Genomic DNA, 112685 nt, shown 5'->3' with positions numbered 1-112685 from the left:
AGGCCGCCTCCACCGTGCTGGAGGCCGCCCGCGAGGGCGGACTGCTCCTCGGCAAGGGCGGCGGCCACAACAGCAGCGTGCTGCGCGTCGCCCCGCCGCTCAGCCTCACCGTCGCCGAGGCGGAGGAGGGCGCGGAGATCCTCGAGGCCGCCCTCAAGGCCACCCAGTCCGGAAGGAGCGGGAACTGATGCCTCGTACCGTGATCCGTGGCGGGCTCGTCATCACCGCCGCCGAGGAGACCCACGCCGACGTCCTGATCGAGGACGAGAAGATCGTGGCCCTGGCCGCCTCCGACAGCGAGTGCGCCCGCGGCTGGAGCGCCGACCGCACCATCGACGCCACCGGGACGTACGTCATCCCGGGCGGGGTCGATCCGCACACCCATATGGAGATGCCGTTCGGCGGCACCTTCGCCGCCGACACCTTCGAGACCGGCACCCGGGCCGCGGCCTGGGGCGGCACCACCACCATCGTCGACTTCGCCATCCAGGCCAAGGGCCACGCGCTGCGCGAGGGCCTGGACGCCTGGCACCTCAAGGCGGGTGGCAACTGCGCCATCGACTACGGCTTCCACATGATCCTCTCCGATGTCGACCAGGGGTCGCTGAAGGAGATGGATCTGCTGGTGGAGGAGGGCGTGAGCAGCTTCAAGCTGTTCATGGCCTATCCGGGCGTCTTCTACAGCGACGACGGCCAGATCCTGCGCGCCATGCAGCGCGGCGCCGCCAACGGCGGCCTGATCATGATGCACGCCGAGAACGGCATCGCCATCGACGTCCTGGTCGAACAGGCCCTCGCCGAGGGCAGGACCGACCCCCGCTACCACGGCGAGGTCCGCAAGGCGCTGCTGGAGTCCGAGGCCACCCACCGCGCCATCCAGCTCGCCCGGGTCGCCGGGGCCCCGCTGTACGTGGTGCACGTCTCCGCCGAGGAGGCCGTGGCCGAGCTGACCCGGGCCCGGGACATGGGGCTGCCGGTGTTCGGCGAGACCTGTCCGCAGTACCTCTTCCTGTCCACCGACAACCTCGCCGAACCGGACTTCGAGGGCGCCAAGTACGTGTGCTCCACCCCGCTGCGGCCGCGGGAGCACCAGGCCGCGCTGTGGCGGGGCCTGCGCACCAACGACCTCCAGGTCGTCTCCACCGACCACTGCCCGTTCTGCTTCAGCGGTCAGAAGGAGCTGGGCCGCGGGGACTTCTCGAAGATCCCCAACGGAATGCCGGGTGTGGAGCACCGGATGGACCTGCTCCACCAGGCCGTGGTGGACGGCCACATCTCCCGCCGCCGCTGGATCGAGATCGCCTGCGCCACCCCGGCCCGGATGTTCGGCCTCTACCCCAAGAAGGGCACCATCGCCCCCGGCGCCGACGCCGACGTGGTCATCTACGATCCGCGCGCCGAACAGACCCTCTCCGTCGAGACCCACCACATGAACGTCGACTACTCGGCGTACGAGGGCAAGCAGATCACCGGGCAGGTGCGGACCGTGCTGTCGCGCGGTACCACCGTCATCGACCAGCGGGAGTACACCGGCCGCGCCGGGCACGGCCAGTACCTGCCGCGCGCCACCTGCCAGTACCTCTCCTGACCCCTGAACCTGGGAGCGAGCATGGACTTCGGACTCGTCCTTCAGACGGATCCGCCCGCGTCAGGGGTGGTCGACCTGATGCGCCGCGCCGAGAACAACGGCTTCCGCTACGGCTGGACCTTCGACTCCGCCGTGCTGTGGCAGGAGCCCTTCGTCATCTACAGCCGCATCCTGGAACACACCGAGCGGCTGATCGTCGGACCGATGGTCACCAACCCCGGCACCCGCACCTGGGAGGTGACCGCCTCCACCTTCGCCACCCTCAACGACATGTACGGCAACCGCACGGTCTGCGGAATCGGCCGCGGCGACTCCGCGATGCGGGTGGCGGGCCGCAGACCCAACACCCTCGCCCGGCTGGGCGAGGCCATCGAGACCATCCGCGATCTGGCCGAGGGCCGCGAGGCGACCGTGGACGGCAGCCCGGTCCGCATCCCCTGGGTCAAGGACGGCCGGCTGCCGGTGTGGATGGCCGCCTACGGCCCCAAGGCACTGGCGCTGACCGGACAGAAGGCCGACGGCTTCATCCTCCAGCTGGCCGACCCGTTCCTGACGGAGTGGATGGTCAAGGCGGTGCGGGACGCCGCCGCCGAAGCCGGGCGCGACCCGGACGCGGTCACCACCTGCGTCGCCGCGCCCGCGTACGTCGGCGACGACCTCGACCACGCGCGTGAGCAGTGCCGCTGGTTCGGCGGGATGGTCGGCAACCACGTCGCCGATCTGGTCTCCCGCTACGGCGACCACTCCGGTGCCGTCCCCGAGTCCCTCACCGCGTACATCAAGGAGCGGCAGGGCTACGACTACAGCCACCACGGCCGCGCCGGAAACCCCGACACCGCCTTCGTCCCCGACGAGATCGTCGACCGCTTCTGTCTGCTGGGCCCGGCGGAGGCACATATCGAGAAGCTGGAGCGGCTGCGGTCGCTGGGCGTCGACCAGTTCGCCGTTTACGCGATGCACGACGCCAAGGAGCCGACCATCGACGCCTACGGCGAGCGGATCATCCCCGCCCTCGCCGGATAGCTCCGCCGCGGGCCGGTCCACCCGGACCGGCCCGCGGTTCTCTCCCACCCTTCTCCGGCCGACCGGCCTCCGGGCCCCGCACGGCCCTCGGGCCCCGCACGGACTCGTTCGATCCCCCACGTCCCCTTCCCGCTCCCGCTGTTTCGAACGAAGAGGGTCGCCATGACCGCTACCGCACCTCCCCCCGCCGAGCCCGCCCGGATCACCCACCCCGACGGCCGTGTCGAACTGCCACCCGGCACCGCCCTGGCCGACAGCCGCTTCAGCAACGAGGACCTGCGGCCGGTGCCGGTGGCCGAGCGCCGCTGGACCACCTACAACTTCACCGCCCTGTGGGTCGGCATGGCCCACAACATCCCCTCCTGGACCCTCGCCTCCGGTCTGGTCGCCCTCGGCATGGACTGGAAGCAGGCCGTCTTCACCATCGCCCTGGCCAATGTGATCGTGCTGCTGCCGATGCTGCTCACCGGCCATGCCGGACCCAAGTACGGCATCCCCTTCCCGGTGCTGGCGCGCGCCTCGTTCGGGCTGCGCGGCGCCAACCTCCCCGCGCTGATCCGGGCGGCCGTCGCGTGCGCCTGGTTCGGCATCCAGACCTGGATCGGCGGACAGGGCATCTACGTCCTGCTGGGCAAGGTCTTCGGCGGCGGCTGGGCCAAGGCCGGTGAGGTCGGGGGCTATCCCTGGACCCTGTGGCTGTGCTTCATCATCTTCTGGGCCCTGGAGCTGGCCATCATCTACCGGGGTATGGAGACCCTGAGACGGTTCGAGAACTGGGCCGCGCCCTTCGTCATCGTCGGGGCCGTGGTGCTGCTGGTCTGGATAGCCGTCAAGGCGGGCGGCTTCGGCTCGCTGCTCGACCAGCCCTCCAAGCTGGGCTGGGGCAGCGACTTCTGGCCCGTCTTCTTCCCCGCCCTCATGGGCATGATCGGTTTCTGGGCCACCCTCTCCCTCAACATCCCCGACTTCACCCGCTTCGGCGCGGGCCAGCGCGCCCAGGTGTGGGGCCAGTCGCTGGGTCTGCCCACCACCATGACGGCCTTCGCCCTGCTGTCGGTCTTCGTCACCTCCGGCTCGGAGGCCGTCTACGGCGAGGCCATCTGGGATCCGGTGGCGCTCGCGGGCAAGGCGGACCATGTCTTCGGTCTGCTCTTCGCGCTGGTGACGGTGCTGATCGCCACCATCTCGGTGAACATCGCGGCCAATGTCGTCTCACCCGCCTACGACCTGGCCAATCTGGCGCCGAGGTTCATCACCTTCCGCACCGGGGCGCTGATCACCGGCATCGTCGGTGTGGTGATCTTCCCGTGGAAGCTCACCTCCACCCCCGAGCTGTACATCTTCACCTGGCTCGGGGTGGTCGGCGGACTGCTCGGCACGGTCGCCGGGGTGCTGATCGCCGACTACTGGATCATCCGCCGTACGGTGCTGGACCTCGCCGATCTCTACCGGCCCGGCGGCCGCTACTGGTACGCGTCCGGCTGGAACTGGCGGGCCGTGGTCGCCTTCGCGGCCGGCGGGCTGCTCGCGGTGGGCGGCTCGTACTCCCAGCCCGGGAAGGGCCCGTTCCCGAAGGACGGACTGATCCCGTTCCTCCAGCCGCTGGCCGACTACGGCTGGGCGGTCGGGCTCGGAGCGTCCCTGGTGCTCTACACCGCGCTGATGCTGCGCGGAGCCGCCGGGCACCGCACCGGCTGACGCGGCGCGGTCCCTGGTATGCGCTGCGCGGGCCGGGACGGTCGGCGCGGTTCGTCCCGACCGGCCGCCGGGTGCCCACCGCGCTCGGGGCCGCCGTGGTCGGCTCGGTCCCCACCGCCGGGATCGGCGGCCCACGCCGAGGGTCCCCGAGGCCGGTGGGCTCGACCGGGCGGCAACGGCCCGCCGCGGGCCGACCCGGGGCGGCGAGGGGGTTCACCTCGGCGACACCGTCCCGCCGCCACCGCGTCACCGGCTGTCGGAGCGGCATGGTTCGATGAACGCATGATCGATCAATTTCTCTCCGGTGATCTCTCCGACGTCGAGGAGGCGGTCCGCAAGGCGGCCGCCGCCGAGATCATGCCGCGCTTCCGGCAGCTCGCCGAGCACGAGATCATCGAGAAGAACGGCCCGCACGACCTCGTCACCACCGCGGACCGGCTGGCCGAGCAGCATCTGGCCGGTTCGCTGACCGCCCTGCTGCCCGGCTCGGCCGTCGTGGGTGAGGAGGGGGTGCACGCCGACCCCTCGGTCCTCGGCGCGCTCGGCGGAGACGCCCCGGTGTGGATCGTCGACCCGGTCGACGGCACCCGGCAGTTCGTCCACGGCGACCCGGGCTTCTCGACCCTCGTCGCCCTGGCCCACCACGGCGAACTGCTCGCCTCCTGGACCTTCGCCCCGGCGCTGGACGAGATGGCCGTGGCCCGGCGCGGCCAGGGCGCCCGGCTCAACGGCGAGCCGATCCGCTCCGGCTCCCCGGAGCCCGGCAAGGTCCTCGAAGTGGCCATCTCCCACTTCGACTTCACCACGGACGCGGAGAAGCGCGCCCTGGCCGGTCTGGCCACCCCGGGCATCGAGCCGCGCCCGTGCGGTTCGGCCGGTCTGGAGTATCTGAAGGTGGCCCGCGGTCTGCTCGACGCCCTCGCCTTCACCTGGGAGAACGCCTGGGACCACGCCGCGGGGCTGCTGCTGGTCGCCGAGGCGGGCGGCACCAGCGCCACGCTCACCGGCGAGCCCTTCCGGATCGCCGGTGGAAACGCGCTTCCTTTCACAGCGGCCCGGGACGAGGCGACCGTACGGCATATCCTGAGTCTGCTGGCCGCCGCCGGCTGATCGTTCCACTGACCCTCACAGGCGAGGAGGAGGCCGACGTGCCGTCGATGCTCGACGCGGTTGTGGTGGGTGCCGGACCGAACGGGCTGACCGCGGCCGTCGAACTCGCCCGCCGCGGCTGTGCGGTGGAGGTCTTCGAGGCGGCCGGCGCGATCGGCGGCGGCTCCCGCACCGAGGAGCTCACCCTCCCCGGCTTCCGGCACGACCCCTGCTCCGCCGTGCACCCCCTCGGGGTCGGCTCCCCGGCCTTCAACCGGATGCCGCTCGCCCGGCACGGCCTGGAGTGGCTGCACCCCGAGCTGCCGCTCGCCCACCCCTTCCCGGACGGCTCAGCGGCGGTGCTGGCCCGCTCGGTCGGTGAGACGGCCATGTCGCTCGGGCCGCGCGACGCCGGGACCTACCGGCGGCTGGTCGCACCGTACCTCGGCAAATGGCACACCTTCGCCCCCGACGTGCTGCGCACCCAGTGGGACGGGGTGCCGCGCGACCCGGCCACCTGGGTCCGCTTCGGGCTGCACGCCCTCCAGCCCGCCACCCTCCTCGCCCGCCGCTTCCGCGACGCGAAGGCGAAGGCCCTGCTCAGCGGGCTCGCCGGACATGCCATCGCGCCGACCGGCGCGCCGGCCACCGCGGGCGCCGCCCTCACCTTCGCGGTCGCCGCCCACGAGGTCGGCTGGCCGGTGCCGCGCGGCGGCTCCCAGTCCATCGCGGACGCGCTCGGCTCGTACCTGCGGGAGCAGGGCGGCGCGATCCACGTCGACACCCCGGTCAAGCGGCTCGACGAACTGCCGCCCGCCCGCGCGTATGTCTTCGACACCTCACCGACCGCGCTGGCCCGGATCGCCGGACTCGGCAACGCCTTCGGCCGCTACCGCTACGGGGCCGCCGTCTTCAAGATCGACTACGCGCTGGACGGCCCGATGCCGTGGACCGCGCCCGCCGCCCGCCGCGCCGGGACCGTCCACATCGGCCCCACCGCGGGCGAGATCGGCGCGGCGCTGCGGGCCGCCACCGAGGGCCGCGAGCCGACCGTACCGTTCCTGATCGGCGCCCAGCCCTCCCTGCTCGACCCCTCCCGCGCCCCCGAGGGCAAGCACACCTTCTGGGTCTACGGCCATGTGCCCAGCGGCTGGAAGGGCGATGCCACGGACGTCATCGAGCGGCAGATCGAGCGCTTCGCACCCGGCTTCCGCGATCTTGTGCTGGCCCGTGCGGTGGCCGGACCGCCCGAGCTGGCCGCGCGCAACGCCAACTATGTGGACGGCGACATCGCCTGCGGTGCCTTCGAGGGCGTACAGGCGGTGATCCGGCCCCGGCTGGCCCGTGTCCCGTACGCCACCCCGCATCCCGCCGTCTTCCTGTGCTCCTCGGCCACCCCGCCCGGGCCCGGCGTCCACGGGATGTCCGGGCACCATGCGGCGCGTGCGGTGTGGCGGAGGCTGCGACAGCGGCGGTGATGCCCGGTCCCTCCGGTCCTGCAGCAGATTCTTGCGAGGGACCCCCGGGCTCAGCCCTGGGAGGAATCGCATCCTCGTGGTCGCGGTGCGGAGCGCTGCGGTATCGCTTGTCTGTACTTGGCCGCGAAGCGGCCGAGTGTCGCGTCCGGTGGAGCCGGTGCCGTGTTCACGTGGTGGCGGGCTCACTCGGTCGAGTGATGTGTGGGGAACATGCGGTGGACAGTCGTATGCCTGCGTAGATTTGCTGATCGTGAAGCTGGTGGTGCAGGTTAAGCTGTTGCCGACGCCCGTGCAGGCGGCGGCGCTGGAGGCGACCCTGCGCGCCTGCAACGAAGCGGCGACCTGGGTCAGCGGCGTGGCGTTCAAGAAGAATGTGAAGAGCAACTTCGCGCTGCGCGAGCACACCTACCGTCAGATCAAGGCCCGCTGGGGGCTGGGGGCGCAGGCCGCCCAGCACGTCATCAAGAAGACCTGCGACGCGTACGCCACGCTGAAGTCCGCCCTGAAGGCCGGGAACCTGGGCAGGCCGGGTTCGAAGCGGTACCGCAGGGCGGCGCAGAAGCCGGTCGTCTTCCGCCCGCAGGGCGCACAGCCTTACGACGACAGGATGTTGTCCTGGCAGATCGACCAGCGACGCATCTCGATCTGGACCACTGCCGGGCGGATGAAGGACGTGGCGATCACCGCCGCGCCGGAGCAACTGGCCACCCTGGCGCTCCACCGGAAGGGCGAGTCTGATCTCGTCTACCGGGACGGCATATGGTTCCTCAACGCCACCTGCGACGTGCCCGAAGCCGCGCCGAACACGGACCCGGTGGACTTCCTCGGCGTCGACCTGGGCATCGTCAACATCGCCACCACCTCCGACGGCGAGATCATGGCCGGGCGTGAACTGACCCGCATCCGCGCCCGGGAACGCACGCTGCGCACCAAGCTGCGGAAGAAGAACACCCCCTCCGCCAAACGCCGCATGAAGAAGCGGCGCCGCAAGGAGGCCCGGCGGGCCAAGGACATCAACCACAAGATCGCGAAACACTTGGTGGCCGAGGCAGAACGCACCGGTCGCGGGATCGCCCTGGAAGATTTGACGGGCATCCGCGAGCGGGTACGGCTTCGCAAGCCCCAACGGGCCACCCACTCCAGCTGGTCCTTCGCCCAGCTGGGGCAGTTCATCGCCTACAAGGCCCGCAGGGCAGGGGTGCCGGTGGTGCACGTCGATCCGGCGTACACCTCCCGCACCTGCGCCGAGTGTGGGCACATCGACAGAGCGAACCGGGTCTCCCAAGCCTGGTTCGCGTGCCGGAACTGCGGATTCGTTGGTCACGCAGACCGGAACAGCTCCCGCAACATCCGCGCGAGAGCGTGGGAGTTGTGGCGACGCGGGGCGCAGTCAACCGCCCCAGCCCCACGTCCCGAACCGGAGTGTGGGACAGGACGCAAACGCAGCACCACAGCCAGTGGCGCCCGTAGTGCAAGCCCGGGACTTTAGTCCCAGGTCGTTGACTGCGGAATGGTGTCGATGACCTCGCGGGCGCCCTGCCGCAGCAGCGCCACCGCCACCGAGGTGCCCAGGGTGGCCGGGTCGAGCGGGCCCGCCCATTCGTGGGCGTCCAGTACCGTCTTGCCGTCCGGGCTGAACACCCGGGCGCGCAGCGAGAGCCGCCCGTCGCGTTCGGCCTTGGCGAAGCCCGCGATGGGGGAGTTGCAGTGCCCCTGGAGGACGTGGAGCAGCATCCGCTCCGCGGTGACCTCCTTCCACGCGTCGGTGTCACCGAGCCCGGCGACGGCCTCGATCGTGGCGGTGTCGTCCTCGCGGCACTGGAGCCCGAGCACTCCGGCGCCGATCGGCGGGCACATGGTGTCGACGGGAAGGATCTCGCTGACCCGGTCCATCCGGCCGATGCGCTCGAGTCCGGAGACGGCCAGCAGCAGCGCGTCCGCGTCGCCCGCGGCCAGCTTCTCCAGCCGGCGGTTGGCGTTGCCGCGCATCGGCACGCACTGGACATGCGGGTGGGTGACGGCGAGTTGGGCGACCCGCCGCACCGAGGAGGTGCCGATCCGGGTGCCCTCGGGCATCTGGTCGAGGGTCAGCCCCTCGGGGTGGATCACGGCGTCACGGATGTCGTCCCGCTTGAGGTAGGCGGCGAAGACGGTGCCCGCGGGCAGCGGCCGGTCGGCAGGCACGTCCTTGATGCAGTGCACGGCCAGATCGGCCTCGCCCGCCAGCAGCGCCGCGTCGACCTCCTTGGTGAACGCGCCCTTCCCGCCCAGCTTCGACAGATCGCCCATCCACCGGTCCCCGGAGGTGGTGACCGGCACGACCTCGGTACGGGTGCCGGGGTGGAGGGCCGAGAGCTCGGCGCGGACCCGCTCGACCTGGGCCAGGGCCATGGGGGAGGAACGGGAGACGATACGGATGAGGTCGGTGGACGACATGGCGTACACGATAGGGCGTCCGGGACGGGTACCCGACCATGATGCGGACGGGGTGACGAGCCGCACGTCCGTTGAACGGAGAGCCCTATGCCGGACGCCGTCTGCCGCACCCTCGTGCAGACCGTGCTGGGCCTCGCCGCCCTCGAACGCGGGCACGGTGGCCCCCTGCCCAGCCTCGCCGTCATCATCGGCGGCGTCGGCTGCGCCCTATCCGCCTGGCAACTCATCCGCTCCACAATGCCGCCTGTACGGCCCGTGCACGGGCCGTACAGGGGGCGCATTCTGCGTACTCCGATGAGTCAGACAGCGCCGAACTCTCCGACCTTGACGCCCGCCACGAAGGACGCGAACGCATCGGCGGTGAAGTCCAGTATCGGACCGCTCGGGTTCTTGGAGTCACGGACGGGGATCATGCCGCGCGAGGCGACGAGGTTTACGGCGACCTCGACGCAATCGCCGCCGTTGCTGCTGTAGGAGGACTTAAACCAGCGGGGGGATTCGGTCGTCACGGGATGCCCTTTCGCAACTGCTCGATCATGGCCACCGACGTCGCCTGCGACAACGCTTCGGCCTGCCACTGATGGTATGACGTCAGCATGGGCAGCACGGCGCTGCCTTCACGCTCCAAATGCCCGCGTGCCTGTGACTCGGTATACGCGACGACGGATCGGTCAGCCAGAGTGAGGAGGTTGACCGGCAGGTTGAACGGCCTTCTTGCTCCTATGTCGAAGGGTGCCACTTGCAGTACCCAGTTGGGGAGGGAAGCGACTTCGACCAGTCGCCGGAGCTGCCCTGCCATGACCTCGTCACCGCCGATCTCATGACGAAGACAGCTCTCATCCATCACCACAAGCACCATAGGAGGCCGGTGACGCACCAGCGCGGCTTGCCTCTCCGCGAGGAAGGAGACGCGTTCCTCAGCTTGTTCGGGCGTGATGGCCCCGCGCTGCACGTCACCATCCGCCACCGTCCTCGCGTACTCCGGTGTCTGTAATAAGCCGGGGATCAGCCCGATCTGGAACAGCCGGATCTCTACCGCCCGGCCCTCGTACCCGACGTACTCCGGGAAGCCTTCCAACAGGCTGCCGTGTTTGATCTCGCGGTACTCACGCTCGAACGCGTCTGCTGTGCCCTCGATACCGAGTGCCCTGTCTGCACTACGCGAGAAGCGGAGAGTTGGAGATTTCCGACCAGTTTCAACCGCCGAAATATGCACACTGGAATATTCCATGCGCTCGGCGAGATCATCTTGAGTCCAGCCGCGCGCTTCCCGCAGGCTGCGCAGACGCGCCCCGTAGGCCGCCTGCGGTGAGCTATCCGGGTTCAACTCCTTGCGATTCAAAGGGCTTCACAACCTTTCGTCCCCTCCTGAAACGTTGAAGACAGCCCGACTCTAGGCCACGCTGAGTCGCCCCCGGTAGTGGAAGCGCTACGGAGAGGAGCAGACCTTGCGCCGTAAGCGCACTCCCCCCAAGACCCCCAACCCCCCATCCCGTAGCGACGTGAGCACCCCGGAGATCGTGATCCCGCCGCGGGAGACGTGGCCCGTCCCCGTGATCACCGGGCATGCCTGCCCCGTCTGCCACCACGGTTACACCCTGGCCCGTCCCGCGATCCCGGTACCCGGCCTCGCCGACATCACCGTCTGTTCCGTGTGCGCCCTCAGTGCCGACCACCCACCGACCTCGGAGGGCACGCGATGACCACCTCGCTGGGGCTCTGTCACCAATCCCATCCGTTGCTCGGTCACCTGGTCGTCGACCACGCGCACGATGGCCGTGTGGGCGTCCTGCGCGCCATCGCACCGGACTTGACAGACAACCGCTACCGCCTCGTGGTCATGAACCCGGACGCGCCGCCGGTGGCGTGGCTGGCACCCGAGGGCGGCGGCCTTGAATGGACGACTTCGCCGGATGCGATCGAGGCGGCGCGATGAGCGGCGCTCACGCCCGACCGGGACCGGAAGTCATCCGCGACTCCTTATGGTGCCCCTTATCGGTCCTCGCCCTCGTTGGCCTCACCCCGCCCGCCGTGATCCTCGCGGGCCGCGCAGACGCCCACCGCGCGCCCGCACCGCCCGGGATCGAGCAGCCCGACGCACCGAATGAACAAGCCGCGGCCGACACCGTCGGCCGCGCACCCAGCCAACTGGTCAAGGCGGGGCGGTGCACCACAGCACCACCCAACCTCATTCCACGGCAGGGAAGGAATCAGCTGTGACCACCATCGCGCACCCGCGGGAAGCATTCCCGCTCGCACCCGAGGGCGGACGTATTCCGCACAGCAGCGAGGCCGCCACCGGACCGAGTACCCGCCCGTGGGTTCTCCGGTTCGCCCGCATCCCCAACGCCGCTCAGGCGACCGTGATGCCGCCCGCCGTCTATGACAACGAATTACAGATGTCCCGCGGCCTGTACGACGGCCCGCTCCCCTATATGCAGACCCACAACCCCACCGTCCCCGACGGCAATGTGAACAACCCCCCGCCGCTCGATGAGGGCGCAAAGGACTGATGCCCTCATGCCCACCGTTCTTGTCATCGCAGCACGCGACGACTGGCCGACCGACCGCGTGGTGAAGGCCCTCACGGACGGTGGAGCGGAGGTGTTCCGCATGGACACCGCCGAGTTCCCGCAGGAGCTCACCCTTGCCGGGCGCATCGACGCCCGGCAAGGGTGGTTCGGCGGGCTCACCACCGCTCACCGCGCCGTCGACGTCGCCGACGTATCAGCCGTCTACTACCGCGCCCCGAACCCGTTCAGCCTTCCGGCGACCATGTCGGAACCCGAGCGCAGGTTCGCCGCCGCTCAGGCCCGCACCGGCCTCGGCGGCGTCATCACCGCCCTGAACTGCCGATGGGTCAATCACCCCGCCGCCATGTCCCGTGCCGAGTACAAGCCGCTCCAACTCGCCACCGCGCGGGACTGCGGCATGACGGTGCCACCCACGCTCATCACCAACGCCCCGGACACCGTCCGCGCGTTCGTCGGCGACATCGCAGGCCCAGTCGTCTGTAAGCCGGTAGCTACCCCCGTGTTCATCGAGGGCGACCAGCTCAAGACCGTCTGCACGCACCGCCTCACGGAGGACGACCTCGGCGACCTGCGCGGTATCGAGACCACCGCGCACCTGTTCCAAGCGTGGGTCGACAAGGCGTACGAGGTGCGGCTTACCGTCGTAGGCGACCGGCTGTTCGCCGCAGAGATCCACGCCGAGAGCGACGCAGCACACGAGGACTGGCGAAGCGACTACGCCGCGCACACGTACCGAACGTGCACGCCCCCGGACAACGTCGCCGAAGGGGTGCGACGCTATATGGACCGCCTCGGCCTGCGGTTCGCGGCCCTCGACTTCATCGTCAGCCCCGCCGGCGAGTGGACGTTCTTGGAAGCGAATCCCTGCGGGCAATGGGACTGGATCGAGCACGCAACGGGCCTGCGCATCTCTCAGGCCATCGCCGACGAACTGCAAGGAGTCCCCGCATGAGCGCCCTCGCCCTCGACCAGGCGCGCCCTTATATGACCGCCCTCGCCGACGAACTCATCAAGGCCGGCGCCATCCGCACCCGCCCGTGGGCCGAGGCGTTCGCCAACACCCCGCGGCATGCGTTCGTCCCGCGCTGGTTCCAGCAGGAGACCAACGACAAAGGCATCGCCGTATGGCGGGAACACCAGGGAACCGCAAGCGCCGACGACCTCGCCGCCGTCTACCGTGACCAGACCCTCGTCATCGCACTCGACCCGGCCACCGCCGAGCGGGTCGACGAGACGGCTTGGACGGGCGTGGCGACCTCATCCAGCACGCTGCCAAGCCTCATGGCCGGAATGCTCGAAGACCTCGGCGTCGAGGACGGACATAAGGTTCTCGAAATCGGCACCGGCACCGGCTACAACTCCGCCCTACTCTGTGCCCGCCTCGGCGAACGCCTCGTTCACTCCGTCGACGTCGACCCCGCGCTCGTCCAGGAAGCACAGCATCACCTCGCCGACGCCGGATACACGCCCCAACTCGCCTCCGGCGACGGTACGCAGGGCTACCCCACCGGCGACACCTTCGACCGGATCATCGGCACCTGCTCCGTACCCGCCATCCCCCGCGCGTGGATCGAGCAGAGCACACCCGGAACCATCCTGGTCGCCGATGTTGCCCTCGGCATCGAGGGCGGACTCGTCCGCCTCGCCGTCGACGAGCAGCAGCGCGCCCACGGCCACTTCACCAGCACCGCCGGCCGCTTCATGGCAGCCCGCTCGCAGGCACGCACCTACACAGCACCACAGCGACCCGGGCGAGCACCCGAGGCGGAAACCCGACCGACGACGGTCACCGCCAACGACATCCGCGGCAACTACCCCTTCCGCCTGCTGCTCGCCCTGCACCTTCCAGGGGCGGAACTCGTCTACCACGTCGACGACTTCGCAGGGATGGCGATCCAGATCCAGCGCGCCGACGGCTCATGGGCCCGCACGCCACTCGCCGGCGAAAACACCGGCACTGTCACCTACGGTGGCGACGCCGAACTCTGGAAGCAAGCCGAGGCCGCATGGCGCTGGTGGAACGACATGGGCCGCCCGTCACAGGACCGTTTCGGGTACGCCCGTGAAGCGGACGGAAGCGCGCATGTCCGGCACATCCCCGACGGAACCCGTTGGGACCTCCCCACAGGCGTGTAAGCCTCCATCCGCACCCTCCCCGCCCGCCGTTGCGCGGCGGGCGGGGCACTCCGGTACGCGCACTCGCGTTCCCTCGGCGAAGAGGACCCCGAGACCACCCTGGCGGGACGGAATCACTCCATCGGTCAGGCCGTACGGGGACCCGAGAGCTGCCAGGTGGCCGAAACCGTCAGGCTGGCCTGGCCGTTGGCGCCGACGATGCCCAGCTTGAGGTCCTGTCCGACCTGCACCCCGAACTGCACCTGGATCTCATCGGGCGGGTTCGCCGCGGCCGACACCGCGTCATGCACCTCCTGCAACAGCGGCCCCAGCGGCCGCAGTACGGCCCGCAGCCCCTCCGCGGCCAGCACCGTAGCCGCCCGCGGAGGCCGGGACACCGGTGTCACCCCACCGATCCCGCCGGGCAGCCGCTCCGCCGGGCCGCCCTCGGGGCCGCCGTTGGCGCTGGGGGGAGCGGCGGTGGCCACGGGGGCCAGTTCGAGACGTACGGGGGTGCCATCGGGAAGCGGGATCTCGGCGTAGTCCGTCACATGGCCATGATGCCGATCCGTACGGTCCTGGTCTGCCCGTTTGACACAACATCCTCGTGGGACGAAGGCGGGCCCGGACCGGCCGCGCCACCCCTTCCCCCGCCACGACGTCGATGTCGGATTTCCGCGAGCACCGCCCCATCCGCCGACGGATGCTGGAGACATGCACACCGACACCGACAGGTGCCTGCGCGCGGCGCAGGCCAAGGACGCCCGCTTCGACGGATGGTTCTTCATCGCCGTTGTCACCACCGGTATCTACTGCCGCCCGAGCTGCCCGGTCGTCGGTCCGAAGCCCGAGAACATGCGGTTCTACCCCAGCGCCGCGGCCGCCCAGCAGGCCGGTTTCCGGGCCTGCAAACGGTGCCGTCCCGACGCCAGCCCCGGCTCCCCGCAGTGGAACGAGCGCGCGGACCTGGTGGCGCGCGCCATGCGGCTGATCGCGGACGGCGTGGTGGACCGGGACGGGGTGCCGGGGCTCGCCTCGCGGCTCGGCTACAGCACCCGCCAGATCGAGCGGCAGCTTCTCGCCGAGCTGGGCGCGGGGCCCCTCGCGCTGGCCCGCGCCCAGCGGGCGCAGACCGCGCGGCTGCTCATCGAGACCAGCCCGCTGCCGATGGCGGACATCGCCTTCGCCGCCGGGTTCGCCAGCATCCGCTCCTTCAACGAGACCGTGCGCGAGGTCTTCGCGCTCACCCCGAGCGAGCTGCGGCAGCGGGCCAGAAGCGGTCCGCAGCCCGCCGTCCCCGGCGCGCTGACCCTGCGGCTGCCCTTCCGGGCGCCGCTGTGCCCGGACAACCTCTTCGGGCATCTGGCCGCCACCGCCGTTCCCGGCGTCGAGGAGTGGCGCGACGGCGCCTACCGGCGGACGCTGCGGCTGCCGTACGGGCCCGGGGTCGTCGCCCTGAGCCCGCGCCCGGACCACATCGCCTGTCAGCTCTCGCTCGCCGACCTGCGGGACCTGGCCGGTGCGATCAGCCGCTGCCGCCGCCTGCTGGACCTCGACGCCGACCCGGCCGCCGTGGACGACCTGCTGCGCTCCGACGAGCAGCTCGCCCCGCTGGTCGACAAGGCCCCCGGACGGCGGGTGCCGCGTACGGTCGACGCCGAGGAGTTCGCGGTGCGCGCCGTACTCGGGCAGCAGGTGTCCACGGCGGCGGCCCGTACCCACGCGGGCCGCCTGGTGACCGCCCACGGCGAGCCCGTGGAGGACCCGGCGGGCGGGCTGACCCACCTCTTCCCGACCGCCCGGGCCCTCGCCGGTCTCGACCCGGAGGCGCTGGCCATGCCGCGCACCCGCCGGGCCACGCTCACCGGTCTGGTCGACGCCCTCGCCGGGGGCCGGGTCGCCCTCGGCGTCGGCACCGACTGGGACGAGGCCCGCGCCGGTCTGGCCGCGCTGCCCGGTCTCGGCCCGTGGACCGTCGAGGTCATCGCGATGCGCGCGCTCGGCGACCCGGACGCGTTCGTCCCGACCGACCTGGGGGTGCGGCGGGCGGCCGCGGGGCTGGGTCTGCCCGCCACTCCGGGCGCCCTCACCCGCTGGTCCACGCGGTGGCGGCCGTGGCGGGCGTACGCCGTCCAGTACCTGTGGGCGACGGACGAGACGCATGCGATCAACCGGCTGCCCGCGCCCTGACGCCAGGACCCGGACGGCCCCCAGGCAAGCGCCCCAGGAAAACGCTCCCGCACGCCCCGGGAAGGACACCCGACATGACCACCCGCACCCACACCGTCATCGACAGCCCCGTCGGCCCGCTCACCCTGGTCGCCACCGACGGTGCGCTCAGCGGCCTCTACATGACCGGGCAGCGGCACCGCCCGCCCGAGGAGAGCTTCGGCGCGCCCGCGGCCCCCGGCGACACGCCGTTCGCCGAGACCGCCCGCCAGCTCACCGCCTACTTCGCGGGCGAGCTGACCGACTTCGACCTGCCCCTGAAGCTGACCGGTACGCCGTTCCAGCGGCGCGTCTGGGAGGAGCTGTGCCGTATCCCGTACGGCGAGACACGCTCCTACGGACAGCTCGCCGACCGCATCGGGCAGCCCACCGCGTCCCGCGCCGTCGGCCTGGCCAACGGCAAGAACCCGGTGGGCATCATCGTTCCCTGCCACCGTGTCGTCGGCGCCGGCGGCAGCCTCACCGGGTACGGCGGCGGGCTCGCCCGCAAGCGCCAACTCCTGGACTTCGAGAGCGGATCCGGGCTCGTCGGGGTCTGGGACCTCGTGGGCTGACCCGGCTCAGGCGCCCGTCGCGATCCGGTCCAGCAGGGCCGGGAGCGCCTCACCGATGGGATCGCGGACGACCTCGTCGGCGATCTCGTCGTACGGGGTCGGCTCGGCGTTGACGATGATCAGCCGGGCGCCGTTCTCCGCCGCCATCCCGGCGAGGGAGGCCGCGGGCTGCACCTGGAGGCTGGTGCCGACCGCGATGAAGATCTCGCAGGCCCGTGCCACCGCGACCGCCTGGGTCAGTACCTCGGGGTCCAGGCTCTGCCCGAACATCACCGTCGCCGACTTCAGGATCCCGCCGCACTCCTCGCAGGCCGGGTCCGGATCGCCGGACTCCACCCGTTCCAGCGCGTCCGTCATCGCCGACCGCGCGTCGCAGACGGTGCACTGGACGACCCGTGCGGTGCCGTGCAGTTCGAGCACCTTGCGCGCGGGCAGCCCGGCGAGCTGGTGCAGCCCGTCCACGTTCTGGGTGATCACCCGCACCGGCACCCCGGACCGCTCCAGCCGCACCACGGCCTCGTGCGCCCCGTTGGGCCGGGCCTGCAGCGCCTTGCTGCCGCGCCGCATCTGCCAGGAGCGGCGCCGGATCTCCGGGTCGGTCATGTAGGAGTCGTACGTCACGAGCTTCTCGGCCTCCGGATCCCGCCGCCACAGCCCCTGCGGGCCGCGGTAGTCGGGGATCCCGGAGTCCGTGGAGATGCCCGCCCCGCTCAGGATCGCCACCAGGGGCCGGTGCTGTGTCTCGCTGCTCATGCCGCCGAGCCTACGCAGGGAGCGCGACCAGCGGCGACCGCGTTTCGCCGGGCATCCGGAGCCGGAAACCGGCCGCCAAGGGCGGCCCCGCCACGTACGAGGTGCTGGGCGCCGCCGGTGAGCCGCTGGCCCTCGTCACCCGCGAACCGGCCGTGTCCGCACCTGCTGGACCGTCCAGCAGGCAGGCCGTCAGCCCGCCGTCGGCCGCAAGGGCCGCCCTTTCTGGTGGGCCGTCTGGTGGCTGATCTCGCCGTGGTCACGTCGCAACGAGCTGAGCGCCCGCCACCGCCAGCCGGTGGGTACGCGCCGCCAGGTCGCTGATGCGGGCGCCGTCGAAGCCGAAGACCGCGCTGCGCAGGCGGTCTTCGAGGGGGACAGTCCACTGCGGGGGGATCGCCTCCGCCCCGCAGAGCACACCCGCGACCGAGCCCGCCGTCGCGCCGTTGGAGTCGGTGTCCAGGCCCCCGCGGACGGTCAGGGTGATGGTGGAGGTGAAGTCCCCGGCGCCGTAGAGCAGTCCGGCGGTGATGACGGCGGCGTTGGGGACGACGTGGATCCAGGGCAGCCCGACGGTCTCCCGTGCCAGCTGGTCCAGGGCGTCGGCCCAGGCCACGCCCGCGTCGTGGAGGGACGTGGCGCGGCGGACGACGCGGGCCAGGCGGCAGCGCGGGGGGATGGGGGCCAGGGCGTCCTCGACGGCGGCGCGGGGGCCGTCGGCGGTGAAGGCGGCGGCGATCAGGGCGGCCGCCCACATCGCGCCGTAGACCCCGTTGCCGGTGTGGGACAGCACGGCGTCGCGCCGGGCCATCCCCGCGGCGCGGCGCGGGTCGCCGGGGTTGACCCAGCCGTGGATGTCGGCGCGGATCAGGGCGCCGATCCACTCCTGGTACGGGTTGTCGAGGGTGGCGCTGAGCGGCGGCTTCACCCCGGCCGCGAGATTGCGGTACGTGGCGCGCTCGGCGGTGAACGTCTGGAGGTACGGCAGCCGCAGCAGCCACAGCTCGCCGACCTGCTCGGTGGTGAAGCCGAAGCCGTGGGTCTCCAGCAGATGCAGCCCCAGGACGGAGTAGTCCACGTCGTCGTCGCGGCAGCTCCCGTGGATCCGGCCACGGGTGCACTCCTGCCACTCGGGGCGCAGCTCGAACTCCACCGGGTCCGGTGGCGGCTCCAGCGCGGGCAGGTAGTCGGTCAGCGGCAGGGCGCCGGCGCGGCGCAGATAGCGGTCGATGCGGTCACGCGTCCAGTGATCACCGCGCTCGACGGGTTTGCCGAGCATGTTCCCGGCGATACGGCCGAGCCAGCCGCCGTGGATCCGGTCCGCGAGTGCGCTGCCGCTGAGGCCCATGTGTCAGGTGTACCGGAGTCCGGGCCGGAGCGCGCGGGAAAGCGGTGGTGGGCAAGGGGCTTGGCGGCGGATAGGGTCGCAGCGGTGCGACTGCCTGTTCGGAAGCAAGGGGTTACCAAGGTGACGGACGAGGAAAAGGCAGAGCCGACGAACACGAAGACGAAGACGTGGGCCGAGGGACAGGCGACCCGGCCGACCCGTGTGCTCATCGCCGCGGACAAGTTCAAGGGCTCGCTCACCGCCGTGCAGGTCGCCGAGCGTGTGACGGCCGGGCTGCGCCGGGGCACGGCGGACGGCGCCGAGCCGGAGATCGTGGCGCTGCCGGTCGCCGACGGCGGTGACGGCACGGTGGACGCGGCGGTCGCGGCCGGATTCGAACGGCGCGAGGTGGTGGTCACCGGGCCGCTGGGCGCCCCGGTGACGGCGGCGTACGCACTGCGCGGGGCCACGGCCGTGGTGGAGATGGCCGAGGCCTCCGGGCTGCGGCACCTCCCGGCCGGGAAGTTCGCACCGCTGACCGCGACCACCTACGGCAGCGGTGAGCTGCTGCGCGCGGCCCTGGATGCGGGGGCGCACCGAATCGTCTTCGGCGTCGGCGGCAGCGCCACCACCGACGGCGGCGCGGGCATGCTCAGCGCGCTGGGTGCGCGGCTGCTGGACGCCGACGGCACGCCCGTCGCCCCGGGCGGCGGTCCGCTGCGCGAGCTGGCCACGGCGGACCTCACGGGCCTCGACCCCCGGCTGGCGGACACCGCGATCGTGTTGGCCGGCGACGTCGACAATCCGCTGACCGGGCCGAAGGGCGCGGCGGCGGTCTACGGTCCGCAGAAGGGCGCGGGCGCGGAGGATGTCGAGGCGCTGGACGCGGCGCTGGCGCACTACGTACGGGTGCTGGAGCGCGCGGTCGGCTCCCGGGCCGCCGACTGCGCCCAGGCGCCCGGCGCGGGCGCGGCGGGCGGTATCGGCTTCGGCGCCCTCCTGGGCCTGGGCGCCACCTTCCGCCCCGGTATCGACGTCATGCTGGACGTGCTCGGCTTCGCGGCGGCGCTGGAGGGCACCGACCTGGTGATCACGGGCGAGGGCTCGCTCGACGAGCAGACCCTGCACGGCAAGGCCCCGGCGGGCGTGGCCACGGCGGCCCGGGCGCGCGGCATCGAGGTCGTGGCCGTCTGCGGCCGCCTCGCCCTCCCCCCGTCGGCCCTGGGCAGCGCGGGCATCCGCCGCGCCTACCCCCTGACCGACCTGGAGCCCGACCCCGCCCGCTGCATCGCCCAGGCGGGCCCCCTCCTGGAACGGGCGGCGGCGCGCCTGGCGGCGGACTTCCTGGTCTGACGTCAGCGTTCCGGCGGAATGGGGTACGGGTACGGGGACGTACCCGTACCCTGGCGTCATGAGTGGAGGGAGCCTCACCATGTCCGACGCGAACATCCGTATCCCCGCCGAGGCGAGAGACCGGCTGGCCGAGATAGCGGCCGCGGAGGGGCTTTCGCTGCGGGCCTACCTCGCCCGCCTGGCCGAGACCGCGCTGACCCCCGCCGAGCGTGCCGAGCGTGCGGAGAAGGCTCGTTCCGTGTTGCGGGAGTGGAACGGGTACGACCCCACCGAGGCCGAGGTGGCCGACCTGGACGCCGAACTGGACCGGCGGCTGGCCGAGGCGGCCCCCCGGTGACCGATGCGATGCACATCGTGCTGGACGACACGGCCATGGTGGCCGCCGGACGCGGCAATATCCTGCTTTCCCGCCTGATCCACCGAGCGCACGCCGAAGCGGACTGGTTCCTTTACGCCCCGGCCTGTGCCCTCGTGGAGGCCGACCGCAGCCGCCCCGGGACGGCTGAGCACATCGCCGCCCTGCCCAGCCTGACGGTTCTCGACCTGGACCTGCCTGCCGCCCTTTCGGTGGCGCGCGACACTGCCGGATGGGCGATGGCCCACGCCGCCTACGTGGCCCAGCCGAACCCCGAGCGCCCGGATGGGGCGAGGGTCGCGACGGCTGCGGCGGACGAGTGGAAGGGACGGCCGGTGCGCATCCTCGACGTGGGGCCGTAGCGTGGGATGACCCAAACGCGGTGGGGCCCGAGCGGGAAGCTCGGGCCCCACGGCGTTCCGTCCAGGCATGGCGGGCGGCATGGCGGCCGCTACGGGGCCTCCGCCGCCCTGGCCTCGCGGCGGTTGTCGCGGAAGGCGTTGACCCGGCGGGCGGTGGCGAAGAGCGGGATCACCGCGCCCATGACCACCTGGAGGGCACAGGCCGACTGGAGCAGCAGCTCGCCGCCGGGGGCCTCGAAGGCCCAGGCCGCCAGGAGGGCCATGCTGGTGACGATCCAGCCGAGCATGGCCACCGCGAGGCGGCCGCGCGGCTTGGGGTACTCCACCCGGCTCACCATCAGCCAGGCGACGCCGATGATCGCCAGCAGGGTCGGGACGAAGGGCAGGCCCAGCAGGACCACCGAGACGACCGTCAGCGCGCCGAAGGGACTCGGCATGCCCTGGAAGACTCCGTCACGCAGCGTGACGCAGGAGAATCTGGCCAGCCGTAGCACCACCGCCAGCAGCACCACGATGGCGGCCACCGCCGACACCCGCTGATGCGCGCCGTCGGAGACCATGCCCCAGACCAGTACGAAGTACGCCGGGGCGAGACCGAAGCTGATCAGGTCCGAGAGGTTGTCCAGCTCCGCGCCCATCGCCGAGCTGCGCAGCTTGCGCGCGACGAGCCCGTCGAAGAGGTCGAAGACGGACGCCAGCAGCATCAGCATCACGGCCGAGGCGGCGCTGTGCCGCGTCATGCCGCCGTCCTCGCTGCCCGTGAGATGCGGGATGAGGACACCGGTGGTGGTGAAGTACACCGCCAGGAAGCCGCAGGTGGCGTTGCCGAGGGTGAGGGTGTCGGCTATCGACAGTCGCGTCGACAGCGGCATGTCGTCCGTCTCGTCGACATCGTCCACCTCGGCCTCCGGAACCCAGGAAGCCTGTGTATCGGGATCAATCACGGTCAAGGCGAGTCACCCCCGCGGTGGTGGCCTGGCCGACCTCGACCGCGACATCGACACCCTCGGGGAGGTAGATGTCCACGCGCGAGCCGAAGCGGATGAGACCGATCCGCTCACCCTGTTCGACCTTCGTGCCCTGGGGCACGTACGGGACGATACGCCGGGCGACCGCACCGGCGATCTGGACCATCTCGATGTCGCCGAGCTCGGTGTCGAAGTGCCACACCACCCGCTCGTTGTTCTCGCTCTCCTTGTTGAAGGCGGGAACGAAGCCACCGGGGATGTGCTCGACCGAGGTCACCGTGCCGGCGAGCGGGGCGCGGTTGACGTGGACATTGAGCGGACTCATGAAGATCGCGACGCGGGTGCGTCCGTCCTTCCAGGGCATGATGCTCTGCACCACACCGTCGGCGGGGGAGATCACCCGGCCCTGGGTGATCTCTCTCTCCGGGTCGCGGAAGAACCACAGCATGCCCGCCGCGAGCGCGGTGGCGGGCACGGCGGCCGCCGCCCAGCGACCGGAGCGGCGGGCGCGAGTGAGACTGACCGCCGCGGTGGCGACGGTCGGGAGGAGCCACGGCGACGCTCCGCGCGCGAGGCGGACGCGACCGCGTTGTGCAGAGGAATGGCTGTGGGGCATGGATGACCTTCGTAGCGGAGGATGCCGCGACGCAAGACTGGGGACGGCGGCTTTCCGGGGATGGTATCGGTTTCGAGCGGTAACTGGGCAAGCGCCGGGGCCTGTCGATGGCCGAAGACCCCTGGCGCGGTGTGACCTTCTTCTCTCGGATACCACCCCAAAAGGGACATTCAGCCTTGGGTACGGTATTCCTCCAGAAGTCGTCGTCCAATAATCATTTTCTGGATCTCAGCGGTGCCTTCGCCGATGAGAAGCATCGGTGCCTCACGGTACAGGCGCTCGATCTCGTATTCCTTGGAGAAGCCGTAGCCGCCATGGATGCGGAAGGCGTCCTCCACGACCTCTTTGCAGTACTCCGATGCCAGGTACTTCGCCATTCCTGCCTCGAGGTCGTTGCGTGCGCCCGCGTCCTTCTTGCGGGCCGCATTGACCATCATCGCATGGGCCGCCTCGACCTTTGTTCCCATTTCGGCCAGTTTGAACTGGATCGCCTGGTGCTGGGCGATCGCCTTGCCGAAGGTGTGCCGCTCCTGTGCGTATGCAACGCCCAGCTCGAATGCGCGCTGTGCGACGCCGCAGCCACGAGCGGCCACATTGACCCGGCCGACCTCGACTCCGTCCATCATTTGGTAAAAACCGCGGTTGGGGGAGCCGCCGAGGACCCGATCGGCCGGAATGCGCAGTCCGTCCATGATCAGCTCGGTGGTGTCGACGCCCTTGTAGCCCATCTTCTCGATCTTGCCGGGGATGGTCAGGCCCGGCCTGACCTCACCGAAGCCCGGCTCCTTCTCGACCAGGAAGGTGGTCATGGACTTGTGCGGGGCGGCGCCCTCCTCGGCCCCCTCGGGGGTCCGGCACAACACCGCCACCAGCGTGGAGCTGCCGCCGTTGGTCAGCCACATCTTCTGGCCGCCCAGGACGTAGTCGTCGCCGTCCCGCACCGCCTTGCTGGAGATCGCGGACACATCCGAGCCCAGCCCCGGTTCCGACATCGAGAAGGCGCCCCTGATCTCGCCCAGCGCCATCTTGGGCAGGAAGTAGTCCTTCTGCTCCTGGGTGCCGTGCTGCTTGAGCATGTACGCCACGATGAAGTGGGTGTTGATGATGCCGGACACACTCATCCAGCCGCGTGCGATCTCCTCCACGCACAGTGCGTAGGTGAGCAGTGACTCACCCAGACCGCCGTATTCCTCCGGGATCATCAGCCCGAAGATGCCGAGTTCCTTCAGGCCCTCGACGATCGCGGTCGGGTACTCGTCGCGGTGCTCCAGCTCGGTGGCGACCGGCAGGATCTCCTTGTCGACAAAATCCCTGACCGTGGAGAGGATCTCCCGCTGGATGTCGGTCAGGCCCTCGGTCTGCGCGAGTCGGCTCATGTCACTGCTCTCCCAGCTCCGGGCGGCCCGGCTGCTCGCCGCCGCGCTCCTTGATGTACGTGGCGGTCGGCACCATCACCTTGCGGCGGAAGACACAGACGAGGGTGCCGTCCTGCTTGTAGCCCTTGGTCTCCACGTGCACGATGCCCCGGTCGGTCTTGGACTTCGACGGGGTCTTGTCCAGGACCGCGGTCTCGCCGTAGATCGTGTCGCCGTGGAAGGTCGGCGCGACGTGCTTCAGCGACTCGATCTCCAGGTTGGCGATGGCCTTCCCGGAGACATCGGGCACCGACATGCCCAGCAGGAGCGAGTAGATGTAGTTCCCGACCACCACGTTCTTGCCGAAGTCCGTCGTCTTCTCGGCGTAGTTGCTGTCCATGTGCAGCGGGTGGTGGTTCATGGTGAGCAGACAGAAGAGGTGGTCGTCGTACTCGGTGACCGTCTTCCCGGGCCAGTGCTTGTAGACCGCCCCGACCTCGAACTCCTCGTAGGTGCGCCCGAACTGCATGCTCACGCCTCCGGGATCTCGAACGTGCTGGTGCGCTGCATACCGGCGGCGCGGCCCTTGCCGGAGATGACCAGGGCCATCTTGCGGCTGGCCTCGTCGATCATCTCGTCGCCGAGCATCGCCGAGCCCTTCTTGCCGCCCGCCTCGGACGTGTAGTAGTCGTACGCGTCCAGGATCAGCTCGGCGTGGTCGTAGTCCTCCTGGGAGGGCGAGAAGACCTCGTTGGCCGCCTCCACCTGACCCGGGTGGAGCACCCACTTGCCGTCGAAGCCCAGCGCCGCGGCGCGGCCGGCCACCTCGCGGTAGCCGTCCACGTTCTTGATCTGCAGATACGGGCCGTCGATCGCCTGGAGGTTGTTGGCGCGGGCGGCCATCAGGATCTTCATCAGGATGTAGTGGTACGCGTCCGCCGGGTAGCCGGGCGGCTGCTCGCCCACGACCAGCGACTTCATATTGATGGAGGCCATGAAGTCGGCCGGGCCGAAGATGATCGTCTCCACCCGCGGGGAGGCCTGCGCGATCTCGTTGACGTTGTTCAGGCCCTGCGCGTTCTCGATCTGCGCCTCGATGCCGATCCGGCCGAGCTCGAAGCCCATCGTCTTCTCGATCTGGGTCAGCAGCAGGTCCAGCGCCACCACCTGCTGGGCGTCCTGCACCTTCGGCAGCATGATGCAGTCGAGGTTCGGGCCCGCGCCCTCGACGACGGTGACGACGTCGCGGTACGTCCACTCGGTCGTCCAGTCGTTGACGCGCACGACCCGCGTCTTGCCGGTCCAGTCGCCCTCATTGAGGAACTTCACGATGGTGTGCCGCGCGTCGGGCTTGGCCAGCGGGGCGCAGGCGTCCTCCAGATCCAGGAAGACCTGGTCGGCCGGGAGCCCCTGCGCCTTCTCCAGGAAGCGCGGGTTGCTGCCCGGCACGGCCAGGCAGGAGCGGCGCGGACGCAGCCGGTTGGGCGCGGTGCCCTCGGGGGCGGTCATACGGGAACCTCCAGAGCGGGAAGTGTGTTCGCGGTACGGATCTCATCGACGATACGGCCGATGATCTCCGTGATACCGAAGTCCTTGGGGGTGAAAACGGCGGCGACACCCGCCGCGCGCAGTGCCGCGGCGTCCGCGGCCGGGATGATGCCTCCGACGATGACGGGAATGTCCTGGGCGCCCGCGCCGCGCAGCCGCTCCAGTACGTCCGGCACCAGCTCGGCGTGCGAGCCGGACAGGATCGAAAGACCCACGCAGTGCACGTCCTCGGCGACGGCCGCCGAGACGATCTGCTCAGGGGTCAGCCTGATCCCCTGGTAGACCACCTCGAACCCGGCGTCCCGGGCCCGTACCGCGATCTGCTCGGCGCCGTTGCTGTGGCCGTCCAGACCGGGCTTGCCGACCAGCAGCCGCAGCCGCCCGCCGCCCAGGTCGGCCGCGGTCTTGTCGACCTTCTCGCGGACGGAGGCGAGCAGGGAACCCGCCTCCGCCGCGACCGCGAGTGGCGCGCCTCCCACCCCCGTGGGGGCGCGGAACTCGCCGAAAACATCGCGCAGTGCCCAGGCCCATTCGCCCGTGGTGACGCCGGCACGGGCGCATTCGAGGGTGGCCGCCATCAGGTTCTCGGTGCCCGCGGCCGCCTTCCGCAGGGCCGAGAGCGCCTCTTCCGCCCGGGCGGTGTCGCGCTGCTCACGCCAGGTGTGCAGGGCCGAGACCACCCGTGCCTCGTTGGCCGGGTCCACCGTCATGATGGCGGTGTCCAGATCGGCGGTGAGCGGATTGGGCTCGGTGCCCTCGTAGCAGTTGACGCCGACGATCTTCTCTTCGCCGGCCTCGATCCGCGCCCGGCGCTCCGCGTGCGAGGCCACCAGCTGTGCCTTGAGATAGCCGGACTCCACGGCGGACATCGCCCCGCCCATCTCCTGGATCCGCTCGATCTCGGCCTCGGTCTCCTCGACCAGCGCGGCGACCTTGGCCTCGATCACATGGGAACCGGCGAAGATGTCGTCGTACTCCAGCAGATCGCTCTCATGGGCGAGCACCTGCTGGATGCGCAGCGACCACTGCTGGTCCCAGGGGCGGGGCAGTCCCAGTGCCTCGTTCCAGGCGGGGAGCTGGACCGCGCGGGCGCGGGCGTCCTTGGAGAGGGTCACGGCCAGCATCTCCAGCACGATGCGCTGGACGTTGTTCTCCGGCTGTGCCTCGGTCAGCCCGAGCGAGTTGACCTGGACGCCGTAGCGGAACCGGCGCTGCTTGGGATTCTCGATCCCGTACCGCTCACGGGTGATGCGGTCCCAGATGCGGCCGAAGGCGCGCATCTTGCACATCTCCTCGATGAACCGGACGCCCGCGTTCACGAAGAAGGAGATGCGGGCGACCACATCGCCCTTGCGGTCCTCGGGGACCTGTCCGGAGTCGAACACCGCGTCCAGCACCGCGATCGCCGTCGACATCGCGTACGCGATCTCCTGGACCGGGGTGGCCCCGGCCTCCTGGAGGTGGTAGCTGCAGATGTTGATCGGGTTCCACTTGGGGATGTGGTTGACCGTGTACGCGATCATGTCGGTGGTCAGCCGCAGGCTGGGCCCCGGCGGGAAGACATGCGTCCCGCGCGACAGGTACTCCTTGACGATGTCGTTCTGGGTCGTCCCCTGGAGCTTGGAGACGTCGGCGCCGTGCTCCTCGGCGACCACCTGGTACAGCGCCAGCAGCCACATCGCCGTCGCGTTGATGGTCATCGAGGTGTTCATCTGTTCCAGCGGGATGTCCTGGAACAGCCGCCGCATGTCCCCCAGATGGGAGACCGGGACCCCGACCCGGCCCACCTCGCCGCGGGCGAGGATGTGGTCGGGGTCGTAGCCGGTCTGGGTCGGCAGGTCGAAGGCGACCGAGAGACCGGTCTGGCCCTTGGCCAGATTGCGCCGGTACAGCTCATTGGACGCCTCGGCCGTGGAGTGACCGGCGTACGTCCGCATCAGCCACGGGCGGTCCCGTTCGCGAGGTGAGCCGCTCATCAGATGTTCCGGAAGCGGTTGATGGCGTCGATGTGCTGGGCCCGCATCTCCGGGTCGCGCACGCCCATGCCCTCCTCGGGCGCGAGGGCGAGCACGCCGACCTTGCCCTGGTGGAGGTTGCGGTGCACGTCGTACGCGGCCTGGCCGGTCTCGTCGAGCCGGTAGGTCTTGGAGAGGGTGGGGTGGATCTTGCCCTTGGCGATCAGGCGGTTGGCCTCCCACGCCTCGCGGTAGTTGGCGAAGTGCGAGCCGACGATGCGCTTCAGCGACATCCACAGATAGCGGTTGTCGTACTCGTGCATGTAGCCCGACGTGGAGGCGCAGGTGGTGATGGTGCCGCCCTTGCGGGTGACGTAGACGCTGGCGCCGAACGTCTCGCGGCCGGGGTGTTCGAAGACGATGTCGATGTCCTCGCCACCGGTGAATTCGCGGATCCGCTTGCCGAACCGCTTCCACTCGCGCGGGTCCTGGGTGCGCTCGTCCTTCCAGAACTTGTAGTCCTCGGCGTTGCGGTCGATGATCGCCTCGGCGCCCATCTTCCGGCAGATCTCCGCCTTCTGCGGCGAGGAGACGACACAGATCGGGTTGGCGCCACCGGCCAGCGCGAACTGCGTGGCGTAGGAGCCGAGTCCACCGCTGGCGCCCCAGATCAGGACGTTGTCGCCCTGCTTCATCCCGGCGCCGTTGCGGGAGACCAGCTGCCGGTAGGCGGTGGAGTTGACCAGGCCCGGCGCGGCCGCCTCCTCCCAGCTGAGGTGCCCGGGCTTGGGCATCAGCTGGTTCGACTTGACCAGGGCGATCTCGGCGAGGCCGCCGAAGTTGGTCTCGAAGCCCCAGATGCGCTGCTCGGGGTCGAGCATGGTGTCGCTGTGGCCGTCGGCGCTCTCCAGCTCCACCGACAGGCAGTGGGCCACGACCTCGTCGCCCGGCTTCCAGGCGTTGACCCCGGGGCCGGTGCGCAGCACGACGCCCGCGAGGTCGGAGCCGATCACGTGGTAGGGCAGGTCATGCCGCTTGGCGAGGGGGGAGAGCTTGCCGTACCGCTCCAGGAAGGCGAAGGTCGACAGCGGCTCGAAGATGGAGGTCCACACCGAGTTGTAGTTGACCGAACTGGCCATCACGGCGACGAGGGCCTCACCGGGGCCGAGTTCCGGCACCGGCACCTCGTCCACGTGCAGCGACTTGCGGGGGTCCTTCTCCTTGGTGGCGAGGCCGGCGAACATATCGGCCTCGTCCTTGCGCACGGTCACCGCGCGGTACGACTCGGGGATACGCAGTGCGGCGAAGTCCTCGGGTGCTGTGTCCGACGCCAGGATCGCGTCAAGTATCTCGTTCATCGGTGCCTCCGGCGAAGCGTCGCATGGGGACGCTTGAGGGAACGCTGGGCTCGTGACGGGTGATGCTGCTGCTGTGCCGTCGGTTCGGCGGAGGTGCTGCTCGATGGGGCGCGGGTAGCGCCGGGAACGCCTGGTGACGCAGGCGCTGTCCGGACGCGCAAAGCGTTTTGCGGGGACAGCCGACGCGCGAGGTGTGCAGCGCGCCGGCCGTCCGGACACCTTCACCGTATGGCACGCTGTGCCACCTCGCAAGACACTGCGTGCCAACAATTTCTCTCAGTTGTCATCCGCGGTGCACGCATGAGCAACAACGGCCGACCCGAGGGGCGGCCGTTGCTGGTGGTGTTCGGTTGTGTTCGTTCGGTGAGGGAACCGAGGTCGGCGCTCAGCGCTTCAGGGCTCGTTCGATGGTCCGCATGACCTCGTTCAGCGGTGCGTCGGTGCGCGCCACCATCACCACCACGTCTTCCTCCTCCTGCGCCGTCACGGCCGCCGGCTGGTGCCCCGGGGCGGGTCGTCCGGCGCCGATGCCGGAGCCGAAGGTCTCCCGGACGATCGCGAAGGCGTGGTCGAGCTGGGTCTCCACATCGCCCTCGCCGCCCGCCCGCAGCCAGCGCCGCAGGACGTGGTTGTGCGCCGTGACCACCGCCGAGGCGGCCACCTCGGCCAGCAGCGGGTCGTCGTTGCCGTCGTGGTGGGCACCCTCGTCGAAATGGCCCAGCAGATAGCGGGTGAACAGCCGCTCGTAGCGGGCCACCGAGGCGATCTCCCGCTCCCGCAGCGCCGGTACCTCACGGGTCAGCCGATAGCGCTCCACGGAGACCGCGGGGGAGGCCGCGTACATCCGCATGACCTCCTTGATCCCCCGGCACACCGTGTCCAGCGGGTGCTCGTGCGGCGGGGCGGCGTCCAGCACGGCCTCGGCGCGCACCAGCGTGTCGTCGTGGTCCGGGAAGATCGCCTCTTCCTTGGAGCGGAAGTGGCGGAAGAAGGTACGCCGGGCCACCCCCGCCCGGGCCGCGATCTCGTCGACCGTCGTCGCCTCGTACCCCTGCGTCGCGAACAACTCCATCGCCGCCGCGGCCAGTTTGCGGCGCATGGTCAGACGCTGGGCGGCCGCGCGGCGGCTTCCCGCGCTCTCACCGCCGTCGGAGGAGTGCGACGAGTTCACGCGCTTGCTACGAGCGGCCTTCACGGGCTGGGACATGTGGGGAACGTAACACGCTTGTGAGTGCCGGTGCGGGGGCGGACCGACAGAGGGCTCCAGCAGTCCGCCCCACCCCGGGTCGTACTCAGCGCCTCGCATACTCGCGGAAGCCGCGCCCGGTCTTGCGCCCCAGGCAGCCCGCCGCGACCAGATGCTCCAGCAGCGGCGCCGGGGCCAGGCCCGGGTCGCGGAACTCGCGGTGCAGCACCTTCTCGATCGCCAGCGAGACATCGAGGCCGACGACGTCGAGCAGCTCGAAGGGGCCCATCGGATAGCCGCCGCCCAGCTTCATCGCGGCGTCGATGTCATCGGGGGTGGCGTAGTGCTCCTGGACCATCTTCACGGCGTTGTTGAGGTACGGGAACAGCAGGGCGTTGACGATGAAACCGGCCCGGTCGCCGCAGTCCACCGGATGCTTGCGCACCGCCTTGCAGACCGCGTGCGCGGTCGCCCGGACATCGTCCGCCGTCAGGACCGTACGCACCACCTCGACCAGCTTCATCGCGGGCGCCGGGTTGAAGAAGTGCAGACCGATCACGTCCTGCGGACGCGAGGTGACCCGGGCGCAGGCGATCACCGGCAGCGAGGAGGTGGTCGTGGCCAGCACCGCGCCGGGCTTGCAGACCTTGTCCAGCACCCGGAACAGCTCCTGCTTGACGTCCAGGTCCTCGGCGACCGCCTCCACGGCCAGATCCACGTCGGCGAAGGCGTCGAGCGAGTCGGCCGGGGTGATCCTGGCCAGCGCGCCGTCCCGGGCCTCCTGGGTCATCCGCCCCTTGGTGACCGACCGGTCCAGGGACTTGGCGATACGGGCCTTCGCCGTGTCCGCCTTCGCCTGGGTACGGGCGGCCAGCACCACATCGAGCCCCGCCTTCGCGAAGACCTCGGCGATACCGCCGGCCATCGTGCCCGAGCCCGCGACGCCCACGGCACGCACCGGGCGCGCCCCGTCCGCGGCGTGCTCCTCGTTCGCCGTCGCCCCGTCCGGGACCACGGTGCCGCTGCCCGGCGCCTCGTAGGTGTAGAAGCCGCGGCCCGCCTTGCGGCCGGTCAGCCCGGCCTCGGAGAGCTGCCCCAGGATGGGCGCGGGCGCGTTCAGCCGGTCGCCGGAGGCCGCGTACATCGCCTCCAGGACGGTCCGGGCGGTGTCGATGCCGATCAGGTCCAGCAGCTCCAGCGGGCCCATCGGCAGCCCGCAGCCGAGCTTCATCGCCGCGTCGATGTCCTCCCGCGCCGCGTACTTGGCCTCGTACATCGCGGCGGCCTGGTTGAGATAGCCGAACAGCAGCCCGTCGGCGACGAAGCCGGGCCGGTCGCCGAGCGCCACCGGCTCCTTGCCCAGATCGCGGGCGAGTTCGGTGACCGCCGTGACGGCCGCGGGCGCGGTCAGCACGCTGGAGACGATCTCGACCAGCTTCATGGCGGGCGCCGGGTTGAAGAAGTGCAGGCCCAGGACCCGCTCCGGGCGGGCGGATTCGGCGGCCAGCCGGGTCACCGACAGCGCGTTGGTGCCGGTCGCCAGGATGGTGCTCGGGCTGACGACGGTGTCCAGCTCGGTGAAGACCTCGTGCTTGATGCCGTAGTCCTCGGGCACGACCTCGATCACCAGCTCCGCGTCGGCCGCGGTCCGCAGATCGGTGGAGACCCGGAACCGGGACAGGACGCCGGTCCGCTCCTCTTCGCTGATCCGGCCGCGCTCGACCGCGCGGGACGTGGCGACCTCCAGTGCGGTCACCGCCCGTTGGCAGGCGCGCTCGCTGATGTCGATGCCGATCACCTCGCGCCCCGCACGGGCCAGGATCTCGGCGATGCCGGTGCCCATCGTGCCGAGACCGACGACGGCGACAGTAGTGAGCGGGGCCGCGGAGGGGGAGAGATCAGAGGAGGGAGTAGAGCTGACGCCGGTGTGTGGGAGACGGTCCATCGCGGACTCCAGAGGGTGTTCCCCGTAAAAGGGGATGAAGTGACGACTGAGGGGAGCTGGTGGTCATGCCGCTGATGCGCTGGGGTCTGACGCGAATGACACACAACTCAGACGGAAGGGCTTGCACGCTCCCTGGCGGACAGCGCCGCACGGAGGAAACTGCCCGTGGGAGATACGCGGCGGGCCCTGTCCCGGGGCCATGCCGTACTGCGGGTACTGCCGAACCGACGTCACACACGGCGGCTGCGTCACCAGGCCGCCTGAGCAGGGGTGCTGCTCGTGTCGTCATAGTAACTCGCGGGTAACCAAGACGCCAGAGCACAGAGCGAGCCGTCGCGGTGGCGCGGCTCACCGGGGAGGGGAGACCTCGCATGGACGATGAATTCCGGACGCTGACCGAGCGGGTACGGGCCTCGCTCACCACACCGCAGGAGGCCGCGGCCCACGCCTCGCTGCTCTCGCTGGTACGCAAGGGCACCCCCACCGCCCGCGAACAGCTGGCCCGCATCCTGGTCGCGCCGGAGCAGCCGCTGTGGGCGCGGGAGACCGCGGCCTTCGTACTCGGCAGCGCGGGCGACCGCCGGGCCTTCGAAACCCTCGTCCTGCTGCTCAACTACCGCGAGCCCGCCCGCTGTGCGACGGCCGCCCGGGTACTGGCCCGCCTCGGCGATCCGCGCACCGCCCGCGCCGCCGCCGCGCTGGCCACCAACCCGCTGCGCACCGCCTACTCCCTGCACCCGATCCGGCTGCTGGTCGAGCTGCGCGCCCCCGAGTCCGTCCCCGCCCTGGTCGCCGCCCTGGAGCGGCAGTTGGCCGCCCGGGACCGGCACTGGCCGATCGCCCGGGCCTGTGTGGAGGGGCTGGGCGCGATCGGCGACGAGCGGGCCGTCCCGGCCCTGACCGCCGCGGGCAAGTACATACGGCTCAGCGCGGCGGCGGCCGCGGCGCTGGCCCGGATCAGCGGGGGCGGCGGCGGACCGTCCGGTGCGCCGGACAAGGCGCACGCGCGGTGACCGCGGGGCGCCGGCCGGGCCGTGCGCGCCGCCCGCGGTGCCCGGGGTGCTTGCGCCGCCCGCGGTGCCCGCGGTGCCTGACCCGAGACGCGCCGCTGCCGCGCGGGGTCCGGCGGCCCTCAGCCGGTCGCCGGGTCCAGCCGCCGCGTGTAGCGCACCTCGGGTACGGACACCCCGGCCACCTCGTACGCCTCCGCGCCGCCGTCCGGCGCGAACCCGGCCCGCTCGTAGAAGTGGCGGGCGCGCTCGTTGTCCCGCAGCACCCACAGCCGCAGCCGCGGAAAGCCCCGCTCGGTGACCCGCTCCAGGGACTCGTCGAGCAGGGCGCGGCCGATGCCCGTGCCCAGCAGCGCGGGGCGTACGTAGAGCGCGTACAACTCGGCGTCGCCGGTGGGCACATCGCGGTCCCGGTACGGGCCGAAGCAGGCCCAGCCCACCACTTCGCCGTCGTCCGCCTCCGCCACGAGGTTGACCACGTCGCCCACACCCCGTGAGAAGAACTCCCGCCGCCGCTCGGCGTCCGCCTCGACGCTCATGCCGTCCAGATACGACTGCGGCATCAGCCCCGCGTACGCCTCCTGCCACCCGCGCACCCGCACCGCCGCCACCGCGTCGATATCCGTTTCGGTCATCTCCCGTACCAGCACCCCGTCCATGCGTCCCACCGTAGGCGGCTTGACCTTGTCACTGGCGGCAGGGTCACAGGATCGACACCATGAACTCCGCACAGAGCACAGGGCGGCCGGACCGGGTCGCCGTGGTCACCGGGGCGGGCACCGGCATCGGCCGGGCCACCGCCCGCACCCTCGCCGTGGAGGGCACGGACGTCGTGGCCGTCGGACGGCGGCCCGAACCGCTCGCCCGCACCGCCGAGGGCCATCCGCGCGTCCACCCGCTGCCCGCCGACATCACCGCCGCCGGGTCCGCCGAGGACATCGTCCGGTACACCCTGGAGACCCACGGCCGGCTGGACGTCCTGGTCAACAACGCCGCCGTGGTCCGCAGCGCACCGCTCGGCGCCATCGTCCGTGAACCGGTCACCGCCCAGCTGGAGACCAACCTCGTCGCGCCCGTCCTGCTCACCCAGGCGGCCCTCGGCCCCCTGGAGGAGAGCGGCGGCGTGATCGTCAACATCAGCACCTCCATCGGCCAGCGCGGCTGGCCGGGCAGTTCGGTCTACGCGGCCACCAAGTCCGCGCTGGAGACGCTCACCCGCAGCTGGGCGGTGGAACTGGCGCCGCGCGGGGTGCGGGTGGTGTGTGTGGCGCCCGGGGCGATCGAGACCCCGATCGCGGAGCACTCGGGGCTCTCCCCCGAGCAGCGCGCCCGCAGCGGCTTGAGCGGTCACCCGTTCGAGTAGGTCTGCCGGTATACGGAGTGGAACACACACCATGACGCTACGTTGACGGCATGCCGACGCCAGGAGAAGCCGACGGGGCCGGGTACGTCCGGTACACGTACCGGCTTCGCGTGTCGTCGGCCTCTCGTACGGTGCTGCTGGCGGAGTGGGGTCGGTGCCGTTGGATCTGGAACGAATGTGTCGCCAAGTCCAAGGCCACTCACCTGCACAACAAGGCCACGGGTGAGAAGCGGACGTGTGGACCGGCGCAGCTGGACAAGATGCTGACCCGGGCGCGGGAGTGTACGCCGTGGCTGCGGGAGGGTTCCAGTGTTCCGCAGCAGCAGGTGATCCGGGATTTCGGCAGGTCCCGTGCCAAGGCGCACAAGGACATCCGGGAACGCTTGCCTGGGCGGCAGCGGGCCGGTATGCCGAAGTGGAAGAAGAAGCACGAGGCCTTGCCGACGCTGAACTACACCCGGCGCGGGTTCCGGCTGAGGGACGGCCGCCTGTACCTGGCGGGTGGGATCGTGCTGACGGTGGTGTGGTCGCGGGATCTGCCCGCCGAACCTTCTTCGGTGCGGGTGTACCAGGACAGTATCGGGCACTGGTATTGCTCGTTCGTGGTCCCCGCAAAGGTGCGGCCGCTGCCGGAAACCGGCCGGGTGCTCGGTGTGGACTGGGGCGTGAAGCAGACCGCGACCACCACCTCCAACGCCCACGACCTTCCGCACGCCCAGCACGGCCGCAGGGCCCAGGCCAAGCTGACCCGGTACGACCGGATGATGGCCCGCCGCAGACCGAAGAAGGGACAGGCCGCCTCGAAGGGCTACCGCGAGGCGAAGAAGTGGCGGGCGAAGACCTACGCGAAGATCGCCCGGCAGCGGCAGGACACCGGGCGCAAGTGGGCGAAGAAGGTCGTGACCGACTACGACGTCATCGCCGTCGAGGACTTCCAGCCGAAGTTCCTCGCCAAGTCCTCCATGGCGCGCAAGGCGGCGGACGCCGCGATCGGCGCCACGAAGAAGGCCCTGGTCGAGATGGGCCGCAAACACCGGCGGGACATCCGTTTCGTGCACCCCGCGCACACCACCATGGACTGCGCATCGTGCGGAGCGAGAACCAAGCACGCACTGCCGCTGTCCGAGCGCATCTACACCTGCACCGCGTGCGGAGCCGTCTCCCCCAGAGACGAGAACTCCGCCCGTGTGATGCTCCACCGGGCAGGTCTGAACCCGGCTGGTGCCGAGGGCGTAAGACCTCCGGGAGCGCTGCTCCCGGAGGCAGCCTGAGCCAGGAATCCCCTTCCGTCAGGGAAGGGAGCAGTCAAAGCAGGGACAGCTGGGCCGGTTCCGGGGGAGCGGGGTGGTCGGGCTCGGGCGCGCGGAGATTGCGGTGCGCGCCCGGTTCCCAGGGGCCGATGCCGTACTCGGCGGCCAGGTCGTGGACCATCCCGGTGATCCGCCGCTGATACCACTTCGGGGCGTAGGCGCCGCCCTCGTACAGCGCGTCGTACCGGCGCAGCAGCCGCGGGTGGTGCTCGGTGAGCCAGGCGGTGAACCACTCGCGGGCGCCCGGCCGCAGATGCAGCACCAGCGGGGTCACCGAGGTCGCCCCGGCCTCCGCGATGGCCCGTACGGTGGCGCGCAACTGCTCGGGGGAATCGCCGAGGAACGGGATCACCGGCGCCATCAGCACGCCGCACGGGATGCCGTGGGAGGACAGGGTGCGCACCACGTCCAGCCGCCGCTCGGGGGAGGGGGTGCCGGGCTCGACGGTGCGCCACAGCTCGCGGTCGGTGAAGCCCACCGAGACCGAGACCCCGATGTCGGTGACCCGCGAGGCCCGGCGCAGCAGCTCCAGATCGCGCAGGATCAGTGTGCCCTTGGTGAGGATCGAGAACGGGTTGGCGCGCTCGGCCAGGGCCGAGAGGATGCCGGGCATCAGCTGATAGCGGCCCTCGGCGCGCTGGTAGCAGTCCACGTTCGTGCCCATGGCGATGTGCTGGCCGTGCCACCGGGGGGAGGCCAGCTCCCGGCGGAGCAGCTCCGGGGCGTTGACCTTCACCACGATCTGGGAGTCGAAGCCCAGCCCGGTGTCCAGGTCGAGGTAGCTGTGGGTCTTGCGCGCGAAGCAGTAGACGCAGGCGTGGGTGCAGCCGCGGTACGGGTTCACCGTCCACTCGAAGGGCATCCGGGAGGCGCCCGGCACCCGGTTGACGATCGAGCGGGCGCGGATCTCGTGGAAGGTGATTCCTCGGAACTCAGGGGTGTCGACCGTGCGAGTGGTCACCGCCTCCGCCGCGAACAGGGCCGGAGCGGCTGCTTCCGTGTCCTTGGTCAGGTTGTCCCAGCGCATGGCACGCACCTCCGGGTCTCGCTCGTACCACAATAGAACACATGTTTCATTCAGTTCCGTCAACCCTGGATTTGGGTGGCCGCCGCGGAGGTGGTTGGCTTGCCGCTGCCAGGGGCGCCGCGGTCAGCCGGGCGCCGCACCGGTTCACGGTCGAACACGGAGGAAGAGCAATGGGGCAGGTCGAGGCCACCACGGAGCGGATCGTCGCGGGCAAGCCCGAGGATGTGTTCGACGCACTCGCCGACTACCGCGAGACCCGCCCCCGGCTGCTTCCGCACCACTTCAGCGAGTACGAGGTGCGTGAGGGCGGCGACGGGGAGGGCACCGTCGTCCACTGGAAGCTCCAGGCCACCAGCAAGCGGGTGCGCGACTGTCTGCTGGAGGTCTCCGAGCCCACCGACGGGCAGCTGGTGGAGAAGGACCGCAACTCCTCGATGGTGACCACCTGGACGGTGACCCCGGCGGGCGAGGGGCGTTCCCGGGTCGTGGTCACCTCGGTCTGGAACGGGGCGGGCGGTATCGGCGGCTTCTTCGAGCGGACCTTCGCCCCCAAGGGCCTCGGCCGCATCTATGACGAGCTGCTGGAGAAGCTGGCGGCGGAGGTCGCCGCGCAGGGCTCCGAGTAACACCCCCTTTCCGGCCGGACCGCGGCCGGTCCGTCCCGTCAGGGGGGCGGCTGCCGCGGTCACCGGTTCGGGTGGTTTCCCCTTTGGTGCGGCATAACCTCCGCACGCACTCTCACCGGGGAGAACATCCCCGTATCCCCTTCGTCGGCGATTCGTCGTGGTTTGCCGGTAGTGACGCGTAATGCGAGAAATGGGCGGCGGCGCAGGCGTGACGAGGGGAGCAGGACGTGGGCCAGACCACCGCGACCACCTTGGCGAAAGGGGCGGACGGGGCCGGGGAGGCCGAGGGGCACGGGCTCGCGGGCCCTCCCGATTCCGTCTCCGTCACCGTCTCCGTGCCCGCCCCGGTCCCCGAGGCGGACGGCCCGCCGCACCCCGTGGCCGAGGGCGCCGCGGTGGTCCCACTCAGCCCGGCCCGGATCCGGACGGTCTTCTTCGGGCTGATGCTGGCGCTGCTGCTCGCGGCGCTCGACCAGACCATCGTGGCCACCGCCCTCCCCGAGGTGGTCGGTGAACTGCACGGCCTGGACAAGATGTCCTGGACCGTCACCTCCTACCTCCTCGCCGTCACCGTCGTGCTGCCGCTCTACGGCAAACTGGGCGATCTCATCGGGCGCAAGAGCGTCTTCATCTTCGCGATCGTCGTCTTCATCGCCGGGTCCGCGCTGGCGGGCTGGTCGCGCACGATGGAGGAACTGATCCTCTTCCGCGCGGTCCAGGGCGTGGGCGCGGGCGGACTGATGATCGGCGTGCAGGCGATCATGGCCGATATCGTGCCGCCGCGGGAACGCGGGCGCTACATGGGGCTCATCGGCGCCGCGTTCGGCCTCGCCTCGGTGGCCGGACCGCTGCTCGGCGGCTTCTTCACCGACCATGCCTCCTGGCGCTGGTGCTTCTACGTCAACGTCCCCTTCGGCCTGGTCACGCTCGGCGTCGTGGCCATGGTCCTCCGGGTGCCCGAAGCCCCCCGCCGGGCCCGCTTCGACTTCTTCGGCGCGCTGTTCCTGTCGGTGTTCTCCACCTGCGCGGTGCTGCTGACGAGTTGGGGCGGTACGGAGTACGCCTGGGGCGACCGCGTCATCATCGGGCTCGCGCTCGGCGCGCTCGGCTCGGTGGTCCTCTTCGTCGTCGTGGAGTGCATCGCCCCCGAACCGATCATCCCCATGCGGCTGTTCCGCGATTCGGTCTTCTGCGTCAGCGGGCTGATCGGCGCGGTCATCGGGGTGGCCCTGTTCGGCGCCGCCAGCTATCTGCCCACCTTCCTCCAGATGGTCGACGGGGTCTCGGCCACCGAGTCCGGTCTGCTGATGGTGCCCATGATGGGCGGCATGGTGCTGGCCTCGATCCTCTCCGGCCAGCTCATCAGCGCCACCGGGCGCTACAAGGTCTTCCCCGTCCTCGGGGGTCTGGTCTCGGTGGGCGGCATGTGGCTGCTCTCCCGGCTGGACGAGGACACCTCCCGGCAGGACTACAGCCTGTGGATGGCCGTCCTCGGACTCGGCATCGGGCTGGTGCTGCCGGTACTGGTGCTCGCCGTCCAGAACTCCGTACCCGCCGCCGACCTCGGCTCCGCCACCAGCGCCAACAACTACTTCCGGCAGATCGGCGGCAGTGTCGGCGCGGCCGTCTTCGGCACGCTCTTCGCCAACCGCCTCGCCGACCGGCTCGCGGTCGAACTGCCCCCCGGGGCGGCGTCCGGCCGGGGCGGGGACGGCGCCGGTCTGCCCGACGCCGACTCGGTCACCCCGCAGATGGTGCACGCCCTGCCGGGTCCCCTCCGCGACGGGTACATCGCGGCCTACGCCCACGCCATGCCGCGGATCTTCCTCTATCTCGTGCCGGTGCTCGTCCTGGGCTTCCTGCTCGCCTTCCTGCTGAAGGAGAAACCTCTGGTGTCCCACACCGACTTTGCCGTCCAGCCAGACCCCGTCGTACCGGCGGCGCGCACCGGCACGGCGCCGCGGCACGCCGCCGCCTCCGGGCCGCCGCCGACCGCGGGCGTCCCGGTCTGCGGCACCGTCCAGCACCACGACGGCACGACGGTTCCGCGGGCGGCGCTCACCCTCATCGACGTGGGGGGCCGTCAGATCGGGCGCGGTGCGAGCGGCGAGGACGGCCGGTACGCGCTGAGCACACCGGGCAGCGGTTCGTACGTCCTGATCGCGGCGGCCGGAGGGCACCAGCCCCGGGCGGTCAGCGTCACCGTCGGCGAGCGCCCCGTCGAGCTGGACGTGGTCCTCGGCGGCGCGGGGCGGCTCGCCGGGGCCGTGCTCACCGCGGACGGCACCCCGGTGCGGGAGGCTACGGTGACGCTGACCGACGTCCGCGGCGAGGTGGTCGCCTCCACCCGCAGCGGACGCGAAGGCGGCTATGTGATGGCCGAGTTGGTGGCGGGGGAGTACACCCTCGCCGCGAGCGCCCCCGCGTTCCGCCCCGCGGCCCTGCCGGTCACGCTGCAGGCCGCGCGGGAGACCCGGCAGGACATCGAGCTGGCGGGCGGCGCGGTGCTGCGCGGTGTGGTCCGCGCGGGCGGCGACCGCCCCGTGGAGGACGCGCGGGTCACGCTGCTGGACGCGGCGGGCAATGTCGTCGACACGGCCACGACCGGCACCGACGGCGCCTTCCGCTTCATCGACCTGTCGGCGGGTGAGTACACGGTGATCGCCGCGGGCTATCCGCCGGTGGCGACCGTGCTCCAGGTGGCGGGCGGTGGCCGGACCGAACGCGATCTCCAGCTGGGCCACGAGGACTGACGGCCCTTCACCGCCGCCGGGAGGCGCCCCGAACGGATCGCCTCCCGGCGGCGTCCGCGTTCCCGGGCGGCTCCGGCTTCCTCGTTCCGGGGCGCGGCACCGGGCGGTTGGTGGCGGTTCCGAGCACATGACACCTATTCGGGTATTGCCCCACCCGGGCGCCCATGGCGGTCGTACCGTGGGTAGCGGTGTCGGAGATCTTGCGTGCGAAGGAGCTTGCGCCGATGGAGCATGGCACGTCGCACGGCGACGACGGACCGGCCGGCGCGCCCGCGGCGCCGGAGGGGCGTGGCGCCGGGCCGGGGCGGATCCCGCTCGCGGTGGTCGTGGTGGACGCCGAGGGGCTGGTCACCCACTGGAGTTCGGGGGCGCGCAGGCTCTTCGGGCGCACCCGTGACGAGGCCGTCGGCCGCCCCGCCGGGGACCTGATGCCGGTCTCGGGCGCGCTGCGCGCCGCGGACCTCCCCGGTGACCGCCACGGTCTCGAGGATTCGCTGTACGGGCCGGTCCGCTATCCGACCGCGGGCCGCGCCCGGGTGGCGGATCCGGTGCGGCACCGGGCCGATGTGCTGTGGTGGGCGTATCCACTGGCGGGGGCGGGACCGGAGCGGCTGCTGGTGCTGGCAGCGGACGCCGCCGCGCTCGGCGGGGAGGCGGCCGGTTCCGGCGGCGAGGCGGCGGGTTCCGGTGGGGACGCGGCCGGTTCCGGCGGGGACGCGGCGGGGGAGCGGGAGCGGTTCACCCCCGGCTTCGCGCTGCACACCGAGTTCCCGGGCGCCGAGCGGCTGGCGGGGCGGCTGCCGGACATCCTGCCCAATATGGGCCCGGCCGCCGTCGGCCGGATCGTCTCCCAGGTCCTCGAACTCGGCTATCCCGTACTGGAGATCAGCCACCACGAGCGGGTCCCGGTCACCCCGGACTGGGGCATGCCCCGCTACCGCGAGCGCCGGGCGCGCCAGGAGGCGGCCCGGCGGCGCGTGGAGCTGTCGGACGGCGCACGGCCCCATCCGCACACCCTCGTTGACTCCCTCACGCCCGGTGTGCCCGCCGCGGCTGCCGAACTCGACGAGATCGACCTCGAACACGCCGCCGTCCGCGAGCGGTTGGAGTTCCTCAACGAGGTCAGTGGCCGGATCGGCAGCTCCCTGGATCTCTCCCGCACCATCCGCGAGGTCACCAGCGCCGCCGTCCCCCGTTTCGCGGACTTCGCGGGGACCCATCTGCGCGCCCAGGTGCTCGCGGGCGAGGGCTTCCCCGACGGCCCGCCGGACGTCACCACCGTCTGGCACCGCGTCTGGGTGGAGCACAACGACGAACCGGGCCGCTGGGACGACACCGTGCCGGTCGGCGAGAGCATCGCCTTCCCCGAACACACCCCGTTCTTCCAGTGCATGGTCACCGGCGAACCGGTGCTGATCCCGCACCTCAGCGAGGAAATCGGGGACCGGATCGCCGGGCAGTTCGAGAAGCGCGATCTGCGGCCGCTGATCAACGGCCGGTCGGTGCTGATCGTGCCGCTCAAGGCGCGCAATGTGGTGCTGGGCTTCATGGTGCTGCTGCGCCGCCCCGGGCGTGAGCTGTTCGACGACATGGACCGCACCACCGGCGCCGAACTCGCCGCCCGCGCCGGGCTCGTCCTGGACAACGCCCGGATGTACACCTTCCAGGAGAACGTCGCCGAGACCCTCCAGGAGAGCATGCTGCCGCAGGTGACCCCGCGGATGGCGGGCTGCGACACCGCCACCCGCTATCTGCCCGGCACCCGGCTCGGCCGGGTCGGCGGCGACTGGTTCGACAGCATCAAGCTGCCCGGTTCGCGCACCGCGCTGGTGGTGGGCGACGTCATGGGACACGGGCTGAACGCGGCCGCGATGATGGGGCAGTTGCGCACCGCCGTGCAGACCATGGCCGCCCTCGACCTGCCGCCCGCCCAGCTGCTGCGCCACCTCGACGACCTGGCGCAGCGGCTCGGCGAGCACTACCTCGCCACCTGTCTGTACGCCGTCTACGACCCGATCCGCTCCGAACTGCTGATCGCCAACGCCGGTCATGTCCCGCCGGTGCTGGTGCGCGCCCAGGACGGCCGCAGCGAACTGCTGGGGCTGCCGACCGGGGCGCCCATAGGAGTCGGCGGCGTGCCGTTCGAGGCGGCGCGGGTCAAGGTGGCGCCCGGCGACCGGCTGGTGCTGTGCACCGACGGGCTGGTCGAGGTGCGCGGCCAGGACATCGGCGCCGGGCTCGCGGCGCTGTGCGAATCCGCCGCGCATCCTGCGGCGTCCATGGACGACGCCTGCGACACCATCATCCGCGCCCTCAACCCCCGTGACGGCCGCAAGGACGACGTGGCGCTGCTGATGGCCCGGCTGAACGGCATCCCCGCCGACGATGTCGCCCAGTGGCGGCTGGCGCTGGACCCCCAGGAGGTCGGGCGGGCGCGCCGGCTGGTCCGGGAGCGGCTGGACCGGTGGGGGCTCAGTTCGGCCGCCGGGACGGCCGAACTGCTGGTGAGCGAGGCGGTGACCAACGCGATACGGCACGCGCACACCCACCATGTGGTGCTGCGTCTGGTGCGCACCGAGGCTCTGCTGTGCGAGGTGTCGGACGACGACCACGAACTGCCCACGCTGCTGAGCGCGGGCCGCGAGGACACGTTCGGCCGGGGCCTGCGGGTGATCAGCGCGCTGGCCCGGGAGTGGGGCACCAGCCGTTCCGGGCGGGGCAAGACCGTGTGGTTCGAGCAGGCACTGCCGCGCCCGGCGGGGTGAGGGTTCGAACATGGGGTGAAGGATTCCGGGGGAGCGGGCCGTCGTGCGCCGGAGCACTTGCCCGCGCCGGGAGGTGGCGGTAGGCAGCAGGGCAGCACGTCATGGTGTCGGCCGATGTCGGACCCGGGGAGCGGCGATGAGCGTGTCGGAGCGTTACAGGCAAGCGTGGGAGAGCTACTGGAACGAGACCTCGGACGCCCCGGGGGAGGCCATCTGGGACGTGGACCCGTCACTGAGCGCGGCCCCGCACGTGGAGCTGCTGGCGCCGTACGCCGACGCCGCGTTGCCCATCGTCGACCTCGGCTGCGGCAACGGCACCCAGACCCGCTATCTGGCCTCCCGCTTCCCGCGGGCGATGGGCGTCGACCTCTCGTGGGCGGCGGTGGAGCACGCACGGCGCGCGGACACCGCGGGCGTCGCGGAGTTCCGGCAGCTGAGCCTGACGGACCGAGAGGGCGTACGGGAGCTTCACGACGAGCTCGGGGACGCCAATGTCTACCTGCGGGCCGTTATCCACCAGAGCGACGCCGAGGACCGGCGCCCGGTCGCGGAGGCGGTGGCCACCCTGGTGGGGAAGCGCGGCCGGGCCTTCGTGGCGGAGCTGACGCAGGAGTCCAAGGCCACGCTGGGGCGGCTGGCCGGGGGCCCCGGCGGTCCGCCCGCCAAGCTGCGGCGCGTTTTCGACCACGGCCTCAGGCCCGCGGACGCGGCGGACACCGAGATACCGGAGCTGCTGGCGGCGGTGGGACTGGAGATCCTGGCGGAGGGGCCGACGGCGCTGGCCCAGACGGAGCAGTGGGCCGACGGCTCCCGGGTGGAGCTTCCGGCCCGCTGGTTCGTGGTGGGGCGGAACACGGCCTGACGGGACACGGCCTGACTGGGCCAGACCAGTTTTCCACAGGGCTGGTTCGTGTCCGTCCCGGCGCGTAACGTGACGAGGCATGAAGATCCTTATCAGCGCCGACATGGAGGGCGCCACCGGCGTGACCTGGCCCGCTGATGTGCTGCCCGGCACCCCGCAGTGGGAGCGCTGCCGCCGCCTGTTCACGTCCGACGTGAGCGCGGCGGTCGCCGGGTTCCTCGACGGGGGCGCGGACGAGGTCCTCATCAACGAGGCGCACTGGACCATGCGCAATCTGCTGCTGGAGGAGCTGGACGAGCGGGCCCAGATGCTCACCGGGCGGCACAAGAGCCTGAGCATGGTCGAGGGCGTGCAGCACGGCGATGTGGACGGGATCGCGTTCGTCGGTTATCACACCGGCGCGGGCACCGAGGGCGTTCTCGCCCACACCTATCTGGCCAACTCCATCACCGGTGTGTGGGTGGACGGTGTGCCCGCGAGCGAAGGACGGCTCAATGCCCTGGTCGTCGCCGAGTACGGGGTGCCGGTGGTGCTGGTGACCGGTGACGACCGCACCTGCGAGGACGCCAAGGGCTATGCGCCCGCGGCCCGTTCGGCCGCCGTCAAGGACTATGTGTCGCGCTATGCGGCGGTGTGCCGCACCCCCGCCCGGACCGCCGCGGACATCCGGGAGGCGGCGCGGGAGGCGGCGGCGCTGGCGGTGCGCCACGAGCCCGCGCGGGGCGGGCCGTTCACGGTGGAGCTGGAGTTCGACGCCGCCCATCTGGCGGGCGCGGCAAGCGTGGTGCCGGGGGTGGAGCCCAGCGGTGAGCGGCGCGTCGCCTACACCTCACCCACGATGTACGAGGGCATCCGGTGCTTCAAGGCGGTCACGACGGTCGTCTCGGCCGCGGTGGAGGAGCAGTATGGCTGACACGGAGCGTTCCGAAGCGATCGACGCACAGGCGCTCGACGAGGTGGTGCGGTTCACTTCCGAGCTGATCGCCATCGACACCACCAACCGCGGCGGCGGCGACTGCTCCGAGCGCCCGGCCGCCGAGTATGTGGCGGAGATGCTCAGCGATGTGGACATCGACCCCACCTTGCTGGAGCGCTCACCGGGGCGCACCAATGTGGTCGCCCGCATCGAGGGGACCGACGCCTCCGCGCCCGCGCTGCTGGTCCACGGCCATCTGGACGTGGTGCCCGCCGAGCCCGCCGACTGGACCGTGCACCCCTTCTCCGGCGAGGTCCGTGACGGGGTGGTGTGGGGTCGCGGCGCCATCGACATGAAGAACATGGACGCGATGGTGCTCGCGGCCGTGCGCGCCTGGGCCCGGTCCGGGGTCCGGCCGCGCCGGGACATCGTGCTGGCCTTCACCGCCGACGAGGAGGACAGCGCCGAGGCGGGCTCCGGCTTCCTCGCCGATCAGCACGCCGAGTTGTTCGAGGGCTGCACCGAAGGCATCAGCGAATCGGGCGCCTTCACCTTCCACGCCGGATCCGGGATGCGGCTCTACCCCATCGCGGCGGGGGAGCGCGGCACGGCCTGGCTCAAACTCACCGCGCGCGGCCGGGCCGGACACGGCTCGAAGGTCAACCGGGCCAACGCGGTCAGCAGACTGGCCGCGGCCGTGGCCCGGATCGGTGAGCACCAGTGGCCGGTGCGGCTGACGCCCACGGTGAAGGCCGCGCTGGCCGAACTGGCCGCGCTGCGGGGCGTTCCGGCCGATCTGGACGCGCCGGACCTCGACATCGACGCGCTGCTGGCCGCGCTGGGCCCCGCCGCCGCCCTGGTCGAGCCGACCGTGCGCAACAGCGCCAACCCCACGGTCCTGGAGGCCGGTTACAAGATCAATGTGATTCCGGGGAGCGCCACCGCCTATGTGGACGGCCGGATGCTGCCCGGTGCGGAGGAGGAGTTCCGCACCACCCTCGACCGGCTCACCGGGCCGGACGTGGACTGGGAGTTCCACCACCGCGAGGTCCCGCTCCAGGCGCCGGTCGGGCCGGACGCCCCGACGTACCAGGCGATGCGCGCCGCCGTGGAGCGCTTCGACCCGGGCGGCCATGTGGTGCCGTTCTGCATGTCGGGCGGCACGGACGCCAAGCAGTTCTCCCGCCTCGGCGTCCTCGGCTACGGCTTCTCACCGCTGCGGCTCCCCGAGGGCTTCGACTACCAGGCGCTCTATCACGGTGTGGACGAGCGGGTGCCGGTCGATGCCCTGCACTTCGGCGTCCGGGTGCTCGACCACTTCCTCCAGAGGGCATGAGCGATGCGACAGCAGTTGACGGCCGTCATGGCCCCCTACGGCACCTGGCACTCCCCGGTGGACGCCGCGCTCGCCGCCTCCCACGACGGCCATCCGGAATACCTGGGCAGCGTCGGTGAGGAGGTGTGGTGGACCGCGCCGCGCCCCGAGGAGGGCGGCCGCCGCACCCTGGTGCGGCTGCGGACCGACGGCGCGGAGCTGTCCGCCCTGCCCGTGCCGTGGAATGTGCGCAGCCGGGTCATGGGATACGGCGGCACCCCATGGGCCGCGGTGCCCCGCCCCGCCCGGGGCCCGCTGGTGGTCTTCGTCCACTACCCCGACCAGCGGCTGTACGCCTTCGAGCCCGATGCCCCGGAGGACGCGCCACCGCACCCGCTGACCCCGGTGTCAACGGTGGGCGGCGGGCTGCGCTGGGCGGACCTCCAGATCCACCCCGAACGCGGCGAAGTGTGGGGGGTGCTGGAGGAGTCCACCGGCGAAGGCCCCGGTGACGTCCGGCGGGTGCTCGCCGCCGTACCGCTGGACGGCTCGGCCGCCGGGGACCGCGCGGCGGTGCGGGAGCTGACCGACGCCCGGCATGACTTCGTCACCGGTCCACGGCTCTCGCCCGACGGCCACCGGGCCGTCTGGATCGCCTGGGACCATCCGCGGATGCCGTGGGACGGCACGGTGGTGATGCTCGCCGAGATCACGGCGGAGGGGACGTTCACCGCGGTGCGCCCCGTGGTCGGGGCGACCGATGAATCGGTGGCCCAGGCCGAATGGGCGCCCGACGGCTCGCTGTTGTTCGTCTCCGACCGCAGCGGCTGGTGGCAGCTCCAGCGCGTCGACCCCGACGGGGCGGCCGGCGGCGCCGTTGCGAGCACCACCCTCTGCGACCGGCAGGAGGAATTCGCGGGGCCGCTGTGGAAGCTGGGCCACCGCTGGTTCGCCCCGCTGCCCGGCGGGCTGATCGCCGTCCTGCACGGCCGGGGCGCCGCCGTGCTCGGCATCCTCGACCCCCGCACCGGTGAGCTGGCGGACGTCCCCGGGCCGTGGACCGAATGGGAGCCGACGCTCGCCGTGGACGGCACCCGGGTGCGGGGTGTCGCCGCGAGCCCCCGCAGCGGCCATGAGGTGATCGAGCTGGATGTCCGCACCGGCCACGCCCGGGTCATCGGCAGCCCGCACACCGACCCCGTCGACCCCGCCTACTACCCCGAGCCGCGGATCCGCACCTTCACCGGACCGGACGGCCGGGAGATCCACGCCCAGATCCATCCACCGCACAACCCCGACCACACCGCGCCCGAGGGCGAGTTGCCGCCCTATGTGGTGTGGGCGCACGGCGGCCCCACCTCCCGCGCCCCGCTCGTCCTCGACCTGGAGATCGCCTACTTCACCTCGCGCGGTATCGGGGTCGCCGAGGTCAACTACGGCGGTTCCACCGGCCACGGCCGGGCCTACCGCAACCGGCTGCGCGGCCAGTGGGGTGTGGTCGATGTCGAGGACTGCGCCGCCGTCGCCCGGGCCCTCGCCGACGAGGGCACCGCCGACCGCTCCCGGCTGGCGATCCGCGGCGGCAGCGCGGGGGGCTGGACCGCGGCGGTCTCCCTCACCGCCACCGGGCTCTACGCCTGCGGCACCGTCGTCTACCCCATCCTCGACCTCACCGCCTGGGCCACCGGCGGCACCCATGACTTCGAGTCCCGCTATACGGAGTCGCTGGTCGGACCTCCGGCCGAGGTCCCCGAGCGCTATCGCGAGCGTTCCCCGGTGCACCGTGCCGACCGGATCCGCGCGCCCTTCCTGCTGCTCCAGGGGCTGGAGGACACCATCTGCCCGCCCGAGCAGTGCGAGCGCTTCCTCGAGATCATCGCCGGGCGCGGCATTCCGCACGCCTATCTCACCTTCGAGGGCGAGGGCCATGGCTTCCGGCGCTCCGACACCATGATCCGCGCCCTGGAGGCCGAACTCTCCCTCTACGCCCAGACCTTCGGGATCGTCCGTACCGATGTCCCCACCCTGGACCTGAAGACATGACGTCGCCCGGCGCACCTCCCGGTCCGGCGCCCGGTCCGGACCCCCTCGGCTTCAGCCGCGTGTCGCCGAAGTTTGTCCGGAGCTCCGCTGCCCCGGGCCCCGCGACCCCGGTAGCGTGATCAGCCGTGACACCGGGCACATCGCCATCACCCCTTCTGGAGGAGCGAGTTGACACCCCCACGGTCCCCGCGCGTCGTCGGCGGTGAGCCGCTGCCCGCCGCCCTGTCCGGCACCTGGCCGCACGGCGGCCCCGAGACCTGGCTGCTCAGCGTCTCCGCGTACACCTCCGCCCCGGACACGGACGCGCCCGACAAGATCCTGGACGCCGAGGAGCGGGAGCGGGCCGGGAAGTTCCTGCGCGAGGAGGACCGCCGGCGGTACACCGCCGCCCATATGGGGCTGCGGCAGCTGCTCGGCGGCTATCTCGATCTGGAACCCGCCGCCGTGCCGTTCACCCGTGAGGCGTGTCCCGGCTGCGGCGGTCCGCACGGCCGCCCCGCGGTGCCCGGCCATCCGCTGCACTTCAATATGTCCCACGCCGGTGATCTGGTGCTGTTCGCCTTCGCGGGCTCCCCGGTCGGGGCGGATGTGGAGAAGCTCCAGCCCACCTCGGTGGTCGACACGGTCGCCGGGAGTCTGCATCCCTCGGAGCGCGCCGAACTGGACGCGCTCCCCCCGGACGACCGGCCCGCCGCCTTCGCCCGCTGCTGGACGCGCAAGGAGGCGTACCTGAAGGGCATCGGCACCGGGCTGTCCCAGGACCCGTCGGTCAGCTATGTCGGCACCGGTCCCGAGCCGGTGCCGGTGGGTCCCTGGGCGCTGCTCGACGTCCCGCTGGCCGACGCGGTCCCCTCCGGCTCCGCCTACGCGGCGGCCCTGGCCCTGCTGGACCCCGCCCGGGCGGCCTGACCCCGACCCACCTCGGCGACCGCGGCCCTCCGCGGCCCGGCCCGGGAGCGGTGGGTCCCATCCGCGGGCCCGGCGCCGCTTGGCCCGCGGCGGCGGGCGGGGCCGGGCCCGCGGCGGCGGGCGCGGACCGCTGGCGCGGGCCACCGCCCCGTACCATCATGTCCCCATGCCTGATCACGCGTATGTCGCCGAGGGAGCCCGCGCGGCCATCCGGCCCCATCGGCGCGAGGACCGCGCGGAGTTCATCCGGTGCGCCCGCGCGAGCACCGGATTCCACCGTCCCTGGCTGACCCTCCCCACCACCGACCAGGCGTACGAGGGGTTCATCTCCCAGCTGGAGCGCGAGGACCGCGAGGGCTTCCTCGTCTGTGTCCGCGAGACCGGCGCCCTCGCCGGATTCATCAACATCAACACCATTGTGCGCGGTGCCTTCCAGTGCGGCTCGATCGGCTACGGGGCCTTCGCGCCCCACACCGGACAGGGCTATATGTCCGAAGGGCTCGGACTGGTCCTGCGGCACGCCTTCGGCCCGCTCGGACTGCACCGCATCGAGATCAACATCCAGCCGGGCAACGAGGCGTCGCTGCGGCTGGTGAAGCGCCACGGGCTCCGGCTGGAGGGCTTCTCGCCCGACTTCCTCTACATCGAAGGCGCCTGGCGCGACCACGAGCGCTGGGCCATCACCAGCGAGATGCTGGACGACACCGGGGGCGCATGAGCCACCCCCGGTGCGCGGCCGCTCTGTTCACCGGGCCCGCGACGCGGTTCCATGGTCATCGGACGGTCGCCAAGCAGAGGTGACCCGAGGCAGTCGGAACGAGGCAGCCAGTGGCCACGACCGTGCGACGTACCACCCTGACCCTTCCCGCCGCCCCGCTCGGGCCCGGGAACCCCCTGCCCGCGCTGCGCCCGCTCGACGAGACCCATCGCGTCGACGAGCGGGTCCGCGCCACCCTCCCCGCCGATATGGCCCGTCAGGTCGCCTACCGCCCGCTGCGCTCGGTGCTCCCGGTGCGGCTGTACGACGGCTACGGCCGTGACCGCGTCCCGACCGCGCTCGACGCCCTCGTCCTCGAGAACGACCACCTCCGCGCCACCGTGCTGCCCGGTCTCGGCGGCCGGGTGCACTCCCTTCACCACAAGCCCACCGGCCGTGAACTCCTCTACCGCAACCCGGTGTTCCAGCCCGCGGACTTCGCGCTCAACGGCGCCTGGTTCTCCGGTGGCATCGAGTGGAACATCGGCGCCACCGGCCACACCACCCTGTCCTGCGCACCCCTGCACGCCGCCCGGGTGCCCGCGCCCGACGCCGCCGACGGGGGCGCGATGGTGCGGCTGTGGGAGTGGGAGCGGCTGCGCGACCTGCCCTTCCAGGTCGATCTGTGGCTGCCCGCGGACTCCGCGTTCCTGTACGTGGGCGTACGGATCCGCAATCCGCACCACCAGCCCGCCCCCGTCTACTGGTGGTCCAACACCGCCGTCCCCGAGAACGAGCACACCCGCGTCCTCGCCCCCGCCGACGAAGCCTGGCACTTCGGCTACACCCGCACCCTGAGCCGGGTCCCGGTCCCGCAGTGGAACGGCACCGACCACAGCTATCCGCTGCGCGGCACCCATCCCGCCGACTACTTCTACGAACTGCCCCAGGACGCACGCCGCTGGATCGCCGCCCTGGACGACCGGGGCCACGGCCTCGTCCAGACCTCCACCGATCTGCTGCGCGGCCGCAAGCTGTTCCTGTGGGGCGCGGGTCCCGGCGGCCGCCGCTGGCAGCGCTGGCTGACCGAACCCGGCACCGGCGGCTACGCCGAGATCCAGGCCGGGCTCGCCCGGACCCAGCTGGAGCACATCCCGCTGGACGCGGGGGAGGAGTTCGCCTGGCTGGAGGCGTACGGACCGCTGTCCGCCGACCCGGCCGCGGTGCACGGCGAGGACTGGGCGGCGGCCCGGCACAGCACCGAGGAGCGGCTCGAAGCGGCGCTGCCGCGCGCCGCCGTCGACGCCGCGTACCGCGCCTGGCGTCCGTACGCCGACGCCGAACCGGAGCAGCGCCTCGCCACCGGTTCCGGATGGGGTGCGCTGGAGATCGAGCGCGGCGGCCACCGGCTGCCGGGCACCCCCTTCGAGCCGGACACCCTCGGGGAGGAACAGGAGCCCTGGCGACGGCTGTTGCGCACCGGCGCTCTCCCCGCCTGGGAGCCCGGCCGCTCCCGGACCGACCCCGGTGCGTCCCTGGTGGCCCCGGCCTGGCGTGATCTGCTGGAGGCCGCACCGGCCACGGCCGCCGCCGAATACCACCTGGGTGTCGCCCAGTGGCACACGGGCGACCGGGCCCAGGCCGAGCGCAGCTGGGAGCGGTCGCTGCGCTGTGCGGAGACCCCGTGGGCCCTGCGCTGTCTCGCCGTCGCCGACAGTGAGTCGGGCCATCCGTCGCGGGCGGCGGAACGGCTGCTGCGCGCGGTACGGCTGGTGCTGACCGCCACCGACCGGGCCACCGCACCCGCCGCCACCGACCGGGCCACCGCACCCGCCGTCACCGACCGGGCCACCGCACCGGCCGGCGCCGGGGCCCCCGTCCCGGCGCCGGCAGCCGCGGACGCGCCGGGGGCGCGCGCCGCCGCCGTCTCACTCGCCGTGCCGCCCGCGCCCGCCGACTCCGGCAGCCTGGAGGCGGCCGAAGCGGCGCTGGGCCGCGAGGCGGTGGTCGCGCTGCTCGCCGTGGACCGCGCCGACGACGCCCGGGCGGTGCTCGACGCACTGAGCCCGGCCGTCCGCGCACGCGGCCGCTTCCGGCTGCTGCGTGCCCAGGTGCTGCTGGCCCAGGGCGACCCGGCGGCCGCCCGCGCCGTCTTCGACGAGGGGTTCGAGGTCTGTGATCTGCGCGAGGGCGACGAGGTGTTGAGCGATACGTGGTACGCGATCGCCGAGGCGCTGACGGAGCTGACGGCACCGTCGGGCGAGCCGTGGACGGAGCGGACGCGGGCCCGGGCGAGGGCGGAACACCCCCTCCCGGAGCCCTACGAGTTCCGTATGCGCCCGGCCTGAGCGCTCCGCGGGAAGTGCCGCGGGGGCCGTCATCGTCTGCGGCCGCGTCGTGGCCGGTCGTGCCCACGCGGCGGAGCCGCACATCGCCACAGCGCCGCGCCCCTTCGGGCCGCCACCGAACCGCACCGAGTCTCGGCGAGGCCGCTCAGACCCCGGCGCCGGGCCGACCCGCCATCACACGGCCCGGCGCCCCGTCGTCCGTCAGTCCGTCACTCCGCCGGGTTGCGGTCGACGTATTCGAAGACCGAACCGTCGGGGTGACGGGCCACCAGGGTGCGGCCCACGGGGGCGGGCAGCGGACCGGCGACGATCTGCGCGCCCACGGCGGTCAGATCGGCCACGGCCTCGTCCACGTCCTTCACCGCGAGCGTCGCCGTGATCTTACGGAGGATCGACAGCTCCGTCTCCGGGCCGCTCATCAGGAAGAAGCAGCCGACCGCCGCGACCGAGACACCTCCCCGCTGGAAGCGGAACGCCTCGGCGCCGGTCAGTCGTTCGTACACGGGGATCGCCGAGTCCAGATCGTCGACGCACACCCGCAGTGAAGTCCCGAGAATGTCCATGCGGGCGAGCCTAGTGCCGCGTCAGCCAAGGTTCGCCCGGTAGCGAGGCGTCCTGGTGTTGCGTGCGATCGCAAGGCGGCCGGAAAGCCCTCGTAGGGGCCTGCTCGGCCTTCGGCCGACGCAGCGAGAGGGGGCACCTCCCAGCGGTAGCTGGGGGAGCGTGCCAGCACGGCTGGCGGGGCGAACCTCGGCTGACGCGGCACGAGTTGACCTGACGAGCCCAGTTGAACGGGTCAGACGCGGCAGAGGAGTTCACTGTGCAGGACGGCGAACCAGCCGTCCCCGCACGCTCCCCAGGCCCGCCACGCGTCCGCGATCTCCCGCAGTTCGGCCTCGGTCGCATGGCCCCCGTCCACCGCCAGCCGGGCGTAGGAGGAGGCGACCGTACGGTCCGCCCACAGCCCGCTCCACCAGGCCCGCTCCTCGGGGGTGGAGTAGCACCACGCGGAGGCGGTCGCGGTGATGTCGGTGAAGCCCGCCGTCAGCGCCCAGGAGCGCAGCCGGCGCCCGGCGTTCGGCTCACCGCCGTTGGCGCGGGCGACCCGCTGGTACAGATCCAGCCACTCGTCCATACCGGGTACGGACGGATACCAGGCCATGGTGGCGTAGTCGCTGTCCCGCACCGCCACCAGCCCGCCCGGACGGCACACCCGGCGCATCTCGCGCAGTGCCCGCACCGGGTCGCCGACGTGCTGGAGCACCTGGTGGGCGTGGACCACGTCGAAGGAGTCGTCCGGGTGGTCCAGCTCGTGGACATCGGCGACCGCGAAGCGGACATGGGACAGCCCTCGTCCCTCCGCCACCGCCCGTGCCCGCTCCAGTACGCCGCTGTCGGCGTCGACCGCGGTGACCTCGCCCCGCGGGACCAGCTCGGCCAGGTCCGCGGTGATCGTGCCGGGGCCGCAGCCGATGTCCAGGATCCGCATATGGGGCTCGAGGTGCCCGGTCAGATAGGCCGCGGAATTGGCCGCCGTGCGCCAGGTGTGGGAGCGCAGCACCGATTCGTGGTGTCCGTGGGTGTAGACGGCCGTTTCCTGTGGCATGACGGAACTCCTCTTCGAGCCCTCGAGGTTGACGCTTCGGCCCTCGGCCGAAGCGGTCCCCACTCTACGACCGCATCTCGTATCGCGAGAGTGACGTCTCACTATGTGATGAGACAGCGGTATGTGAGAAGACGCGCGAACGTGGGGAGGGGCGATCGCCCCTCCCCTTGTCCGATGGTTCCTCCGGGCTCGTTCCGCGGCGCTACGCCCCGGGGTGCAGCCCGAGTGCCGAGACCACCTCCCCGACCGTGTGGTACGTGCGGTCCGAGGGCAGCTCCTCGGCGAGGGCGATCAGCTGGTCCGGGGCGTGCCGCTCACGCAGCGTGTTCAGCACGGTGCCGCGCTCCGCGGGGAACGTCGTACGTCCCAGACGCCGGGCGAACTCGAACCGCACGGCCTCCGCCTCGCCGCCGGTCCCGGGGGAGGGTACCGGTCCGGTCATGACCGCCGGGTCGTCGTCGGCGGCGGGCTCCGGGTCGTGCCATTCCTCCACCCGCGTGGGGTGCCCGGAGCGGATCAGGCCCTGGAGCTCGTGCTTCATTTCGTCGTCCCTGCGGACGCTCACCCGGTTGCTGCCTCGCTGCATGTCGGTCCCCTTCCTGGCGGGTCCGTTTCACCTCGGGCTGGTCGATGGCCCTGAGGTCCGATCACTCCGTTTATGCCCCCGTTCAAGCGGTACGACCGCTTTCGTTCGTCCCGCCGTGCCCCTTGCGTACCCGCCCCGGCGCCATCGACACGAGGTTCTCCCGATCGGATGTGATCCCTGTTCGCGGCAGGTTTGGCCGCTGCCGGGCGGGGGACCCGGAGATCGGCCGAGCGGCCCGCAGGGAGTGAGGAGCGGCGCCGGACGCGGGAAATCAGGGGCCCGCGTCCGGTGCCGCGGCCCTGTGCGCGCGGCGGGCGCCCGGCCCGGTGTTAGCGGTCCCGGCCCAGGGGTACCCGGCGCGCATGACTGACAAATCGGCCTATCCGAGAGCGGGCGACCCCGGGGGAGTGCCGCCGGCCGGTGAGCTGTCCGAGCCGGTCGCCCGGATCGTCCGCGAAGAAGTCCGCAAGGAGCTGCGCGTCGTACGCGACGAGCTGCGGGACGAACTGCGCGAGCAGTCCCGGAGCCGTACCGCCCGCCTGTGGTGCGGGGCGGCGGCGATCGCGTTCTACGCAGGGGGTGTTTTCAGCGCGTTTCTGGTTCTGCTGTTCGCCCTCGCGATGCCGGGGTGGGCGGCGGCGCTGATCGTCGGCGCGCTGCTGATGGTGCTGGCCGCGGTGCTCAAGAACTCCGCAGGGCGGCCGCCGCATGCGCACCGGCCCGCCGGGTCCCCGCAGACCCCGAAGGATCCCGCCGCGCCGCCCCCTCCCACCGCCCCGTCGGCACCGCCGGCCCCTCCGACGCCGCCCGAGCCGCCCGCCGAACCACCGGGCCCGCCCCACCGGGGCTGACGGCCGCCGGGGACGGCACGATGAGGGAGCACCATGGCTGATCAACCGCTGCTGGCCCGGTACGCCGAGGCGCTGGAGCTCTTCACCGAGCGGGTGCACACGATCGCCCCCGATCAGTGGGACGCCCCGACGCCCTGCACCGAGTGGACCGTACGTGACCTGGTGAACCACCTGGCGGTGGAGCAGATGTGGGTGCCGCCGCTGGTACGGGAGGGGTCGAACCTGGCCGATCAGGGCGACGCCCTGGAGGGCGATCTGCTGGGCGACGACCCCGTCGCCACCTGGGACGCGGTGGCGGCCGAGGCCCGCGAGGCCTTCCGTGAGCCCGGTGCCCTCGACCGGACGGTGGACCTCTCCTTCGGCGAGACCCCGGCCGCGCACTACTGCGCCCAGATGACGGCGGACGCGGCCGTGCACGCCTGGGATCTGTCCCGGGCCATCGGCGCGGACGAGCGGATCCCGAAGCCGCTGGTCGACTTCTCGGTGCGCGAGGTCGCACCGTACGCCGTCGACCTGGAGGAGAGCGGTCTGTTCGCCGCCCCGGTGGAACCCCCGCCCGGCGCCGACGCGCAGACCAAACTGCTCGCGCTCCTCGGCCGCGAGGCCTGAGCGCGAGCGCCCCGCGGGAAAGCCCAGCGCGCGGTTCCCCGAACCACGGCGACGCCGCCGTGGTTCGGGGTGACGCCGCCGTGGCTCAGCAGCGCACCGGGGGCCGGTCCCAGTAGCGGTGACCGGCGACGGCCTCGGCGAAGACCCGGGTGAACTCCTCGCTCGCCGCACCCGTCGTGGTGTCCGTGACCACCCCGCGGTCCGCGCACACATGGCCGTGGCCCGAGGCGATATGCAGTCCCTCCGGCTCCAGCGCCGCAAGGATCCCCACGCCCGAGCCCAGCGCGCCGATCGGCTTGCCGTGCCGGTAGGCGTCCCGGACGAACCGCATCGCCGTGCTGTCGGACGACAGGTCCGGGGTCCCGGCCGGGCCGCCGGGCAGCAGCACCGCGTCGTAGAGCACCGAGGCGACGGTCGGCAGCGCACGGTCCACCGGACAGCCGTTGCCGTCACTGCCCCGCACCGTGCCGTCGTGCGAGGCCAGGGCCTCCACCACGGCGCCCTGTGCGGACAGCGCCTCCTTCGCCTGCCCGAGCTGGGTGGTGTCCACCCCGTCGGTGACCAGCACCGCGATCATGCGGGTGCGGATCGAGTGGTCCCCGCGCAGATTGTCCAGGCTGAGCGCGGGGGAGGCCACCGGCTTGTGGTCGTTCCCGCCGGGGTCCGGCATGGCGACCCCGATGCCCTCGGCGACCGAGGTGGCCAGGCTGTAGTCGATATGCGCCAGCTCGCCGACCGTCCGTTCCCGGATCTCCACCGTCCCGACCTTGCCCAGCTCGAAGCGGAAGGCATCGACGATATGCCGACGCTCCCAGTCGCTCATGCTGTTCCAGAACAGCGCCGCCTGGCTGTAGTGGTCCTGGAAGCTGGCGCTGCGCTTGCGGATCTTGGCGCCGTCGACCCGCTCCGCGTAGTGGGAGAAGGCGTAGCCGTCCGGCCCGGCGATGGCCGGGCAGCCGCCGCCCAGCGAGTTGGGGGAGTAGTTGGTGCCGGTGTGGATCGCGGTCTGGTGATAGCCGTCGCGCTGGTTGGTACGGACCGGGGCGACCGGCTGGTTGACCGGGAGCTGGGCGAAGTTGGGGCCGCCCAGCCGGATCAGCTGGGTGTCCAGGTAGGAGAAGTTGCGGGCCTGGAGCAGCGGGTCGTTGGTGAAGTCGATCCCGGGCACCACGTTCGCGGTGTGGAAGGCGACCTGCTCGGTCTCGGCGAAGAAGTTGTGCGGATTGCGGTCCAGCACCATCCGGCCGATCGGCCGCACCGGCACCTGCTCCTCCGGAATGATCTTCGTGGCGTCGAGCAGATCGAAGTCGAAGCTGAACTCGTCCTCCTCCGGCACCAGTTGGACGCCCAGCTCGTACTCCGGGTACTCGCCCGCCTCGATCGCCAGCCACAGATCGCGCCGGTTGAAGTCCGGGTCCCGGCCCTGGCACTCCTGGGCCTCGTCCCACACCAGCGAGTGCACACCCAGCTTGGGCTTCCAGTGGAACTTGACGAAGGTGCCCTTGCCGCGCGCGTCCACGAAGCGGAACGTGTGCACCCCAAACCCCTGCATCATGCGGTAGCTGCGCGGGATCGCCCGGTCCGACATCAGCCACATCATCATGTGCATGGTCTCGGGCTGGAGCGAGACGAAGTCCCACAGCGTGTCATGGGCGGACGCGCCGGTGGGCATCTCGTTCTGCGGTTCGGGTTTGAGCGCGTGCACGAAGTCGGGGAACTTGATGCCGTCCTGGATGAAGAAGACCGGCATGTTGTTGCCGACGAGATCGTAGTTGCCCTCCGAGGTGTAGAACTTCGTCGCGAAGCCCCGGACGTCGCGGACGGTGTCCGCCGATCCGCGCGGCCCCTGCACGGTGGAGAACCGTACGAAGACCGGGGTGCGCACGGACGGGTCCTGGAGGAAGGCGGCCCGGGTGAACTCCGCGCAGGACTCGTACGGTTCGAAGTAGCCGTACGCTCCCGCGCCCCGGGCGTGCACCACCCGCTCCGGGATCCGCTCGTGGTCGAAGTGCATCATTTTTTCGCGGAAGTGGAAGTCCTCCATCAGCGTCGGGCCGCGTTCACCCGCCGACAGCGAGTCATCGGTGTGGTCGACCGCCACGCCCTGGTCGGTGGTCAGCGGACCCTCGGCGGGGTCGGCGGCCCGGTACGCCTCACGCTGCCGTTCCTTCCGGTCGTCCGTCATGGTGAGGCTCCCTTCTTCGCGAACTCCTCCAGGAACGCCTCGTCGAACGCCTTGAGGTCGTCCGGCTTACGGCTGGTGATCAGTGTGTTGGGGCCATCGGCGCAGATGCTGACCTGCTCGTTCACCCAGGTCCCGCCCGCGTTGGTGATATCGGTGCGCAGGCTCGGCCAGGAGGTGAGGGTACGGCCGCGCACCACGTCCGCCTCCACCAGCGTCCAGGGGGCGTGACAGATGGCTGCCACCGGTTTGCCCGCGTCGAAGAAGCCCTTGATGAAGGCCACGGCCTTGTCGTCCAGCCGCAGCAGATCGGGGTTGGCCACCCCGCCGGGCAGGACGAGCCCGTCGTACTCCTCGGCCGTCGCGTCCTTCACCACCTGGTCGACCTCGAAGGTGTCCGCCTTGTCGAGGTGGTGGAACGCCTGCACCCGGCCGGGCTTGGTGGAGACCAGCCGGGGCGTACCGCCGGCGTCGCGTACCGCCTGCCAGGGATCGGTGAGTTCGACCTGCTCGGTGCCCTCCGGGGCGACGAGAAAGGCGACCTTCATGGGTGTCACGTCCTTCGCTCGGAATCCATGCGTCCGGCCGAGCGGGTAGCCAGCGGAGCAGGGGGCGAAACCGGTAAGACCGGATGCGTGCGAGGGTGTGATCACCGGCCCGGGCGGCGGCGTGGTCACAAAACGCGATACGGCGCGGCGATCCGGTGCCGGAAGCTCAGCCCGTGTCCCGGTTCGCCGCTCGCGCCCGGCCGCACCGACCCGCCGCTCGGGTCCAGGGCGCCCGCGAACAGCGTGGACTCGATACGCGCATGATCGTGGAACCATTCTAGGTGGCGCAGATTGGGCACGCACGCGGCCACGTGGGCATGGGCGTGGGGTGCGCCCTGGCCGGAGATCTCCAGGCCCACGGCCTCGGCGAGGGCCGCGGCGCGCAGCCAGACGGTGAGCCCGCCGCAGCGGGTGGCGTTGGCCTGGAGGCAGTCCACCACCGGGGTCAGCCGGGCGAAGTCCGGCAGTACCGAGCCCTGGGCGCCCGCCGCCACATCGCAGACCACCAGGTCGCGGACGATCCGCAGCCCCTCCAGGTCCTCGGCGGGGACCGGCTCCTCGAACCAGCCCACCCCGCGCTCGGCCGCGGCATGGCCCACCCGCACCGCCTGCTTGCGGGTGTACGCACCGCCGGCGTCCACGTACAGCTCGGCATGCGGGCCGATGGCGTCCCTGGCGTGCCCGACCCGGGTCAGATCGCGTTCCACGTCCCGCCCGCGCGCCTCACCGACCTTGATCTTGACGCGCTCGATGCCCTGGCCGTGCACCCAGCCGCTGAGTTGGCCGGCCAGATGGGTGTCGTGGTACGTGAGGAAGCCACCGGAGGCGTAGACGGGCACCGTCTCGCGCACCGCGCCGATCAGCCGGACCAGCGGCAGCCCCAGCAGCCGCGCCTTGAGGTCCCACAGCGCGATGTCCACCGCGGAGACGGCGCGGGCGACCAGCCCGGGGCGGCCCGCGGTGTGCGCGGCGTGGCCCATGGCCTGGTACGCCCCCGCGATGTCCAGCGGGGAGCGGCCGAGGACGGCGGTCCGCAGCAGATCGCCCACCAGTGACCCGGCGTCGGCGGGCGCGTAGGTCCAGCCGAGGCCGGTGGTCCGCCCGCTACGGGCCTCCACCACCACCACGGTGGTCTCGTGCCAGGCGAGTCCGGCGTCCGCCTCGGGGGCCTCGGTCGGCACGGTGTACGCCGTGACATCGAGCCGGTCGATCAGCCGGTCGGCCGTCATGCCTCGGGCGCCCTTCGCGGTGCACACGCCGTCATGTGCCGTCCCCCTCGGGTGTTGTACCGCGGTCCGGGCGATGGCCGCGGTGCGGCAGGAACTCCCGCGCCCTGGCCCTGATCCCCGGGCGGACCGCGGCCGCCGCCCCGTCCGGCTCGCCCGTGTCGTCCGGCTCCACCGGGGCCTCCAGCCGTTCCCAGGAGGCGTCCGGCGGGATCAGCGGTGCCCCGGGGTCGGTGAGGAACTCCACGACCACCGGGCCGTCCGTGCCCAGCGCCTCGCGCCACGCCGGTTCGACGTGTGCGGACTCCGCCACCCGGATCCCGGTCAGCCCGAGGGACTCGGCGAACCGCGCGTAGGGCACCTCGGGGAGCGCCTCCTGAGGGGGCGGGAAGCGGGGCCCGCCGTCCGTCGCGCACCCCTCCCCGGTCATCAGGTCCAGGTCCTGGTGGTGCCAGACGCCGATCACCAGCCGCGGGTTCTCCCAGGCGTCGCGGTACGCGGCCGCCGTGATCAGCTCGGCCATGCCGTTCGTCCGCATCGCGCCGTCCCCGACCAGGGCCACCACCGGCCGATCGGGCCGGGCGAACTTCGCCCCGATCGCGTACGGGACGGCGCAGCCCGCCGTGGCGAGGGTGCCCGACAGCGAGGTGCGCAGCTCGCCGCGCATCCGCAGATGGCGCGCGTACCAGTGGGTGACGGCGCCGGAGTCGCAGGTGACGAGGGCATCCGGGGGCAGCAGCGGATCCAGGCAGTGGGCCACGTACTCGGGGTTGAGGGCACCGGCGGCCGGCGCGGCACGGTGTGCCATCGCCCGGCGCCACCGCTGGACGCCCACGATGATCTCTTCCTGCCAGTCGCGGGACTCGGTGCGGTGCAGCAGGGGCAGCAGCCGCAGCAGGGTCTCCCGGGCATCACCGACCAGATTGACCTCGTACGGATAGCGCAGCCCGATCATATGGGGGTCGAGATCGATCTGAACCGCCCGCACCGTGCCGAACGCGGGGAGGAACTGGGCGTACGGAAAGCTGGAGCCGATGGTCAGCAGGGTGTCGCAGTCCCTCATCAGCTCGTAGGAGGGGCGGGTGCCCAGCATCCCGATCGGCCCGGTGACATAGGGGAGTTCATCGCTGAGCGCGTCCAGGCCGAGCAGGGCCTTGGCCACGCCCGCGCCGATCCGTTCGGCCAGTTGCCGGACCTCGGCGCCCGCCCGGGCGGCGCCCCGGCCGATCAGCACGGCCACCCTGTCGCCCGCGTTGAGCACATCGGCGGCCCGCTCCAGCGCGGCGGTGGACGGCACCGCCGACCAGCCGCTGCGGTCCAGGCTGGAGGGCACCTTCCCGAACTCCTGGGCGGGCGGGGTGTACTCCAGCTCCTGCACATCGGCCGGGACGAGCACGGCGGTGGGGGCGCGGCGGGCGTAGGCGGTGCGGATCGCCCGGTCCAGGACGTTGGGCAGCTGCTCGGGGACGGTCACGGTCTCCAGGAAGCCGGCGGCGGCGTCCTTGAACAGGCTGTGCAGATCCACCTCCCGCGGGTACGAGCCGCCCATCGCGCTGCGGTGGGCCTGCCCGACCAGCGCCACCACCGGGACATGGTCCAGCTTGGCGTCGTACAGCCCGTTGAGGAGGTGGATCGCACCGGGGCCCGAGGCGGCCGCGCACACCCCGAGCCGCCCGCTGAACTTGGCGTAGCCCACGGCCTCGAGGGCGGACATCTCCTCGTGCCGGGACCGGATGAACCGCGGTTCGTGCTCCGCCCGCTCCCAGGCCGCGAGCAGTCCGCCGATGCCCTCGCCGGAGCAGCCGAAGACATGCCGTACGCCCCACTCACCGAGCCGGGCGAGGAGTTGGTCGGCCACGGTGCTGGTCATGGCCTCAACCCGGCAGCTGCGGCAGCACTTTGGTGCGGTAGAAGTCGAAGAAGCCGCGCTGGTCGGGGCCGATCTGGTTGATGAAGACGGTGTCGAAACCGGCCTCGGCGTACGCGGCGAGCGCGCGGGTGTGCGCTTCGGGATCGTCGCCGCAGGTCACCCGGGCCGCCAGATGTTCGGGGGTGACCAGCTCGGCGGCCCGCTCGAAATGGGCCGGGGTGGGCAGCAGTTGGGCGAGCTCCCCGGGCAGCGCCAGGTTCGGCCACAGCCGGTGGGCGGTGCGCAGCGTCTCGTAGGAGTCCGTGCCCCAGCACACCTTGAGTCCGCCGCGCACGGGTTTGGAGTTGCCGCTCGCGCCGCTGCCGCGCCGGAACCGCGCCACCATCTCCGCGTCCGGGACCATGGTGATGAAGCCGTCGCCGACCCGTCCGGCCAGCTCGGCGGCGGCCGGGCCGGAGGCGGCGATGTCGATGGGCACCGGCTCCTCGGGCAGCGTGTACAGCCGGGCGTTCTCCACGGTGTAGTGCTTGCCGTGGTGGCTCACCTCGTCCCCCTCGAGGAGCCGGCGCATCACCGAGACGGCTTCCTCGAGCATCTCCAGCCGGATCGACGCCTGGGGCCACGGGCCGCCCGGCACATGCTCGTTGAGCGCCTCCCCGCTGCCCACCCCCAGCCGGAACCGGCCCTCCAGCAGCACCGCGCTGGTCGCCGCTGCCTGTGCGACGACGGCGGGGTGGATCCGGATGGTGGGGCAGGTGGCCGCGGTCTGCACGGGGAGGCTGGTGGCCTGCGCCAGGGCGCCGATGACCGACCAGACGAAGGGGCTCTGGCCCTGGGTCCCGGTCCAGGGGTGGAAGTGGTCGGAGATCCACAGGGCGCTGAATCCGGCCTGCTCCGCCATGCGTGCCTGGTCGACGAGTGCGGCGGGTCCGTGTTCTTCGGCGGCCAGGAAGTAGCCGTACTCGGTCATGGGCCCTCCTCGAGGCGGGCAGCCGGTGCGACGGACGGCCGGAGTGCCGTGAAGAAAACCTGTTTCGGTCTGGTTTGGCACGGCCCTGGACGGGCACGCGCACGGTGTGCTTCGGACCGGAGGCACGCCACGGGAGCAGCCCGGCTGCTGGAGGCGTGTCTCGACCGGTCGCCATCTTTTGTCCGGTTTGCTCCTTTTTGGTGATCCGACCATAGCTCAAGGGAGACACCGGCGCATGACATCCGTACGAGCACAGATCCGACATCCGCACGAGGACGCCCCCGACACCTCCGCCGTCTTCCGCCGGATCGGCACCCTGCCCGACGGCCCCTCCAAGGAAGCCCTGCGGGAAGAGGTGGTCCGGGCCTGGATGCCGATGGCCGAACGGCTCGCCCTCCAGTTCCGCAACCGCGGTGAGGCGACCGAGGATCTGCGCCAGGTCGCCATGCTGGGCCTGGTCAAGGCGGTCAGGCGGTACGACCCCGACCGGGGTTCGGCGTTCGAGAGCTATGCCGTGCCGACCGTCGTCGGCGAGGTCAAACGGCACTTCCGCGACCATCTGTGGGGACTGCACGTCCCGCGCCGGGTCCAGGAACTGCGCAACCGGGTGCGCACCGCCGTCCAGGAGCTGACCCGTGCCCCGGACGACCGCGTCCCCGGCGTGGCCGAGATAGCCGCCCACACCGGGATGAGCGAGGAGGACGTCCGCGTCGGCATGGAGGCCCTGGGGAGCTTCACCACCCTCTCCCTGGACGCCGAACTGCGCGGCGCCGACGACGGATACGCGCTGGTGGACACCCTCGGCGCGGCGGAGCCCGCGTACGAGCGGGTGGTGCAGCGCGAATCCCTCAAGCCCCGGCTGCGGGCGCTGCCCGAGCGCGAGCGGGAGATCCTGTACCTGCGGTTCTTCTGCGGCGAGACCCAGAGCCGGATCGCCGACCGGATGGGCATCTCCCAGATGCATGTCTCCCGGCTCATCTCCCGCACCTGCGCCCGGCTGGGCGAGCAGGTCGGAGCCGACGCGTCCTGACCGGCGCACCGGCTCCGTACCTCACCGCCCCGGAGCGCTCAGGACCCGGGCTCGAAACCCGGGCTCACGAACCGGGCCGGGGACGCGGCAGCGCCAGCGCGATATGGCGGCCGACCCGGTCCGCCGCTCCCGCCTCCGCCATCGCGAACGCGGTCCGCGCGCCCGCCCGGAACAGCGTCAGCGCACCCCGGACCGGATCCGTCGGCGACGTGCGCAGGGGTACGCACAACAGCGAGGTCACCTCCTCGCGGACCAGTACCGGCGCCCCCGCGGCGTCCCGGCCGAAGGCCTCCGCGTCCGGAGGGCTCGCCCACAGCGCCGACACCCCGTCCTCCAGCGCGTCGAGCACCAGGGGGCAGTCGGCCGGGTCCTGTTCGGCCAGGGAGGCCGTCCGGTCGCCGACCGCCTCCGGCGGGCCGAGCGCCACCACCCGGCGCGGGGCCCCGGCGGGATCCTCCGGCGCCAGATCGGCGATCACCCAGTCCGCGAAGCGGCCGTGCAGCACCTCCGCCGCCCGCGCCAGCACCGTTTCCGGCCCGCCGTCGGCCGACGACGCGCCCTCCAGCAGCGCCGCGGTCATGTCGTCGACCAGGTCCAGCAGCTCGGCATGGCGCGTCACCTCCGCCAGATCCGGCCCCGGCCGCGGCTCCCGCGCCCCCTGCGCACCGCTCGCCCCGGCGGGCACACCCGGCTGGAAGACCGCCAGCACCGCCGGATGCGGCTCGCCCGGCGGTTGCAGCACCGCCAGGGTCACCCGCAGCTCGCCCTCCGCCGCCGGCTGCGAGAGCCGCACCGTCAGACTGCGGCCGCCCTCGCCCCGCGCCACCGCCGCCACCTGGGAGCGCAGCGCCGCCTGCCCGTCCCGCCGCAGCGAGGACGTCAGCGGCCGCCCGGTGGCGTATCCGGCCCGGGTGTTGAACAGCCGGGTCGCCGCGTCGTTCATCCGCCGTACGACGGCCTCCCGGTCCAGCAGCACCGCCGCCACCGGCAGTCCCTGGAACAGCGCCCGCAGCAGCTGCTGCTCACGGGCGTCGGACCGCGCCCCGTCCGGGGCGCGAGCCGCCGCGGCCAGCTCCTCGTAGCGCGGCACCAGCACATCCACCACGTGCTGGAGCTCGAAAAGAGCGGCGTCCAGTACGGACGGCCGCTCCTGCGCGGGTGCAGCCCGCGCGGTTCTCAGTTCCTCGACCCGTCTGCGGAAGTCTGTGAGCTCCGCGCCGAACTCCTGCGCCCCGGTCATGGCCACACCGTAGCGTGATCGTCCCCGGTCCACGCCCCGGGCGTGGTTTTCCGCACACCGCCGTGGGAAGCCGCACCGTAGAGAGGGCCGGGCCGCACGGGGTCACGGCCACCCACGGAAGACGAAGGGACGGGCGATGCCGGACCGCAGCCACAGCCGCCCGGCCTGCCAGACCGACGCGCCGTTCCTCGGCCGGGGGCTGGCCGACCTCGCCGGACAGGCCCTCGCCCAGAACCCCACCGCATGCGGGGCCGCCGCCACCGCGGCGGCCGCTCCGGACGGGTGCGGCAGCGCCGACAGCGGCCCGACCACGGCGGCCACCCACCCCGATCTCTCCCCGCTGGTCTCGGTGCAGCTGAGCACGGGGGAGGGCCCGATCCCCGAGGCCCAGGACGGCGGCTGCCCGGTCGGCGCCGACGATCTGCTGCGCGACACCCGCTGGCCGCGCTTCCGGGCCTACGCGCTGGACGCGGGCATCCGGTCCACCGCCACCCTGCCCTTCGAATGCGACGGGCTGAAGGTGACCGTCTCGCTCTACGGGCTGCGCCCCGGCCCCCTGGAGGAGGCGGCCCGCGGCACCACCGAACTGCTCGGCGACCTGGCCACCGAGAGCCTGGCCCGCGACCGCCTCTACCGCGACGCCCTCGCCCAGGTCGACCAGCTGGACGCGGCGCTGCGCTCCCGCCCGGTCGTCGACCAGGCGTGCGGCATCGTCATGCATGTGCTGGGCTGCGGTCCGGACCAGGCGTTCGACCTGCTGCGCCGTACCTCCCAGCGGACCAACCGCAAGCTCACCGAACTGGCCGGGACCGTGGTGCGGACCCGGGGCCGCGGTCTGGAGAAGGACCTCATCGCCCTCGGCCGGTCAGCTGGTCCCGGACGCGGTCGGCGAGGGTCCGACCCGGCCCCGGAGCTTCCGGGCTGAGCGGCGGCGCCGCCCGCGCCGCGGCCGTCGTCTCCCCGACGCGCAGGCCCAGGGCCAGCAGCTCCTCGGGGGTGAGCCGTTCCCGCAGCTCGGGGAAGACCAGGTCCTCCTCGCCGCGGATGTGCATGGACACCACGTCCATCAGCCGCCGCACCAGCGGGTCGAACTCCCGGTCCCGGGGGTCCAGCGCGTCCAGGTCGGCCAGGATCCGTGCCGCCTCCGCCAGCTCCTCGATCTCCTCGTCCGCGACCTCGTCGCCGTCCGGCAGGGCCGTGCGCACCGTCGGATACAGATGGGCCTCCTCGGCGACGGAGTGCCGCACCACCTCCACGGTGATCCGCTCGACGAGCCGCCGCCGCTGGGCCGGATCCCCGGCGTTCCGGTAGCCGTCGAAGAGCTCCTGCACCTGACGGTGGTCCGCGGTGAGCAGCTCCACCACATCGCGTTGTCCGGGCATCGCTGTCATGGCGCCCGGGTGCCCCGGCCCGGTCCCGCGAAACGATGCCGGAGATCTGCGAAGGTGGACGGGTCGGCACGGACACGCGCGGACGGCCAGGCGGAGGTGTGGACGAATGCAGCGGCAGTGGACCGCACCGGCTCCGGCGGAGCGGGACGACGGCGGCCTGCCCGTCCTCCCCGAGCTGGCCGCGTGCTTCGCCGGGGCGGTGGACCGCACCGCTCCGGAGCCGGTCGGCGGCTCGGCCGAACTGCGGGACGCCGCCTGCGGCTACTGGTCGCGGCGCGGCCTGTGGACCGACCCGGCGCATGTGGTGGTCGCCCCCGGCGCCGAACCGCTGCTGCTCGCGCTGCTGGCCTCGGCCTCCGGCGGCGATGTGCTGCTGCCCCGGCCGTGCGCCGCCTGGTACGCGCCGCTGGTGCGGCTGGTGGACCGGCGGGCCTACCACGCCCCCGTCCCGGCCGAGTGCGGTGGACTGCCCGATCCGTTCGCCCTGCTGGAGACCGTCCGCCGGATCCGCGCCGAGGACGGGCGGCCGCGGATGCTGCTGCTGTCGGTGGCCGACGATCCGACCGGCACGGTGGCGCCGCCCGAGCTGCTGCACGAGGTGTGCGAGGCGGCCGCGGCCGAGGGGCTGCTGATCGTCAGCGATGAGACCTGGCGCGACACCGTCCACCATCCGCATGGCACGGTGCTGCTCAGCCCGGCTGAGATGTGCCCCGAGAACGTGATCGTGCTCTCCGATCTCGTCGGCGCGTTCACCCCGGCCGGCTGGCCCGCGGCCATCGCCCGGTTCCCGGCCACCGAGCGCGGGGTGGAGCTGCGCACCCGCGTGCTCTCCCTGCTCACCGCCGTACGCTCCGGGCTGCCCGCCCCCGTCGCCGCTGCCGCCGCCCACGCCCTGGACGAGCCCTCGCCGGTGCGCGCCCGTACGGCCGCCGCGGCCCGGGCGCACGGCGCGGTGGCCACCGCGGCCTACCGCGCGCTGACCGCCCTGGGCGCGCTGTGCCGCCCGCCCCAGGCCGGCCGCCATCTCTACGCCGACCTCGACGAGCTGCGCGGGGTGCTGGCCGCCCGCAACATCACCGACTCGGTGGAGCTGGAGCGCGAACTGAGCGGGCGGATCGGCCGGGCCGTGGCGGGCGGCCACCGCTTCGGCGACCCTCCGCACACCCTGCGGGTCCGGCTGTCGACGCTGCCGCTGCTCGGGGCGGCCGACGAGCAGCGGCTGCGGTCGCTCGAGGCCCCGGACCCCCTGGAACTTCCGCATGTGAAGGAGGCGTTGGCCGCCTTCGACACGGCCTTCCGGGCGCTGATCGAGGACGGTGGCTGAAGCCCCGCGCGGTGCCGCCGGGGCCGCTCCACCGAGGGAAGGGAGTCCACGCCATGACCGACCACGCCGAGCAGGCCGAGCCCGCGGAACCGGCCGAGCGGCACCGCCACGGGTCCTCCGGCGCCTCCGGCCGGATCCGTCCGGCCCCGGCCCCGGAGGCCGCCCCGTCCATGCCCGCGCTGCCCGCACCGCGCCCGCTCGGCGAGGTGCGCACCTGGCCGCGGTCGTTCGTCCACCGGCTGACCTCCCCGCTGCCCGGAGTGCGGGCCATCGCCCGGCTGGCCCGCGAGGGGCGGCTGCGGCCGCCCGCCGACGCGCTCCGCGAGATCCCCCAACTCCCCTTCGCCCCCGGTCCGCTGCCGCTGACCGGCCCCGGTCAGACCGCGCTCACCTGGGTCGGGCACGCCAGCTGGGTGGTCCGGATCGGCGGGCTCACCGTGCTGACCGACCCGGTCTGGGCGCGCCGGATCCTGGGCACCCCGGTCCGGGTCACCCCGCCCGGGGTGCGCTGGGAGGATCTGCCGCCGGTGGACGCGGTGGTCATCAGCCACAACCACTACGACCACCTGGACGCGCCCACCCTCGCCCGGCTGCACCGCGCCACGCCGCTGTTCGTCCCCGCCGGTCTGGCCCGGTGGTTCCGCACCCGCCGCTTCACCCGGGTGACCGAGCTGGACTGGTGGGAGGCGGCCGAACTCGGCGGTGAGGGCGGCCCGGTCCGCTTCGACTTCGTCCCCGCCCACCACTGGAGCAAGCGCACCCTCACCGACACCTGCCGCTCGCTGTGGGGCGGATGGGTGCTCACCGGACCGGACGGACAGCGGGTGTACTTCGCCGGGGACACCGGCTACGGCCACTGGTTCCAGGAGATCGGCCGCCGCTACCCGGGCATCGATCTGGCGCTGCTGCCCATCGGCGCGTACGACCCCGGCTGGATGCTGCGGCCGGTGCACACCGATCCGGAAGAGGCCGTGCGGGCGTTCGGGGACCTAGGGGCGCGGGCCCTGGTGCCCATGCACTGGTCCACCTTCCTGCTCTCGGCCGAACCGCCGCTGGAACCGCTGCACCGGGTGCGGGCGGCCTGGGAGGCCACCGGCGCTCCGCGGGACGCACTGTGGGATCTGCCGATCGGCGGCTCCCGTGTGCTCGAATGAGTGATATTCGGGTAGATCCGGCAAAAGGATCATAAGTGGCGAACAGTGCGGGGCCCGCCTAGCTTCCTGTTCATGCGTACACGAAAACTCTGTTGTCTCACGGTCGTCACGGCGGCCGCTGTTGCCCTTGAGCTGGCCGCCCTCCCCCGTGCCCAGGCCACTGGGACGGTGGCGAGCGGCGGCCCCGAGCCCCTGCATGTCGTCCGTCCCGGCCAGTCCATCCAGACGGCCGTGGAGCTCGCCCGGCCCGGGGACACCATCGAGCTGCTGCCCGGTGTCTACCGGGAGAACATCCAGATCACCACCTCCCGGCTGACCATCCGCGGCGCCGGCTCCCGCACCGTGCTCAGACCGGCCAAGAAGGCGTCGTCCAACGCCTGTGGCAAGGCGGGACACGGACTGTGCGTCACCGGGACGGCCCAACAGCCCGTCACCAATGTCCGAATCCAGTCGCTGACGGTCAGCGGCTTCCCCAAGAACGGCATCTGGGCCACGCACACCGACCGGCTGCGGGTCCGCAGGGTCACCGCCGCCGACAACGGCCAGCAGGGCATCGGCCAGGAGATGTCCATCCGCGGTGTCTTCGTCCGCAACGTGCTGCGCGGCAACCGGGAGTCGGGCATCCACCTCGTCAACACCAACGCCCACGAGGCCGGGGCCATCGACACCCGCGGCGCCGAGGTGGCGGGCAACCGGCTGAGCGGAAACGGACTCGGTGTGGTGATCCGCCGGCTGCGGAACCTCACCGTCGAGCAGAACACCGTCCTCGGCAACTGCGGCGGTCTCTTTGTCATCGGTGACGAGAACCGGCCCCGCGCCGGTGACCTGACCCTCCGGCACAACGCCGTGCTGGAGAACAACCGGCTCTGCCCGGCCAACGAACGGCTCCCCGCCATCCAGGGCGCGGGCATCGTGATCACCGGGTCCGAGGGCAGCCGGGTCACCGGCAACCAGGTGTTCAACAACAGGGGCTCCTCGCCCATGTCCGGCGGGGTGGTGCTGTTCAACAGCTTCGTCGGCGTACCGAACACCAAGAACGAGATCAGCGCCAATGTGCTGAACGGGAATGGGCCGGTCGATCTGGCCGACCGGGACAGAGGCCCCAAGAACACCTTCACCGACAACGTCTGCGGGACGTCCGTGCCCGCGGGACGGTGCTGAGAGGCGGCGTCATGACCACCACGGGGACCACCCCCACCCCTTCCACCCCCACCCCGCCGCAGGCGACCCGGGAGCTGCGCGAGATCGCCTTCGGCGCCGCCCGCGCGGCCGCCGTCCGTGCCGCCGCCCGGCTGGGCGTCGCCGACGCCCTGGGGGAGCAGCCCGCCACGGTCGGGGAACTGGCCGCCGCGGTGGAGGCCAAGCCCGATCCGCTGGGCCGGCTGCTGCGCGCCCTGGCCTGCTGCGGGATCTTCGCCGAGACCGAGGACGGCCGCTTCACCCACACCGAGATCTCCCGGCTGCTGCGCGAGGACGCCCCCCACAGCCTGCGCTACATCTCCCTGTGGTGCACCGAGCCATGGACCTGGGAGGCATGGCCGCGTCTCGACCAGGCGGTCCGCTCCGGCGGTGTCCTCTTCGACGACATCTTCGGCAAGGACTTCTTCCGCTATCTCCACGAGGACGCGCCGGAGTCGGCCGAGGTGTTCGACAAGGCGATGACCACCTCCAGCAGGCAGTCCGCCGAGGACGTCGCCGCCTTCCTCGACCTCGAGGGCGTCAAGGAGGTCGTGGACATCGGCGGCGGCCAGGGGCATGTGCTGGCCGGACTGCTGGAGCGGCATCCGGCGCTGCGGGGTACGCTCCTCGACCTCCCGCCGGTGGTGGCGGGCGCCGACCCCCGGCTGCGGGACGGCGGCCCGCTGGCCGACCGTGCCGTGCTGCTGCCCGGCGACTGCCGCCAGGAGATCCCGGTCCAGGCCGACCTGTACATCATCAAGAACATCCTGGAGTGGAACGACGAGAGCACCCGCCGCACCCTCGGCAACGTGGTCAAGGCCGCGCGGCCGGGCGCCCGGGTCGTGGTCATCGAGAACCTCGTCGACAACAGCCCCGCGTCCTTCACCACGGCGATGGATCTGTTCCTGCTGCTCAACGTGGGCGGCCGGAAGCACACCACGGAGAGCATGACGGAGCGGATGACCGCCGCCGGGCTCACCGTCACCGACATCCGCCCGGTCAACGGCTATCTGCACGCCTTCGACAGCACGGTGCCGGGCTGAGCCCGGCCGCCCGCCGTCACACCAGGGTGCCCGCGCCGTCGTCTACGGCGCGGGCACCCTGGTCGGTGTGCGGACTCCGGAACCGGTGCGCTCAGGCCCACCGGTAGGTGGTGAGGTGGGCGAACGCCACCACGTTCGCGGTGTAGTCCTTGACGTCGTGGTCGTAGGCGCCACCGCAAGTGATCAGCCGCAGCTGGGCGTTGGGGGTGTCCCCGTAGACCTTCCGGTCCGGGAACTCGTTCTTCTTGAAGGTCTTGATCTTGTCGACGGTGAAGGTCGCGACGATCCCGTCCTCGCGGGTGATGTTCACCTCGCCGCCCACCTTGAGGGAGCTGAGCGTGTAGAACACGGCAGGGCCGATCTTGGTGTCCACATGACCCGCCACGATGGCATTGCCCCGCTCGCCGGGCGAGGGGCCGTCCTTGTACCAGCCGACCAGGTTGTTGTCGGTGTCGGGCGGCGGGATCAGGGTGCCCTGGGAGTCCAGCGACAGCTCGGTGAACGGCGCGCTCACCCCGATCGACGGGATGTCCAGATGCGTCGCGGGCGAGCGGGGGAGCGCGGGGCCGGGCCGGGACTGCGGGGTGGCCGCCGGCTCCTCGGGAGACTCCTGCCGCGGCGGCGTCCGCGGTTCCGTCTCCGGAACCGTCCGGGGCTCGCTCGCGGGGGCGGCGGCCGTGGGACTGGCCGCCGGAGTGTTCTGGGAGGCCGCGTCGACGGAGTTGTAGATCAGGAAGACACCGATGAGGGCCGATGCCGCGGCCCACCGGAGCACGCGGGTGTTGCCGTCGGCGCCGCCCTGCTTGCCCTGCTTGCTCATGGAGGGGTGTGCCTTTCTCGTAACCCCCGTAGCACTGCCGTGACACCACCGCTGGGCGGAGGTGCCACGGCAGCACGGAATACGACGAAAGAGTCAGGCTCAGATAGCGGTGCCCGCCGAGTTACGGCGGCGCAGGGCGTAGGCGCCGGCGCCGAGGCCACCGAGGAGCAGGACGGAACCGGCAGCCATGCCGCCACCCGTGGAGGCCATACCGCCACCGCCGGTGTGAACGCCGCCCTTCGGCTTCTCGCCCTTCCAGGAGCCGCCCTCCCAGTCGTGCTTCTTGCCCGACCAGTCGTGCTCCTCCTTGCCTTCCTTGCCGTGCTCCTCCTTGCCGGACCAGCCGCCCTCGTCCTTGCCTTCCTTGCCGTGCTCCTCCTTGCCGGACCAGCCGCCCTCGTCCTTGCCTTCCTTCTCCTCGTGGTCCTTCTTGTCCTTCCAGGAGTCGCCGCTCTCGCCGTAGCTGTCGGAGGACTCCTGGCTGCTCGAGTACCCACCGTGACCGCCCGGGTCCGAGACGTCGGCGGCGAACGCGGCGGCAGGGGCGCCCAGAGTCAGGGTGGCGGCAATCGCCGCCCCGGTGAAGAGTGCGCGAGTCGATCGCATGAGTCATTCCTTCCGGCGCCTGCGCGATTACTGACTATTTGCCAGACAAAGGGATCGCGTCGGCGTCTTAACCACCGTCAGTGAAGAGGGTGCCCGCTGCCACCTGGCGCGGCCTACAATCCGGTCGGTGTTAAGCCCTCCGAGTGGAGATAAGCGCAATGATCACTCTTCCGCCGCGCGAATGGGCTGATGCCGTGTCACCTTTTCAGCGGACATCGTTCCGATAAGCCCAGTGGTGTGCGTCGTGGAGCGGAGATCCGGGTGCGCGAGCGCAGGCCGCAGAAAGCCCACAGGGGTCCGTATGCCCTCGCCGGTGATCCGGAACTCGCCCAGGGCCCGGTCCATGCGCGCGAGCGCCTGCTCCCGGTCAGGAGCCCAGACCACGGTCTTCGCCAGCAGCGAGTCGTAGTCCGGCCCACCCGCCGGCCCGGGAAGGCAGGGGTGTCCACCCGGGAGCAGATCCTCATCGCCGCCGGACAGCCGCTCTCCGTCCGCCAGGAGGATGTGGTGCGGCGCGGGGTGGCCATCGAATGCCGGGTGAACGCCGAGGACCCGGACCGGGAATTCATTCCCGCCCCGGGGCTGCTCACCGAATTCATTCCGCCCGGGCCCTTCGTCCGGCCGGACGATGTCGATACCGGTGACCATCCCGGTGACCGGATCTTCCACTTGGCGGCGACAGTTGATTTCCATGAGGTGGAATTCACGGGTCGGTGAGAGCACGAACTCGAAGGTGTCCGCGCCGGCACGGCCCACCGCCTCGGCGCCGCGCACCTGCACCTCGACATGGCGTGCGTCGTCGACGAACCGCTCCATGTGGAGACGTTCGTCCCCGAACACCGCGCGCGCGTGCGCGCGGGGCTCGTTGAAGGCCCGTACCAGGGCGTCGGGTTGGCCGATCCGCTCCGCGACCTCCCGCGCCTCCACCGGGGCCGCCACCGCGCCGGGGCTCCCCGGCAGCACCGGCAGCCCCGCCTTCTCCCTCAGGGCGCGGGCCGCCGCCTCGTCCCCGAGCCGCTGCGTCACCGCGGCCGGGGGACCGATGAAGGTGATCCCGCTGTCCTCGCGGACCTCCGCGCGGTCCGGATCCCCGGAGAGGAATCCGTACCCCGGGTGGATGGCCTGCGCCCCGGTGCGCCGGGCCGTCTCGTTGATCGCGGGGATGGCGAGATAGCTGTGCCTGGACGGGGCGGGCCCGATGGGCACGGCCTCGTCCACGAGCCGGACGACGGCCGAGTCACGGTCCGCGGTGGAGTACACCGCGACGGTGCGCATCCCCCGTCAGCTGGTCCAGCCGCTGCCGCGCGGCCCGGGGGTGCCGGCCGCGGTCCGGGCAGACGCGCAGGCACCGGGTGAACCGCTTGCCGTGGACCAGCCCGGCACAGCCCGCGCGGCGCACCCGGTCGGCGACCACGTGGCGCTCCCTTCAGCTTCCGGCCGGGCCACTCCGGTCCCGTTCCCAGCGGTAGAACTCGTGGGCCATCGCGTCCTTCGGCTCCCGCCAGGTCCCGGGGTCGTACGCCTGGATGTACGCGGCGAGCCGGTCGCTGATGTCGTGGAACTTTGGATGGCCGGCCAGCCGCGCGACCTCGGGTCCCGGCGGCCGGTCGGCCTCTATCAGATGCAGGTACACATCGCCGAACTGGAACAGGCTGCGGCCGCTGACCCCTATCAGGTGCGGTAGTTCACCGCGGTCCGACTCCTCGAAGACCGAGGCTATGTCCGGGGCCGCGGTCTCCTTCATCCGGGCGACGATCAGGGATCGGTACATGGCTCACGCACCCACCCGCGCGCGGGCGCGCTGCTCGATCTTGTCCCGGATCAGCTCCATCTGGATCTTCGAGTTGCGGTTGATGTGCTCCGTCATCCCGGCGTCGTCGACCGGGGCGTCGGGCTTCATCTCGAAGTCCTGGGTCCAGCGCATCCGGGTGCCCTCGGGCTCCTCGTCGTACTCCCAGCGGATGTTCATGTAGGCGAAGGGGCCGGTCTCGACCCGGCGCGCCCAGACGGTCCGTACATCGCGGGCCGTCTCCCGCTCGGAGACCCAGCTCCAGATCTTGCCGTTCTCGTCGGGATGCATGGTCAGCCGGAAGGTGGTGGTGTCACCGCTGCGCTGGAGCACCTCCACCGAGGCGTACTCGCTGAACAGCTGCGGCCAGTTCTCCAGATCGTTGGTCATCTCCCAGACCAGGTCCAGGGGAGCCGCGATCACGATCTCGTTGTCGGTGTGTGCGGCCATCTCATGCTCCCGTGGTGAGTGAGGTGTTGATGACGTCGAGGAAGTCGCCGGGGGTCTTGGAACTCTCGGCACCCGGTTCGATCGGGGTGCCGTAGCGGTTCTCCAGCTCGCCGACGATGGCGAGCAGACCGAGCGAGTCCAGCCCGTACTCCTCGAAGGTGGCGTCCGGCCGGGTCTCGAGCAGCTGCGGGTCGACGGTGAGTCCGGCGCAGCTCTTCATGAGCGCCGCCAGTTCGGCGTAGGACAGTTGAGTGGGCATCAGATATCTCCTTCCGGGCCGCGGAGCACGAGCGCCGCGTTGCAACCCATGAGCCCTCGGCTCAGCACCAGCGCCGTCCGCAGCTCGGCGGGACGGGAGGTGCGGGTGACGAGGTCCAGGTCATGGCATACGTCGGTGACGTACGGGGTGGGCGGGACCACACGGTGCTCCATGGCGAGCACCGCGGCCGCCACATCCAGGGCCGGAGCCGCGCAGTACGCCCGGCCGAAGCCGGTCTTGGGGGCGGTCACCGGGACCCGGGTGCCATGGGCGCCCAGCGCGTCGGCGAGGGCGAGCGCCTCGGCGCGGTCCGCCGCCGGGGTGCCCAGGGCGTCCGCGAACACCACGTCGATCTCCTCCGGCGCACAGTCCGCGTCCGCCAGGGCGACCTGGATGGCGTGGGCGAGCCCCTCCCGGGAGCGTTCCCACTGGGACGGTCCGGTGAAGGTCGCGGCATGGCCGAGGATCCGGGCATGGATCCGCGCCCCGCGGCGCAGCGCCGCGCCCTCTTCCTCGACCATCAGCATCGCCCCGCCCTCGCCGGGGGCGAAACCGCGGGCGTCCTCGGTGAACGGCAGGTAGGCCCGGCCCGGTTCCCGGGCCAGGCTCATCTCCTCGTAGCCGAGCTGACAGACGATCGAGTAGGGGGCGAGCGGTGCCTCGGCGGCGCCCACCACGACCGCGTCCGCGCCGTGCCGGATGGACCGGCAGGCGTGGGCGATCGCGTCCAGGCCGCCCGCTTCGTCGTTGGCCACCACCCCGCAGGGGCCCTTGAAGCCGCCGCGGATGGAGATCTGGCCGGTGCTGGCCGCGTAGAACCAGGCGATCGACTGGTACGGCCCCACGTATCGCGGGCCCTTGCCCCACAGCTGCTGGAGCTCGCGCTGGCCGAACTCACCGCCACCGGAGCCCGCCGCGGTCACCACGCCCACCGCGTACGGCGACATCTCCCCGGCCGGCAGCCGGGCGTCCTCCAGCGCCAGATCGGCCGCGGCCATCGCGAAGTGGGTGAACCGGTCGGTCTGGACGAGGAAGCGCTCCTCGACCGCCGCACCCGGTTCGAACCCGCGGACCTGGCCCGCGACCCGCAGCGGGAAGTGCTCGCAGCCCTCCCGGGAGAGCCGGTCCAGGAAGCTGATCCCTTCCCGTACCGCCTTCCAGTAGGCGTCGGTGCCCACGCCGTTCGGCGCCACGATCCCCAGTCCGGTGATGGCCGCGCCACGGTCGTGTCCGCTCACCGGGGGCCTCATGACGCGCCCCCGTGGCTGAGGACCACGGCCGACTGGAAGCCGCCGAACCCGCTGCCCACCGAGAGCACATGGCGCAGCGGCAGTGAGCGGGCGGTGCGCGGCACGTAGTCGAGATCGCACTCGGGGTCGGGGTTCTCGTAGTTCGCGGTCGGCGGCACCACACCGTGGGTCAGGGCCAGGGTGCAGGCCACCACCTCGATGGCCCCGATGGCGCCGAGGGAGTGCCCGACCATGGACTTGATCGAGCTCATCGGGGTGCGGTACGCGTGCTCGCCCAGCGAGCGCTTGACCGCGGCGGTCTCATGGCGGTCGTTCTGCTGGGTGCCGGAGCCGTGTGCGTTGACGTAGTCGATCTCGGAGCTGTCGATGCGCGCATGTCCCAGCGCGTGGTCGATGGCCTCGGACATCTCCAGGCCCTCCCGTGTCAGACCGGTCATGTGATAGGCGTTGCCGTAGGTGGCGAACCCCCTTATCTCGCAGTAGATCCGGGCCCCTCGGGCGCGCGCGTGCTCCAGCTCCTCCAGGACGAGGACGGCGGAGCCCTCGCCCAGGACGAAGCCGTCGCGGCGGGCGTCGAACGGCCGCGAGGCGTGCATCGGGTCGTCGTTGTTGGCCGAGGTGGCCTTGATGGCGTCGAAGCAGGCCACGGTGATCGGGGAGATCGGCGAGTCCGCCGCGCCCGCGATGCACACATCGGCCCGGTTCTCCTCGATCGCCTGGAAGCCGTAGCCGATGGCGTCAAGACCCGAGGTGCAGCCCGTGGAGACGGTCTGCACCGGGCCCTGGGCGCCGATCAGCTCCGCGACACCGGAGGCCAGCGCGCTCGGGGCGAACGCACGGTGCAGATGCGGACCGGCCCGCCGGTGGTCCACGTCCCAGTGCTCGCCACCGCTGCTGACCTTGACGTAGTCGTGTTCCAGCCGGGTGGTGCCACCGACCGCGGTGCCCAGTGACACCGCGGTGCGCCAGCTCTCCGGCTGCGGAGCCAGACCCGCGTCCCGGGTGGCCTCCATCGTCGCCGCGAGCGCGAACTGCACGTACCGGTCGGAGCGTTCGATCTGCTCCGGGTCCAGCCCGGCGGCCACCGGATCGAAGTCGCACTCGGCGGCGATCCGCGAGCGGAATCCCTCCGGGTCGAAGAGCGTGATCGCGCGCGTCGCCGTACGCCCGGCGGTGAGCAAGTCCCAGAAGGCCGGGACGCCCACGCCCCCCGGTGCGACCACGCCGAGCCCGGTGACCGCCACCCGTCGCGTCACGACGAGGCCTCTGCCGGTTCGGTGGCCTCCGTGTCCACGTGCCCGAGCTCGGGACGCGGGGCCAGCGGACCGAGGTGGAAGACCATCCGGGCCTCGGTGTCCCCCACGTTGCGGAAGCGGTGGCGCATGTCGCGGGGGATCAGCAGACCCTGGTCGGGCCGGAGGGGGTGCGTGGTCCCGTCCAGGTCCACCTCCAGATCGCCGCACACGACGAACACGAACTCCTCGGAGTACGGGTGGTAGTGCTCGCCGATGCGTTCACCCGGCGCCATGAGGGCCAGGCCCATGAAGCCGCTGGTGGCGCCCACGGTGCTCGGGGTGAGCATGGCGCGCAGGTCGCCGCCGCGCCGCCGGTTGTGCGGGACGTCGGCGAGGTCGACGATGTGGGGGGACGTGGTCATGATCGGTGCCTTCCGGACGTGGGGACGTAGGGGACGCGGTAAGGGAGCGGAACGTCAGTAGTCCGCCGACCGGCGGTCGGTGACCGGATCCATGTCGCAGTCGGCGAGGAAACGCCGCAGCCCCTCCTCGTCCGACAGCTCCCGGCCCGGACCGACCTCGACCAGCCGGTCGAGCATGGCCGCGGCACGCTTGCCGCCGACACCCGCGAAGAGCGCGGGGTCCTGGTCCAGCGAACCGGTGATATCCACTAGCCGGACAACGGTGTCCACGTGGTGGAAGATCGTGCTGGTGACCAGGGCCGGCGCGCCCTTCTTGCGCCCGCGTCCGCCGTTCCGTCCGGCCGTCCCCTCGCCGCCGATGGCGAGCTCGTCCTGGCGGGCCAGCAGCTGGGCGACCGCCATCCCACAGCCCTCCTTGACCGGGTAGAGCAGGGCATGACGCCGTATGTCGGCGGAGGAGTATCCCGCGCCCTTCACCGAGAGGTGGTGCACGGCCGTCAGCGCCGCCCGCATGAAGAACTCCCGCGCCGACTCCGGGTCGTCCAGATCGCGGGCCTCCTCCAGATACGGGTTGATGGCCTCCTCGACCTCGCGGATCTCCGGCTGCCGGGACACATGGCGCAGCGCCGCCATCAGGTCGCCCTGGACCTCGACGGCGCGCACCACCCGATTGCCGCTCATGAACAGCGAGGTGCGGCACAGCCGGGTGGTGTCGTCCACCCGCGACTCGGGCGAGGAGTAGTTCGCCAGGATCGCGGCGACGTCCTTCTCGCTGCCGGGCTTGACGGTGAACGTCAGGGCGTGCCGGATGATCCCGTCGCCGATCCGCGGGGCGGGCTGGAGCCGTCCCCGGTGCGCCGCGGTGCCCGTGCCGTGGTCGGTCTCGCGCAGAATGCCGAACCGCAGCGAGCGGGTGTCCTTGACGCAGCCGTGCATCGGCTTGACCATTTCGCGGTGGGCCGCGCTGTCCACCCAGGCGAGGAACGGCGGAGCGCTCTCCCACTCACTGGTGATCAGCCACTTGGACGGGTCCTCGATCGACTGGCACAGCTGGTCGCTGAGGTGGCCCGGGACCGAGGCCACCTGCTGGCACAGCTCGTCGTACGCACGCAGAAAACGCTCCTCGGCACCACTGCGCACATCCAGCAGCAGCACCACGCGCAGCCGGGAGTCGGTCAGCGCCGACTGCGTGGTCATGGAGGGTGTTGCGGTGGTCTGTGGATCCTGGGGCAGGGTGCTCATGTTCCACTCCTCCTTGGGGGCTTGCGACCGTCCTTGGATGCGCCGCCCGCAAGGACGATCGTGGAGCGCTCCCACGTATGGCGCGAGATTTGTGAGCCATCTGAGCGAAGGCCAGGTCAGGACGTGTGACGCGGGCGGTGACCGGCTCCGCGCCGTTCGCGGTGGCACCCGCGGGGGTGTTCGCGAGCGGCCGCGGGGCCGTCAGCCCGCCGGTTCGTGCTCGGCGTCGCGTCGCCCCCGTACGCGGCGCCAGGCGGCGGGGGCGGCGCTGATGACGACCGTCAGCAGTACCGCCGCCGCCACGCCCTGCCACGGCTTCTCGAACAGCGACCCGCCCAGAATGCCGATGAGCTGGTACGTGGCGGCCCAGGCCAGCGCCGCGGGCCCGGCACCCCGCGCGAACCTCCGCATCGTCATCCCCGACAGCAGACACGCCAGCATCACCGGGATCCGCCCCGCCGGGATCAGCCGGGACAGCACCAGCACCGCCACCCCGTGCCGGTCCAGCCGCGTTTCCGCCTGGGCCAGCCGCTCCGGGGGCGCGTGGTCGTGGATCCGGGCCAGCCAGCGGGAGCCGTTGCGCGAGCGCACCCCCCGCCGCCCCAGCCAGTACAGACAGATGTCCCCGAGGAAGGCCGCGAAGGCCGCCACCAGGAAGACGAACAGCAGCGAGAACGGCGAGCTCTGGTGCACGGCCACCACCGCCGCCGAACTCACCACCGCCCCGGTCGGCACCACCGGCACCAGCGCCCCGAACACCACCAGCAGGAACAGCGAGGGATAGCCCACCGCCTGCTGGGTCGACTCCGGCGGCACACCGCGCGCCAGCTCGCCCACCTCGTCCAGCAGCCGATGGATCACCGGGATCACCTGGCGGGCTCCAGCCGGACGCACTCCCCGTGCCCCAGCCGGTGCACCGCCGTGCCGGGGGCCAGCCGCCCGGCGTGGCGCACGAAGTCGTCGCCCGGGGCGTGGAACTCGTGCGGCCGGACCGCGTCCAGCCCGATCGGCCAGTACGTGCCGTAGTGCACCGGCACCGCGTTGCGCGCCCCCAGCCGGGCGAGCGCCTGCGCCGCGCGGTGCGCGTCCAGATGGCCGTGGCCGAGGTACGGGCCCCAGCCGCCCACCGGCAGCAGCGCCACCTGGCACGGGCCCACCGCCTCGGCCATCCGGTCGAACAGCCCGGTGTCGCCCGCGAAGTACGTCGTGGCCTCGCCGCGCAGCACATAGCCGAGCGCGGGCACCCGGCGCCGCCCGTACGGCAGCCGCCGGCCGTCGTGGGCGGCGGGTACGGCCCGGATCCGGACCTCGCCGACCGCGCACTCCTCGCCCGGCCGCAACTCCGTGACCCGCAGCCGGCGTGCCGTGACCACCCGCCGCAGCCCCGGCACCGCGCGCCCGGCGCCGTACGGGATCACCAGCCGGGTACCGGGCCGCAGCCGGGCCAGCGAGCCGAGGTGCAGATGGTCGGCGTGCAGATGCGACACCAGCGCGACATCGGCGACCGCGGCGTCGGGCGGCGGAACGGGGCCGCGGCGGCGCCGCAGATGGGCCAGCCGCCGTACGAAGAGGGGGTCGGTCAGCACGCGGACGCCCGAGTCCCGCACGGTCGCGGTGGCATGCCCCCACCAGGTGATCTCGACCGACACGCAGCTCCTCCCGTCGCCGCTGGACGCCCTTTGATCCTCTCACCCCGCCGGATGCCCGGGAGCGTCGCCGCGGAGGTCAGACCAGGACCAGCACCAACTCGTCGATGTGGGTGCCGCGCGCGGTCGCGTACCCCCGCTCCTCCCCGGTCACGGTGAACCCGCACTTCTCCAGCACGCGGATCGACCCCGCGTTGTCCTTGGCGACGCGGGCGTACAGCGGCCGGTCCGGGACCAGTTCCAGGAACGCGGCCAGCGCCCGGGTGGCCACGCCCTTGCCCCAGTGCTCCCGTCCGATCCAGTAGCCGACCGACGGCTCGCCGAACTGCTCGAAGCTCATGACGTTTCCGGCGACCCGCCCGTCGTACAGCACCGTCCGCTTGACCACGGCGTCGTTCCCGAGGATCCGTTCCCACTGGGCGTCGAACGCCTCCCGGTCGCCCGGGTCCTCGGCGGTGAAGGCCGCCATCCGGACCGCCTCCGCGTCCCGGTGGTAGTCGAAGAAGACGGGAAGGTCCTCCCGTGTCACCTTGCGCAACTGCACTGTCGGTCCGGTCATGGCGCCCAGTGTGCACCGTGGTCCCGCGGTCCCGTGGCCCGGGGCGGAACTGTTCCGCAAGGAGCTGGGCCGCCCCGGCTGACATGGCCCGCGCCCGCCGGGGCAGATGGCTGGCAGCGCGGGCCTTCCGGCCCGGTCCGCGCGGCGCACGGCACGGACGGGGGCACACGGCACGTGGCACACACCGACAGCACACATGAGGACAACCAGCGGGACAGCGGCCGGGCCGGATGGTGGGCCGCCCTGCGCCGGACCCCCGTCACGGCCTGGAACGAGGACCTCACCGACTGGGCGGCGGCGCTGACCTACTACGCCGTGCTGGCGCTGTTCCCGGTGATGCTGATGATGCTCTCGGTGCTCGGGCTGTCCATGCCCACCTCGACCCCGCAGGTCATCGACCGCCTCACCCAGGTCGCCCCGCCGGAATCCCGTGCCCTCCTGCGCACCGCGCTGCGCGAGACCGCGCACCAGCCGTCCGCCGCGTGGCTGCTGGTGGTCCTCGGCGGGCTCGGCGGTCTGTGGTCCGGCTCCAGCTATCTGGCCGTCTTCCGGCGGGCCCTGCACGCGATGCACCGGGAGAGCGCCCACCGCCCGGTCTGGCGTACGGCGCCCCGGATCCTCCTCACCGCCGTCGCCGTGATCCTCCTGCTGCTGGCCAGCACCGCCACCCTCCTGCTGACCGGTGGCCTGGTCCGCCGACTGGGCGAGGTGTGGCAGCTGGGCGGCGCGCCGCTGACCGCCTGGGCGGCCCTGCGGTGGCCGGTGCTGGTGGCCACGGCCGTCGCCCTGATCCTGGTCCTCTACCGCTCCGGCCCGGCCCGCTCCCGGCCCGTCCGCCGCATGGCCCCGGGCGGTGCCCTCGCCGTCGTCCTGCTGCTGGCCGTCTCCCTCGGCTTCAGCGCCTACGCCTCCCACGTCCCCACCTACCACCGGCTCTACGGGCCGCTTGCGGGCATGGTGGTGTTCCTGATGTGGCTGTGGCTGTCCAATCTGGCCCTGCTGCTCGGAGCCCTGTTCAACGCCGAGCTCATCAGGAATCCGGACCCGGACACATGTCCCGCCGATCGTCGGGCAGAAGGTGAAGAAGCCACCCGGTGGCTCCCCCGCACCTCGGGGGACCCCGCCTCCGCATCGCACACGGAGGCGGACGGAACCGGAGTTGGGAGGTAGGAACCATGTCGGTTGCCCATGAGCTGAACGAGGCGATGACCACCGTCAGTGCCGATCTGCGTACCGGCCCCGACGCCGCCGTCCGGGCCCGGCGCGTGGCCCGCGGCTTCCTCGGAAAAGCCGCCCTGAACGGGGCGGCCGAGATGTGTGACGCCGTTGAACTGGTGGTGTCCGAGCTGGTGACCAATGTGGTCCGGCACACGGACGGCCGTGTGTGCCGAGTGGAGCTCACGGACGTGGGCGACGGCCTGGAGATCGCGGTCACCGACAGCGACCCCCGCCCTCCCCGGTGGCGTTCCCCCGACCTCAGCGGCGGCGGCGGCTTCGGCTGGCCCCTGGTCCATCGCCTGGCCTCCTCGGTCCGCGTCTCCACCCGCCCCACCGGCAAAACGGTCCACGCCCTGCTGACGCCGGGACTCGTGCCCGCCTGAGCGCTCCGCGGGGCGGGCCGCGAGGTGGCTTTCGTTCCCCCGCGGCTGCGTCGTGGCTGGTCGCGCCCACGCGGCGGAGCCGCATATCGACACGGCCCCGCGCCCCTTGGGGGCGCAACCGAACCGCACCGGACTTCGGCGATGCCGCTCGGTGCGGAGGGCACCGCTTGCGCCCATCGGCGCGGTCAGGCCGTGGGCTTGCCGGCCACGAACAGGCTCTGCACGCTCCGCCCGATCGGCCCCGATGTGTCGTGGAGGGTGCCGTCGGCCATGCCGAGGCCGTCGGGGGTGATGGCGGTCCGGGCGTCGAGGCAGACCCATTCGCCGGCCGGGTGGCGGTGGAGATGGACCGTCAGGTCGGGGTTGATGAAGACGTGGGACGCGAAGTCCAGGACGTTGCTGACGCCGTTGACGGAGTCCGCGGCGGTGAGGACGCGGTCGAGGGGGGTGATCTTCTCGCCCGCGACCAGCGGGACCCGCATCCGCATCCAGCAGGTCGCCGGGCCCGGGCTGAGGTAGGAGCCGGTGGTGAAGCGGAACTCCATGGCCGTGTGGTAGCCGGTGTCCCAGGGGACCGGCAAGAAGGGCTCGGAGCGGGCGCCCTCGGGGCCCGCGAGGGTGGGCGGAGGGGCGACCTCGGGGGCGGTGCCGGGGGCGGTGCGGATACGGAGGGCGCGGGCGCGCATCACCTCGTCGGCGCCCTCGGGGGTGAGGGACACCTCGACCAGTTCCAGGCTGCGGCCTTCCTTGAGGACGCGGGTGGTCACGGTCAGCGGGCGCAGCGGGACGGGGCGGAGGATCTCGAAGGTGATGCGGCTGAGGCGCATGTCCTCGCGGGAGCCGGGGCGGAGCTGGACCGCCCGGCCCAGGAGGGCGGCCGGTGGCCCGGCGTGCTGGCTGTCGGGGCTCCAGGGGCCCCGGGTGAGGGGCGTGGGGACAAAGCGCTCCTCGGTGACCTGTTCGAAGAACGCCTCGGCGTCGCTGGCAGGCATGGCCACGGTCCGGCTTCCGTCAGTGGTAACGCACCAGCGGTGGTCGACTGCTGGAGGACCACACGTTACCGACCAGTAGGTTTCCTGTCACCCCATCGTCACCCCGCTCGTCGCCCCTGGTCGCCGTACGGCCCGGGGCGCATCCGCGCCCCGGGCCGGGTCGTTCGTGTGCGGCGTGCGGTCAGGCCCCCTGGACCTGGTACGGCTCCAGCGTCATCCAGCCGTTGCCCCGGGCGCCGTCACGGCGGCCGGTGTCGGCCTTGGCCAGGGTGTACCAGGAGTCGACGTAGTCCGGGTCGTCCGTCCACCAGTCGTCCGGGATGGCGTCCAGGACCGCGTTCACCAGCGGGATGTAGGCGCCCTGGTCGGTGATGGTGAGCAGCACTCCGGCGATGGCCTTGGCGAGATCGCGGTAGTTGGTGCTGCCGTCCTCCTCCATCATCACGGCGTCGGCCAGGTCGTACCTGTAGTTCGACCAGTTCACCAGGATCTGGTTCGGGTGGTAGACCGTGCCGTCGTTGTCCAGGTAGGGCATCTCGACGGGGTCGACCCGCACCGTGCCGTCGTGGCCGAAGCCGGTCACCAGCGTGTAGATCTCGGCATCGCCCTTGATCCAGGGCTCCTCGTCGTCCGAGAGCTCCACACCCGTGATCCGGGTGGCGGCGAATCCCTCGCCCGCCGTAGCGGTGTGCGCCCGGGGCGTGGTGAGGCCACGGGCCGCGAACTCCTCGCGCAGCACCCGCATTCCGGCCGCCAGAGCCGTGGACTCGTCGATGTCGAGGACATAGACGGGCCGGTCGGGCGCCGTGCGGGCGTCCAGGGTGTGCGGTGTGCCCTGGCTGTCGTACGCGGTGACCGTCCCGTCCCGGTCGTCGTTCGAGGCCACGGCGACCAGCGGGACCGTACCGGGCTCGAGGTCGTCCCGCATGGACCTGTCGCCCAGTCGCAGCCGCAGCAGGGAGCCGGTGTCGGCGCCGAGCCCCTTGGCGGCGGCGATCTTCCGGTCGGCGTCGGCCAGCGAGGAGGTGAGGCGTTTGCCGGTCGGCGCCACGGTCCGTCCGGCCAGCGCCTGGAGGTCCACCTCGGCCGTGCCCAGTACGGCCTTGCGCAGTTGGCCGCGCCAGGTGGCGTCGCTGAGGGAGACGGCGAGGGCCCGGGCCGTCCGGTCCTCGATCCTGCCCACCGCCGAGGTGCCGGCGGTGGCGGACGAGGCGGAGGGCGGGGGGTTCGGTGCCGCCACCGCCGCCGGTGCGACGGTGGCGCAGGTGGCGACCAGCGCGGCACCTGCGAGCAGAGTGCGCCGGGTGCGCCGGGCGCGCCCGTTCCGGGGGGTTGATGAGGTCTGTCTACCGCTCACGGCATGCTCCTGTGGGGGAGTTGAGGGTGAGAATGCGGGGTAGATCTACGCGAGTAACTACTCGCGGGTGGAGAATGCCGTCCGCGTTGTCGCCCGCACAAGGCTCGGACCCCCAACTCCCCCCATCACAAGGGAAAACCCTCAACTGCGCAGCGGCCCCTCACAGGTGAAGGGCGAGGTGCCCGCCGTGCCGTCGGACCAGATCTCCACCGTGCCGAAGGCGCAGTTCATATCGGCGAAGTTGTTTCCGCCGGGGCGGCTGCGCTCCAGGATGAAGTAGTCCACGGTCTCGGACATGTCCCGGAACACCCGGTCGGGGTCACGGGAGTCGGCCAGCCGCGCGGTGATCCGGCCGGTGCACACGAACCGCGGCCTCCCGGCCCAGCCCTTGCCGCGTCTCTTCTCGCACCGCGGAGTGTTCTGCGTGGTGGAGGTGAAGGCGCCCCGGATCTCCGCCGCGGTGGCGTAGCGCAGGGACCCGACGGGCTCGTAGCGGGTGTTCGGTACGAACAGGTCGTCGACCTTGGCGATCTGCTCGTCCAGGAAGATGTCGTACGCCCGCTGGAGTCCGGCGTCGGAGCCCATGCGGTTGCGCCACGCGTCGAAGCCCTGGGGGTCGTCGGCGCGCAGATGGCCGTACATCTCGTGCAGCAGCGCCGGGCGCTCCCGCCACAGGAACTCGAAGAACGTCCCGGCGTAGTTGTAGAAGCGGAAGCCGTCGCCCTCGTACGTGGCGTGCAGCAGCTGATGGACGCTCATCCGGGGGCCGCCGCCCGAGGTGTCCTGGATGATGCCGCGCACCAGGGACTTGCGGACCAGTACACCGTCGTCGCGGGTGGCGCCGTCGAAGAACTCGGCGGTGCCCTCGTCCATGGCGGTGGTGCGGTCACCGGTGTACCAGGGGCCCTCGCCGAAGTAACCCGGCACGGCGAACCGGCCGTTGAGGTAGTGGGTGTACTCGTGGCGGAACAGCTCCTCGAGCGAGAGGGAGGAGTCCTGGGGTACCCGGCGCTGGTAGGTGTAGAAGGTGGCGCCGCGCTCGATGTACATGCCGCCGTTGTTGGTGTCCAGCCCGGTCAGGATCGGCTGGTACGTCTCGTAGTCGGCGCGCGAGGCGTACAGCACGGTGGTGAGCGTGGTGTTGGTGTCGCCCGCCAGCGGCTCCTCGGTGCCCAGCACCCGGTGGAACTGCGTCTTGACCTGCTTGCTCGCGTAGTAGAGCTGATCGACGGTGGCTTCGCCGAGGGCGGTGCGGACCTTGATGCCGCCGTTGTCGTAGACGTAGGTGCGCGGGAAGAGCCGCCGCTCGATGTCCTCCTTGCACACGTGGTACGGGGCGCACGCCTCGTAGAAGTTGAGCCAGCCGACGATCTTCGCCCAGGGCTGGCTGCCGTCGCCGAAGTTCTGCTTCGCGGTGTTCAGCAGCGGGCCCAGGTCGGCCACGACCGCCGCCTTCAGGGCGTCGATCTGGCCGAAGCGCCCGTATTCGAGCAGCGCGTCACGCACCACCCACGCGTTGTCGGTGCCCTTGAGGTGGACGTATCCGGCGAACGCCTTGAAGGTGTTGCGGTATCCGGCGTCCGCGGTGACCGCCTGCTGGAAGGCGGTGTCCTTGTTGCCGGGGTAGACCCCCAGGTAGTTGACGGACAGGGCGGCCAGGGCGGCGCCCGCCCAGGAACGGTCCTTGTGGGTGGCGGGGTGGTCCCGGTCCATGGTGGCCAGGACCTTCGGTATGAGCCGGAGTTGGTGCTGCCGCAGCCCGGGGGCGCTGCCCGCGTACAGCGCCTCGCGCAGGGTGTCGGCGTTGGTCCGGGTGACGTCGAAGGTGCGGGCGGCGGTGCCGAACGCCTCGATGCCGCGCCGCATGGCGTCCACGGTCGCCGCGTCCGTGAGGTCGATCTCGTCGTGCGAGAAGTCGTGGAACACGGCGGCGTGGAGATAGGTGAACATCTCGTACAGATGGCTGCCGTCGGTGCCGTCGTGGGACGGGGCGAGCGAGGCGATCCGCCGGGAGACCGCCTGGACGTGGGCAGGGGAGAGCACCCGGGCGAGCCGGGCGTCCCAGGTCCAGATGAGACCGCGCAGACAGCCGTCGGCGGTCACCGCCGGATCGGCGAGGAAGTCCGCCCAGCGCTCCGGGTCCAGCCCGCTGACCGCGTCCAGGGTGCAGGGCACGGTGCCCTCCAGGGCCCGGACCGTCGGGTGGCGTGCCGCTTTCCCGGTGGCCTTGTCACCGGGGATACGGGCCTGGGCGGCGCGTCCGGGGCCGTCGGTGGGCCGGGGTGCCCGGGCGAGGCGCTCGACCCCGGAGCCCCGGTCGAGGACGGCGCCGGGGTCGGGCCCGGGGGCGGCGGCCGTGGCGGAAGTGGGGGCGGGGGAGCGAGGGGTGGCCGAGGCCGGGGCGTCCGGCGCGAGGGGCAGGGTCAGTGCGGCCGCGGTGGCCGCGGCGAGCAGCGTCGCCCGCGGGGAAGGTCTGTGGATCACCTGATCTCCCGATTGAGTAGGGGGGTGGAAGCAGGTGGTTCTGTCGTGTGACCTATAACATAGTAATGTGAAATAGTACTGGCAAGGCGTCAGGAACGAGTTGCTCGGTCCCGTTCCCCGGGCCGGACGCGGCCTCCCCGCGCGCAATCCCACGTTTCCCGTCATGACCCGTTCCCCGCTATGTTGAGCGGGGGGATGGGACGAGAAGGAGCACACCGGTGCCATCTGGGCAGCAGGCACGCGCGCAGGCGTCCGCGATCACGCCGGGAGGTCGGACCCCCGAGGCGCCCGAGGGGCTGGAGCAGCCTCCCGCGGCCCAGGTCCGCGCCCTGTTCGGAGGGCAGCGGCTGTCCCCCGCGCAGCGGCGCATCGTGCAGTACATCACCGACCACCTCACCGAGGCCGCCTTCCTGTCGATCACGGACCTGGCGGACCGGGTGGGGGTCAGCCAGCCGTCGGTGACCCGCTTCGCCACCTCCCTCGGCTACAGCGGTTATCCCGCGCTGCGCGAGGCGTTGCAGCCCATCGCGCTGAGCGCGCTCGCCGGTTCACCGCGTACCCGGGAGGAGAACCGCCGCAATGAGCTCCAGGCGGCGGTGGACACCGAGATCGCGAACCTGGAGAACCTGCGCCGGGTGTTCGTCGACACCGACCGGGTGCTGGAGATCGGCCGCGAGCTGGCCCGTTCGGTGCCGCTGACCATCCTGGGGCTGCGGATCTCGGTCTCGCTGGCGGAGTACTTCGCCTACGCGGCCCGGCGGATCCACCCCGATGTGCGGCTGGTGTCCCGCGGCGGCAGCGTGGCCTACGACGCGCTGCTCCAGTCCCGGGAGGCGGGCGGGACCTGGGTGCTGGCGTTCGCGATGCCCCGGCACGCCAAGGAGACGCTGGCCGCGATGCGGGCGGCGCACCGCTCGGGGCTGCGGGTGGCGGTGATCAGCGACCTGACGTTCGGGTCGCTGGTCGAGGAGGCCGATGTGGCGCTCACCGCGGGCACCGGATCGCGTCTGGTCTTCGATTCGTACGCGGCGCCCATGATGCTGTCCGCGGGCATCCTCCAGGCCATGGCCGACGCCGAACCCGAGCGCACCCAGTTCCGGCTGGAGAAGTACGAACGGGCCGCCGAGCAGCACGAGTTCTTCCTCGATACCTGAGCCGCCGCGGCCCCGCCGTTCCCGGGCCGCACCCCGCCCCGCACCCGATTCGTCCGGCTTCCGGAGTCGGGCGTCCGGATAACCTCACATGCATGAAACTTTTCATGCCCTTGCTTACTTCGCAGTAAATATATTTACTGCACATGGCACCCGGGCCCCGAAGGGGCTGAGCCGGAAACCAGCGCTTGCTGTCGCGAGCCCCGGGAGTCATGTGGGCGAACACCTCAAGGGCCGGCAGCCTCCTCGTCGGCCCCCACGTGTTCCGTTCGGGTAGTCCGCTCCCCTCGGGCACCCCCGGCGGCCCGGGCCGACCCCTGGGCCCAGGGCCGCCGGATACCCACTGATCCCCGCGATCAGGACCCTCAGCTCGAAGGCGACGACGATGTCCCAGACCTACTCTCCGATCAGCGCGGACTGGCCCTGTCAGGTCACTCCTCCGGGCAGCCCCGACTGGGAGCGCACGGCGGCCCGGTGGCTCCGGGATCTCCTGCCCGCGCGGTACGCGGGCTATTCCACCCTCACCCGCCATCCCATCCTGCTCGCCCGGCACGCCCGGCTCCAGCTCCAGAACGAGATCCGCTCGGTGCGGGCCGCCCTCCAGACCTGCCGTACGGAACTGCCCGCACTGGGCTTCTCCGAGACGATGATCGAGTCCACCATCAAGCTCTACGCCACCGAGCTGTCACAGCTCAACCGGCTGGCCGCCGGGGTACGGCTGATCACGGACGCGCTGCTGAAGGAGAGCCGCCGGGCGCCGGTCGTCCCTCGCCGCCGGGCCCCGGTTGCCGCCCGGCGCTGATCACCGGAGTCCGGCCCCCGTCATCGGGCTCATGGCACCCAGGCCATCGCCTCCGCCGGCCCGCTCCCGTTCGAGAGCGACTGCTCGCACCAGATGGTCTTGCCCTCGCGCGCATGCCGGGTGCCCCACCGCTGGGTGAGCTGGGCGACGAGCAGCAGTCCGCGGCCGCCCTCGTCGGAGAGCCGGGCGCGGCGCATGTGCGGGGCGGTGTTGCTGGCGTCGGACACCTCGCAGATGAGCGTCCGGTCCCGGATCAGCCGCAGCTGGATGGGGCCCTCGGCATGCCGGATGGCGTTGGTGACCAGCTCGCTGACGACCAGTTCGGTGACGAAGGACGCGTCCTCCAGGCTCCAGGCGGCGAGCTGGTGCGCGGCCCAGGAGCGCGCGGCGGAGACGGTCGCGGGGTCGGACGGCAGGTCCCGTACGGCGAACTGATCCCGGTTCAGCGCCCGGGTGCGGGCGATCAGCAGCGCGGCGTCGTCGGCGGGATGGTCGGGGAGCAGCCCGGTCAGCACCCGGTCGCACAACATCTCCAGGGACGGCGCGGGTTCGGCCAGCACCTGGCACAACTGGTCCAGCGCGCTGTCGAGTTCCCGCTCCCGGAAGCCGAGCAGTCCGTCGGTGTAGAGGGCGAGCAGGCTGTCCTCCGGCAACTGCACCTCGGCGGACTCGAATGGCAGCCCGCCCAGCCCCAGCGGCGGCCCCGCGGGCAGGTCGAGCAGCCGGGCCCCGCCGCCCGGGGTGACCGTGACCGGGGGCGGATGGCCGGCCCGGGCGATGGAACAGGTCCGCGAGATCGGGTCGTAGACCGCGTAGGTACAGGTGGCCCCCAGGACGGCGGGGTCGGTGGGGGAGGCGGTGCCCTCGCCCTCGGCGGCGAGCCGGAGCACCACGTCGTCGAGGTGGGTGAGCAGTTCGTCCGGCGGCAGATCGACATCGGCGAGGGTGCGCACCGCCGTCCGCAGCCGGCCCATCGTGGCGGCGGCGTTGATGCCGTGGCCCACCACGTCACCGACGACCAGGGCGACCCTGGCTCCGGACAGCGGGATCACATCGAACCAGTCGCCCGCCAGCCCGGTCTTGCCCCCGGCCGGGAGGTAGCGGGACGCGGTCTCGACCGCCGCCTGTACGGGGTTGCCCTGCGGCAGCAGGCTCTGCTGGAGGCTGAGCGCCGCGGTGCGTTCGCGGTCGAAGCGGCGGGCGTTGTCCAGGCATACGGCGGCCCGGGCCACCAGCTCCTCGGCGAGCAGCCGGTCGTCGTCGGTGAAGGGGTGTTTGGACCGCCGGTAGAACATGGTGATGCCGAGCGTCGTCCCGCGCGCCCGGATCGGCACCCCCATGATCGACTGGAACTCGTAGATCCGGAACTTCTCCGCCCGCGCCGGGTCATGGGCCAGCCAGACCTTGATGTCGTGGTCGGTGACGTGGTGGATGGCCGACCGGCCGGTGGCCATACAGCGCACGGCGGGCGAGTACGGCGGATAGAAGTCCACTTCGCCCGACTGCCGCACCGCCTCCGGCGTGCCCTCCAGCACGGACTGGTTGGCCGCCCGGCGCAGCGCCACCACCCCGGTGAACGGACCGGGCTCATCGCCGCTGAGCAGGGTGTCCAGCAGATCGACGGTGACCCAGTCGGCGAGCCGGGGGATGGCCGAGTCGGCCAGCTCCTGTGCGGTGCGCATCAGGTCCAGCGTGCTGCCGATCCGGGTGCCCGCCTCCTTCAGCAGCGTCAGCCGCTCGCGGGACCGGTACTGCTGGGTGACGTCCGCGACCGTCGTGCACAGACCGAGGGTGTGCCCGTGGTGGTCGCGCAGCGCCGAGGCCGAGGCGATGAAGACGCAGTCGCACTCCGGGTCCGCGGGGACCCGGCCGTGCATCTCCCCGCTGAAGGCGGACTCACCGGTCTCGACCACCCGGCGCAGCCGCCGCTCCCACACCGCGGCGTCCGGTCCGGAGAGGATCTCCGGCAGCCGCTTGCCCCGCCGTTCGGCCTCCGTCACCCCGGTGAGGCGGGTCATCGCCTCGTTCTGCCAGCGGCAGCGCAGATCGGAGTCGTAGATGGTCACGGCGACCGGGGACCGGGTGAACAGCCAGTGGACCACGGCCCGCTCGATCTCCTGCGGCAGCAGCCGCTGCCCGGCCGCGGGTGCCTCCGCGGCCACCAGGATCCACTGGGCCCGCGCGCCGCCCTCCACACAGCGGTGGGCGGTGCCGCGCAGGGGGAGCGGACGGCCGTCCGCGCGGCGCGCGGTCAGTTCCCCCAGCCAGTCGTCGCCCTCCGCCCGCCGGGTCCAGAACGGCGGTCCGGCGTCCGGGGCGAGGATGTCGTCGGCCGGGCGGCCCACGGTGTCCTCGGTGGAGCGGCCGAGCAGTTGTTCCGCGCCCGTGCTCCAGCCCGTGACGACACCCTGCTCATCCACCATGATCACGACGGTCCGCGGGGCCTCGGCGCCCCGCGGCCGTATCAGCGGCAGGGCATCGTCGGCGTTCATGGCGCCCCTTCTCGGTCAGGGGATCGTCCTGCGTGCGTGCCGGAGCCATCGCGACCGGTACCTGCGCGGCCTCGCTGACGTCCGGTGCGGTTCGGTTGCGGGGGCGCGGGGCTGTGTCGATGTGCGGCTCCGCCGCGTGGGCGCGGCCGGCCACGACGCAGCCCCGGATGAACGACCGCACCGCTCGGCACGCCCCGCGGAGCGCTTATGTACCGAGCATGCGCCTCCCGCGGCACGGGTTCAAATGAGCGGCGAGCGGTCGTGACCCGGGCGGCGGTGACCGAGATGCCCTGTCTATTCCTTCTATGCCATGCTCGTGGTATGAGCGCTTTCCCTTCGAAGGGGGCGCGGCTCTGAAGGCCCCGACGCCAGCCATGATCGGTTACCGCGTGGAGGCGGATGAGGAGCTCGGGTACGCCCACGAGACGACCGGCGGCCCGCGCACGGAGGCGGTGCAGGCGGCTGTGACCGGGCATGTCCTGACGTTCACCGGGACCGCGTTGGTCGCCGTGTACGCGTTCGACGCGGACGGCGGCGAGCTGCGGCTGGCCGAGACCGTCCGCAGCCCCGGCGGTCCGTACGCCCTTCCCGCGAGCTATCCCCTCTCCGGGCGCTCACCCGTCGCCGACGCCTTCCGCTCCGGCCACCCGCTGTGGCTGGGCCCCCGCGAACTGGCCGCGTACGGCCCGGCCGCGCCCGGTCGCCCAGAGCTCCCCTCCGGCCTCTCGCTGGGAGCGCTGCCCCTGGGCGGGGACGGCCAGGGACTGGGCTGTCTGGTGGTGGTGGACGAGGCCCCCGACGGTATCGGCGCCGACCGCCGCGCCTTCCTGGAGCTCTACGCCCACCACGTCGCCGCGGGCCTGGAGGCGTCTCACGGGCCGGGACGGCCGGAACAGCGGTCGTCGGCGGGCTCCACCCTGGACCGGCTCCGGGTGGGCGCGTTCGTACTGGAGCTGAGCACCGGGCGGATGACCGCCGACACCCAGATGCTGGAGCTGTTCGGCATCCAGCCGGACGACTTCGACGGCCGGGTGGAGACCCTGCTCGCCAGCACCGTTCCGGACGACGTACCCGCCCTGATGTCGATCGTCGAACCCGGCCGGCTGACCTCCGGCACCTCACAGCTGACGTTCCGCATCCGCCGCCCCAACGGTGAGCTGCGCTGGCTGGAGCTGCGCTGCCGGGTCCAGGCCGGGGCGGACGGCGCCCCGGAGCGGATGCTGGGCGTGGTGGCGGAGGCGTCATACCTGCGGCCCAGCGCCGACGAGGTCTCCATGGTGCAGCGGCTGTCCGCCGCCCTGGCCGGGGCCACCACCATCCGCGACGTCGGCCAGGTCGTGGTCAGCGCGCTCCGCGATCCGCTGCGGGCCCGCCGGGTCGCGGTCGCCGAGCTCCAGGCCGACCAGCTCGTGGTCAGCATCCTCGCCCCCGCCGAACCCACCGCCTGGCCCGAGGTGTGGCGCAGCCAGTGGCGGTCGGAGTTCCCGGACGCGCCGATCCACGCCCTGCCCACCCTGGCGGAGACGATGCGCGAGGGACACGTCAGCCTGTGGCCGCCCGGCGCCGAGCTCGAACCCGGTCTCGCGGGCATCGGACCCGGCGGGATCGCCGTCCTGCCGCTCCCGGCGAACGGCCGGACCGTCGGCGTCTGCCTGATCGGCTGGGAGGAGCCGCATGAGTTCGGCCCGGAGGAGCGCTCCCTGCTGACCGCGACCGCGGGCCTGGTCGGACAGGCCCTGGTGCGCGCCCACGCGCTGGACGCCGAACACGAGCTGGCCACGATGCTCCAGCGCAGCCTGCTGCCCCGCAAACTGCCGGTACTGCCCGGCGGCGTGGCCGTCACCCGCTATCTGCCCGCCACCATGGGCCTGGAGGTGGGCGGAGACTGGTACGACGTCATCCCGCTCTCCGACGGCCATGTGGCGCTGGTCATCGGGGACGTCCAGGGCCACTCCGCAGCCGCCGCCACGATCATGGGCCAGATGCGCACGGCCATCCGCGCCTACGCCGTGGAGGGCCACCCGCCCGACGTGGTCGTCTCGCACGCCAACCGGCTGCTGGTCGACATGGAGACCGACCTCTTCGCCACCTGCTCCTACGTCGACCTGGACATGGAGGAGGGCGAGGCGTGGTTCGTGCGCGCCGGACACCTCCCGCCGCTGCTGCGCCGCCCGGACGGCGCCACCGAGGAACTGACCATCGAGGGCGGCCCTCCGCTGGGCGTGGTCGCGGACGCCGAATACCCGATGACCGCGCTGGGCCTGTCCTCCGGCACCCTGCTGGTGCTGCTCACCGACGGTCTGGTGGAGTCCGCCCAGCTCGACCTGGACCACGGCATCCAGCAGGTGCGCGAGCGACTGGCCCGCGCCGACCCCTCCGACCCCGGCCGGGCGGCCGATGAACTGCTCGGCAGCGCCGCCCGCCGCCATGACGACGTCGCGCTGCTGCTTCTGCGCTACGACGGGATGCGGGTACGGCCCGTCCGCGCCCGCTGGACGGTGTGGCGGCTGCCCGACGCGGTGATGCACGCCCGCCGCTTCGCCGCGCGGACCCTGCGCTCCTGGGACCTGGAAGCCGAGCTCGACGTGGTCCTGCTGGTCACCTCCGAACTGGTCACCAACGCCATCGTGCACACCTCGAGCGAGGTGCACCTCAACCTCACGCTCACCGCGGACCGGCTGCGGATCGCGGTCAGTGACCGCTCGCCCCGTACACCCACCAAACCGACCAGCGTGGACTGGGAGGCGACCGGCGGCCGCGGACTGCTGCTGGTCGAGGCGGTGTCCCACGCCTGGGGTTCGGTGCCGCTCAGCGGAGGCAAGCAGGTCTGGAGCGATATCACGCTGTCCTCCCCGCGAGCGGACAGCGGCGCCGGGGGGCGGGGCCGATGAACACCTCCCCGGCCCGGGCCCGGCTCCGTATCGCCGTCGCCGCCACGGCGGCGACGGCCCTGGCCGTCACCCTCGCCGCATGCGGCAAGGCCGCCCAGGTGGAGCAGTCCGGCGATGCGGCCCACCACCGGAACCTGCGCATCGGCCTGCTGCTCCCGGACAACGAGATCGCCCGCTTCGACCGGTTCGACAAGCCCCTGATCATAAAGAGGATCAAGGAGCTGTGCCCGCGCTGCACCGTGGACTACGCCAGCGCCCAGCACGACGCCGCCACCCAGCAGCACCAGGTGGACTCCATGATCGCCAACGGGGTCGAGGTGCTGATCCTGGACGCGGTCGACGGCCGGGCCATCCGCTCCTCGGTCGTCAAGGCCCGCCAGGCCAACATCCCGGTCGTCGCCTACGACCGGCTCGCCGAGGGCCCCGTCTCCGGCTACGTCTCCTTCAACGGCGCCGAGGTCGGCCGTCTCCAGGGCGAGGCGCTGCTGGCGGCGCTGGGCCCGCACACCCCCGGTGACCTCGACCAGATCGTCATGATGAACGGCTCCTCGACCGACCCCAACTCGGACTGGTTCGAACGCGGCTCCCTGGACGTCCTCCGCGGCAAGGTCAAGATCGGCAAGTCCTACGAGACCATCGGCTGGCGGCCGGAGAACGCCAACCTCAACATGTCCGGCGCCATCGCGGCCCTGGGCGCGGACAACATCCAAGGCGTCCTGGCGGCCAACGACGGCCTCGCCTCGGGCGTCATCTCCGCCCTCAAGGCCGCCAAGATCCGGCCGCTGCCCCCGGTCACCGGTCAGGACGCCGAACTCGGCGCCGTCCAGCGCATCGTCGCGGGCGAACAGCTCATGACCGTCTACAAGCCGTTCGAACCCGAGGCCTACGCCGCCGCCGAGATGGCCGTCGCGCTCGGACGCGGCAAGTCGCTCGCCGGGATCGCGGGGGATCGGGTCAACAGCGGCACCAGCCGGTCCATCCCGGCCGTCCTGCTGCACCCCATCACGGTGAACGTCCACAACATCAAGATCCTGATCCGGGACGGGATGTACACGAACGACCAGATCTGCACGGAGAAGTACGCGGACGCCTGCCGGAAGGCCGGACTCATCACCTGACGGACACACCTGGTGGGCCGGACACCCCGGGTGGCGAAGGGAGGAGCAGATGACCTGCACGTCACCCCCGCCCCTGCTGGCGCTGCGCGGCGTCTTCAAGCGGTACGGCGCGGTCCAGGCGCTCGCCGACGTCGATCTGGAGATCTACGCGGGCCAGGTCATCGCCCTCGTGGGCGACAACGGCGCCGGAAAGTCCACTCTGATCAAGGTGATCGCGGGCGTGGACCCGGCCGACGAGGGCGTCCTCGAATGGGATGGCCACCCGGTCCAGATCAACCGCCCCCACGACGCCCAGCACCTCGGCATCGCCACCGTCTACCAGGACCTCGCGCTCTGCGACAACCTCGACGTCGTCGGCAACCTCTTCCTCGGCCGCGAGGTCCGCCGCTTCGGCGTGCTCAACGAGGTGGAGATGGAACGCCGCACCCTGGAACTGCTGAACACCCTCTCCATCAGCATCCCCGCGGTACGCCGCCCGGTCGCCTCACTCTCCGGCGGCCAGCGCCAGACCGTCGCGATCTCCCGCTCGATGCTCGGCGAACCCCGGCTGGTCCTCCTCGACGAGCCCACCGCGGCCCTCGGCATCGAGCAGACCGCCCAGGTCCTCGACCTCGTCGAGCGGCTGCGCGACCGCGGCCTCGGCGTCCTGCTCATCAGCCACAACCTGGGCGACGTCAAGGCCGTCGCGGACTGGGTCGCGGTGCTCCGCCTCGGCCGCAACAACGGGTTCTTCGACGTGACCACCACATCGCAGGAGCAGATCGTCTCCTCCATCACCGGCGCCTCCGACAACGCCGTGACACGCCGCACGGTGCGGGAAGGGGAGTTGTGAACAGAACACGCACCTCACCAGGAGAGCCCGGGTCGGCGCGGCAGGCGGAACGCCCGGCGCCGGGCGAGCGCGCCGGAACCGCCGCCGCGGTGCGGAAGGCGGGCGCCCCCGCGCACCTCGTCGGGCGCGGCGTCCACGAGCTCAAGCACCGTTACCACAGCGGTGAACTCGGGTCCGTCCCCGTTGTGCTCGGCCTCTTCCTCATCTGGATCATCTTCCAGACCATCAACCCGCACTTCCTCTCCCCGCGCAACCTCTCCAACCTCAGCGTGGACATCGTCGGCACCGGCATGATCGCGGTCGGTGTCATCTTCGTCCTGCTGGTCGGCGAGATCGATCTGTCGGTGGCCTCGGTCAGCGGCCTGGCCGCCGCCACCTTCGCCGTGCTCAACGTCAACCAGGGCATGCCCGAACTTCCCGCCGTCGTCCTGGCCGTGCTCTGCGGAACCGCGGTCGGAGCGATACAGGGCTTCTTCTTCGCCAAGGTCGGTGTGCACGCGTTCGTGGTCACCCTCGCCGGACTGCTGGGCTGGTACGGCCTGATGCTCTACATCATGGGCACCTACGGCACGATCAACATCGACGACCGGGGCCTGGTCGCCAAGCTGACCAACTTCTACTTCAACGACATCGCCGCCGCCTACGGGCTGGCCGCGCTCGGCGCGGCCGGGTACTTCCTCGGCTCCTGGCTGGACGCCCGCAGCCGCCGCCGGGCCGAGGTGCCGTTCCGGTCCCTGACCGAGATCGGGCTGCGTACGGGCGTCCTCGCCGTCGTCGGCTTCGTCGCCGCCGCTCTGCTCAACCAGTTCCAGGGCCTGCCGCTGGCCTTGCTGATCTTCCTCTTCGTGCTGGTCGGCCTCGACTATGTGCTGCGGCGTACGGCCTACGGGCGCATGATCTTCGCCCTGGGGGGCGGGGTCGAAGCGGCCCGCCGGGCCGGTCTCAACGTGGATCTGGTGCGGATCTCCGCCTTCATGATGTCGGGGACCATGGCCGCGATCGGCGGCCTCTTCCTGGCCTCGCGCATCAGCTCGGTCAGCCAGACCTCCGTCTCCAACAACCTGCTGATGAACGCCATCGCCGCCGCCGTCATCGGCGGCACCAGCCTCTTCGGCGGCCGCGGCAGCACCTGGTCCGCCCTGCTCGGTGTGCTGGTCATCCAGTCCATCGCCTCGGGCGTGGCCCTCATGGGCATCCAGGCCGCCGTGCAGTTCATGATCACCGGCGGTGTGCTGCTGATCGCGGTGGTCCTCGACTCGCTGTCGCGCAGGGCACAGAAGGCCCACGGGCGGGTGTAGGTCTCGTCCGGTCCCGCCCCATCTTGACCGGGAGTTGAGCCCCCGCTGCTAGCGTCGTCACCCTCGAGGCGGGTTGCCGCAGCACCGCGTGGACAGCGACGACCGAGGAGGCCACGACATGCGCAACGCCGAGATCATCACCGCTGTGGACGAAGGGCACGGCGGAGACGGAGGGGGCGGGGACGGGCATCCCGGCCAGCCCTGGACGCCCCCGCAGGAGCCGCCGTCCCCTGACGGCGACACTCCGCCCGGCGACGGGACGCATCGCAAGTGAGTTTCGACGTCGCCCAGACGGGGCGCCCCAGCCGCAAGGAGCTGGGGCGCGTCCTCCTTGAGAGGGGTGTGCTGACTCCGGACTGGGCTCCGACCTTCGCGGCCGTGGACCGGGCTGCCTTCCTGCCGGACCTGATGTGGCCCTTCGACATGGACGCGGGCAGGGGTGTTGCCGTCGATCGGGCGGATGGCCCGGACGCGTGGTACGCGGCGGCGGACAGCAACATCCCCATCGTGACCCAGTGGGATGACGGCGAACACTCCGGTCCCCGGCCGGGAAGAGTATCCACCAGCTCCTCGTCCATGCCCTCGGTCGTCTACACACTGCTTCACACGACAGCGGTGGACGACGGCATGAACGTGCTCGACGTCGGCACCGGTACCGGCGAGACGGCCGGGGCCCTGACCCACCGGCTCGGGCGCGGGAACGTGACCACGGTCGAGGTGGACCCTGCCGTATCGCTCCGGGCCGACGAACGCCTCCGCGCGGCCGGACTGTTCCCCACGGTGGTCCGGGGCGACGGTGCCGGAGGGCACGTGCCCGCCGCCCCCTACGATCGCGTCCTGGCCACCGTCGCGGTCCGGGAGATCCCCGGGGCATGGATCGAGCAGACCCGGCCCGGCGGCCTGATCATCGCCCCGTGGGGCACCCATTACAGCAACGCGGATGCCGTCGCCCGGCTCGTCGTCGGTACCGGGGAGGCGTCCGGACACTTCACCCGGCCCGTGGAGTTCATGAAGCTGCGCGCTCAGCGGCTGTCGCTGCCGGGGCATGGTGAGTACATCCCGGCGGAAGGCATGGCGGGGGCCCACACGTCCACCACGGAGATCACGGAAGCGGAGTTCGTCACCGGCAGGTACACCGCCCTCCCCTTCGCGCTGGGGCTCCGCGTACGGGACTGTGCCCAGGCCGTGGCCGACAAGCGCGACGGGGCCCGCCCGGTGTGGTTCTACGGGCTCGGTGACCGCTCATGGGCGTGCGTGATGTTCCGCGACGGGGAGGCCGAGGCCCGTGTCTGGCAGTCAGGGCCCCGCCGGTTGTGGGACGAGGTGGCCGGCGCCTACCGGTGGTGGGTCGGCCATGAGAGGCCGGAGCACACCCGCTTCGGCCTGACCGTCACCGCCGGTGGGCAACGGGCCTGGCTGGACGATCCGGCCCACTCCTGGGCCCTCTGAGGTGTGACCCTGTGGGCGCCCCGGTGGGGGCGCCCCGGATCAGCGGGTGGCGTAGCCGAGGAACGCGGACCAGGCGGCGGCGCTTATGCAGAGGTTGGGGCCGTCGGGGTTCTTGGAGTCCCGGACGTGGACGGCGGCGGGGGTCACGGTGGCGACCTCGACGCACTGGCCGCCGCCGGAGTCGCTGTAGCTCGACTTGCGCCAGTCGTAGGCGACCTCGATGCACTCGCCGCCGCTGGAGTCGCTATAGCTGCTCTTGAACCAGGCGAGGTTGCTCATAGCTCACCCATCAACTCCTCGATGAAGCCTACGGATTCCTCCGGCCCGAGGGCCTGCGACCTGATCATGGCATAGCGACGGGAAAGCACGCCTACCTCGTCCGGCTTGGACATCAGGATGCTCTTCCCGTGACCTTCCAAGTAGGCCACGGATGTGTCATCGGCTGTCTCGATCAACGTCATCGGCCCCTGAAGCCCAGCATGCCCAGCACGGCTGTTCGGCATAACCTGCACGACGACGTTGGGGCGTGATGCGCACTCGATCAGGTGCGCGTACTGATCGCGCATCACCTCGCGTCCGCCCATCCGTCGACGCAACGCCCCCTCCTCCATGACCACGTTCAGCACGGCCATGGGCTTACGGTCGAACAACGACTTGCGTTCCACCCGCGCGTCAACAAGCTGCTCAATCTCCTCTCCCTCGAGGGGAGGGAAGGCGCTGTCGAGTACTGCGCGGGCGTACTCCTGCGTTTGCAGAAGGCCATGAATCAGTTGGGTGCAGTACGAGGAGAGACTGAGTGCCGCCTGCTCCAACTGCACAAAGCCCTGGAAATGGGCCGGGTAGCGCTCAAGCCGCAGGTACTTGATCGCCGACCTCAGTAACCCGCCCGCGTCCAGTGCCTTCTCGGCCGCATCGATGAACTCGTCCGTCGGCGGCTTCGCACACGTCTCCACCGCGCTCACCGCCGAACCCGTGTAGCTCATCAGCGCGCCCAGCTCGTCCTGTGTCAGGCCCGCCCGTTCGCGCAGAAGCCGCAGTACAGCGGCGAAGTACTGCACGGTCGGCGGCGCGGAGTCCTTCTTCTTCGACTGTGACATCTCAGCCCACCCCTCAACGCGGCTCAACATCAATCAACGGGCGTTCGACCGCAGTTGCCGGTCGCCGCCGTCGACGCTCTGTCACTGGTGAAGCTAGCCGCCTGCACCGACAGTGGGCCCATGAACGCGGAAAGTCACAACGTAAACCCCCGCCTTGGCTGGAACCAGAGGTTTACTCCCGTCCCGCCATCTGTCCACCACGCGCGGCACGCGGCCGGTACCGCACTTCTCGCGTGGGGCGTTGACGCAGGTCAGGTGGCTGACGTGCAGCTCGTCCTCTCCGAGCTGGCGACCAATGCGGTACGGCACGGCCGTGTACCAGGGCGGTACTTCGAAGTGTGTATCGCATATGACGCAGAAAATTGGTCGGGCTAGAGGTGTCCGATCCGCGTGACGGGTGCCCCATGATCGGAGAGGCCGCCCCCGACGACGAGTCCGGACGCGGGCTGGCGATCGTGGACACGTTCGCCGAGGCATGGGGCGTCAGGGAGCGCGTCGTCGGCAAGACCGTGTGGGCCCGGGTGCGCCTATAGATGCCTGCGATTCCCGGCGGATGCGCCAGGGCTGAGCCGGGGCCGTCCTCGGGGCGGATCACTGATGCCATAGGATCGCCCTCATGCCCGAACAGATGTCCACGCATCAGCGGTCTGCGCTCAGCCAGTTGGCGCCGGGAGAGCAACTCCTCGCTTTCGGCATCGTGGTGCCGGCCAAGAGCGCCAAGGGCGTGAAGATGAATTACCACGGGCACGGAAAGGCCGGTGGAGCGCTCGGCGACCACCTTGTGCAATCCGTCGGCGCCGTGTCCGCGGGGGCCGGCACCATCGCGTCGGGTATGCCGGAGACGTCGGGCGGGCTGCTGCTGCGCGTCACTGACCAGCGCGTTGGGCTCGTGCGCCCCCTGGATGGCACCCCCGTCTGGGAAATACCCCGCTCCTGGACCGCCCGCGTGGAACGCCGCCCGCGTCTCCAGCTGATGGCCCGCTTCCGCCTGCATTGCGCGGACGGCTCGTGGCTCGCATTCCTGACCATGCGGCGGCGGACGATCGAGACGTTCAAGGACGTCATAGGCGGCTAGAACGGTCGGTTGAGAGCGTTCGGGGCGGTGAGGACCCGCCGCCGCTCCTCGTGCGGCTGGTGATTCGGTTGGCTGGCGCCGTGTCGGGACCGACGGCCGGGAAATTGCGTCGAACACGGAGCCGGTCCTTGAGAGGGTCGTGCTCAACCTGTACGCGACCCGTATCCACCGCGAGAGGAACCGCCCATGCCCCGCGCCGTCACGCTGATCCGCTCCGCGTCCCTGTCCGATGTCGCCGAGTACGCCTACGCGGCCACGGCCCCGGCCGAAGCGCGGCTGATCTTCCTGGCCGGTGCCTGCCCGCTGAACGAGGACGGCTCCACGGCTGCGATCGGGGATGTCGCGGGGCAGGCGGCCAAGGCCGTGGAGAACATGAAGACCGCCTTGGCGGACGCGGGTGCGTCGCTGGAGGACATCGTCAGCACCCGTGTCCTGGTCGCCTCCTCCCGCCGGGAGGACCTGGTGGCGGCGTGGGACGTCTATCGGGACGCACTCGGTGACCACGATGTGCCCAGCACACTGATGGGGGTCACCGTGCTGGGTTACACCGATCAGCTCGTGGAGATCGAGGCCGTGGCGGCCGTGCTGGATTCCTGAGTCGGGGGCGTCCCGTGGGGATCACCGTTCTGATGCATGTTCCATCTGTGTCAACCGGCCGGTAACTTGGGGCCGGTCCTGCACCCTTGTGAGAAATGAGGCCGATCGTGGCGACTTTTGAAGGGCTCGGCGAGGTCGAGGCTCGCGCCTTCACGTCCCGGTGGCTGCCGGCCTGGACGGGGAACGATCCCGAGGGACTTGCCGCGTTCTACGCGGATGACGCCGTCTACTGTGATCCTGCCGTTCCCGGCGGTGTGCGGGGGCGAGACGAGATCGTGGCCTACTTCCGGCGCCTGCTGGGCAGGTTTCCGGACTGGGTATGGACGAACACGGACGTCAGGCCCCTGCGGGATGGCTTCCTCAACTACTGGCACGCGGACATCCCCACGCCGAACGGTGGCGTCGAGTGTGACGGGGTGTGCACTGTTTCGCTGAGGGGCGGGCTGATCACGCGGAACGAGGTCTTCTTCGACCGCTCTCCCCTGCTTTCGGCCCTGCCGTCCTCGTAGCTGCGGCACCACCGGGCAACCCGGCGCACACCCGTGCGCCCTACCCGGCGCGCCGACCCGCACGTCACGATGGGCCCGATCCATCGCGGCGAAGGGGGAGGCATGGGCAAGCACGAAAAGCCACCGCCCGACCCGGGCCAGGGCAAGCCGCCGCCGGGCAACAGCGACGGTCAGGTTCCGCCTCCCGAGTCCGGCAACGGCAAGCACAAGAAGTAGCCCATGACGTTCGACGATCAGCGCGCCGCACTGGCGGCGGTCATGGATCGGCGCGGCGCCTGGCCCGCCCGGTCCACCTGGATCCGTCGCGCCGTCGCCGCCGTGCCCCGGGACACCTTCGCGCCGGACCGGCTGTGGCGTTGGGACGGCCACGCGTATGTGCCCCTCGACCGCTCCGCCGATCCTGAGCGGTGGGCCGCCGAACTGTACGAGTCCCCGGACCTGGCGGCGGCCACCCAGATCACCGATGGCGTGCCGACGTCCAGTCTGTCGGCTCAGGGCGTCGTGGTGGACATGCTCGACTCCCTGCTCCTCGAACCGGGCCACCGTGTGCTGGAGCTCGGCACCGGCACCGGGTGGAACGCCGCACTGCTGGCCCAACGGGTCGGCGCCGCGGGGCGGGTGGTGAGCGTCGAGGTCGACGCCGGGCTGGCGGAGCGGGCCGCCGATCGGCTGAAGGAGGCTGCGACGGAGGTCACCGTCCACGTAGGTGACGGGACCGAGGGCTGCCCGTCCGGGGTGCCGTACGACCGGGTCATCTCCACGTACGCCGTGGACGAGGTGCCGTGGGCCTGGGTGGAGCAGACCCGTTCCGGCGGCCGGATCGTCACCCCCTGGGGTCACTTGGGCCATGTCGCCCTCACGGTCGCCGACGACGGGCGCTCGGCCACCGGACGGGTGCAGGGCCTTGCCACCTTCATGCCCGCCCGTGGCACCGCCGGTCCCGGCCGGAGTTACGCCGAGGTGCGCGGCGACGACCCACCGGCCGACGAACGGCCCGTCGCGCGGGACCTTGCCCCACTGCGTGACAACTGGCACCTGATCTTCGCGCTGCGCGTCGCCCTCCCGGACGTCCGGATCACCACGGCGATCGACCAGGACGGCGTCAACGCCTGGCTGCACGACGGCACATCGTCCTGGACGGCCCTCACCGCCACGAGCGACCACGGAACCATCGCCCACCAAGGCGGCCCCCGCCGCTTGGCCGACGAAGTGGAACAGGCGTGGTCCGCCTGGCTCGCCCTGGGCGGCCCGTCGCTCTACGACTACGGCCTGACCGTCGAGCCGGAGCGCCAGTACGCCTGGTGCGGTGACGCGGCCACCGGGCCGAGGTGGCCCGTGCGGAGTTCTTCGTAGCGACCGCGGAGTCGCTCGGACACCACGCATCAGAGTCACACATCGCTGCTGGACAGCGAGCGGGTCACCATCGGCACGTTGCGCTGGGAGGGGCGGTGAAGCGGATCCGGGAGATCGCGGGCTCGTAGCCCCCGGTCCCGTGCCTCGCACAGTCGCACAGGCGTACTGGGCGATCCCCAAAATCCCCTGGACAAGACAGAGTTGGGGACGATGAGATAGGGCGTACGTGCTGTGCAGCATGTAACGGGGAGATATTTGTGTCATCCAATGAGGCGTGCGGTACCGACACCGCCACCGCCAGCCACGTACCACCCCTCGACGCACCGTTGGCGCGTCGGCCGGTAGCGGCGCAGTTCCCGCCGTGGGCCGAACCGCCCGTCATCGCGGTACCGCGGTCGGGGGCTGGGCAACGTGACGTTCCGCGGGGTACCGCTGGGCGACCCCCGGGACTTCCTCGCCGTTGAGGCCGGCGTCCGCCCGAAGGCAGCCGCCCTCGCGGGCTTGACCGATAGCGATACCGATACCGACACCGCCGCTGTCGCCGTCGCGCGGGAGGCGGTGCTCTCCACGTGTGGGTGCAGGGCGATCTGGCGATCGGCACGTTGCTGATGCCGACGGCCGGTTGAGCCTGCCGTCGGCTTCGGCCCGCTCGCCGTCGGCTGGGCCCTCGGCTCGTCCCTCCCTCTCCCCGACAACCCCTACTTCGGCCAGAACCCGGCGCGTGTCGCGAGCGCGCTGCGGCGGCCGGCGGAGATCGTCGCCGACCTCCGAGCAGCGGCGGCTGCTCGGAACGGCGGCTTCTCGACTGGGCAGGGCCTACGGCGATGCGTCGTCGTGCGCCCGTGGCGGTCGGCGTCACCTCCTGACGGGGCCGCCGCCCAAGCGAGCAAGCACCCGGCACCGCCCTCCCTTCGGCGGCGGGCCGGAAGAGGAAAGGAAAGGCTCATCAGGAACAGCCAGGAAAACCCGGAGAACCTCGGCAACCGCCTCGCCCGTGGAAAGGGCAAGGCCGCGCGCGCGGTGTTCGTATCGGCTCTCTCCGTCGGCCTCGCCACGGCGGGCACGGTCGCCTATGCGGCCCAGGACTCGGGGAGGTCCGGGAACTCCGGATACCAGACGCGGATCATCGGCGGTCAGGAGTCCACCGAGAACTACTCGTTCGTCGCTTCCCTCCAGAAGCAGCGCGGCGACGACCCCGACGGCCACTACTGCGGCGGCACCCTCGTCGCCTCCGGCTGGGTGCTGACGGCGGCCCATTGCGTCACCGCCGACGGCGGTGTGAACGACCCGAAGGCCTACCACGTGCGGATCGGCTCCCTCGACCGCACCAAGGGCGGCGAGGTCGCCAAGGTGAAGAAGTTCGTGGTCCACCCGGACTACAAGATCTCGGACGAGGAGGGCAGCGCCCATGACCTCGCGCTGATCCAACTCGCCTCCAAGGTCTCGAAGAAGCCCGCGCCGCTGGCGGTCAGGACCCCCGCACCCGGGGAGACCATCAAGGCAACGGGGTGGGGCTACACCAAGGCGACGGGCAACGACCCTTCGCAGCTCCCTGTCAGGCACCGCGAGGTCAACCTGCCGGTGCTGGCGCCGGACACCGCCACGTGCATCTCCAACGAGACGGACGGGGACGCCTGGGGCATCCGCGAGGGTGACTTCTGCACCGACAACCCGGGCGGCAAGGCCGGGACGTGCGGCGGCGACTCGGGCGCGCCCGCGCTGGCCAAGGTGGACGGCCGCTGGCGGCTCACCGGCGTGACCAGCCGGTCCGTCGGTGACTGCGCCTCGACGCCCGACATCTACCCGAGCGTCGCGGAGCACCAGAAGTGGATACGCGGCCACATCGGCTGACGTCCCGCATCAGATGACGGGAGGGGGCTCCCGCACCGGCCAGGTGTGGGAGCCCCCTTGGAGGTTCAGCCGCTGACCGTCAGGCAGAAGGGGTGGCCGGCCGGGTCGGTGAGGACCCGCCACCGCTCCTCGTGCGGCTGGTGATCCGGTTTCCCGGCGCCCAGCTCGAGCAGCCGGGTCTCGGCCTCGTCCAGGTCCTCGACCGCGAAGCAGAGGTGGAGCTGCTGGGGAACGGTCGGGTCGGGCCAGCTCGGAGGCCGGTGGTTCTCGACCCGTTGGAAGCCGATGAGGAGCCCGTCCTCCCCGGTGAGACCGGCGAAGTCGGCGTGGGATTTCGGGTGGGGTTCGAGGCCGGTGGCCTGCTGGTAGAACGCCGCCAGCGCGGGTGGGTCGGGGCAGTCGAGGGTGATCGCGCTGAGTTTCATCCGCGGGGGCATGGCGACTCCGGGCCGGTCGGTGGTTTCTCGCGATGTCACACCCTAGAGGCGCGATTCTGCTGGCCGATGTCCCGGGCCCCGTGGGAGGAATGAGCAGCCGGGCCACCGCGGGCGTACTGACAGGGCAGAGGGAACACTCGCGCCGCCCGACCGGAGGTATCTCACCCGTGGCCACCACCAAGGCAGCCCCGCCCACAGGGGATCAGCGCGAGGCGGACCCGCCGCCGGGGCGGCAGTCGGCTTCGTCGCTGGTACTGACCATGCTGCTGCTCCTGGTGGTGGCGGCGCAGGGCCCGATCCGGCGGGGGCTGGCCGCGCCCGCGATGGAGAGCTGGATGACCGTGTTCGTCGCGGTCGTCGTGCAGGCGCTGCCGTTCCTGGTGCTGGGGGTGCTGCTGTCGGCGGCCATCGCGGTGTTCGTCCCGCCGTCGTTCTTCGCCCGCGCGCTGCCGGAGCGGCCCGTGCTGGCGGTGCCCGCCGCCGGGGTGGCCGGGGCGGTGCTGCCCGGGTGCGAGTGCGCCTCGGTGCCGGTGGCGGGGGCGCTGGTGCGGCGGGGGGTCACCCCGGCGGCGGCGCTGGCGTTCCTGCTGTCCGCTCCGGCGATCAACCCGATCGTGCTGACCGCCACCGCCGTCGCGTTTCCGCGTGAACCGCGGATGGTGCTCGCCCGGTTCGTGGCGAGTCTGGTCGTGGCGTGTGCGATGGGCTGGCTGTGGCACCGGCTGGGGCGCACCGACTGGCTGCGGCCACCGGCCCGGCCGTCGACCGAGGGCTTGGGCAAGGGGGCGGCGTTCTGGGCGTCGGTGCGGCACGACGTGATGCACGCCGGTGGCTTCCTCGTCGTCGGCGCGATGGTGGCGGCCACCCTCAAGGCCGTGGTCCCGGCGGGCTGGTTGCGCGCCGCGGCCGACGGTCCGGTGGTGTCGGTGCTGGTGCTGGCCGTTCTCGCGGTGCTGTTGTCGATCTGCTCCGAGGCCGACGCGTTCGTGGCCGCGTCGCTGTCGCAGTTCTCGCTCACCGCCCGGCTGGCGTTCCTGGTGGTGGGTCCGATGATCGACCTCAAGCTGTTCGCCATGCAGACCGCCACCTTCGGCCGCGGGTTCGCGCTGCGGTTCGCGCCCGCCACCTTCGCGCTGGCCGTTGTGGTGGCGGCCCTGACCGGGGCGGTGCTGCTGTGAACCGGCAGGCGCAGGCGGCCGTGCTGTTCCTCACCGGCGGGGCGCTGCTGCGGGCCGGATTCACCGATCTGTATCTGCGCTACGTCAAGGCCGGGTTGCGCCCGTTGCTGCTGGCGGCCGGGGTTGTCCTGATCGCGGCAGCCGTCGCCACCGTCTGGTACGAAGTGCGGCGACCGGACGCCGCCGAGCCGCACGGCGACGGCCATGTGCACCGCGAACCCCGTGTCTCCTGGCTGCTCGTCCTGCCCCTGGCCGCCCTCGTCCTGGTCGCCCCGCCCGCGCTGGGCTCGTACACCGCCATGCGCACCGGTACGGCCCTGCAACCGTCCTGGGGCTACCCCGACCTGCCGTCGGGCGGCCGCGACACCGTCCGGCTCGGTCTCGCCGACTACGGCGGTCGCGCGGCCTACGACCACGGGCACTCCCTCGGCGACCGGCGGATCACGGTGACCGGGTTCATCGCCCTCGACGGGGGCGGCGAACCGTATCTCGTCCGTATGGTCCTCAGCTGCTGCGCCGCCGATGCCCAGCCCGTCAAGATCGGGCTGACCGGGCGGATTCCGCCCGTGCTGCAACCCGACTCCTGGGTCGAGGTGACCGGCACCTACACCGCGCGGCGGACCAAGGACCCCGTGAACGGCGGCGTCATCCCGTATCTTGACGCGCACCGCGTCCGGCCGGTCCCGGCCCCGCACGATCCGTACGAGAGCTGGGGCGGCTGAGTGCGGTCCACCGGCCCGGCGCGGTTCACCGCCCTGTGCGACGCTGGAAGCCCATCCGCGCATGCGGTGCGCGGGCGTAAGACGAAGTGAGGCTTTCGGCGTGCAGATGCCCCGATGGAAGACCGTGGGGGGCGCCCTGCTGCGGGTGACGGCGGTGTGGGCGGTGTCCACGCTGACGATGCTGGCGCTGGCCGGGGCCCTGCCGGACTTCCGTCTCCAGTCCGGCGACGGCGACAGCGCCACCCGGACCGCCATCACGGCCGCGAGCGGCGCGGGGGCGTTCGGTGTGCTGAGCGCGCTGGTGTGGCCGCTGCTGGTGCGGGCATTGCTGCTGATGCCCGCGCTGGTGCTGGGGCTGCTGGTCTTCGTGCTGAACGGCTCGATGCTGCTGCTCGCCATCAGCCTCATCCCCGACGGACGCGGCGCCGTCGAACCGGAGACCGCGATCGTGGTGGCGGCCGTGATGTCGGCCGCGTCCTCGGCCACCAGCACCTTTCTGACGGTGCGGGACGACGGCGCGTACCGGCGGCGGCTGGCCCGGCTCGCGGACCGCAGACGGCGGCGGCTCGGTGAGGACGGTGGCCGGGCGCTGCCCCCGGGGACGGTCTTCCTCCAGCTCGACGGGGTGGGCCACGCAGTGCTGCGGGAGGCGCTGCGGGAGCGGGACGGCAGGCCGCCGGTGATGCCCACGGTCGCCGGGTGGCTGGGGAACGGCCACCGGGTCATGCCGTGGCGCACCGACTGGTCCAGCCAGACCGGCGCCAGCCAGCTCGGCATCCTGCACGGGTCCAACGAGGACGTGCCCGCCTTCCGCTGGTACGAGAAGGAGACCCGGGAGGTGATGGTGAGCAACCGGCCGACCGGCGCGGCCGAGTTGCAGCGCAGAGCGGCCGCCAGGGCGGGGCACGAGGGACTGCTGACGGTGGACGGCGCCAGCCGGGGCAATCTCTTCACCGGCGGCGCGCAGCAGCTCGCGCTGGTGCTGTCGGTGGCGGCCCGGCGCGGTAAGCACAACCGCTCCCGGTCCGGCTACTTCGCGTACTTCTCCGACCCGGCCAACGCCACCCGCACCGCCGTGTCCTTCCTCGCCGAGGTCGTCCGGGAGATCGCCCAGGCGACCCGGGCCGCGCTGCGCCGGGAGCAGCCGCGGGTGAAGCGCGGCGGGACCTACCCCTTCATCCGGGCGTTCGCCACGGTCGTGGAGCGGGATGTGGTGGTGACGGCGGTGATCGGGGACATCCTCTCCGGGCGTACCGCCGTCTACGCCGACCTGGTGGCGTACGACGAGGTGGCGCACCACTCCGGGCCGCGCAGCCGGGACGCCCGGCAGGTGCTGGCCCGGCTCGACCGGTCGATCGCGCTGATCGCCAAGGTCGCCGAACGGGCACCGCGCACCTACCGGATCGTACTGCTGTCGGACCACGGGCAGAGTCCGGGCGCCACCTTCGCGGGGGCGTACGGGCTCACGCTGGAGGACCTGGTGCGGGCCGGCTGCGGACTGCCGGTGTCACGGCGGGCCGGGCGTACGGCGAGCGGTGCGGAGGCGTGCGGTGCGGAGGCGCGCGAGGCGGCGCGGGCGGCACTGCGGCGGCCGGAGAAGGACGGGGAGGGGCGGCCGCCGTCCGATCCGGTGGTGCTCGCCTCCGGCAATCTGGGGCTGGTGTCCTTCCCCGATGTCAGCGGCCGGATGAGCCGTGAGCGGATCGAGGCCCGCCATCCGGCGCTGCTGCGGACGCTCGCCGACCACGCCGGGGTGGGGTTCGTGCTGGTGATGTCCGAGGAGCACGGCGCGGTGGTGCTGGGGCGCGGCGGCGCGGAACACCATCTGGACAGCGGCCGGACCGTCGGGACCAGCCCCCTGGCGGCCTTCGGGCCCGGGGCGGCGGCGGCCGTACGGCGCACCGCACACTTCGCGAACACCCCCGACATCATGGTCAACTCCGCGTACGACCCGGAGACGGGCACCGTGCACGCCTTCGAGGGGCAGATCGGCTCGCACGGCGGGCTCGGCGGGGAGCAGGGCCGTCCCTTCCTGATGTGGCCCGGGGAGCTGAGCCCGCCGGTGGGCGAGGGCGAGGAACTGGTGGGGGCCGAGCGGGTGCACACCGTGCTGCGGCGCTGGCTGGCGGAGGCGAACGGACCGCAGACCCCGCAGATCCCGGAAGCTCCGGAGGTGTCGGCGGGGGCGCCGGATAAAACGCGGTTGAACGGTGCAACCGCCGCACCATTTCCCGTGGTCAGCCGGGTCGCGCCGAATAAAGCCCGGTAATTTGGTGCACCGTACATCGTCTATGACGATGTGCTCATGCCCGACCAGCACCACCCGCGCCGCTTCGGCCTGCCCACGGCGACCGCTCTCGTCATGGGAAACATCATCGGCGGCGGCATCTTCCTGCTGCCCGCCTCCGTCGCCCCGTTCGGCACCCTCAGCCTGCTCGCCTTCGTCGTCCTGACCGTCGGTGCCATCGCGCTCGCGCTGGTCTTCGGACGGCTGGCCGAGCGCGATCCGCGCACCGGCGGGCCGTATGTGCACGCCCGCGCGGCGTTCGGCGACTTCGCGGGCTTTCTGTCGGCCTGGTCGTACTGGACGATGACCTGGGTCAGCAACGCGGCGCTCGCGGTGGCTGCGGTCGGCTATGTGCACGTACTGATGCCGGGCCACGACAGCGAGGGCGTGAACCTGGGGGTGGCGCTGCTGGCGCTGTGGCTCCCGGCGCTGGCCAACCTGGCGGGGACGCGGTGGGTGGGCGCGGTGCAGATCGTCTCCACGGTGCTGAAGTTCGTTCCGCTGTTCTTCGTCGCCGTCGGCGGCCTCTTCTTCTTCGACCCGGACAACCTCGGCGCGTTCAACGAGACCGGCAGCGGTGCGCTGGGCGGGCTGTCGGCGGCGGCCGCGATCCTGCTCTACAGCTATGTGGGCGTGGAGTCGGCGTCGATGAGCGCGGGCGAGGTCCGCGACCCGGAGCGCAATGTGGGGCGGGCGAGCGTGCTGGGCACGATCGGCGCGGCCGTGGTCTATCTGCTGGGCACGGTGGCGGTGTTCGGCACCGTCGCCCACGACGACCTGGTGAACTCCACCGCCCCGTTCTCCGACGCGGTGAACGCGATGTTCGGCGGCGCGTGGGGCGGCACGCTGATCGCGGCGGCCGCGGTGGTCTCGATCGTCGGCGCGCTCAACGGCTGGATCCTGATGAGCGCGCAGGCGCCGTACGCGGCGGCCCGGGACGGCCTCTTCCCGGCGCCCTTCGGCGCCAAGCGGCGCGGGGTGCCGACCTTCGGCGTTTTCGTGGGCGTGCTGCTGGCCTCGCTGCTGATCGTGGTCAACTACACCTCCGGCTCGGGCGGCCTCTTCGAGATCCTCGTCCTGATCACCACCTTCTCGGCGACGGTCCCCTATCTGCTGGCGGCCGGTGCCCAGCTGTACTTCCTGCTGTCGGGCCGGCGCGAGGAGGTGCGGACGGGCCGCCTCGTCTGGGACGTCACCCTGGCGCTGGCGGGCTTCGGCTTCTCGTTCTGGCTGGTCGCGGGCGCCGGGTACGCGGCGGTGTACCAGGGCGTGCTCTTCCTGTTCGCGGGGGTGCTGGTCTACGTCTGGATGGCGGCGCGCCGCGAGCGCGATGCCGGTTCGGCTGCCGCCGGGGTGACCACGGCCACGGTGGCGGCCGCGTCGGCCCCGGAGGCCGGAGTGGTGCCCGCCGACCCGGCCGGCTGACCGGGCGGAGTCCGGGCGGTCCGGCAGGCGGGGTGGGTGTTCCTCCTCGCGGCCCGGTGTCTCCGGGCGCGGTCGGAGCCACGCCACCGGCGGCGGCCGCGGCAGGTGCGATCGGTGGCGGTGGCGGCGCAGGAGGTGTTGCTGCGGCCGCTGCCCGCCCGGATCGGACCGCTGCGGAGCGCTTCGGTGTACATCTCGGCCGAGGAGGAGGCCCAGATCGGCGGCGATCGGTACGCGGCCGTACGGGTCGAGGAGAGCTTGGCGAGGTATTCCTCGAGCGGCAGGACCAGCTTGCCGTCCGCGTGACCGCACCGGCGCGGACGCTTCCGGTCCTCCAGAATGACTCCGGAGGCCCCGGCCCGCTCCAGCCGCTGCACCACATGGCAGGCGACTTCGGGGTCCACATATCCGTCGTCGATGTCGACCAGCAGATGGTGCTCGGGGAAGGCCAGGCGCAGCCGTTCCGCAAATCCCAGCAGGTCGGGCCAGGCGATGAAACCGATGTCCGGAAGCCCGTAATGGGATGCGGCGAAGCCGAATCCCGAGACAGCTAATTCGTTGTAGTGCTCGGCCGCGATGGAGGCCGAGTACATGTCGTAGATACCGATGAGTGGTGTGGTGCGAGGCGACCCGATCGCTTCTCGCAGCTCTTTGCCGTAGCACATGGCCTCGAAGATGCCGGGAGTCCCTTGCAAGGCGGTCGAACGCGCCTCGAGGCGGGGCGCGGCAGGGCAGGTCAGCCGCCCGGCATCCTCAACAGGCCGCCCTCGCATACCACGTCGAACGTGGGGTAAGCGCAACACGTTCGTCCAGTGAAAAGAGTTGCCTGTGCCG

Annotated in this window: 107 protein-coding genes and 1 pseudogene (1 of these 108 cut by a window edge); 59 read left to right on the top strand and 49 right to left on the bottom strand. The window is 71.8% G+C overall.

The genetic code is table 11. From position 1 onward, the window contains the following. The 7 genes from HUT19_RS09315 to HUT19_RS09285 form a co-directional block, all read left to right on the top strand. Positions 1-188, top strand: partial view of an aspartate aminotransferase family protein gene (locus tag HUT19_RS09315; protein WP_254885499.1) — the 3' portion only. It extends 1141 nt beyond the left edge of the window; only the last 188 of its 1329 coding nucleotides appear in the window; the start codon falls outside the window, past its left edge; it ends in the stop codon at positions 186-188. Further along, the gene (hydA, locus tag HUT19_RS09310; RefSeq protein ID WP_176186688.1) at positions 185-1588 is read left to right on the top strand and encodes a dihydropyrimidinase; all 1404 of its coding nucleotides are present in this window, start codon (positions 185-187) and stop codon (positions 1586-1588) included. Before HUT19_RS09315 ends, hydA begins: the two co-directional genes overlap by 4 nt. 21 nt (positions 1589-1609) lie before the next feature. Next, complete coding sequence (locus HUT19_RS09305; protein ID WP_176180004.1) at positions 1610-2611, top strand: TIGR03842 family LLM class F420-dependent oxidoreductase; 1002 nt, start codon at positions 1610-1612, stop codon at positions 2609-2611. A gap of 162 nt (positions 2612-2773) precedes the next feature. Further along, on the top strand, positions 2774-4309 hold the full coding sequence (locus HUT19_RS09300) for an NCS1 family nucleobase:cation symporter-1 (protein ID WP_176180003.1): 1536 nt from the start codon (positions 2774-2776) through the stop codon (positions 4307-4309). 282 nt (positions 4310-4591) lie between these two features. Next, on the top strand, positions 4592-5419 hold the full coding sequence (locus HUT19_RS09295) for an inositol monophosphatase (RefSeq protein ID WP_176180002.1): 828 nt from the start codon (positions 4592-4594) through the stop codon (positions 5417-5419). A gap of 47 nt (positions 5420-5466) precedes the next feature. After that, positions 5467-6876 carry an NAD(P)/FAD-dependent oxidoreductase gene (locus HUT19_RS09290; protein WP_176186686.1) on the top strand — a complete coding sequence of 470 codons (1410 nt, stop codon included), beginning with the start codon at positions 5467-5469 and terminating at the stop codon, positions 6874-6876. Between the two features lie 250 nt (positions 6877-7126). Further along, complete coding sequence (locus HUT19_RS09285) at positions 7127-8365, top strand: RNA-guided endonuclease TnpB family protein (RefSeq protein WP_176180001.1); 1239 nt, start codon at positions 7127-7129, stop codon at positions 8363-8365. Here the strand turns inward: HUT19_RS09285 and hemC are convergent. From hemC to HUT19_RS09270, 3 genes are all read right to left on the bottom strand, one after another. Then, on the bottom strand, positions 8362-9312 hold the full coding sequence (hemC, locus tag HUT19_RS09280; protein ID WP_176180000.1) for a hydroxymethylbilane synthase: 951 nt from the start codon (positions 9310-9312) through the stop codon (positions 8362-8364). The two genes, HUT19_RS09285 and hemC, sit on opposite strands and share 4 nt — an antisense overlap. 299 nt (positions 9313-9611) lie before the next feature. Further along, the gene (locus tag HUT19_RS09275; RefSeq protein WP_176179999.1) at positions 9612-9821 is read right to left on the bottom strand and encodes a DUF397 domain-containing protein; all 210 of its coding nucleotides are present in this window, start codon (positions 9819-9821) and stop codon (positions 9612-9614) included. After that, positions 9818-10654, bottom strand: a complete 837-nt coding sequence (locus tag HUT19_RS09270; protein ID WP_176179998.1) for a helix-turn-helix transcriptional regulator — start codon at positions 10652-10654, stop codon at positions 9818-9820. Before HUT19_RS09270 ends, HUT19_RS09275 begins: the two co-directional genes overlap by 4 nt. Before the next feature lie 160 nt (positions 10655-10814). Between HUT19_RS09270 and HUT19_RS09265 the strand changes: the two genes are divergently transcribed. The 5 genes from HUT19_RS09265 to HUT19_RS09245 all read left to right on the top strand — a co-directional run bounded on the left by HUT19_RS09265 (position 10815) and on the right by HUT19_RS09245 (position 13982). Then, positions 10815-11015 (top strand): hypothetical protein, encoded by a 201-nt coding sequence (locus tag HUT19_RS09265; protein ID WP_176179997.1) that lies wholly within the window; start codon positions 10815-10817, stop codon positions 11013-11015. Further along, entirely contained in the window at positions 11012-11248 is a 237-nt protein-coding gene (locus tag HUT19_RS09260) for a hypothetical protein (RefSeq protein ID WP_176179996.1), read from the top strand. Before HUT19_RS09265 ends, HUT19_RS09260 begins: the two co-directional genes overlap by 4 nt. 280 nt (positions 11249-11528) lie before the next feature. After that, positions 11529-11825, top strand: a complete 297-nt coding sequence (locus HUT19_RS09255; protein WP_176179995.1) for a hypothetical protein — start codon at positions 11529-11531, stop codon at positions 11823-11825. A 7-nt stretch (positions 11826-11832) separates the two neighbouring features. Further along, positions 11833-12798, top strand: coding sequence for an ATP-grasp ribosomal peptide maturase (gene tgmB, locus HUT19_RS09250; protein ID WP_176179994.1), 966 nt, complete (start codon positions 11833-11835; stop codon positions 12796-12798). Then, entirely contained in the window at positions 12795-13982 is a 1188-nt protein-coding gene (locus tag HUT19_RS09245) for a methyltransferase domain-containing protein (protein ID WP_254885498.1), read from the top strand. The genes tgmB and HUT19_RS09245 overlap by 4 nt, the downstream gene beginning before the upstream one ends. A gap of 125 nt (positions 13983-14107) precedes the next feature. On the opposite strand, the gene HUT19_RS09240 is transcribed toward HUT19_RS09245, so the two are convergent. Next, complete coding sequence (locus HUT19_RS09240) at positions 14108-14512, bottom strand: CU044_2847 family protein (protein ID WP_176179993.1); 405 nt, start codon at positions 14510-14512, stop codon at positions 14108-14110. A gap of 163 nt (positions 14513-14675) precedes the next feature. Between HUT19_RS09240 and HUT19_RS09235 the strand changes: the two genes are divergently transcribed. After that, positions 14676-16151, top strand: coding sequence for a DNA-3-methyladenine glycosylase 2 family protein (locus HUT19_RS09235; RefSeq protein WP_176179992.1), 1476 nt, complete (start codon positions 14676-14678; stop codon positions 16149-16151). Between the two features lie 74 nt (positions 16152-16225). Beyond that, positions 16226-16744 (top strand): methylated-DNA--[protein]-cysteine S-methyltransferase, encoded by a 519-nt coding sequence (locus HUT19_RS09230; protein ID WP_176179991.1) that lies wholly within the window; start codon positions 16226-16228, stop codon positions 16742-16744. 6 nt (positions 16745-16750) lie between these two features. Here HUT19_RS09230 and HUT19_RS09225 read toward each other — a convergent pair whose 3' ends face one another. Both HUT19_RS09225 and HUT19_RS09220 read right to left on the bottom strand, forming a co-directional pair. Beyond that, positions 16751-17497 (bottom strand): Sir2 family NAD-dependent protein deacetylase, encoded by a 747-nt coding sequence (locus HUT19_RS09225; RefSeq protein WP_176179990.1) that lies wholly within the window; start codon positions 17495-17497, stop codon positions 16751-16753. A 256-nt stretch (positions 17498-17753) separates the two neighbouring features. Beyond that, positions 17754-18842, bottom strand: coding sequence for an ADP-ribosylglycohydrolase family protein (locus HUT19_RS09220; RefSeq protein ID WP_176179989.1), 1089 nt, complete (start codon positions 18840-18842; stop codon positions 17754-17756). A 201-nt stretch (positions 18843-19043) separates the two neighbouring features. Here HUT19_RS09220 and HUT19_RS09215 point away from each other — a divergent pair, with 201 nt between their 5' ends. The 3 genes from HUT19_RS09215 to HUT19_RS09205 all read left to right on the top strand — a co-directional run bounded on the left by HUT19_RS09215 (position 19044) and on the right by HUT19_RS09205 (position 20891). Next, on the top strand, positions 19044-20174 hold the full coding sequence (locus tag HUT19_RS09215; RefSeq protein ID WP_176186682.1) for a glycerate kinase: 1131 nt from the start codon (positions 19044-19046) through the stop codon (positions 20172-20174). A 79-nt stretch (positions 20175-20253) separates the two neighbouring features. Continuing rightward, positions 20254-20511, top strand: coding sequence for a hypothetical protein (locus HUT19_RS09210; RefSeq protein ID WP_176186680.1), 258 nt, complete (start codon positions 20254-20256; stop codon positions 20509-20511). Next, positions 20508-20891, top strand: coding sequence for a hypothetical protein (locus HUT19_RS09205; RefSeq protein WP_176179988.1), 384 nt, complete (start codon positions 20508-20510; stop codon positions 20889-20891). The genes HUT19_RS09210 and HUT19_RS09205 overlap by 4 nt, the downstream gene beginning before the upstream one ends. Positions 20892-20980: 89 nt before the next feature. On the opposite strand, the gene pssA is transcribed toward HUT19_RS09205, so the two are convergent. The 9 genes from pssA to HUT19_RS09160 all read right to left on the bottom strand — a co-directional run bounded on the left by pssA (position 20981) and on the right by HUT19_RS09160 (position 31822). After that, a complete protein-coding gene (pssA, locus tag HUT19_RS09200; protein ID WP_176179987.1) occupies positions 20981-21841 on the bottom strand; it encodes a CDP-diacylglycerol--serine O-phosphatidyltransferase in 861 nt (286 codons plus the stop codon). Continuing rightward, entirely contained in the window at positions 21828-22475 is a 648-nt protein-coding gene (locus tag HUT19_RS09195) for a phosphatidylserine decarboxylase (protein ID WP_176179986.1), read from the bottom strand. Before HUT19_RS09195 ends, pssA begins: the two co-directional genes overlap by 14 nt. Positions 22476-22645: 170 nt before the next feature. Further along, positions 22646-23851: an acyl-CoA dehydrogenase family protein gene (locus tag HUT19_RS09190; RefSeq protein WP_176179985.1), complete on the bottom strand. Its 1206-nt coding sequence runs from the start codon at positions 23849-23851 to the stop codon at positions 22646-22648. 1 nt (position 23852) lies between these two features. Beyond that, positions 23853-24359 (bottom strand): MaoC family dehydratase, encoded by a 507-nt coding sequence (locus HUT19_RS09185; protein ID WP_176186678.1) that lies wholly within the window; start codon positions 24357-24359, stop codon positions 23853-23855. Between the two features lie 2 nt (positions 24360-24361). Further along, positions 24362-25339, bottom strand: coding sequence for a CoA ester lyase (locus HUT19_RS09180; RefSeq protein WP_176179984.1), 978 nt, complete (start codon positions 25337-25339; stop codon positions 24362-24364). Next, positions 25336-27354 carry a protein meaA gene (locus tag HUT19_RS09175; protein WP_176179983.1) on the bottom strand — a complete coding sequence of 673 codons (2019 nt, stop codon included), beginning with the start codon at positions 27352-27354 and terminating at the stop codon, positions 25336-25338. Before HUT19_RS09175 ends, HUT19_RS09180 begins: the two co-directional genes overlap by 4 nt. Continuing rightward, positions 27354-28691 (bottom strand): crotonyl-CoA carboxylase/reductase, encoded by a 1338-nt coding sequence (gene ccrA, locus HUT19_RS09170; RefSeq protein ID WP_176179982.1) that lies wholly within the window; start codon positions 28689-28691, stop codon positions 27354-27356. Before ccrA ends, HUT19_RS09175 begins: the two co-directional genes overlap by 1 nt. Positions 28692-29076: 385 nt before the next feature. After that, positions 29077-29898: a TetR family transcriptional regulator gene (locus HUT19_RS09165; RefSeq protein WP_176179981.1), complete on the bottom strand. Its 822-nt coding sequence runs from the start codon at positions 29896-29898 to the stop codon at positions 29077-29079. 85 nt (positions 29899-29983) lie between these two features. After that, positions 29984-31822: a 3-hydroxyacyl-CoA dehydrogenase family protein gene (locus tag HUT19_RS09160; RefSeq protein WP_176179980.1), complete on the bottom strand. Its 1839-nt coding sequence runs from the start codon at positions 31820-31822 to the stop codon at positions 29984-29986. A gap of 371 nt (positions 31823-32193) precedes the next feature. Between HUT19_RS09160 and HUT19_RS09155 the strand changes: the two genes are divergently transcribed. Next, on the top strand, positions 32194-32835 hold the full coding sequence (locus tag HUT19_RS09155; protein ID WP_176179979.1) for a HEAT repeat domain-containing protein: 642 nt from the start codon (positions 32194-32196) through the stop codon (positions 32833-32835). Between the two features lie 119 nt (positions 32836-32954). Here HUT19_RS09155 and HUT19_RS09150 read toward each other — a convergent pair whose 3' ends face one another. Then, the gene (locus HUT19_RS09150; RefSeq protein WP_176179978.1) at positions 32955-33491 is read right to left on the bottom strand and encodes a GNAT family N-acetyltransferase; all 537 of its coding nucleotides are present in this window, start codon (positions 33489-33491) and stop codon (positions 32955-32957) included. A gap of 59 nt (positions 33492-33550) precedes the next feature. On the opposite strand from HUT19_RS09150, the gene HUT19_RS09145 reads away from it, so the two are divergent. Next, positions 33551-34195 (top strand): SDR family NAD(P)-dependent oxidoreductase, encoded by a 645-nt coding sequence (locus tag HUT19_RS09145; protein WP_176179977.1) that lies wholly within the window; start codon positions 33551-33553, stop codon positions 34193-34195. Positions 34196-34245: 50 nt separating this feature from the next. Then, positions 34246-35466, top strand: coding sequence for an RNA-guided endonuclease TnpB family protein (locus HUT19_RS09140; protein WP_176179976.1), 1221 nt, complete (start codon positions 34246-34248; stop codon positions 35464-35466). Positions 35467-35500: 34 nt separating this feature from the next. On the opposite strand, the gene HUT19_RS09135 is transcribed toward HUT19_RS09140, so the two are convergent. Further along, complete coding sequence (locus HUT19_RS09135) at positions 35501-36532, bottom strand: Rv2578c family radical SAM protein (protein WP_176179975.1); 1032 nt, start codon at positions 36530-36532, stop codon at positions 35501-35503. A 170-nt stretch (positions 36533-36702) separates the two neighbouring features. On the opposite strand from HUT19_RS09135, the gene HUT19_RS09130 reads away from it, so the two are divergent. From HUT19_RS09130 to HUT19_RS09085, 10 genes are all read left to right on the top strand, one after another. Then, complete coding sequence (locus tag HUT19_RS09130; protein WP_176179974.1) at positions 36703-37158, top strand: SRPBCC family protein; 456 nt, start codon at positions 36703-36705, stop codon at positions 37156-37158. A 377-nt stretch (positions 37159-37535) separates the two neighbouring features. Further along, positions 37536-39911 (top strand): MFS transporter, encoded by a 2376-nt coding sequence (locus HUT19_RS09125; protein WP_254886137.1) that lies wholly within the window; start codon positions 37536-37538, stop codon positions 39909-39911. Positions 39912-40135: 224 nt separating this feature from the next. Beyond that, positions 40136-42676, top strand: coding sequence for a SpoIIE family protein phosphatase (locus tag HUT19_RS09120; protein WP_176179973.1), 2541 nt, complete (start codon positions 40136-40138; stop codon positions 42674-42676). A 136-nt stretch (positions 42677-42812) separates the two neighbouring features. Next, entirely contained in the window at positions 42813-43538 is a 726-nt protein-coding gene (locus HUT19_RS09115) for a class I SAM-dependent methyltransferase (protein ID WP_176179972.1), read from the top strand. Between the two features lie 79 nt (positions 43539-43617). Continuing rightward, positions 43618-44451: a M55 family metallopeptidase gene (locus HUT19_RS09110; protein WP_176179971.1), complete on the top strand. Its 834-nt coding sequence runs from the start codon at positions 43618-43620 to the stop codon at positions 44449-44451. Beyond that, positions 44444-45790, top strand: a complete 1347-nt coding sequence (locus HUT19_RS09105; RefSeq protein ID WP_176179970.1) for a M20/M25/M40 family metallo-hydrolase — start codon at positions 44444-44446, stop codon at positions 45788-45790. Before HUT19_RS09110 ends, HUT19_RS09105 begins: the two co-directional genes overlap by 8 nt. Positions 45791-45793: 3 nt before the next feature. Next, positions 45794-47812 carry a prolyl oligopeptidase family serine peptidase gene (locus HUT19_RS09100; RefSeq protein WP_254885497.1) on the top strand — a complete coding sequence of 673 codons (2019 nt, stop codon included), beginning with the start codon at positions 45794-45796 and terminating at the stop codon, positions 47810-47812. Positions 47813-47980: 168 nt separating this feature from the next. Beyond that, positions 47981-48721, top strand: coding sequence for a 4'-phosphopantetheinyl transferase superfamily protein (locus HUT19_RS09095; protein ID WP_176179969.1), 741 nt, complete (start codon positions 47981-47983; stop codon positions 48719-48721). Positions 48722-48887: 166 nt separating this feature from the next. Then, positions 48888-49439 (top strand): GNAT family N-acetyltransferase, encoded by a 552-nt coding sequence (locus tag HUT19_RS09090; protein ID WP_176179968.1) that lies wholly within the window; start codon positions 48888-48890, stop codon positions 49437-49439. A gap of 110 nt (positions 49440-49549) precedes the next feature. Further along, a complete protein-coding gene (locus HUT19_RS09085; protein WP_176179967.1) occupies positions 49550-51766 on the top strand; it encodes a DUF5107 domain-containing protein in 2217 nt (738 codons plus the stop codon). A 209-nt stretch (positions 51767-51975) separates the two neighbouring features. Here HUT19_RS09085 and HUT19_RS09080 read toward each other — a convergent pair whose 3' ends face one another. The 3 genes from HUT19_RS09080 to HUT19_RS09070 form a co-directional block, all read right to left on the bottom strand. Continuing rightward, entirely contained in the window at positions 51976-52329 is a 354-nt protein-coding gene (locus HUT19_RS09080) for a VOC family protein (protein ID WP_176179966.1), read from the bottom strand. 233 nt (positions 52330-52562) lie between these two features. Then, positions 52563-53372: a class I SAM-dependent methyltransferase gene (locus tag HUT19_RS09075; RefSeq protein ID WP_176179965.1), complete on the bottom strand. Its 810-nt coding sequence runs from the start codon at positions 53370-53372 to the stop codon at positions 52563-52565. A gap of 202 nt (positions 53373-53574) precedes the next feature. After that, entirely contained in the window at positions 53575-53958 is a 384-nt protein-coding gene (locus HUT19_RS09070) for a DUF2795 domain-containing protein (RefSeq protein ID WP_176179964.1), read from the bottom strand. A 362-nt stretch (positions 53959-54320) separates the two neighbouring features. Between HUT19_RS09070 and HUT19_RS09065 the strand changes: the two genes are divergently transcribed. Together HUT19_RS09065 and HUT19_RS09060 are read left to right on the top strand one after the other, a co-directional pair. Continuing rightward, positions 54321-54809 carry a phage holin family protein gene (locus tag HUT19_RS09065; protein WP_176179963.1) on the top strand — a complete coding sequence of 163 codons (489 nt, stop codon included), beginning with the start codon at positions 54321-54323 and terminating at the stop codon, positions 54807-54809. A gap of 33 nt (positions 54810-54842) precedes the next feature. Then, a complete protein-coding gene (locus HUT19_RS09060; protein ID WP_176179962.1) occupies positions 54843-55418 on the top strand; it encodes a TIGR03086 family metal-binding protein in 576 nt (191 codons plus the stop codon). 85 nt (positions 55419-55503) lie between these two features. Here HUT19_RS09060 and HUT19_RS09055 read toward each other — a convergent pair whose 3' ends face one another. The 5 genes from HUT19_RS09055 to HUT19_RS09035 all read right to left on the bottom strand — a co-directional run bounded on the left by HUT19_RS09055 (position 55504) and on the right by HUT19_RS09035 (position 62214). Continuing rightward, positions 55504-57603, bottom strand: coding sequence for a catalase (locus HUT19_RS09055; protein ID WP_176179961.1), 2100 nt, complete (start codon positions 57601-57603; stop codon positions 55504-55506). Further along, positions 57600-58148 (bottom strand): type 1 glutamine amidotransferase domain-containing protein, encoded by a 549-nt coding sequence (locus HUT19_RS09050; protein WP_176179960.1) that lies wholly within the window; start codon positions 58146-58148, stop codon positions 57600-57602. The genes HUT19_RS09055 and HUT19_RS09050 overlap by 4 nt, the downstream gene beginning before the upstream one ends. Positions 58149-58273: 125 nt before the next feature. After that, complete coding sequence (locus HUT19_RS09045) at positions 58274-59377, bottom strand: enolase C-terminal domain-like protein (protein ID WP_176179959.1); 1104 nt, start codon at positions 59375-59377, stop codon at positions 58274-58276. A gap of 31 nt (positions 59378-59408) precedes the next feature. Continuing rightward, positions 59409-61244, bottom strand: a complete 1836-nt coding sequence (locus HUT19_RS09040) for a thiamine pyrophosphate-requiring protein (RefSeq protein ID WP_176179958.1) — start codon at positions 61242-61244, stop codon at positions 59409-59411. A 4-nt stretch (positions 61245-61248) separates the two neighbouring features. Next, on the bottom strand, positions 61249-62214 hold the full coding sequence (locus HUT19_RS09035) for a TIGR03557 family F420-dependent LLM class oxidoreductase (RefSeq protein ID WP_176179957.1): 966 nt from the start codon (positions 62212-62214) through the stop codon (positions 61249-61251). A gap of 235 nt (positions 62215-62449) precedes the next feature. Between HUT19_RS09035 and HUT19_RS09030 the strand changes: the two genes are divergently transcribed. Beyond that, positions 62450-63244, top strand: a complete 795-nt coding sequence (locus tag HUT19_RS09030) for a SigB/SigF/SigG family RNA polymerase sigma factor (protein WP_176179956.1) — start codon at positions 62450-62452, stop codon at positions 63242-63244. 64 nt (positions 63245-63308) lie between these two features. Here the strand turns inward: HUT19_RS09030 and HUT19_RS09025 are convergent, their stop codons facing one another. Continuing rightward, positions 63309-64484 carry a PAS domain-containing protein gene (locus HUT19_RS09025; protein ID WP_176179955.1) on the bottom strand — a complete coding sequence of 392 codons (1176 nt, stop codon included), beginning with the start codon at positions 64482-64484 and terminating at the stop codon, positions 63309-63311. A gap of 136 nt (positions 64485-64620) precedes the next feature. On the opposite strand from HUT19_RS09025, the gene HUT19_RS09020 reads away from it, so the two are divergent. Beyond that, on the top strand, positions 64621-65409 hold the full coding sequence (locus HUT19_RS09020) for an ANTAR domain-containing protein (protein WP_176179954.1): 789 nt from the start codon (positions 64621-64623) through the stop codon (positions 65407-65409). Here HUT19_RS09020 and HUT19_RS09015 read toward each other — a convergent pair. Then, on the bottom strand, positions 65333-65875 hold the full coding sequence (locus HUT19_RS09015; protein WP_176179953.1) for a hemerythrin domain-containing protein: 543 nt from the start codon (positions 65873-65875) through the stop codon (positions 65333-65335). The two genes, HUT19_RS09020 and HUT19_RS09015, sit on opposite strands and share 77 nt — an antisense overlap. 106 nt (positions 65876-65981) lie before the next feature. On the opposite strand from HUT19_RS09015, the gene HUT19_RS09010 reads away from it, so the two are divergent. The 4 genes from HUT19_RS09010 to HUT19_RS08995 all read left to right on the top strand — a co-directional run bounded on the left by HUT19_RS09010 (position 65982) and on the right by HUT19_RS08995 (position 70575). Then, positions 65982-67199: an aminotransferase class I/II-fold pyridoxal phosphate-dependent enzyme gene (locus HUT19_RS09010; RefSeq protein WP_176179952.1), complete on the top strand. Its 1218-nt coding sequence runs from the start codon at positions 65982-65984 to the stop codon at positions 67197-67199. A 170-nt stretch (positions 67200-67369) separates the two neighbouring features. Beyond that, positions 67370-68353 carry an MBL fold metallo-hydrolase gene (locus tag HUT19_RS09005; protein WP_254886136.1) on the top strand — a complete coding sequence of 328 codons (984 nt, stop codon included), beginning with the start codon at positions 67370-67372 and terminating at the stop codon, positions 68351-68353. Between the two features lie 72 nt (positions 68354-68425). Further along, positions 68426-69514 carry a nitrous oxide reductase family maturation protein NosD gene (locus tag HUT19_RS09000; protein WP_176179950.1) on the top strand — a complete coding sequence of 363 codons (1089 nt, stop codon included), beginning with the start codon at positions 68426-68428 and terminating at the stop codon, positions 69512-69514. 11 nt (positions 69515-69525) lie between these two features. Then, positions 69526-70575: a methyltransferase gene (locus HUT19_RS08995; protein ID WP_176179949.1), complete on the top strand. Its 1050-nt coding sequence runs from the start codon at positions 69526-69528 to the stop codon at positions 70573-70575. 91 nt (positions 70576-70666) lie between these two features. Here the strand turns inward: HUT19_RS08995 and HUT19_RS08990 are convergent, their stop codons facing one another. From HUT19_RS08990 to HUT19_RS08925, 14 genes are all read right to left on the bottom strand, one after another. Next, entirely contained in the window at positions 70667-71395 is a 729-nt protein-coding gene (locus HUT19_RS08990; protein ID WP_176179948.1) for a class F sortase, read from the bottom strand. A gap of 99 nt (positions 71396-71494) precedes the next feature. Next, complete coding sequence (locus tag HUT19_RS08985; protein ID WP_176179947.1) at positions 71495-72001, bottom strand: hypothetical protein; 507 nt, start codon at positions 71999-72001, stop codon at positions 71495-71497. A 162-nt stretch (positions 72002-72163) separates the two neighbouring features. Next, positions 72164-73276, bottom strand: a complete 1113-nt coding sequence (locus HUT19_RS44220) for a biotin carboxylase N-terminal domain-containing protein (protein WP_176179946.1) — start codon at positions 73274-73276, stop codon at positions 72164-72166. After that, positions 73239-73415 (bottom strand): hypothetical protein, encoded by a 177-nt coding sequence (locus HUT19_RS08975; protein WP_176179945.1) that lies wholly within the window; start codon positions 73413-73415, stop codon positions 73239-73241. The genes HUT19_RS44220 and HUT19_RS08975 overlap by 38 nt, the downstream gene beginning before the upstream one ends. 12 nt (positions 73416-73427) lie before the next feature. Next, positions 73428-73772 (bottom strand): TcmI family type II polyketide cyclase, encoded by a 345-nt coding sequence (locus HUT19_RS08970; protein WP_176179944.1) that lies wholly within the window; start codon positions 73770-73772, stop codon positions 73428-73430. 3 nt (positions 73773-73775) lie between these two features. Beyond that, positions 73776-74240, bottom strand: a complete 465-nt coding sequence (locus HUT19_RS08965) for an SRPBCC family protein (RefSeq protein ID WP_176179943.1) — start codon at positions 74238-74240, stop codon at positions 73776-73778. Position 74241: 1 nt separating this feature from the next. Then, positions 74242-74499 (bottom strand): phosphopantetheine-binding protein, encoded by a 258-nt coding sequence (locus HUT19_RS08960; protein WP_176179942.1) that lies wholly within the window; start codon positions 74497-74499, stop codon positions 74242-74244. Further along, positions 74499-75749 (bottom strand): beta-ketoacyl synthase N-terminal-like domain-containing protein, encoded by a 1251-nt coding sequence (locus HUT19_RS08955; RefSeq protein ID WP_176179941.1) that lies wholly within the window; start codon positions 75747-75749, stop codon positions 74499-74501. The genes HUT19_RS08960 and HUT19_RS08955 overlap by 1 nt, the downstream gene beginning before the upstream one ends. After that, complete coding sequence (locus HUT19_RS08950; protein ID WP_176179940.1) at positions 75746-77005, bottom strand: beta-ketoacyl synthase; 1260 nt, start codon at positions 77003-77005, stop codon at positions 75746-75748. Before HUT19_RS08950 ends, HUT19_RS08955 begins: the two co-directional genes overlap by 4 nt. Continuing rightward, positions 77002-77406, bottom strand: coding sequence for a cupin domain-containing protein (locus tag HUT19_RS08945; protein WP_176179939.1), 405 nt, complete (start codon positions 77404-77406; stop codon positions 77002-77004). Before HUT19_RS08945 ends, HUT19_RS08950 begins: the two co-directional genes overlap by 4 nt. Before the next feature lie 54 nt (positions 77407-77460). After that, positions 77461-78648 carry a SchA/CurD-like domain-containing protein gene (locus HUT19_RS08940; RefSeq protein ID WP_254885496.1) on the bottom strand — a complete coding sequence of 396 codons (1188 nt, stop codon included), beginning with the start codon at positions 78646-78648 and terminating at the stop codon, positions 77461-77463. A gap of 201 nt (positions 78649-78849) precedes the next feature. Next, a complete protein-coding gene (locus tag HUT19_RS08935; protein ID WP_254886134.1) occupies positions 78850-79515 on the bottom strand; it encodes a DedA family protein in 666 nt (221 codons plus the stop codon). After that, on the bottom strand, positions 79515-80297 hold the full coding sequence (locus HUT19_RS08930) for an MBL fold metallo-hydrolase (protein WP_176179938.1): 783 nt from the start codon (positions 80295-80297) through the stop codon (positions 79515-79517). Before HUT19_RS08930 ends, HUT19_RS08935 begins: the two co-directional genes overlap by 1 nt. 76 nt (positions 80298-80373) lie before the next feature. Beyond that, entirely contained in the window at positions 80374-80853 is a 480-nt protein-coding gene (locus HUT19_RS08925; protein ID WP_176179937.1) for a GNAT family N-acetyltransferase, read from the bottom strand. 174 nt (positions 80854-81027) lie between these two features. Here HUT19_RS08925 and HUT19_RS08920 point away from each other — a divergent pair, with 174 nt between their 5' ends. Both HUT19_RS08920 and HUT19_RS08915 read left to right on the top strand, forming a co-directional pair. Further along, a complete protein-coding gene (locus HUT19_RS08920) occupies positions 81028-82023 on the top strand; it encodes a YihY/virulence factor BrkB family protein (protein ID WP_176179936.1) in 996 nt (331 codons plus the stop codon). A gap of 5 nt (positions 82024-82028) precedes the next feature. Further along, positions 82029-82454, top strand: coding sequence for an ATP-binding protein (locus HUT19_RS08915; RefSeq protein ID WP_176179935.1), 426 nt, complete (start codon positions 82029-82031; stop codon positions 82452-82454). A 185-nt stretch (positions 82455-82639) separates the two neighbouring features. Here the strand turns inward: HUT19_RS08915 and HUT19_RS08910 are convergent, their stop codons facing one another. The 3 genes from HUT19_RS08910 to HUT19_RS08900 all read right to left on the bottom strand — a co-directional run bounded on the left by HUT19_RS08910 (position 82640) and on the right by HUT19_RS08900 (position 87287). Continuing rightward, on the bottom strand, positions 82640-83446 hold the full coding sequence (locus HUT19_RS08910; protein ID WP_176179934.1) for a thioesterase family protein: 807 nt from the start codon (positions 83444-83446) through the stop codon (positions 82640-82642). A gap of 181 nt (positions 83447-83627) precedes the next feature. Further along, a complete protein-coding gene (locus HUT19_RS08905) occupies positions 83628-84803 on the bottom strand; it encodes a DUF3103 family protein (protein ID WP_303331612.1) in 1176 nt (391 codons plus the stop codon). 141 nt (positions 84804-84944) lie between these two features. Further along, a complete protein-coding gene (locus HUT19_RS08900) occupies positions 84945-87287 on the bottom strand; it encodes a collagenase (RefSeq protein ID WP_254885495.1) in 2343 nt (780 codons plus the stop codon). Positions 87288-87505: 218 nt separating this feature from the next. Between HUT19_RS08900 and HUT19_RS08895 the strand changes: the two genes are divergently transcribed. Further along, positions 87506-88441, top strand: coding sequence for a MurR/RpiR family transcriptional regulator (locus tag HUT19_RS08895; protein ID WP_176179932.1), 936 nt, complete (start codon positions 87506-87508; stop codon positions 88439-88441). A gap of 382 nt (positions 88442-88823) precedes the next feature. Continuing rightward, positions 88824-89240: a hypothetical protein gene (locus HUT19_RS08890; protein WP_176179931.1), complete on the top strand. Its 417-nt coding sequence runs from the start codon at positions 88824-88826 to the stop codon at positions 89238-89240. 29 nt (positions 89241-89269) lie between these two features. Here the strand turns inward: HUT19_RS08890 and HUT19_RS08885 are convergent, their stop codons facing one another. Beyond that, positions 89270-91732: a SpoIIE family protein phosphatase gene (locus HUT19_RS08885; RefSeq protein WP_176179930.1), complete on the bottom strand. Its 2463-nt coding sequence runs from the start codon at positions 91730-91732 to the stop codon at positions 89270-89272. Positions 91733-92106: 374 nt separating this feature from the next. On the opposite strand from HUT19_RS08885, the gene HUT19_RS08880 reads away from it, so the two are divergent. The 6 genes from HUT19_RS08880 (at position 92107) to HUT19_RS08855 (ending at position 99320) form a co-directional block, all read left to right on the top strand. Further along, the gene (locus HUT19_RS08880; protein WP_176179929.1) at positions 92107-94623 is read left to right on the top strand and encodes a SpoIIE family protein phosphatase; all 2517 of its coding nucleotides are present in this window, start codon (positions 92107-92109) and stop codon (positions 94621-94623) included. After that, positions 94620-95741, top strand: a complete 1122-nt coding sequence (locus tag HUT19_RS08875; protein WP_176179928.1) for a substrate-binding domain-containing protein — start codon at positions 94620-94622, stop codon at positions 95739-95741. Before HUT19_RS08880 ends, HUT19_RS08875 begins: the two co-directional genes overlap by 4 nt. Before the next feature lie 49 nt (positions 95742-95790). After that, positions 95791-96573: an ATP-binding cassette domain-containing protein gene (locus HUT19_RS08870; protein WP_176179927.1), complete on the top strand. Its 783-nt coding sequence runs from the start codon at positions 95791-95793 to the stop codon at positions 96571-96573. Continuing rightward, positions 96570-97871, top strand: coding sequence for a sugar ABC transporter permease (locus HUT19_RS08865; RefSeq protein WP_176179926.1), 1302 nt, complete (start codon positions 96570-96572; stop codon positions 97869-97871). The genes HUT19_RS08870 and HUT19_RS08865 overlap by 4 nt, the downstream gene beginning before the upstream one ends. A 118-nt stretch (positions 97872-97989) precedes the next feature. After that, positions 97990-98145: a hypothetical protein gene (locus HUT19_RS08860; protein ID WP_176179925.1), complete on the top strand. Its 156-nt coding sequence runs from the start codon at positions 97990-97992 to the stop codon at positions 98143-98145. After that, positions 98142-99320 carry a methyltransferase domain-containing protein gene (locus HUT19_RS08855; protein ID WP_176179924.1) on the top strand — a complete coding sequence of 393 codons (1179 nt, stop codon included), beginning with the start codon at positions 98142-98144 and terminating at the stop codon, positions 99318-99320. The genes HUT19_RS08860 and HUT19_RS08855 overlap by 4 nt, the downstream gene beginning before the upstream one ends. A gap of 39 nt (positions 99321-99359) precedes the next feature. On the opposite strand, the gene HUT19_RS08850 is transcribed toward HUT19_RS08855, so the two are convergent. Both HUT19_RS08850 and HUT19_RS08845 read right to left on the bottom strand, forming a co-directional pair. After that, positions 99360-99599, bottom strand: coding sequence for a DUF397 domain-containing protein (locus HUT19_RS08850; protein WP_176179923.1), 240 nt, complete (start codon positions 99597-99599; stop codon positions 99360-99362). Continuing rightward, on the bottom strand, positions 99596-100417 hold the full coding sequence (locus HUT19_RS08845) for a helix-turn-helix transcriptional regulator (protein ID WP_176179922.1): 822 nt from the start codon (positions 100415-100417) through the stop codon (positions 99596-99598). The genes HUT19_RS08850 and HUT19_RS08845 overlap by 4 nt, the downstream gene beginning before the upstream one ends. A 120-nt stretch (positions 100418-100537) precedes the next feature. Between HUT19_RS08845 and HUT19_RS44215 the strand changes: the two genes are divergently transcribed. The 7 genes from HUT19_RS44215 (at position 100538) to HUT19_RS08815 (ending at position 105802) form a co-directional block, all read left to right on the top strand. Continuing rightward, entirely contained in the window at positions 100538-100792 is a 255-nt protein-coding gene (locus tag HUT19_RS44215; RefSeq protein WP_176179921.1) for an ATP-binding protein, read from the top strand. 29 nt (positions 100793-100821) lie between these two features. After that, positions 100822-100950 (top strand): hypothetical protein, encoded by a 129-nt coding sequence (locus HUT19_RS43930; RefSeq protein WP_303331605.1) that lies wholly within the window; start codon positions 100822-100824, stop codon positions 100948-100950. 83 nt (positions 100951-101033) lie between these two features. Continuing rightward, positions 101034-101492 (top strand): hypothetical protein, encoded by a 459-nt coding sequence (locus tag HUT19_RS08835; RefSeq protein ID WP_176179920.1) that lies wholly within the window; start codon positions 101034-101036, stop codon positions 101490-101492. 186 nt (positions 101493-101678) lie between these two features. Further along, entirely contained in the window at positions 101679-102089 is a 411-nt protein-coding gene (locus HUT19_RS08830; RefSeq protein ID WP_176179919.1) for a RidA family protein, read from the top strand. A 107-nt stretch (positions 102090-102196) separates the two neighbouring features. Continuing rightward, positions 102197-102598 (top strand): nuclear transport factor 2 family protein, encoded by a 402-nt coding sequence (locus tag HUT19_RS08825; RefSeq protein WP_217712251.1) that lies wholly within the window; start codon positions 102197-102199, stop codon positions 102596-102598. 219 nt (positions 102599-102817) lie between these two features. Then, the gene (locus HUT19_RS08820; protein WP_176179917.1) at positions 102818-103951 is read left to right on the top strand and encodes a methyltransferase domain-containing protein; all 1134 of its coding nucleotides are present in this window, start codon (positions 102818-102820) and stop codon (positions 103949-103951) included. Positions 103952-104971: 1020 nt separating this feature from the next. Next, entirely contained in the window at positions 104972-105802 is an 831-nt protein-coding gene (locus HUT19_RS08815; protein ID WP_176179916.1) for a trypsin-like serine protease, read from the top strand. A 65-nt stretch (positions 105803-105867) separates the two neighbouring features. Here the strand turns inward: HUT19_RS08815 and HUT19_RS08810 are convergent, their stop codons facing one another. Beyond that, on the bottom strand, positions 105868-106239 hold the full coding sequence (locus HUT19_RS08810) for a VOC family protein (protein ID WP_176186666.1): 372 nt from the start codon (positions 106237-106239) through the stop codon (positions 105868-105870). A gap of 167 nt (positions 106240-106406) precedes the next feature. Here HUT19_RS08810 and HUT19_RS08805 point away from each other — a divergent pair, with 167 nt between their 5' ends. From HUT19_RS08805 to HUT19_RS08790, 4 genes and pseudogenes are all read left to right on the top strand, one after another. Beyond that, complete coding sequence (locus HUT19_RS08805; RefSeq protein WP_254885494.1) at positions 106407-107417, top strand: permease; 1011 nt, start codon at positions 106407-106409, stop codon at positions 107415-107417. Beyond that, complete coding sequence (locus tag HUT19_RS08800) at positions 107414-108139, top strand: TIGR03943 family protein (protein WP_176179914.1); 726 nt, start codon at positions 107414-107416, stop codon at positions 108137-108139. Before HUT19_RS08805 ends, HUT19_RS08800 begins: the two co-directional genes overlap by 4 nt. A 106-nt stretch (positions 108140-108245) precedes the next feature. Beyond that, complete coding sequence (locus HUT19_RS08795; protein WP_176186664.1) at positions 108246-110408, top strand: phage holin family protein; 2163 nt, start codon at positions 108246-108248, stop codon at positions 110406-110408. A 36-nt stretch (positions 110409-110444) separates the two neighbouring features. Beyond that, positions 110445-111749: pseudogene (locus HUT19_RS08790) on the top strand (amino acid permease); the annotation flags it as partial. On the opposite strand, the gene HUT19_RS42880 reads toward HUT19_RS08790, so the two are convergent. Then, positions 111725-112516, bottom strand: a complete 792-nt coding sequence (locus HUT19_RS42880; RefSeq protein ID WP_254885493.1) for an isocitrate lyase/phosphoenolpyruvate mutase family protein — start codon at positions 112514-112516, stop codon at positions 111725-111727. The pseudogene HUT19_RS08790 and the gene HUT19_RS42880 sit on opposite strands and share 25 nt — an antisense overlap. Positions 112517-112685: the final 169 nt, after the last annotated feature.

Source organism: Streptomyces sp. NA02950 (assembly GCF_013364155.1).
Classification (GTDB): domain Bacteria; phylum Actinomycetota; class Actinomycetes; order Streptomycetales; family Streptomycetaceae; genus Streptomyces.
Note: the sequence above shows the minus strand (reverse complement) of the source record. Positions and strands in the feature narration are given on the sequence as shown.

What these genes read in the sequence shown, in the direction of transcription:
- HUT19_RS42880 (WP_254885493.1), bottom strand. Translation starts at nt 112,516, where the DNA reads ATGTGCTACGGCAAAGAGCTGCGAGAAGCGATCGGGTCGCCTCGCACC.
- HUT19_RS08845 (WP_176179922.1), bottom strand. Translation starts at nt 100,417, where the DNA reads ATGTCACAGTCGAAGAAGAAGGACTCCGCGCCGCCGACCGTGCAGTAC.
- HUT19_RS09155 (WP_176179979.1), top strand. Translation starts at nt 32,194, where the DNA reads ATGGACGATGAATTCCGGACGCTGACCGAGCGGGTACGGGCCTCGCTC.
- hemC (WP_176180000.1), bottom strand. Translation starts at nt 9,312, where the DNA reads ATGTCGTCCACCGACCTCATCCGTATCGTCTCCCGTTCCTCCCCCATG.
- HUT19_RS09235 (WP_176179992.1), top strand. Translation starts at nt 14,676, where the DNA reads ATGCACACCGACACCGACAGGTGCCTGCGCGCGGCGCAGGCCAAGGAC.
- HUT19_RS09300 (WP_176180003.1), top strand. Translation starts at nt 2,774, where the DNA reads ATGACCGCTACCGCACCTCCCCCCGCCGAGCCCGCCCGGATCACCCAC.
- HUT19_RS08995 (WP_176179949.1), top strand. Translation starts at nt 69,526, where the DNA reads ATGACCACCACGGGGACCACCCCCACCCCTTCCACCCCCACCCCGCCG.
- HUT19_RS08870 (WP_176179927.1), top strand. Translation starts at nt 95,791, where the DNA reads ATGACCTGCACGTCACCCCCGCCCCTGCTGGCGCTGCGCGGCGTCTTC.
- HUT19_RS09260 (WP_176179996.1), top strand. Translation starts at nt 11,012, where the DNA reads ATGACCACCTCGCTGGGGCTCTGTCACCAATCCCATCCGTTGCTCGGT.
- HUT19_RS09000 (WP_176179950.1), top strand. Translation starts at nt 68,426, where the DNA reads ATGCGTACACGAAAACTCTGTTGTCTCACGGTCGTCACGGCGGCCGCT.
- HUT19_RS44220 (WP_176179946.1), bottom strand. Translation starts at nt 73,276, where the DNA reads ATGCGCACCGTCGCGGTGTACTCCACCGCGGACCGTGACTCGGCCGTC.
- HUT19_RS09230 (WP_176179991.1), top strand. Translation starts at nt 16,226, where the DNA reads ATGACCACCCGCACCCACACCGTCATCGACAGCCCCGTCGGCCCGCTC.
- HUT19_RS09180 (WP_176179984.1), bottom strand. Translation starts at nt 25,339, where the DNA reads ATGACCGCCCCCGAGGGCACCGCGCCCAACCGGCTGCGTCCGCGCCGC.
- HUT19_RS08860 (WP_176179925.1), top strand. Translation starts at nt 97,990, where the DNA reads ATGCGCAACGCCGAGATCATCACCGCTGTGGACGAAGGGCACGGCGGA.
- HUT19_RS08925 (WP_176179937.1), bottom strand. Translation starts at nt 80,853, where the DNA reads ATGACCGGACCGACAGTGCAGTTGCGCAAGGTGACACGGGAGGACCTT.
- HUT19_RS08875 (WP_176179928.1), top strand. Translation starts at nt 94,620, where the DNA reads ATGAACACCTCCCCGGCCCGGGCCCGGCTCCGTATCGCCGTCGCCGCC.
- HUT19_RS09305 (WP_176180004.1), top strand. Translation starts at nt 1,610, where the DNA reads ATGGACTTCGGACTCGTCCTTCAGACGGATCCGCCCGCGTCAGGGGTG.
- HUT19_RS09160 (WP_176179980.1), bottom strand. Translation starts at nt 31,822, where the DNA reads ATGGACCGTCTCCCACACACCGGCGTCAGCTCTACTCCCTCCTCTGAT.
- HUT19_RS08940 (WP_254885496.1), bottom strand. Translation starts at nt 78,648, where the DNA reads ATGAGCACCCTGCCCCAGGATCCACAGACCACCGCAACACCCTCCATG.
- HUT19_RS09025 (WP_176179955.1), bottom strand. Translation starts at nt 64,484, where the DNA reads ATGACCGGGGCGCAGGAGTTCGGCGCGGAGCTCACAGACTTCCGCAGA.
- HUT19_RS08810 (WP_176186666.1), bottom strand. Translation starts at nt 106,239, where the DNA reads ATGCCCCCGCGGATGAAACTCAGCGCGATCACCCTCGACTGCCCCGAC.
- HUT19_RS09210 (WP_176186680.1), top strand. Translation starts at nt 20,254, where the DNA reads ATGTCCGACGCGAACATCCGTATCCCCGCCGAGGCGAGAGACCGGCTG.
- HUT19_RS09035 (WP_176179957.1), bottom strand. Translation starts at nt 62,214, where the DNA reads ATGACCGAGTACGGCTACTTCCTGGCCGCCGAAGAACACGGACCCGCC.
- HUT19_RS09195 (WP_176179986.1), bottom strand. Translation starts at nt 22,475, where the DNA reads ATGCCCCACAGCCATTCCTCTGCACAACGCGGTCGCGTCCGCCTCGCG.
- HUT19_RS09185 (WP_176186678.1), bottom strand. Translation starts at nt 24,359, where the DNA reads ATGCAGTTCGGGCGCACCTACGAGGAGTTCGAGGTCGGGGCGGTCTAC.
- HUT19_RS09290 (WP_176186686.1), top strand. Translation starts at nt 5,467, where the DNA reads ATGCTCGACGCGGTTGTGGTGGGTGCCGGACCGAACGGGCTGACCGCG.
- HUT19_RS08990 (WP_176179948.1), bottom strand. Translation starts at nt 71,395, where the DNA reads ATGAGCAAGCAGGGCAAGCAGGGCGGCGCCGACGGCAACACCCGCGTG.
- HUT19_RS08885 (WP_176179930.1), bottom strand. Translation starts at nt 91,732, where the DNA reads ATGAACGCCGACGATGCCCTGCCGCTGATACGGCCGCGGGGCGCCGAG.
- HUT19_RS09010 (WP_176179952.1), top strand. Translation starts at nt 65,982, where the DNA reads ATGCAGCGGCAGTGGACCGCACCGGCTCCGGCGGAGCGGGACGACGGC.
- HUT19_RS08820 (WP_176179917.1), top strand. Translation starts at nt 102,818, where the DNA reads ATGACGTTCGACGATCAGCGCGCCGCACTGGCGGCGGTCATGGATCGG.
- HUT19_RS08985 (WP_176179947.1), bottom strand. Translation starts at nt 72,001, where the DNA reads ATGCGATCGACTCGCGCACTCTTCACCGGGGCGGCGATTGCCGCCACC.
- HUT19_RS09110 (WP_176179971.1), top strand. Translation starts at nt 43,618, where the DNA reads ATGAAGATCCTTATCAGCGCCGACATGGAGGGCGCCACCGGCGTGACC.
- HUT19_RS09245 (WP_254885498.1), top strand. Translation starts at nt 12,795, where the DNA reads ATGAGCGCCCTCGCCCTCGACCAGGCGCGCCCTTATATGACCGCCCTC.
- HUT19_RS09120 (WP_176179973.1), top strand. Translation starts at nt 40,136, where the DNA reads ATGGAGCATGGCACGTCGCACGGCGACGACGGACCGGCCGGCGCGCCC.
- HUT19_RS09100 (WP_254885497.1), top strand. Translation starts at nt 45,794, where the DNA reads ATGCGACAGCAGTTGACGGCCGTCATGGCCCCCTACGGCACCTGGCAC.
- HUT19_RS09090 (WP_176179968.1), top strand. Translation starts at nt 48,888, where the DNA reads ATGCCTGATCACGCGTATGTCGCCGAGGGAGCCCGCGCGGCCATCCGG.
- HUT19_RS09045 (WP_176179959.1), bottom strand. Translation starts at nt 59,377, where the DNA reads ATGACGGCCGACCGGCTGATCGACCGGCTCGATGTCACGGCGTACACC.
- HUT19_RS08910 (WP_176179934.1), bottom strand. Translation starts at nt 83,446, where the DNA reads ATGCCTGCCAGCGACGCCGAGGCGTTCTTCGAACAGGTCACCGAGGAG.
- HUT19_RS09145 (WP_176179977.1), top strand. Translation starts at nt 33,551, where the DNA reads ATGAACTCCGCACAGAGCACAGGGCGGCCGGACCGGGTCGCCGTGGTC.
- HUT19_RS09005 (WP_254886136.1), top strand. Translation starts at nt 67,370, where the DNA reads ATGCCCGCGCTGCCCGCACCGCGCCCGCTCGGCGAGGTGCGCACCTGG.
- HUT19_RS08850 (WP_176179923.1), bottom strand. Translation starts at nt 99,599, where the DNA reads ATGAGCAACCTCGCCTGGTTCAAGAGCAGCTATAGCGACTCCAGCGGC.
- HUT19_RS44215 (WP_176179921.1), top strand. Translation starts at nt 100,538, where the DNA reads ATGAACGCGGAAAGTCACAACGTAAACCCCCGCCTTGGCTGGAACCAG.
- HUT19_RS09165 (WP_176179981.1), bottom strand. Translation starts at nt 29,898, where the DNA reads ATGTCCCAGCCCGTGAAGGCCGCTCGTAGCAAGCGCGTGAACTCGTCG.
- HUT19_RS09105 (WP_176179970.1), top strand. Translation starts at nt 44,444, where the DNA reads ATGGCTGACACGGAGCGTTCCGAAGCGATCGACGCACAGGCGCTCGAC.
- HUT19_RS08915 (WP_176179935.1), top strand. Translation starts at nt 82,029, where the DNA reads ATGTCGGTTGCCCATGAGCTGAACGAGGCGATGACCACCGTCAGTGCC.
- HUT19_RS08835 (WP_176179920.1), top strand. Translation starts at nt 101,034, where the DNA reads ATGCCCGAACAGATGTCCACGCATCAGCGGTCTGCGCTCAGCCAGTTG.
- HUT19_RS09020 (WP_176179954.1), top strand. Translation starts at nt 64,621, where the DNA reads ATGCCGGACCGCAGCCACAGCCGCCCGGCCTGCCAGACCGACGCGCCG.
- HUT19_RS09220 (WP_176179989.1), bottom strand. Translation starts at nt 18,842, where the DNA reads ATGGGCCTCAGCGGCAGCGCACTCGCGGACCGGATCCACGGCGGCTGG.
- HUT19_RS08970 (WP_176179944.1), bottom strand. Translation starts at nt 73,772, where the DNA reads ATGTACCGATCCCTGATCGTCGCCCGGATGAAGGAGACCGCGGCCCCG.
- HUT19_RS09070 (WP_176179964.1), bottom strand. Translation starts at nt 53,958, where the DNA reads ATGCAGCGAGGCAGCAACCGGGTGAGCGTCCGCAGGGACGACGAAATG.
- HUT19_RS09135 (WP_176179975.1), bottom strand. Translation starts at nt 36,532, where the DNA reads ATGCGCTGGGACAACCTGACCAAGGACACGGAAGCAGCCGCTCCGGCC.
- HUT19_RS09030 (WP_176179956.1), top strand. Translation starts at nt 62,450, where the DNA reads ATGACATCCGTACGAGCACAGATCCGACATCCGCACGAGGACGCCCCC.
- HUT19_RS08960 (WP_176179942.1), bottom strand. Translation starts at nt 74,499, where the DNA reads ATGCCCACTCAACTGTCCTACGCCGAACTGGCGGCGCTCATGAAGAGC.
- HUT19_RS09130 (WP_176179974.1), top strand. Translation starts at nt 36,703, where the DNA reads ATGGGGCAGGTCGAGGCCACCACGGAGCGGATCGTCGCGGGCAAGCCC.
- HUT19_RS08955 (WP_176179941.1), bottom strand. Translation starts at nt 75,749, where the DNA reads ATGAGGCCCCCGGTGAGCGGACACGACCGTGGCGCGGCCATCACCGGA.
- HUT19_RS08965 (WP_176179943.1), bottom strand. Translation starts at nt 74,240, where the DNA reads ATGGCCGCACACACCGACAACGAGATCGTGATCGCGGCTCCCCTGGAC.
- HUT19_RS08890 (WP_176179931.1), top strand. Translation starts at nt 88,824, where the DNA reads ATGTCCCAGACCTACTCTCCGATCAGCGCGGACTGGCCCTGTCAGGTC.
- HUT19_RS09050 (WP_176179960.1), bottom strand. Translation starts at nt 58,148, where the DNA reads ATGAAGGTCGCCTTTCTCGTCGCCCCGGAGGGCACCGAGCAGGTCGAA.
- HUT19_RS09065 (WP_176179963.1), top strand. Translation starts at nt 54,321, where the DNA reads ATGACTGACAAATCGGCCTATCCGAGAGCGGGCGACCCCGGGGGAGTG.
- HUT19_RS08945 (WP_176179939.1), bottom strand. Translation starts at nt 77,406, where the DNA reads ATGACCACGTCCCCCCACATCGTCGACCTCGCCGACGTCCCGCACAAC.
- tgmB (WP_176179994.1), top strand. Translation starts at nt 11,833, where the DNA reads ATGCCCACCGTTCTTGTCATCGCAGCACGCGACGACTGGCCGACCGAC.
- HUT19_RS09075 (WP_176179965.1), bottom strand. Translation starts at nt 53,372, where the DNA reads ATGCCACAGGAAACGGCCGTCTACACCCACGGACACCACGAATCGGTG.
- HUT19_RS08880 (WP_176179929.1), top strand. Translation starts at nt 92,107, where the DNA reads ATGATCGGTTACCGCGTGGAGGCGGATGAGGAGCTCGGGTACGCCCAC.
- HUT19_RS08830 (WP_176179919.1), top strand. Translation starts at nt 101,679, where the DNA reads ATGCCCCGCGCCGTCACGCTGATCCGCTCCGCGTCCCTGTCCGATGTC.
- HUT19_RS09040 (WP_176179958.1), bottom strand. Translation starts at nt 61,244, where the DNA reads ATGACCAGCACCGTGGCCGACCAACTCCTCGCCCGGCTCGGTGAGTGG.
- HUT19_RS09175 (WP_176179983.1), bottom strand. Translation starts at nt 27,354, where the DNA reads ATGAGCGGCTCACCTCGCGAACGGGACCGCCCGTGGCTGATGCGGACG.
- HUT19_RS09055 (WP_176179961.1), bottom strand. Translation starts at nt 57,603, where the DNA reads ATGACGGACGACCGGAAGGAACGGCAGCGTGAGGCGTACCGGGCCGCC.
- HUT19_RS09015 (WP_176179953.1), bottom strand. Translation starts at nt 65,875, where the DNA reads ATGACAGCGATGCCCGGACAACGCGATGTGGTGGAGCTGCTCACCGCG.
- HUT19_RS09225 (WP_176179990.1), bottom strand. Translation starts at nt 17,497, where the DNA reads ATGAGCAGCGAGACACAGCACCGGCCCCTGGTGGCGATCCTGAGCGGG.
- HUT19_RS09060 (WP_176179962.1), top strand. Translation starts at nt 54,843, where the DNA reads ATGGCTGATCAACCGCTGCTGGCCCGGTACGCCGAGGCGCTGGAGCTC.
- HUT19_RS09115 (WP_176179972.1), top strand. Translation starts at nt 42,813, where the DNA reads ATGAGCGTGTCGGAGCGTTACAGGCAAGCGTGGGAGAGCTACTGGAAC.
- HUT19_RS09190 (WP_176179985.1), bottom strand. Translation starts at nt 23,851, where the DNA reads ATGAGCCGACTCGCGCAGACCGAGGGCCTGACCGACATCCAGCGGGAG.
- HUT19_RS09140 (WP_176179976.1), top strand. Translation starts at nt 34,246, where the DNA reads ATGCCGACGCCAGGAGAAGCCGACGGGGCCGGGTACGTCCGGTACACG.
- HUT19_RS09150 (WP_176179978.1), bottom strand. Translation starts at nt 33,491, where the DNA reads ATGGACGGGGTGCTGGTACGGGAGATGACCGAAACGGATATCGACGCG.
- HUT19_RS09295 (WP_176180002.1), top strand. Translation starts at nt 4,592, where the DNA reads ATGATCGATCAATTTCTCTCCGGTGATCTCTCCGACGTCGAGGAGGCG.
- HUT19_RS08795 (WP_176186664.1), top strand. Translation starts at nt 108,246, where the DNA reads ATGCCCCGATGGAAGACCGTGGGGGGCGCCCTGCTGCGGGTGACGGCG.
- HUT19_RS43930 (WP_303331605.1), top strand. Translation starts at nt 100,822, where the DNA reads ATGATCGGAGAGGCCGCCCCCGACGACGAGTCCGGACGCGGGCTGGCG.
- ccrA (WP_176179982.1), bottom strand. Translation starts at nt 28,691, where the DNA reads ATGAACGAGATACTTGACGCGATCCTGGCGTCGGACACAGCACCCGAG.
- HUT19_RS09080 (WP_176179966.1), bottom strand. Translation starts at nt 52,329, where the DNA reads ATGGACATTCTCGGGACTTCACTGCGGGTGTGCGTCGACGATCTGGAC.